At 66.6% G+C, this 115,343-nt stretch carries 94 protein-coding genes (1 of these 94 running past the window's edge); 38 read left to right on the top strand and 56 right to left on the bottom strand.

The features are described 5' to 3' along the window. Positions 1-919 carry the 3' portion of a gamma-glutamyltransferase family protein gene (locus ASG71_RS10295; RefSeq protein ID WP_056738901.1) on the top strand. Its footprint begins 905 nt before the window's first position, so only the last 919 of its 1,824 coding nucleotides appear in the window; the start codon falls outside the window, past its left edge; its stop codon occupies positions 917-919. Positions 920-935: 16 nt separating this feature from the next. Here ASG71_RS10295 and ASG71_RS16680 read toward each other — a convergent pair whose 3' ends face one another. From ASG71_RS16680 to ASG71_RS10280, 3 genes are all read right to left on the bottom strand, one after another. Continuing rightward, positions 936-1,517, bottom strand: a complete 582-nt coding sequence (locus tag ASG71_RS16680) for a hypothetical protein (RefSeq protein ID WP_157366379.1) — start codon at positions 1,515-1,517, stop codon at positions 936-938. 139 nt (positions 1,518-1,656) lie between these two features. After that, positions 1,657-2,421 carry an HNH endonuclease signature motif containing protein gene (locus ASG71_RS10285; protein WP_056738897.1) on the bottom strand — a complete coding sequence of 255 codons (765 nt, stop codon included), beginning with the start codon at positions 2,419-2,421 and terminating at the stop codon, positions 1,657-1,659. Positions 2,422-2,673: 252 nt separating this feature from the next. After that, complete coding sequence (locus tag ASG71_RS10280) at positions 2,674-3,579, bottom strand: helix-turn-helix transcriptional regulator (RefSeq protein ID WP_056738895.1); 906 nt, start codon at positions 3,577-3,579, stop codon at positions 2,674-2,676. A 148-nt stretch (positions 3,580-3,727) separates the two neighbouring features. Between ASG71_RS10280 and ASG71_RS10275 the strand changes: the two genes are divergently transcribed. From ASG71_RS10275 to ASG71_RS10260, 4 genes are read left to right on the top strand one after another with little or no spacing between them, the layout of a single operon-like run. Continuing rightward, positions 3,728-4,567, top strand: coding sequence for an SDR family oxidoreductase (locus ASG71_RS10275; protein WP_056738893.1), 840 nt, complete (start codon positions 3,728-3,730; stop codon positions 4,565-4,567). A 3-nt stretch (positions 4,568-4,570) separates the two neighbouring features. After that, positions 4,571-5,095, top strand: a complete 525-nt coding sequence (locus ASG71_RS10270; protein ID WP_157366377.1) for a cyclophilin-like fold protein — start codon at positions 4,571-4,573, stop codon at positions 5,093-5,095. 46 nt (positions 5,096-5,141) lie between these two features. Then, a complete protein-coding gene (locus ASG71_RS10265; RefSeq protein ID WP_056738889.1) occupies positions 5,142-5,903 on the top strand; it encodes an SDR family NAD(P)-dependent oxidoreductase in 762 nt (253 codons plus the stop codon). A gap of 25 nt (positions 5,904-5,928) precedes the next feature. Further along, positions 5,929-6,909: an aldo/keto reductase gene (locus ASG71_RS10260; RefSeq protein WP_056738887.1), complete on the top strand. Its 981-nt coding sequence runs from the start codon at positions 5,929-5,931 to the stop codon at positions 6,907-6,909. A gap of 76 nt (positions 6,910-6,985) precedes the next feature. On the opposite strand, the gene ASG71_RS16405 is transcribed toward ASG71_RS10260, so the two are convergent. From ASG71_RS16405 to ASG71_RS10220, 8 genes are all read right to left on the bottom strand, one after another. Then, complete coding sequence (locus ASG71_RS16405; protein ID WP_162254052.1) at positions 6,986-8,278, bottom strand: IS30 family transposase; 1,293 nt, start codon at positions 8,276-8,278, stop codon at positions 6,986-6,988. Positions 8,279-8,348: 70 nt separating this feature from the next. Continuing rightward, positions 8,349-9,017 (bottom strand): DUF222 domain-containing protein, encoded by a 669-nt coding sequence (locus ASG71_RS10250; RefSeq protein ID WP_321164507.1) that lies wholly within the window; start codon positions 9,015-9,017, stop codon positions 8,349-8,351. 526 nt (positions 9,018-9,543) lie between these two features. Beyond that, entirely contained in the window at positions 9,544-10,155 is a 612-nt protein-coding gene (locus tag ASG71_RS10245) for a dihydrofolate reductase family protein (protein ID WP_056738883.1), read from the bottom strand. Positions 10,156-10,171: 16 nt separating this feature from the next. Beyond that, complete coding sequence (locus ASG71_RS10240; protein ID WP_056738881.1) at positions 10,172-10,909, bottom strand: YqjF family protein; 738 nt, start codon at positions 10,907-10,909, stop codon at positions 10,172-10,174. 8 nt (positions 10,910-10,917) lie between these two features. Further along, positions 10,918-11,307 (bottom strand): DUF1622 domain-containing protein, encoded by a 390-nt coding sequence (locus ASG71_RS10235; protein ID WP_056738880.1) that lies wholly within the window; start codon positions 11,305-11,307, stop codon positions 10,918-10,920. Positions 11,308-11,361: 54 nt separating this feature from the next. Beyond that, a complete protein-coding gene (locus tag ASG71_RS10230; RefSeq protein ID WP_056738874.1) occupies positions 11,362-12,300 on the bottom strand; it encodes an NAD-dependent epimerase/dehydratase family protein in 939 nt (312 codons plus the stop codon). A gap of 45 nt (positions 12,301-12,345) precedes the next feature. Then, positions 12,346-13,239 carry a nuclease-related domain-containing protein gene (locus tag ASG71_RS10225; RefSeq protein WP_082575035.1) on the bottom strand — a complete coding sequence of 298 codons (894 nt, stop codon included), beginning with the start codon at positions 13,237-13,239 and terminating at the stop codon, positions 12,346-12,348. Between the two features lie 143 nt (positions 13,240-13,382). Beyond that, complete coding sequence (locus ASG71_RS10220) at positions 13,383-14,285, bottom strand: MSMEG_6728 family protein (protein WP_056738872.1); 903 nt, start codon at positions 14,283-14,285, stop codon at positions 13,383-13,385. A 145-nt stretch (positions 14,286-14,430) separates the two neighbouring features. On the opposite strand from ASG71_RS10220, the gene ASG71_RS10215 reads away from it, so the two are divergent. Then, a complete protein-coding gene (locus tag ASG71_RS10215; RefSeq protein WP_056738871.1) occupies positions 14,431-15,003 on the top strand; it encodes a hypothetical protein in 573 nt (190 codons plus the stop codon). A 94-nt stretch (positions 15,004-15,097) separates the two neighbouring features. Here ASG71_RS10215 and ASG71_RS10210 read toward each other — a convergent pair whose 3' ends face one another. Together ASG71_RS10210 and ASG71_RS10205 are read right to left on the bottom strand one after the other, a co-directional pair. Further along, positions 15,098-15,736, bottom strand: a complete 639-nt coding sequence (locus tag ASG71_RS10210) for a transglycosylase family protein (RefSeq protein ID WP_056738870.1) — start codon at positions 15,734-15,736, stop codon at positions 15,098-15,100. A gap of 252 nt (positions 15,737-15,988) precedes the next feature. After that, complete coding sequence (locus tag ASG71_RS10205; protein ID WP_056738868.1) at positions 15,989-18,565, bottom strand: excinuclease ABC subunit UvrA; 2,577 nt, start codon at positions 18,563-18,565, stop codon at positions 15,989-15,991. Positions 18,566-18,613: 48 nt separating this feature from the next. Here ASG71_RS10205 and ASG71_RS10200 point away from each other — a divergent pair, with 48 nt between their 5' ends. Further along, on the top strand, positions 18,614-19,771 hold the full coding sequence (locus tag ASG71_RS10200) for an adenosine deaminase (protein ID WP_235564029.1): 1,158 nt from the start codon (positions 18,614-18,616) through the stop codon (positions 19,769-19,771). A gap of 86 nt (positions 19,772-19,857) precedes the next feature. Here ASG71_RS10200 and ASG71_RS10195 read toward each other — a convergent pair whose 3' ends face one another. Together ASG71_RS10195 and ASG71_RS10190 are read right to left on the bottom strand one after the other, a co-directional pair. Then, the gene (locus ASG71_RS10195) at positions 19,858-20,832 is read right to left on the bottom strand and encodes an aldo/keto reductase (protein ID WP_056738866.1); all 975 of its coding nucleotides are present in this window, start codon (positions 20,830-20,832) and stop codon (positions 19,858-19,860) included. A gap of 101 nt (positions 20,833-20,933) precedes the next feature. After that, positions 20,934-21,377 (bottom strand): DUF2177 family protein, encoded by a 444-nt coding sequence (locus ASG71_RS10190; protein ID WP_056738864.1) that lies wholly within the window; start codon positions 21,375-21,377, stop codon positions 20,934-20,936. Between the two features lie 141 nt (positions 21,378-21,518). Here ASG71_RS10190 and ASG71_RS10185 point away from each other — a divergent pair, with 141 nt between their 5' ends. Together ASG71_RS10185 and ASG71_RS10180 are read left to right on the top strand one after the other, a co-directional pair. Then, complete coding sequence (locus ASG71_RS10185; RefSeq protein ID WP_056738862.1) at positions 21,519-22,385, top strand: DUF1295 domain-containing protein; 867 nt, start codon at positions 21,519-21,521, stop codon at positions 22,383-22,385. Positions 22,386-22,521: 136 nt separating this feature from the next. After that, entirely contained in the window at positions 22,522-23,379 is an 858-nt protein-coding gene (locus tag ASG71_RS10180; protein ID WP_056738860.1) for a hypothetical protein, read from the top strand. 331 nt (positions 23,380-23,710) lie between these two features. On the opposite strand, the gene ASG71_RS10175 is transcribed toward ASG71_RS10180, so the two are convergent. After that, positions 23,711-24,946 carry a mechanosensitive ion channel family protein gene (locus tag ASG71_RS10175; RefSeq protein WP_235564027.1) on the bottom strand — a complete coding sequence of 412 codons (1,236 nt, stop codon included), beginning with the start codon at positions 24,944-24,946 and terminating at the stop codon, positions 23,711-23,713. A 161-nt stretch (positions 24,947-25,107) separates the two neighbouring features. Between ASG71_RS10175 and ASG71_RS16675 the strand changes: the two genes are divergently transcribed. Then, positions 25,108-25,905, top strand: a complete 798-nt coding sequence (locus tag ASG71_RS16675) for a hypothetical protein (protein ID WP_157366375.1) — start codon at positions 25,108-25,110, stop codon at positions 25,903-25,905. Positions 25,906-26,116: 211 nt separating this feature from the next. Beyond that, positions 26,117-26,728 (top strand): hypothetical protein, encoded by a 612-nt coding sequence (locus ASG71_RS10165; protein ID WP_235564025.1) that lies wholly within the window; start codon positions 26,117-26,119, stop codon positions 26,726-26,728. A 243-nt stretch (positions 26,729-26,971) separates the two neighbouring features. Here ASG71_RS10165 and ASG71_RS17140 read toward each other — a convergent pair whose 3' ends face one another. Continuing rightward, positions 26,972-27,238 carry a YegP family protein gene (locus tag ASG71_RS17140; protein ID WP_056738852.1) on the bottom strand — a complete coding sequence of 89 codons (267 nt, stop codon included), beginning with the start codon at positions 27,236-27,238 and terminating at the stop codon, positions 26,972-26,974. 156 nt (positions 27,239-27,394) lie between these two features. Here ASG71_RS17140 and ASG71_RS10155 point away from each other — a divergent pair, with 156 nt between their 5' ends. Beyond that, a complete protein-coding gene (locus ASG71_RS10155) occupies positions 27,395-27,712 on the top strand; it encodes an acylphosphatase (RefSeq protein ID WP_056738850.1) in 318 nt (105 codons plus the stop codon). A 12-nt stretch (positions 27,713-27,724) separates the two neighbouring features. On the opposite strand, the gene ASG71_RS10150 is transcribed toward ASG71_RS10155, so the two are convergent. Further along, positions 27,725-29,551, bottom strand: coding sequence for a RecQ family ATP-dependent DNA helicase (locus tag ASG71_RS10150; protein ID WP_082575033.1), 1,827 nt, complete (start codon positions 29,549-29,551; stop codon positions 27,725-27,727). Positions 29,552-29,683: 132 nt separating this feature from the next. Between ASG71_RS10150 and ASG71_RS10145 the strand changes: the two genes are divergently transcribed. Together ASG71_RS10145 and ASG71_RS10140 are read left to right on the top strand one after the other, a co-directional pair. Then, positions 29,684-30,019 carry a cupin domain-containing protein gene (locus ASG71_RS10145; protein ID WP_056738848.1) on the top strand — a complete coding sequence of 112 codons (336 nt, stop codon included), beginning with the start codon at positions 29,684-29,686 and terminating at the stop codon, positions 30,017-30,019. Between the two features lie 62 nt (positions 30,020-30,081). Then, positions 30,082-31,446 carry an MFS transporter gene (locus ASG71_RS10140; RefSeq protein WP_235564023.1) on the top strand — a complete coding sequence of 455 codons (1,365 nt, stop codon included), beginning with the start codon at positions 30,082-30,084 and terminating at the stop codon, positions 31,444-31,446. A 75-nt stretch (positions 31,447-31,521) separates the two neighbouring features. Here ASG71_RS10140 and ASG71_RS10135 read toward each other — a convergent pair whose 3' ends face one another. The 6 genes from ASG71_RS10135 to ASG71_RS10110 all read right to left on the bottom strand — a co-directional run bounded on the left by ASG71_RS10135 (position 31,522) and on the right by ASG71_RS10110 (position 37,939). Continuing rightward, positions 31,522-32,337, bottom strand: a complete 816-nt coding sequence (locus ASG71_RS10135) for an aldolase/citrate lyase family protein (RefSeq protein ID WP_200947979.1) — start codon at positions 32,335-32,337, stop codon at positions 31,522-31,524. Then, positions 32,322-33,107, bottom strand: coding sequence for a 2-oxo-hept-4-ene-1,7-dioate hydratase (hpaH, locus tag ASG71_RS10130; protein WP_056738841.1), 786 nt, complete (start codon positions 33,105-33,107; stop codon positions 32,322-32,324). The genes ASG71_RS10135 and hpaH overlap by 16 nt, the downstream gene beginning before the upstream one ends. Before the next feature lie 3 nt (positions 33,108-33,110). Beyond that, positions 33,111-34,196 carry a 3,4-dihydroxyphenylacetate 2,3-dioxygenase gene (hpaD, locus tag ASG71_RS10125; RefSeq protein WP_056738839.1) on the bottom strand — a complete coding sequence of 362 codons (1,086 nt, stop codon included), beginning with the start codon at positions 34,194-34,196 and terminating at the stop codon, positions 33,111-33,113. Between the two features lie 67 nt (positions 34,197-34,263). After that, on the bottom strand, positions 34,264-35,778 hold the full coding sequence (gene hpaE, locus ASG71_RS10120; RefSeq protein ID WP_056738837.1) for a 5-carboxymethyl-2-hydroxymuconate semialdehyde dehydrogenase: 1,515 nt from the start codon (positions 35,776-35,778) through the stop codon (positions 34,264-34,266). A 42-nt stretch (positions 35,779-35,820) separates the two neighbouring features. After that, positions 35,821-36,471, bottom strand: coding sequence for a GntR family transcriptional regulator (locus ASG71_RS10115; protein WP_157366418.1), 651 nt, complete (start codon positions 36,469-36,471; stop codon positions 35,821-35,823). Positions 36,472-36,478: 7 nt separating this feature from the next. Further along, on the bottom strand, positions 36,479-37,939 hold the full coding sequence (locus ASG71_RS10110; protein ID WP_056738833.1) for a fumarylacetoacetate hydrolase family protein: 1,461 nt from the start codon (positions 37,937-37,939) through the stop codon (positions 36,479-36,481). Between the two features lie 223 nt (positions 37,940-38,162). Between ASG71_RS10110 and ASG71_RS10105 the strand changes: the two genes are divergently transcribed. Beyond that, complete coding sequence (locus ASG71_RS10105; protein ID WP_056738831.1) at positions 38,163-40,055, top strand: FAD-binding monooxygenase; 1,893 nt, start codon at positions 38,163-38,165, stop codon at positions 40,053-40,055. 10 nt (positions 40,056-40,065) lie between these two features. On the opposite strand, the gene ASG71_RS10100 is transcribed toward ASG71_RS10105, so the two are convergent. The 6 genes from ASG71_RS10100 to ASG71_RS10075 all read right to left on the bottom strand — a co-directional run bounded on the left by ASG71_RS10100 (position 40,066) and on the right by ASG71_RS10075 (position 46,275). Next, entirely contained in the window at positions 40,066-40,818 is a 753-nt protein-coding gene (locus ASG71_RS10100) for a YoaK family protein (RefSeq protein ID WP_056738829.1), read from the bottom strand. Then, the gene (locus ASG71_RS10095; RefSeq protein ID WP_056738827.1) at positions 40,811-42,043 is read right to left on the bottom strand and encodes an amidase; all 1,233 of its coding nucleotides are present in this window, start codon (positions 42,041-42,043) and stop codon (positions 40,811-40,813) included. The genes ASG71_RS10100 and ASG71_RS10095 overlap by 8 nt, the downstream gene beginning before the upstream one ends. Beyond that, on the bottom strand, positions 42,040-43,203 hold the full coding sequence (locus ASG71_RS10090) for an acetamidase/formamidase family protein (protein ID WP_082575029.1): 1,164 nt from the start codon (positions 43,201-43,203) through the stop codon (positions 42,040-42,042). The genes ASG71_RS10095 and ASG71_RS10090 overlap by 4 nt, the downstream gene beginning before the upstream one ends. Before the next feature lie 27 nt (positions 43,204-43,230). Continuing rightward, positions 43,231-43,959 (bottom strand): FadR/GntR family transcriptional regulator, encoded by a 729-nt coding sequence (locus tag ASG71_RS10085; RefSeq protein WP_235564021.1) that lies wholly within the window; start codon positions 43,957-43,959, stop codon positions 43,231-43,233. A 78-nt stretch (positions 43,960-44,037) separates the two neighbouring features. Continuing rightward, positions 44,038-45,426 carry an MFS transporter gene (locus tag ASG71_RS10080; protein ID WP_200947978.1) on the bottom strand — a complete coding sequence of 463 codons (1,389 nt, stop codon included), beginning with the start codon at positions 45,424-45,426 and terminating at the stop codon, positions 44,038-44,040. Between the two features lie 270 nt (positions 45,427-45,696). After that, positions 45,697-46,275, bottom strand: coding sequence for a histidine phosphatase family protein (locus tag ASG71_RS10075; protein ID WP_056738826.1), 579 nt, complete (start codon positions 46,273-46,275; stop codon positions 45,697-45,699). Between the two features lie 318 nt (positions 46,276-46,593). Here ASG71_RS10075 and ASG71_RS10070 point away from each other — a divergent pair, with 318 nt between their 5' ends. After that, a complete protein-coding gene (locus ASG71_RS10070; protein WP_056738823.1) occupies positions 46,594-47,013 on the top strand; it encodes an ester cyclase in 420 nt (139 codons plus the stop codon). 98 nt (positions 47,014-47,111) lie between these two features. Here ASG71_RS10070 and ASG71_RS10065 read toward each other — a convergent pair whose 3' ends face one another. Both ASG71_RS10065 and ASG71_RS10060 read right to left on the bottom strand, forming a co-directional pair. Further along, complete coding sequence (locus tag ASG71_RS10065; protein WP_056738822.1) at positions 47,112-48,182, bottom strand: glycerophosphodiester phosphodiesterase family protein; 1,071 nt, start codon at positions 48,180-48,182, stop codon at positions 47,112-47,114. A 137-nt stretch (positions 48,183-48,319) separates the two neighbouring features. After that, positions 48,320-49,075 (bottom strand): DinB family protein, encoded by a 756-nt coding sequence (locus ASG71_RS10060; RefSeq protein ID WP_056738820.1) that lies wholly within the window; start codon positions 49,073-49,075, stop codon positions 48,320-48,322. Between the two features lie 247 nt (positions 49,076-49,322). Between ASG71_RS10060 and ASG71_RS10055 the strand changes: the two genes are divergently transcribed. Further along, entirely contained in the window at positions 49,323-49,703 is a 381-nt protein-coding gene (locus ASG71_RS10055) for a VOC family protein (protein ID WP_056738818.1), read from the top strand. A 96-nt stretch (positions 49,704-49,799) separates the two neighbouring features. Here the strand turns inward: ASG71_RS10055 and ASG71_RS10050 are convergent, their stop codons facing one another. The 4 genes from ASG71_RS10050 to ASG71_RS10035 form a co-directional block, all read right to left on the bottom strand. Continuing rightward, entirely contained in the window at positions 49,800-51,407 is a 1,608-nt protein-coding gene (locus ASG71_RS10050) for an alpha-amylase family glycosyl hydrolase (protein ID WP_235564018.1), read from the bottom strand. A gap of 2 nt (positions 51,408-51,409) precedes the next feature. After that, a complete protein-coding gene (locus ASG71_RS10045) occupies positions 51,410-52,354 on the bottom strand; it encodes a lipid kinase (RefSeq protein ID WP_056738813.1) in 945 nt (314 codons plus the stop codon). A 35-nt stretch (positions 52,355-52,389) separates the two neighbouring features. After that, positions 52,390-54,063 carry a thiamine pyrophosphate-binding protein gene (locus ASG71_RS10040; protein ID WP_056738812.1) on the bottom strand — a complete coding sequence of 558 codons (1,674 nt, stop codon included), beginning with the start codon at positions 54,061-54,063 and terminating at the stop codon, positions 52,390-52,392. 121 nt (positions 54,064-54,184) lie between these two features. Continuing rightward, entirely contained in the window at positions 54,185-54,688 is a 504-nt protein-coding gene (locus tag ASG71_RS10035; RefSeq protein WP_056738810.1) for an Lrp/AsnC family transcriptional regulator, read from the bottom strand. A gap of 93 nt (positions 54,689-54,781) precedes the next feature. Here ASG71_RS10035 and hisC point away from each other — a divergent pair, with 93 nt between their 5' ends. Both hisC and ASG71_RS10025 read left to right on the top strand, forming a co-directional pair. Then, positions 54,782-55,879, top strand: a complete 1,098-nt coding sequence (hisC, locus tag ASG71_RS10030; protein ID WP_056738808.1) for a histidinol-phosphate transaminase — start codon at positions 54,782-54,784, stop codon at positions 55,877-55,879. Between the two features lie 55 nt (positions 55,880-55,934). Further along, positions 55,935-57,347, top strand: coding sequence for an amino acid permease (locus tag ASG71_RS10025; protein ID WP_056738806.1), 1,413 nt, complete (start codon positions 55,935-55,937; stop codon positions 57,345-57,347). A 158-nt stretch (positions 57,348-57,505) separates the two neighbouring features. Here ASG71_RS10025 and ASG71_RS10020 read toward each other — a convergent pair whose 3' ends face one another. The 4 genes from ASG71_RS10020 to ASG71_RS16395 form a co-directional block, all read right to left on the bottom strand. Continuing rightward, a complete protein-coding gene (locus ASG71_RS10020; protein WP_056738804.1) occupies positions 57,506-58,201 on the bottom strand; it encodes a DUF6994 family protein in 696 nt (231 codons plus the stop codon). A gap of 668 nt (positions 58,202-58,869) precedes the next feature. Next, positions 58,870-59,505, bottom strand: a complete 636-nt coding sequence (locus ASG71_RS10015) for a DUF6308 family protein (RefSeq protein ID WP_056738802.1) — start codon at positions 59,503-59,505, stop codon at positions 58,870-58,872. Between the two features lie 147 nt (positions 59,506-59,652). After that, positions 59,653-61,326, bottom strand: coding sequence for a nuclease-related domain-containing DEAD/DEAH box helicase (locus ASG71_RS10010; protein ID WP_056738800.1), 1,674 nt, complete (start codon positions 61,324-61,326; stop codon positions 59,653-59,655). A gap of 1,635 nt (positions 61,327-62,961) precedes the next feature. Then, positions 62,962-63,540 (bottom strand): hypothetical protein, encoded by a 579-nt coding sequence (locus tag ASG71_RS16395; RefSeq protein ID WP_235564016.1) that lies wholly within the window; start codon positions 63,538-63,540, stop codon positions 62,962-62,964. Positions 63,541-63,707: 167 nt separating this feature from the next. Here ASG71_RS16395 and ASG71_RS10005 point away from each other — a divergent pair, with 167 nt between their 5' ends. The 9 genes from ASG71_RS10005 to ASG71_RS09965 all read left to right on the top strand — a co-directional run bounded on the left by ASG71_RS10005 (position 63,708) and on the right by ASG71_RS09965 (position 82,452). Further along, complete coding sequence (locus ASG71_RS10005) at positions 63,708-66,863, top strand: DUF3427 domain-containing protein (RefSeq protein WP_056738799.1); 3,156 nt, start codon at positions 63,708-63,710, stop codon at positions 66,861-66,863. Positions 66,864-66,968: 105 nt separating this feature from the next. Beyond that, a complete protein-coding gene (locus tag ASG71_RS16935; protein WP_157366373.1) occupies positions 66,969-67,445 on the top strand; it encodes a hypothetical protein in 477 nt (158 codons plus the stop codon). Positions 67,446-67,651: 206 nt separating this feature from the next. Beyond that, positions 67,652-69,982, top strand: a complete 2,331-nt coding sequence (locus ASG71_RS09995; protein WP_082575027.1) for a HelD family protein — start codon at positions 67,652-67,654, stop codon at positions 69,980-69,982. A 180-nt stretch (positions 69,983-70,162) separates the two neighbouring features. Further along, complete coding sequence (locus ASG71_RS09990) at positions 70,163-71,923, top strand: GmrSD restriction endonuclease domain-containing protein (RefSeq protein ID WP_235564014.1); 1,761 nt, start codon at positions 70,163-70,165, stop codon at positions 71,921-71,923. A gap of 19 nt (positions 71,924-71,942) precedes the next feature. After that, a complete protein-coding gene (locus tag ASG71_RS09985; protein WP_082575117.1) occupies positions 71,943-73,163 on the top strand; it encodes an exonuclease domain-containing protein in 1,221 nt (406 codons plus the stop codon). A gap of 355 nt (positions 73,164-73,518) precedes the next feature. Beyond that, positions 73,519-76,083: a hypothetical protein gene (locus tag ASG71_RS09980; RefSeq protein WP_200947977.1), complete on the top strand. Its 2,565-nt coding sequence runs from the start codon at positions 73,519-73,521 to the stop codon at positions 76,081-76,083. Between the two features lie 2 nt (positions 76,084-76,085). Beyond that, a complete protein-coding gene (locus ASG71_RS09975; protein WP_056738786.1) occupies positions 76,086-77,588 on the top strand; it encodes an AAA family ATPase in 1,503 nt (500 codons plus the stop codon). Between the two features lie 113 nt (positions 77,589-77,701). Next, a complete protein-coding gene (locus tag ASG71_RS09970; RefSeq protein WP_056738784.1) occupies positions 77,702-79,822 on the top strand; it encodes a site-specific DNA-methyltransferase in 2,121 nt (706 codons plus the stop codon). Further along, positions 79,819-82,452: a DEAD/DEAH box helicase gene (locus ASG71_RS09965; protein WP_056738782.1), complete on the top strand. Its 2,634-nt coding sequence runs from the start codon at positions 79,819-79,821 to the stop codon at positions 82,450-82,452. The genes ASG71_RS09970 and ASG71_RS09965 overlap by 4 nt, the downstream gene beginning before the upstream one ends. A 30-nt stretch (positions 82,453-82,482) precedes the next feature. Here the strand turns inward: ASG71_RS09965 and ASG71_RS09960 are convergent, their stop codons facing one another. From ASG71_RS09960 to ASG71_RS09935, 6 genes are all read right to left on the bottom strand, one after another. Continuing rightward, positions 82,483-85,311 (bottom strand): ATP-dependent helicase, encoded by a 2,829-nt coding sequence (locus tag ASG71_RS09960; protein ID WP_200947976.1) that lies wholly within the window; start codon positions 85,309-85,311, stop codon positions 82,483-82,485. 562 nt (positions 85,312-85,873) lie between these two features. Then, entirely contained in the window at positions 85,874-86,236 is a 363-nt protein-coding gene (locus tag ASG71_RS16665) for a hypothetical protein (protein ID WP_235564012.1), read from the bottom strand. A gap of 588 nt (positions 86,237-86,824) precedes the next feature. Continuing rightward, positions 86,825-87,052 (bottom strand): hypothetical protein, encoded by a 228-nt coding sequence (locus ASG71_RS09950; RefSeq protein WP_157366370.1) that lies wholly within the window; start codon positions 87,050-87,052, stop codon positions 86,825-86,827. Between the two features lie 129 nt (positions 87,053-87,181). Then, positions 87,182-88,495: a hypothetical protein gene (locus tag ASG71_RS09945; protein WP_056738774.1), complete on the bottom strand. Its 1,314-nt coding sequence runs from the start codon at positions 88,493-88,495 to the stop codon at positions 87,182-87,184. Positions 88,496-88,896: 401 nt separating this feature from the next. Then, the gene (locus ASG71_RS09940; protein WP_414826672.1) at positions 88,897-90,153 is read right to left on the bottom strand and encodes an SLC13 family permease; all 1,257 of its coding nucleotides are present in this window, start codon (positions 90,151-90,153) and stop codon (positions 88,897-88,899) included. Positions 90,154-90,384: 231 nt separating this feature from the next. Further along, positions 90,385-91,503, bottom strand: a complete 1,119-nt coding sequence (locus ASG71_RS09935) for a PrpF domain-containing protein (protein WP_056738770.1) — start codon at positions 91,501-91,503, stop codon at positions 90,385-90,387. A 250-nt stretch (positions 91,504-91,753) separates the two neighbouring features. On the opposite strand from ASG71_RS09935, the gene ASG71_RS09930 reads away from it, so the two are divergent. Both ASG71_RS09930 and ASG71_RS09925 read left to right on the top strand, forming a co-directional pair. Next, positions 91,754-92,692: a LysR family transcriptional regulator gene (locus ASG71_RS09930; RefSeq protein WP_056738768.1), complete on the top strand. Its 939-nt coding sequence runs from the start codon at positions 91,754-91,756 to the stop codon at positions 92,690-92,692. 290 nt (positions 92,693-92,982) lie between these two features. Beyond that, positions 92,983-93,666 (top strand): EcsC family protein, encoded by a 684-nt coding sequence (locus ASG71_RS09925; protein ID WP_235564010.1) that lies wholly within the window; start codon positions 92,983-92,985, stop codon positions 93,664-93,666. A 120-nt stretch (positions 93,667-93,786) separates the two neighbouring features. Here the strand turns inward: ASG71_RS09925 and ASG71_RS09920 are convergent, their stop codons facing one another. Continuing rightward, positions 93,787-94,356, bottom strand: a complete 570-nt coding sequence (locus ASG71_RS09920; protein WP_056738764.1) for an HNH endonuclease — start codon at positions 94,354-94,356, stop codon at positions 93,787-93,789. 135 nt (positions 94,357-94,491) lie between these two features. Beyond that, complete coding sequence (locus ASG71_RS09915) at positions 94,492-95,637, bottom strand: hypothetical protein (RefSeq protein ID WP_056738762.1); 1,146 nt, start codon at positions 95,635-95,637, stop codon at positions 94,492-94,494. 440 nt (positions 95,638-96,077) lie between these two features. Here ASG71_RS09915 and ASG71_RS09910 point away from each other — a divergent pair, with 440 nt between their 5' ends. Then, complete coding sequence (locus ASG71_RS09910; protein WP_056738761.1) at positions 96,078-96,926, top strand: esterase/lipase family protein; 849 nt, start codon at positions 96,078-96,080, stop codon at positions 96,924-96,926. Positions 96,927-97,079: 153 nt separating this feature from the next. On the opposite strand, the gene ASG71_RS09905 is transcribed toward ASG71_RS09910, so the two are convergent. The 4 genes from ASG71_RS09905 to ASG71_RS09890 form a co-directional block, all read right to left on the bottom strand. Beyond that, the gene (locus tag ASG71_RS09905) at positions 97,080-98,888 is read right to left on the bottom strand and encodes a glycoside hydrolase family 15 protein (protein WP_056738759.1); all 1,809 of its coding nucleotides are present in this window, start codon (positions 98,886-98,888) and stop codon (positions 97,080-97,082) included. A gap of 23 nt (positions 98,889-98,911) precedes the next feature. Continuing rightward, the gene (locus ASG71_RS09900; protein ID WP_235564008.1) at positions 98,912-99,427 is read right to left on the bottom strand and encodes a hypothetical protein; all 516 of its coding nucleotides are present in this window, start codon (positions 99,425-99,427) and stop codon (positions 98,912-98,914) included. A 137-nt stretch (positions 99,428-99,564) separates the two neighbouring features. Next, positions 99,565-100,257 (bottom strand): hypothetical protein, encoded by a 693-nt coding sequence (locus ASG71_RS09895; RefSeq protein ID WP_157366368.1) that lies wholly within the window; start codon positions 100,255-100,257, stop codon positions 99,565-99,567. A gap of 167 nt (positions 100,258-100,424) precedes the next feature. Next, positions 100,425-101,726 (bottom strand): GAF domain-containing protein, encoded by a 1,302-nt coding sequence (locus ASG71_RS09890; protein WP_056738758.1) that lies wholly within the window; start codon positions 101,724-101,726, stop codon positions 100,425-100,427. A gap of 162 nt (positions 101,727-101,888) precedes the next feature. On the opposite strand from ASG71_RS09890, the gene ASG71_RS09885 reads away from it, so the two are divergent. Together ASG71_RS09885 and ASG71_RS09880 are read left to right on the top strand one after the other, a co-directional pair. Further along, positions 101,889-103,679, top strand: coding sequence for an NAD(P)/FAD-dependent oxidoreductase (locus ASG71_RS09885; RefSeq protein WP_056738756.1), 1,791 nt, complete (start codon positions 101,889-101,891; stop codon positions 103,677-103,679). Positions 103,680-103,749: 70 nt separating this feature from the next. Further along, complete coding sequence (locus tag ASG71_RS09880) at positions 103,750-104,805, top strand: 2,3-butanediol dehydrogenase (RefSeq protein ID WP_056738754.1); 1,056 nt, start codon at positions 103,750-103,752, stop codon at positions 104,803-104,805. Positions 104,806-104,950: 145 nt separating this feature from the next. Here the strand turns inward: ASG71_RS09880 and ASG71_RS09875 are convergent, their stop codons facing one another. Together ASG71_RS09875 and ASG71_RS09870 are read right to left on the bottom strand one after the other, a co-directional pair. Next, positions 104,951-105,403: a DUF4383 domain-containing protein gene (locus ASG71_RS09875; RefSeq protein ID WP_056738752.1), complete on the bottom strand. Its 453-nt coding sequence runs from the start codon at positions 105,401-105,403 to the stop codon at positions 104,951-104,953. A gap of 193 nt (positions 105,404-105,596) precedes the next feature. After that, entirely contained in the window at positions 105,597-107,186 is a 1,590-nt protein-coding gene (locus ASG71_RS09870) for an alkaline phosphatase D family protein (protein ID WP_056738751.1), read from the bottom strand. A gap of 171 nt (positions 107,187-107,357) precedes the next feature. On the opposite strand from ASG71_RS09870, the gene ASG71_RS09865 reads away from it, so the two are divergent. The 3 genes from ASG71_RS09865 to ASG71_RS09855 all read left to right on the top strand — a co-directional run bounded on the left by ASG71_RS09865 (position 107,358) and on the right by ASG71_RS09855 (position 109,750). Continuing rightward, positions 107,358-108,059: a haloacid dehalogenase type II gene (locus ASG71_RS09865; protein ID WP_056738749.1), complete on the top strand. Its 702-nt coding sequence runs from the start codon at positions 107,358-107,360 to the stop codon at positions 108,057-108,059. A gap of 85 nt (positions 108,060-108,144) precedes the next feature. Continuing rightward, positions 108,145-109,359, top strand: a complete 1,215-nt coding sequence (locus tag ASG71_RS09860) for an acyltransferase family protein (protein WP_056738747.1) — start codon at positions 108,145-108,147, stop codon at positions 109,357-109,359. A gap of 187 nt (positions 109,360-109,546) precedes the next feature. Then, a complete protein-coding gene (locus ASG71_RS09855; protein WP_056738746.1) occupies positions 109,547-109,750 on the top strand; it encodes a cold-shock protein in 204 nt (67 codons plus the stop codon). 141 nt (positions 109,751-109,891) lie between these two features. Here ASG71_RS09855 and ASG71_RS09850 read toward each other — a convergent pair whose 3' ends face one another. Then, positions 109,892-111,721 carry a BTAD domain-containing putative transcriptional regulator gene (locus ASG71_RS09850; protein WP_056738744.1) on the bottom strand — a complete coding sequence of 610 codons (1,830 nt, stop codon included), beginning with the start codon at positions 111,719-111,721 and terminating at the stop codon, positions 109,892-109,894. Positions 111,722-111,821: 100 nt separating this feature from the next. Here ASG71_RS09850 and ASG71_RS09845 point away from each other — a divergent pair, with 100 nt between their 5' ends. Both ASG71_RS09845 and ASG71_RS09840 read left to right on the top strand, forming a co-directional pair. After that, a complete protein-coding gene (locus ASG71_RS09845) occupies positions 111,822-112,016 on the top strand; it encodes a hypothetical protein (RefSeq protein WP_056738741.1) in 195 nt (64 codons plus the stop codon). An 86-nt stretch (positions 112,017-112,102) separates the two neighbouring features. After that, positions 112,103-113,722, top strand: a complete 1,620-nt coding sequence (locus tag ASG71_RS09840; protein ID WP_056738739.1) for an alkaline phosphatase D family protein — start codon at positions 112,103-112,105, stop codon at positions 113,720-113,722. Between the two features lie 129 nt (positions 113,723-113,851). Here ASG71_RS09840 and ASG71_RS09835 read toward each other — a convergent pair whose 3' ends face one another. Then, positions 113,852-114,745 (bottom strand): SDR family oxidoreductase, encoded by an 894-nt coding sequence (locus ASG71_RS09835; RefSeq protein WP_056738737.1) that lies wholly within the window; start codon positions 114,743-114,745, stop codon positions 113,852-113,854. Between the last annotated feature and the right edge of the window lie 598 nt (positions 114,746-115,343).

Below are 115,343 nucleotides of genomic sequence, written 5' to 3'. Positions count from 1 at the left end.
GTTCGAGGACCGGTTCCTTGATCCGTCCACCGAGCTTGGCGTGCACACCATCCTGGAGGCGCAGAAGCTCGCCCTCGCCGACCGCGAGGCCTACTACGGGGACACCGAGGTGCCGCTCCCGTACCTGCTCTCCGAGGAGTACTGCGCCGAACGCCGCGCCCTGATCACGGACCGGGCCTCCCACGATTTCCGGCCCGGGACGGTCCCGGGACGCGAGCCCTACGTTCCGGTGCTGCGGACCGAGTACACGCCGCCGGCGCTGGCCCGCAGCGGCTCCGCCCCGGCGGGGCTGGGCGTCGGCGAGCCCACGGTCGCGCCGAGCGGGGAGACCCGGGGCGACACCTGCCACATCGACGTCGTCGACCGCTGGGGCAACATGGTCTCGGCCACGCCGTCCGGTGGCTGGCTGCAGTCCTCACCAACCATCCCCGACCTTGGCTTCTGCCTGGGTACTCGGCTGCAGATGACATGGCTGGAACCGGGCACGCCGTCGACCCTGACCCCCGGCAAGCGCCCGCGCACCACCCTGACACCCACCCTGGTGCTGCGGGACGGCCAGGCCGTCACCGCGCTGGGTTCCCCGGGCGGGGACCAGCAGGACCAGTGGCAGCTGCCGTACCTGCTCCGGACGATCGTCGGGGGCTTCACGCCGCAGCAGGCCATCGACGCGCCGACGTTCCATACGACGTCGATGCCCGGCTCCTTCTGGCCGCGCACCTGGGAACCCGGCGGCGCCGTCGTCGAGGAGCGGCTCGGCGAGGAAGTCATTGCGGGCCTGGAACACCGCGGCCATGTCGTCACCCGGGTGGGCGGCTGGACCCTGGGTCGGCTGTCGGCCGTGACCAGGGACCCGGCCACCGGAGTGCTGCAGGCGGCGGCCAACCCCCGCGGCGCCCAAGGCTACGCCGCCGGGAGGTAGGGGCGGACGCCGCTCGTCAAACGCGCGGTGCCCCGCTGCGGCGGCGCGCGGTTAGGTAGATTCCGGTAGTGACGGCGGCTGGCGCGGCAAGGAAAACGCCAAGCCCGGACACGCCGCTCGCGGTGCCACCTGTGGCTAAATAGGCGGTGATTCCTATCCACCAGAGCAGGACGGCCGCGAATCCGCCGATGACCAGCACGAAGACGCGGCTGGTAGCGGCGCCGACCACGGATTGGCGCTTGTAGTCGCCACCTCCCACGTTGCGCGCCAACTCAGGTGCGGCCTTGGCGCGATGGCGACTTCTTCCTGCCGAGCCATGGCCCCGACGGCGAAGGCCAGCGCGCGGGGCGGGGAACTTAGCCGCGGGTGCTTGCTTGTTGCGGGCCGCGATGAGCCAGGTTCCGGCGGTTGCCAGCGCCGGGATGGCGAAGAAGGCGAGGAATCCGCCGCGCCCGCTGGCTGGGCCACCTACGACCACATAACCGGTGAGCCCGATCCACCAGCAGAGGATCGCTGCGAACCCGGAAGCAATTCCCAGCATGGTCCGTCCGCCGGATCGGTCGACGGGACGAGAACCGGAGGTTTCGATGTGGGCCATGGATGTCCCCTTTGACGTTTCCCATTGGGCTAGGTGCCTGCCATTCCAGCACTACTTGGAAGGTTTGACGAGCCCTTGGGGCCAAGCTCTGATGCCACCACGCGGTGACCATTCAGGTGTCGAAGGTTTTAACCGCCCATCACGATCGGAAGTAGTGGTTTTGGCGTGGTTTTTGGCCGGGGTCGAGGTGGGGTGGCGGGATGTACCAGGGGACGCCGGCCTGGACGTGGATGGTCCATTGTTCTTTGTGGATCACGTGATGGTGGTGGGAGCAGAGGAGCGTGCCGTTGTCGGTGCTGGTGGYGCCGCCGCGGGACCAGTAGGTGATGTGGTGGGCTTCGCACCAGGTGGCGGGGATGGTGCAGCCGGGGAAGGTGCAGCCTTGGTCGCGGGCGGTGATGGCTTTGCGGATGTGGGGCGGGAAGATCCGGCTGGTGCGGCCGATGTCGAGGATGCGGCCTTCGGTGCCGAGCAGGATCGGGATGATGTCGGCGTCGCAGGCGATTTTGCGGATGGTCGCGGCGGTGACGGGTCCGGTGAAGGCCAGAGTCCCGGTGCCGGTGAACCCGAGCGGCCCGGTCCCGGGCTGGTCGAACCCGCCTTGGTTGCCGTTGGCGTGGAGGCGTTCCAGGATGTCGCGGTAGTCGATGGTGGCGAGGATTTGGGGGCGGTGTCCGCCGGTGGCTGGCAGCCCGCCGGCGGCGAGGGCGACTTTGCAGCCGCCGACGAGTCCGTCGAGGAGTTTCTGGGCCCGGGTGCGCCGGTCCAGCGGGTCCGCGGGCGGCCACTCCTGGTCTGCTTCGCCGGCGTCGTCCACCGCACCCCCGCTGGCGCCGCCGTCACCGCGGGTCGCGCTGGCCGCTGCGAGGGTTCCGGGGGTGCGTGGGTTGGTGGCGGTGTTCATGACGGTGATGAGGTGGGCGGTTTCTCACCATCGTCGCAACAGGTTCGATTCGAAGGTAACAGAATCTCAATTTAGCCATCGAAGGCCGCCGACCCGGTCCGAACGGATTGGTGGGATTCGCCAGCGCACATGTTGCCTTCACATCAGATGTTGAGACAGAGGGGCGTGCCGTACAGGAGTTACGGAAGGGCCCTTTAGGTGTGGTTCACCGTGCTCGTTGCCGTGATATTTGCAGTGTTCAATACCGCAGCATCAATTTCCACCTATGTGGTTGGTGGCCGCCTGATCGGTGGTTTCCACGCCGATACTGTGTGTGTTCGTCCAGTTCGCCAACAGCTGCAGCCCGTCGTGGCTTGGAGATCCAGGTTCCGCGGAGAAAACCAGCATTTGGAGGCTGTGATCTGAGGCGAGGTCCAGGCCGAGGTAGGTCAGGTCGAGGTTGCCGACGACGGGGTGGTGGATGCTCTTGAGGCCGGTGCGGTGCTCGCGGACATCGTGCGCTCCCCAGAGCCTTCGGAAGAGGTCGCTGCGGGTGGAAAGTTCCCCCACGAGGTCGCTGAGTTGGCGGTCGTAAGGGGACCGGCCTGCTTCGGCCCGGAGGAGCGCCACGATCTGTCGGGTGTTGGATTCCCAGTCCTGGTAGAACGACTGTGCCTTCGCATCGAGGAACACAAAACGCGCGGCGTTCACCGGTTGCCGGGAGTCCTCGAACATCTCCGAGAACAGGGCCCTCCCGAGACGGTTGGTGGCGACTGCGTCGAGTCGGCCGTTCTGCACGAACACCGGGACGGTCGACATGGCATCGATGGTCTGCTGCAGGCTGGAATTGATCTGCGTTTTGCGTGTCGGGCGCCTGCGCCCCGGGTGGGCTCCGGCGTTGGCTGAGCGGATGAGCTCGTAGAGATGCGAGCGTTCGGCCTCGTCCAGCTGGAGGGCCCGGCTGACCCCTTCGATTACGGCCTCCGACACTCCTTTGGCGTTGCCCCGTTCCAGGCGTTTGTAGTACTCGGAACTCATGCCGGCCAGGAGTGCGACTTCTTCCCGCCGCAGGCCGGGAACGCGGCGTCGTCCGCCGTAGTCGGGCAGGCCGGCTTGTTCCAGGTCGAGTTTGGCCCGGCGCGAGATGAGGAACTTGCTGAGGTCGTCCTGGTTGTCCATGGAATCGAAGGTACTCCACCCCGCGCCCGTTAGCGGGTCCCTGCCAGGGAACCTCTAGGTAGGGTCTCGCTAGCCCCGACGCTGGCCTGTTGACTTGAAACATCAGCCACCCCGAACGGGCCGGCCAGGACTTGAGAAAGGCATCATCATGACCAAAGTTTGGTTCATCACCGGAGCTGCCCGCGGCATGGGCGTCGACCTGGCCAAGGCCGCCCTCGACGCCGGACACCGAGTCGTCGCCACAGCCCGCGACGCCGCCAAGGTCACCGCGGCTCTCGGCGAACACGAGAACCTTCTCGCCCTGTCGCTGGACATCACCGATGCCGCAGCCTCGACCGCAGCCGTCGAAGCCGCCCTCGGAGGTTTTGGACGCATCGATGTACTCGTCAACAACGCCGGTAACTTTTACGCCGGTTACTTCGAGGAGATCAGCGACGAGCAGTTCCGTGCACAGATGGAGACCAATTTCTTCGGCCCGCTGAACGTCACCCGCGCAATCCTGCCGGTCATGCGTAAGCAGCGCAGCGGACACGTCATCACCATCACCTCCGCCGCGGGCATCATCGGCCAGGAGTTCTGCGCCGCCTACGCCGCCTCGAAGTTCGCCCTCGAAGGCTGGATGGAGTCCCTCGAGTACGACGTCGCGCCCTACGGGATCCACACCACCATCGTCGAACCCGGCTTCTTCCGCACCGAACTCCTTGTCGAGGGTGCGTCCTCTATTTGGCCCGAACTGTCGATCGAGGACTATGCCGAGCGCACCACCCAGACCATCGCCGCTTGGAAGAGCATCAACGGCCTCCAGGGCGGAGACCCCGCCAAGCTCGGCGCAGCCCTTGTCACGATCGCCGCCTTGGAAACCCCGCCACTGCGTTTCGTCGCCGGAGCAGACGTCGTCGCCGGTGTCGAGCACAAGGCCCAGCTGCTCCTCGACCAGGTCGATGCCCACCGCGACCTGTCCTCCTCAATGGCCCTCGAAAACGCTTAGGAAATGATGAAGAAATCTCTGTCCCTTGTCGCCCTCGTCTCTACGGCCGCGATCGCCCTCGCAGCATGTTCCGCACCCGCGGCCGAGAACACCACCACCACATCCCCGGGCGCGGCAACTGCCCCGTCCACCACAACCACTACCGAGCCGTCGGCCCCGGCCGAGGCTTCCACGGACGGGACTCCGATCACCATCACCGCCGGCGATGTGGTCATGACCGCGACCCTCAATGACACCCAGGTCGCCCAGGACTTCGCGGCCACGCTCCCTGTGACGCTGCCCTGGTTCCGCAACGCCGGCATCGAGTACATCAGCGAGCTCTCTGCCCCCATGACGGAGACGGGCCCGTTCTACACGGACGTACAACCCGGAGACATCGTCTACTACAACCCCCTCGACAGCATCACCATCATCTACGAGGAGACCAGCTCCGTCCCCACCCTCACGAAAATGGGAGAGATCACCTCGGACCTGAGCGTTTTCGACAACCTCCCCGACAACGTAGACATGCGCATCGAGCGCGGCTAACCCGCCCCACCCGGTTCAAACACCAAGGAGCAAGGACATCCCACTCGTGAATTCACAACTGGCCGGAACCATCGCCATCGTCACAGGCGCCAGCAGCGGCATCGGAGCGGCGACCGCCCGCAGCCTCGCCCGGCACGGCGCATCCGTCGCCGTCGTCGCCCGCCGAAAAGACCGGCTCGACACGCTGGTGTCCGACATTGAAGCCGCAGGCGGCACCGCCCTGGCTATCGAAGCAGACATCACCGACCGCGCCCAAGCCGAGCAGGCGGTAGCGACCGTCGCTGACCACTTCGGACGGCTCGACATCCTGATCAACAACGCCGGCCTCATGCTCCTTGGCCCGATTGTTGGCGCCGATGTTGAGGAATGGGAGCGGATGATCGCCGTCAACCAGAACGGCCTGCTCTACATGACTAACGCGGCACTGCCGCACCTGCTCAAGGCGGCCAAGGACGAGCTCCGGGAAGTGGCCGACATCGTGAACATCTCCTCGATCGCCGGGCGGCAGGCGTGGGCGAACTACGGCGTCTACAACATGACCAAGTTCGGCGTGAACGGCTTCACCGAGGCCCTGCGCCAGGAAGTCACCAAGAAGCACGTCCGCGTCGGCGTCCTCGAGCCCGGCGCGGTCGACACCGAACTCGTCTCGCACAACAACGACACCATCAAGGACGAACTCGCCGCCTCGGACGCCATCCCCGAGCCGCTGCAGCCTGGGGATATCGCCGACAGCATCGCCTTTATGGTGACCCGTCCGCGCCGATCCTCCATCGCCGAGCTGTGGGCCATGCCCACGTCCCAGGCCTGAAAACCACCCCGAAAGGAATCACAGCATGAAGAACGCACGCCTCGGAGGCCTGGAAGTCTCCCGCATCGGACTCGGTGCCATGACCATGGCCGGCACCTACACCAGCGAGGGGATCCTGGATAACGCTGAATCGATCCGCACCATCCACCGCGCCCTCGACCTCGGCGTCACCCACATCGACACCGCCGAGATCTACGGCCCGTTCCTCAGCGAGGAACTCGTCGGCCAGGCCATCAAGGGCCGCCGTGACCAGGTCAAGATCGCCACGAAATTTGGGCTCGTCTCGCACAAGGGCGGCGGCCCCGGCGTGATCGACAGCAGCGCGGCTAACGTGAGGTCCGCCGTTGAGGGCTCCCTCAAGCGCCTCAGCACCGACCACATCGACCTCTACTACCAGCACCGGGTCGATCCGAACACCCCCATCGAGGAAACCGCCGGTGCGGTCGCTGACCTGATCGCCGAGGGCAAGGTACTGCACTTCGGACTGTCCGAAGCGTCCCCGGCCACGATCCGCCGCGCACATGCCGTGCAGCCCGTGACCGCGCTGCAGACCGAGTACTCGCTGTGGACGCGCGACGTCGAAGAGGAGATCCTGCCGCTGCTGCGCGAACTCGGCGTCGGCTTCGTCCCGTACTCACCGCTCGGCCACGGCCTGCTGACCGGCCAGATCCGCTCCGTCGACGACTTCGCCGACGACGACTGGCGCAAAACCAACCCCCGCTTCACGGGCGAGAATTTCCGCCGCAACCTCGCGATCGTCGACGAAGTCCAGAGCATCGGCGCAGAAATTGGCGCGACTCCAGCCCAGACCGCGCTGGCCTGGTTGCTGACCCGCGGCGGGGACATCGCCCCGATCCCCGGCACCCGCCGCGTCTCCCGGGTCGAGGAGAACACCGCGGCCGTCGGCATTACCCTCACCGACGACCAGCTCGAACGTCTGAACTCGCTCCGGCCCGCGGCAGGGGCACGGCACGACGAGGCCAACATGGCCTCGATCGACCTCTGACCAGAAGGAACAACACATGGAGTAACCGACAGTTTCCTTTCACTCGAGCTGGACTCCAGCTGTCCACAGCCGGGCGTCAATTCGGGTTATCCACGGCTGGAATTGGGAGCCGGTGGGGTAGCTCCCTGGTCGCCGTAGCGGTGGATAACCCTATTGAACTGTCCCCGGCTGTGGGCAGCCGAGCCGTTTTTTCGGTGCCTTCGGAAACCGCCTTGGTGTGAAGTGCAGCAGCGTTTTGGAGGGAAGCAAAGCGCGCGGCTGCGCTATCCCACTCGAGGACGGCTCGCGGCCGTCCGTTGATCTCATCGGCGGCGAAGCGGACTTCAGCTTGTTCGACCGCGCTGAGGTCTGCACCCTTACGAAAGTACTGGCGGAGCAGGCCATTGGCATTCTCATTCGAAGCACGTTGCCAGGGGCTGGCCGGATCACAGAAGTACACGAGCGTCCCCAGCGCGGCAGTCACCTCGGCGTGCTTGGCCATCTCGGATCCCCGGTCCCACGTCAAGGTCCTCCGCAACGTGACCGGCATGACTCCGAGCGCCTCAATGAGCTGGTCGCGCATGCTGTCGGACCTGGTTCCGGGGCGGAGCGCAAAGGCGACGAGGAGCCGGGAAGAGCGTTCAACCAGCGTCACTATTGCTGATCTGTTCCCCTTCCCCATGATGAGATCCCCTTCCCAATGGCCGGCCTCTTCCCTGGTAGCGATGTGGGCTGGGCGGTCACCGATCTTCAGGGCATCGGCCATGTACTGGCGTGGCTTCACCTTGGTCCTGGACCGAGGCCGCCGGCTGAACTTACCCGAGCGCAGCAGCCGGGCAGGCCCCGATGGAATGGGGCGGATGCTCAGATGGTAGAGCGCACGGTAGATCGTTTCATGCACCAGATGTCTGTGCTTCTCGCCTGGAAACCGTTCCCGCAGGGCTTGGCACACCTGCTGAGGACTCCATCGCTTCGAGAGACACTCCACAACGTATTGCCGCAACTCGTCATCACCAGCAAGTTTGGGCAGCCTTGGCCTCGGCCTTCGCTTCTGCGCCATTTTCTGGGCACGGAACGGATGATAGCGACGTGCGTCGGGACGATTCCGAGCCACCTCCCTGCTGATCGTGGCCGGTGACCGTCCAAGGTCACGAGCAATGGATCGGAGACTCGCCCGAACCAGCAAACGGTCGGCAATGTAGATGCGTTCGTCTTCTGACAAATACCGGCTGGATACAGCTGCCGCAGGAACAGCCTTGCGGGGCCGCGGATCCAAGCCTTGCTGCACCAAGCCCTCGACCCCGTTGCGTCCATTCAACCAACGGAGGCCCGTGTTCGGGTTGATGGCAAGAATCCTGCATGCCGCGCGGTTCGAGTGGCCTTCTTTCATGAGCTGAACGTACAAGGGCTTCTTCTCAACCAAGCCCGGAGGGCCCATTTTCCTCGATCGGCGCGTCGAACTACGCATGAAACAACACCACTTTCAGTCGGTGTTGCGACGTTTGTGAGAAACCGCCGTGTTCGTATTGGTCGGTGGTGGCGAAGATTTCCAGGTGGTGCAGGCCGTGGCGTGGTGTGCGGATGAAGGCGCCCTGGAGGTGGCGGAGGGTTTCTTCGGAGGGTTCGGTCCCGTCCTGGTCGATCGCGTCGGCCCAGCGGCGGGTGACCCGGGCCAGGAAGTCCGGGTCGTGGTCGACGGCGGTGGCGGTGAGGGCGTGTTCCATCCGGTTCCGGGTGTCCTCGTCGGTCAGGGGCCGGACCCGGTCCAGGGCCAGGGTGATCAGGGTCGCGGAGCGGGACGGGACAGCGCCGGCGGCGAGGGCTTCGGCGAGTCCTTCGTGGACCGGGGGCAGGGGTTGGCCGGTCATGCCGGTGCGGGGCAGGGTGTTCCCGGCGAGGGTGAGGCGGCGGCGGGCTTCGCCGGCGCTGATCTGCAGCCGGTCGCGGAGGAAGTCCCCGGTTTTGCGGTACCCGTCGGTGGCCGGGAGCGCGTCCGGGGCCTCGAGCCGGGCCCGGTTCACCGCACCCGCGGCGACCAGTTGCAGGTACTCGGCGGCGCGGGAGATCTCCTCGACCCGGCCGGCGTAGTCCGCGGCCTGCCCGAAGTCCAGCAGCGCCGTGTCCGCCACCGCCGTCGCNTACTCGGCGGCGCGGGAGATCTCCTCGACCCGGCCGGCGTAGTCCGCGGCCTGCCCGAAGTCCAGCAGCGCCGTGTCCGCCACCGCCGTCGCGCACGCACCCCGCAACAACCCCAGTACGGCGTCCAACTCCTGGCCCGGCACAGCAGCCGCCGGAACAACAGCAACGGGCACGTCACCGCCGGCTATATCCGGACCGAGTGCCTCCCCACCGTCTGTTCCCCCGCAGCCCGCCCCCCGTCCTGAAGAACCGGCGCCGCGCCCCTCACCAGCCGGCCCGCCGGCCGGATGCGTGATGAGAGCTGCACCGATTCCCATGTCCTAATCCAACCAAGGACCTGTGACATTATTGGCTGCCCCGGAGCCGGCAGGACCGAGTTTGTGGTGAAGGAACGCTGCGCTGATTCCCATGCATCTATTCCATCAGCGACCACTGACACTAAGCGCTGCGGAATGCTGTGGTTCCCGCATCGACGCAGGCCCAACCTCGGCGTGTGGCCCGGGCCGGTCCGGGTGGTCACGTCGCAGCGGCACCGGCCGGCCGGTAGATATTGACCAGCACACCGGAGGAAAGTGCCCGGCTCGCGACGAGGGTGAGCCTGGTCAGCGGGAACCCGGGAGGGAACAGTTTCTTCCCGGTGCCCAGGACCAGCGGGTAAACGACCAGCCGGTATTCATCGACCAGGTCATGGACGGCCAGGGTCCTGATCAGTTCCGTGCTGCCCCAGACGCGGATCTCCCCGTCTGTAGCCGCGCGGAGCTTCCGCACCTCGGCCGGGATGTCGGGGCCCAGCAACTGGGAGTTCTTCCAGCCGAGCCCGGTCAGCGTGCGTGAGGCGACGTACTTGGGGATGCGGTTGTACCGCCGGGTCAGCTCACCCTGGAAGCCGCCCGCCGCTTCGTCCCAGACGCCCCAGGAGCCCGCGAAGATGTCGTAGGTCTTGCGGCCCAGCAGCAGGGCCTCGGTCCGGCTCTCCCACTCCGGGACGATCTCGCCGTCCTCCGCGGAGCTGTAGCCGGACTGCCAGCCGCCGTAGGGGAATCCGCCCTCACGGTCCTCGTCCGGACCGCCGCCGGCCTGGACCACGCCGTCGAGGGTCATGAACGCCTGCACCACGATTGAGCCCATTGTCGTTACTCCTTTTCTACGGTCGGGTTCCGTCCAGCACCCGCGGCCGGCCGAACTGGGTGCGGACGCCGGGGGAGAACAGCACCGATTCCGGCGGTCCGGTCACGGTGATGCCGGCGGCCGCGACCAGCTGGTCGTCCAGCCCGGCCAGCCGGGCGTTGTATAGCGGCCAGGGGGTGTGGGTGTTGGGAGTGTAGAGGGTGCGGCCGCGGAAGCGGCTGTGCAGTCCGAAGCGCGCCGTGAGGTGCACGGAGAGCGGGTCGGCGGTCTCGGCGTCGAGCTCCGGGACCGCAGCAAAGTCGCTGCGCGCCCCACGGCGGAAGCGCCGGACCGAATACCCGGTGGCCGGGTCCGCGGCGCCCGCGGGCAGGAACCTGTCCCGCGACCACACGTAGGGGATGCCGGCGGCGCGCGCGGCCAGGACGACCGCCAGACGGGAGGCATCCAGGCTGAGGAACACCACGCCCCGGGTCCCGTCCGGCTCGCGGGAGTAGAGCCGGACGTTGATCTCGTTGAAGCTCCCGAAGTAGGGGATTCCCGGTCCGCGCCCCAGGCCGGCGCCCTGCATGCGGAAGCCGATCAGGCCCACCCAAGCCGACCCGTCAAAGGTATCCGGTTCCACGCCCCGCGGCATGAACGGCGCCGCGACCGCCCGCGGGATGCGCCAATGCAGGAAGACGGCGTCGGTCCACCGCTGCTCCATGATCACCGGGCGGGGCAGCTCGGGCGGCAGGGGCCACGGATCGGCGCTCATCGTCGGGTTCATTCGGCGGCCGACGGCGCCTGCGCACCCGAGGGCTGCTTTTGCCACGGCCAGCGTCCGGTGATCTCAAGCTCCAGCGAGAAGCTCAGGAAGGTCCGGATCAACACGATGATGGCCAGCACGCCCACGCTTTCGAACGTCGGGGTGACGGCCACGGTCCGGATGATGTCCGCCGCCACCAGCAGTTCCAGTCCCAGCAGGATCGAACGGCCCAGCAGTTGCCGGTAGGACCGATACACCGAAAGCGGCTCGACGCCGGCCGGCAGCCGCCGCGGCTGGAAGCCCCGCAGCGCCAGCGGCAGCGACACGAGCGCGCCTACGACCATGACCGCGACGCCGGCAAAATCCATGAACCGGCCGACCGTCTCGATGATGTGCTGGAAGTCCATGCTGCCCCTCGGAGGATAGTCGGAAGAACGAACGCTGCGCCCGGCCGGGGCCCGTCAGGGGTGGCGCTCGCCGACGCCGGCCAGAACGGCCCGGTAGCCCTCGCGGTAGCTCGGATACGCGAAGGTGAAACCGGTGCCGCGCAGCCGCGCGTTGCTGACGCGCTTGTTCCCGCCGCGTCCCGGCTCCCCGCCCTTGGAGCCGGCGCCGCCCTTGGAGCCGCCCGGCGTCGTGCCCTCCGGCGTGGAGTCGCCCGACGTCGAGCCGGCCGCCTCCGGCGCCGGTTCCGGCAGGTCCAGCTCGGCGGCAAGGAACCGCAGCACCTCGCCGAGCTCGGCCGGTTCGTCGTCGACGCCCACGTACAGCGGTGCCGGCTCGGCGGCCATGGTGCAAAGGTGCACGATCGCGGCCGCGGCGTCGTCGCGGTGGATACGGTTGGTGAACCGGGACTCCGCCGGCACCGTGGCCTTTCCGCTGCGCACCTGGTCAATCAGCCTGGTCCGGCCCGGTCCGTAGATTCCGCCGAGCCGCAGCACCACGGGCGTGATCCCGGTGCCCTCGAGCCGACGGGAAAGCAGGTCCTCCGCCTCGCGGATGATCCGGCCGGAGAACCCGCCGGGGTCCGGCGCCGTCGTTTCGTCCACCCAGCCGCCGTCGGCCCCGCCGTACACGGCCGTGGAGGAAACGAAGAGCACCCGCCGGACCGGGGCGCCGGAGGCCGTCACGGCGTCGAGCACCCGGGCCAGGCCGTCCACGTAGGCCGCCCGGTACGCCTCCTCGGTGGGTGCATCCGCGGCAACGGCGACGACGACGGCGGTGGTGTCCGCGGGGACTGGCGGCAGGTCCCCGGCGGTCAGGTCAGCCCGGGCGCCGTCGATCACGGCAGGCAGCTTCTCCGGCGAACGCCGCCAGCCCATCACACGGTGTCCGGCCGCGGCAAAACGCAGGCCCGCCTCAGTCCCCAGGTCGCCGCAACCGGCCAGCAGTACAGTCATACCGCCAGTTTGCCAGCAAATCCGGTGGGCCGGGTCGGGGATCGGCTAGCGCGGCGGGGGCGCCTGACTGATCGACGGCGTCGGCTGCGGAGCCGTGGGCGCCGCAGGGCGGTACTGGGAGGCGTAGTTGATAACCATCATCGCCACGACAATGACGAGGAGGAACTGCAAGAGGGCCGCCAGGCAACTGGGGCGTTTCGACCGGCCACGGGAGCTGCGCTTCGGCCCGGTGTTCCTAGTCGGTGCTGGGCGTGACCGCCATTGGCGGAGCGTCGCCGCAGGGGCGTCGGGCGGGCCAAACTGTCCGGCAGAGCGCTGCTGGGGAACGAACTGTGCCGTGGTGAGCAACTGGGGACTGGTGGTGCCGCCCAGCGCTTGCTGCAAATAACCGTGGATGATGGGCACCAGCGCGGTGTCCAGCACGGCCGGAAGTGCGGCCACCGCCGGCACCAGCGTGTTCAGTCCCTGCAGCCTTATGCCGCTGTTCGTTGTGCCGCGCAGCTCCGGCTGGCCCACCAAGCAGATCCAGCCCTGCACGAGGCGGCGGTGGTTCGGATCGAGGAGTGCCGCAACTGCTGCGCTCTGCTGAAGTACCCCCGCGATCTCCGGCTCCCGGGTGTACCCGTTTTGCCGGAGGATTCCCGCCCGAAGGCGGACTTCGCCGCTCCAGTTTTTCGCATCCACCACCACGATGCCCCCTGGGCCGACGAGGATGTGGTCCACGTTGGCCTTCGGGCGGCCCGGCCAGTGAACGTCGTGGAGGGCGAGCCAGCCTAAACCCTCGAGCTCCGTGATTTTCTTCGCCACCAAGGCTTCGCCGGCCGCGCCCACCGCCCAGGCGTGAGCCGTCCGCTCCGCCTGGTCCAACTCCCGTCGCAGCCGTGTGACGCGTTCTGCTGCTAGTCGAGACTGTTCGGCAGCGCCATCTCCTGCGGCCATGACTTCCCCCAAAGTAGCTCTGGCAGTGCACCGCGGCCCGATTGGTGCGGCGATGGCTGACACCATATGTCAGAGCCGGGCAGTTTCCCAGTCATTTTGGGCGCAAAAGCAATGCAGCTGCGCGAACCGCTAGGTCTGCCGGCTCAGGGCGCGGCGATCGGGAAGAAGACCCGGGGATCCTGCAGCAGGGCCGGGTAGTCGAAGTCGTTGCGGGAGAGGATCTCCTTGACCTGGAAGTTCCGGGCGAACTGGCCCTCCACCGTGATCGGCCGGCCCTGGACCTCACCGACGGCGAACGAGCGGCCGCCGTCGAACGGGATGGCCACTACGGACTTGCCGGGCAGCGTGGTGAACGCTTCCTCCTGCGCCTGACGCTTGCGGGTGGGCTTCTTCACGGGCGGCGCGGCCGGGCGCTTGCGCGCGTTCTTCGCCGGGCGGCGCGACCGGTCGTCCACGTAGACGAACTGGTATTCGTCAGTGGCGGGGGCGGTCTTGGCGCGCCCAGCCGGGGGCAGGCTGATGGTCTTCAGCTGTTCCGGATCAGTGTCCTCGAGCGGGAGGCGGAGCACCCACATCCGGTCGCCCGCGGGATCTTCCGGAAGCAGCTCGTGCTTGGGCTCCGGCCACACGTACTCCAGGTCCGGGTCCGTGCCGGGGAAGACGTCGGTGTAAAAGCCCGGTTCCTTGGCCAGCAGCCGGGACCGGTGGCTGAGGTGGAATTCCGGGTTCCCCAGCCAGTACGGCATGGGGATTTTGGCAGCATAGTCCGGGTGCGCCGCCTGCGGGGCGAACTCCATGATCTTGTCCCGGGTGGTGTCCTCGCCGCCGCGGGCGACCCATTCGTCCGCCATGGCTAGGCCGTACATGGTCAGCGCCGGGACGTGTCCCATCCACATCCGCACCGCCGGGTGGGACTGCCAGCCGTAGTGGGGGATCACCAGCGCGCGCAGCATCTGCAGCGCCTCGACGCGCTGCTTACCCAGCCGCAGCTGGTCCAGCGCGGCCGCGCTTTGCCGGAAATCGGGGAAGGGAAGGAAAGTCTGCATCTCTCCAGTTTGGGGCCACCGGCGCGCAACACCAATTGCTGGCCGCCGCAGGTGAGGGTGTTCACATTACGGATACCCACAGACACCTCCCAGCCCGGAGATTTATCATGTACCGGAACCACCCCGTCGCACGGAAGACCCCGCCATGACCCCTTCAACCACGGCGCCCTCTGCGCCCAAATACGGACAGATGCTCGGCCCGGAAGCCAATGGCATCCTGGTGCTTGAAGAATTCACCCTGGACCCCGCCGCCGCCCGCAAGGAACAGCACGGATTCCGCGCCGCGCTGGCCTCGGTCGCGCTGACGATGCGCCGGATCCTGGCGTTCCGCCTCCTGATTGCCGTCGTCGCGATCGCCAACCTCCCGCTGTTCCTGCTCTCCAGCGGGTGGGAGATCTATGCGGTCTCGCTGGCGGTGGTGGTAGCTGTCCACGCCGCGGTGTCCTGGCTGAACCGGCACGAACCGCGGCTGCGGCAGCGCCGGATGCTCGAACTCCACCTGCACCGTGAACGCAGCGACAACTACCGCAAAGTCCGCGACGCCGTGAAGTACGTCATCGACACCCCCGCTCGGATGAACGAACAGCTCTACCTGGACCTGTTGGCGGCCAAGCGCGTCGCCCTGCACCTCGCGCACGGCACCGTCGCTCTGCTGGATACCAGCGACGACGCCGCGTGGAAAGTGCGGATCATCCGCGAACTGCCCCGCACGGCCTAGCCGCCTGAGACCACAAAAACGACGACGCCGGAGCGCCCCCCAGGGCGCCCGGCGTCGTCGTTTTAGGCCTTCGCGGTGCGTCACCGCCGACGGTTTAGGCCGGAAGCTGCAGCACCTGACCGGCCAGCACGACGTCCGGATCGGAAATCGTGTCCGCGTTCGCGTCGGCGAGGGCCTGCCAGCCGCCGTCGATCTTCAGGGCCTTGGCGATCTTGCTGAGGCTGTCGCCGCTCTTGACGGTGTAGGTCTCGCCGCTGAGCGCCACCGGGGCGGCGTGCCGCGGCGCCGTCAGGACCGGCGCGGCGGTCTGGACTGCGCCCTGGACCGGGACGGACTGGACCGGTGCCTGCGCGGCCGGGGCTGCGGTCGACGCGCCGCCGCTGAGGCCAAGCTGCGCGGCGCAGGCAGGCCATGCGCCCCAGCCTTGGCTGGCCTGGACCTTCTGGGCCACCGCGATCTGCTGCTCGCGGCTGGCGTCCGCGGCCGAACCGGTGCCGCCGTGCGCGGCCCAGGTGCTCTGGGTGAACTGCAGGCCGCCGGAGAAACCGTTGCCGGTGTTGGTGCTCCAGTTGCCGCCGCTCTCGCACTGGGCGAGGGCGTCCCAGGTGGACGTGCTGGTCGCGGCCGGGGTGGCCGCAGTTGCGGCGCCGGCGGAAAGGGCGACGCCTGCAACCGAAACGGCGGCCAAGGCTGCTCCACGGCGCGCGACAGTGCTGAGTGATGAAGTCTTCATGGGTTAGCTGCTCCTGAGGGCCACCTGCGCTCGGTCCGTCCCCGGACGTTGTCGCGCCACTACCCACCCCTGACAATAGAGGTCATCTTGCGGTGTCTGCCGGTTGGGTAGTTCACGGTGGAGGCAGCACCTGGCATCCATGCCGGGGAACCCCGGACACGCTCCCCACGCTAGACGAGGCCGTGTCCGTTATCAAGCCGTTACCAAAATTGACTTGGTTCTGTGAAGCAGGGCCTCACCTGCGACGATGCGCTAGATGCCGCCCAGCACGGCAGCCAGGTACGGCGCGGTGCGGCTCTTTTTGGACCCCGCGACGGCGGCGGGTTCCCCGGCGGCGATGATCTTTCCGCCGGCGTCGCCTCCGGCCGGTCCCAGGTCAATCACCCAGTCCGCGGCGGCGACCACGGCCATCTCGTGTTCGACCAGCACCACCGTGTTGCCCGCGTCCACCAGGCGGTGGAGCTGCGCCATCAGGAGTTCGACGTCGGCCGGGTGCAGCCCGGTGGTGGGCTCGTCCAGCAGGTACAGCGAGTGGCCGCGCTGGGCGCGCTGCAGCTCGGTGGCGAGCTTGATGCGCTGGGCCTCACCGCCGGAGAGCTCGGTGGCGGGCTGGCCCAGGCGAAGGTAACCCAGGCCCACCTCGCGCAGCGCCTGCAGCGCCCGGGCGGCGGCGGGGACACCGGCCAGGAACTCGGCAGCTGCGTTGACGGTCAACCCCAGGACGTCGGCGATGTTCTTGCCGTGGTAGCTGACCTCCAGGGTCTCCGGGTTGTAGCGGGAGCCATGGCATTCCGGGCAGGGGCCGTAGCTGCCGGGCAGGAAGAGTAGTTCGACGGCGACGAAGCCCTCACCCTGGCAGGTTTCACAGCGTCCGCCGGCGACGTTGAAGGAGAAGCGGCCGGCGCCGAAGCCGCGGGCCCTCGCCTCGTCGGTGGCGGCGAACTCCTTGCGCACCGCGTCGAACAACCCGGTGTAGGTGGCCAGGTTGGACCGCGGGGTCCGGCCGATCGGCTTCTGGTCCACCTTCACCAGCCGGTCGATCCGCTCCAGCCCGGTGACGTGGCCGATGCTCAGCGGCGCGGCAATCTCCCCGGCCTCGTCCCCGGCGTCGGCGTCCGTGTCTTCCGGTGCAGCGCTGCCCCCGTGCAGCCACGTCCCGGCGACCTCGGCCAGCACCTGGCTGACCAGCGTCGACTTGCCGGAGCCGGAGACACCGGTGACGGCGGTCAGGACACCCAACGGGAAGCGGGCGTCAAGGTTTTGCAGGTTGTGGCGGCTGATGTCCCGTAGTTCCAGCCATCCCGCAGGCTCCCGGGTGCCGCCCTCCGGCCTGCCGCCGCGGGCGGGACCGCCGTCGGGCTCCTCACCGTTGCTGTCCGGGAACAGGAAGGGCCGGGTGACGGAGGCCTCGACCTCGGCAAGCCCGGCGACCGGGCCGCTGTAGAGCACCTCGCCGCCGCCCTCGCCGGCGCGCGGACCCACGTCCACCAGCCAGTCGGCACGGCGCACCACGTCCATGTTGTGCTCCACCACGAACACCGAGTTCCCCGAGGACTTCAGCTGGTCCAGCACCGCTAGCAGGGGTTCGGCGTCGGCCGGGTGCAGGCCGGCGGAGGGTTCGTCCAACACGTAGATCACGCCGAACAGACCCGAACGCAGCTGGGTGGCGATCCGCAGCCGCTGCATCTCGCCGGGGGAGAGCGTGGGCGTGGCGCGGCCCAGCGCGAGGTAGCCCAAGCCGAGGTCCAGCAGCACGGTGACGCGCTGCAGCAGGTCCCGGGTGATGGCGACGGCCACCTCGTTGGACTCCCCGGAGGACTGCTTGCGCGAGGCGGTCCCGGCGGACGTCAGCTCCGTGGTGGGCCGGATGATCTGCGCGAGTTCGGTCATCGGAACGGCGTTGAGTTCGGCGATGGTCTTGCCGGCGAAGGTCACGGCCAGGGCCTCCGGGCGCAGGCCGCTGCCGCCGCACCTCGGGCAGGGTCCGGTCTCCATGTACCGCAGGACGCGGTCACGCATGGTGCTGCTCTTGGAATCGGCGAGGGTGTGCAGCACGTAACTGCGGGCGCTCCAGAACCGGCCCTTGTACGGTTTCGCGACGCGGTCCCGCTGCGGGGTCACCTCGACCACGGGCTGTTCTTCGGTGAAGAGGATCCAGTCGCGGTGCTTCTTGGGCAGTTTCCGCCAGGGGGTGTCGACGTCGTAGCCGAGGTGGGTGAGGATGTCGCGTAGGTTCTTGCCCTGCCAGGCGCCGGGCCAGGCGGCGATCGCGCCGTCGCGGATGCTCAGCGACGGGTCCGGGACCAGCGAGGATTCGGTGACGGTGTGGGCGATGCCCAGGCCGTGGCATTCCGGGCAGGCGCCGGCGGCGGTGTTGGGGGAGAACGCGTCCGAATCCAGCGGCGCCGCGCCGTCGGGGTAGCTGCCGGCGCGGGAGAAGAGCATGCGCAGCGAGTTGGACAGTGTGGTGACGGTGCCCACCGTGGAGCGGGAACTGGCGATGCCGCGGCGCTGCTGGAGCGCGACGGCGGGCGGCAGCCCGGTGATCAGCTCCACCTTCGGGTTGTGGCCCTGCTGGATGAGGCGGCGGGCGTACGGTGCCACGGATTCGAAGTAGCGGCGCTGGGCCTCGGCGTAGATGGTGCCGAACGCGAGTGAGGACTTCCCGGATCCGGAGACGCCGGTGAAGGCGACGATCGCATCCCGGGGCACGTCGACGTCGACGTTCCGCAGGTTGTTTTCCCGGGCGCCGCGGACCCGGACGTAGCCGTCCGCGGTGTGGTCCGGCGTCGGGGCGGCGGGATCGAAAGCCTGCTGGGTATTCTGCATCTGTTCGACTCTATCCGCCTTGGCTTGCGCCGGGCATATCCTTACCGAATGGAAACTTACGACGGCGGCGCCGGGGCGCCGCAGGCGGAGGGCGTTCCCGGGGACGCCGCCGAGGCCCGCACCGATGAAGTCCGCGCTGATGAAGTCCGCCCTGGCCAGGCCAGCACCGAGGAGGCCGGCGCCGAGGGCAGCACCGAGGGGGTCCGCCCGACGGATGCCCGCACGACGCTGCCGGTGGCGGAGCTGCACCTGCACATCGAGGGCACGCTGGAGCCGGAGCTGATCTTTGCGCTCGCCGAACGAAACGGCATCACGCTGCCCTACGCGGACCTCGACGAGCTCCGGGCCCGCTATGAGTTCACGGACCTGCAGTCGTTCCTGGACCTGTATTACGCGAACATGGCCGTGCTGCAGACCGAGCAGGACTTCGCGGACATGACCCGGGCCTACCTCGCACGCGCCGCCACGGCCGGGGTGCGCCATGCCGAGATCATGATGGATCCGCAGGCCCACCTGTCCCGCGGGGTCTCCCTGGCCACCTGCGTGAACGGGGTGGCCTCGGTGCTGGCCACCTCCCAGCAGGAGTTCGGCATCTCAACCCTGCTGATCGCGGCGTTCCTGCGCGACCTCTCCGAGGACTCCGCCCTGGAGGTCCTCGAGCAACTCCTCGCCATGGACGCCCCGATTGCCGGGATCGGCCTGGACTCCGCCGAGGTGGGCAACCCGCCGTCGAAGTTCCAGCGGCTCTTCGCCCGGGCCAAGGAGGCCGGGCTGCGGCGAATCGCGCACGCCGGTGAGGAGGGCCCGACGGCGTACATCATCGAGGCGCTGGACGTCCTCGGCGTGGAACGGATTGACCACGGCATCCGCTGCATGGAGGACACCGACCTGGTGGAGCGGCTGGTGCACGAGCTGATGCCCCTGACCGTCTGCCCGCTGTCCAATGTCCGGCTCCGCGCCGTCGACACCCTGGCCGAGCACCCGCTGCCGGCCATGCTCGCCGCCGGGCTCAACGTCAGCGTTAACTCCGACGACCCCGCGTACTTCGGCGGCTACGTCGATGACAACTTTGCCCGGCTCCGGTCCGAGATCGGCCTGTCCGACTTCGACTGCGTGCGCCTCGCGGCGAACTCCATCCGGTCCTCCTTCGCGGACGAGGACCGGAAAACGGAGCTGCTGGCCGAACTGGCCGCCTCCGGCCGCTGACCCCGCCGTTGCTCTATCACTTATGGCTGCCAAACCTGCCGGATAGGAGCCATAAGTGATAGAGCAACCCGGGGGTTAGAGCGGGGTTAGGCGTCGATGCTGCCCATGTTGGGGTAGCGGGCACCCGCAGCGGCGCCGGCCGGGGCCAGCTCATCGAGCCGGGCCAAGTCGCTCGGGGTGAGGTCGACGTCGACGGCGCCCAGGTTCTCGCGCAGCCGCTCGCGCTTCTTGGTCCCCGGGATCGGCACGATGTGCTCGCCCTGGGCCAGCAGCCAGGCCAGGGCCAGCTGCGCCGGGGTGCAGCCCTTCTCCGTCGCCAGCTCGGTCACCCGGTCCACGAGGGCCAGGTTGCGGGTGAAGTTCTCGCCCTGGAAGCGCGGTGAGTGCCGGCGGAAGTCATCCTCGGCGAAGTCCTCCTCGCTGCGCAGCTGTCCGGTCAGGAAGCCGCGGCCCAGCGGGCTGTAGGGGACGAAGCCGATGCCGAGTTCGGCGAGCACCGGGAAGATCTTGGTCTCGGGCTCGCGTTCCCAGAGCGAATACTCGGTCTGCAGCGCGGTGATCGGGTGCACGGCGTGGGCGCGGCGGACCGTGTCGGCGCTGGCTTCGGAGAGTCCCAGGTGCTTGACCTTGCCGGCCTGGACCAGCTCCGCCATCGCGCCGACGGTGTCCTCGATCGGCACGGTCTTGTCCACCCGGTGCTGGTAGTACAGGTCGATGTGGTCGACGCCGAGGCGCTGCAGGCTGGCGTCGCACGCGGCCCGGACGTACTCGGGCCGGCCGTTGATGCCGACCCAGGATCCGTCTTCGCGGCGTTCGTTGCCGAACTTGGTGGCGAGCACGACGTCGTCGCGCCGGCCGGCGATGGCGCCGCCGACCAGTTTTTCGTTGGTGAACGGGCCGTACATGTCGGCGGTGTCCAGCAGGGTTCCGCCGGCGTCGAGGAAGGCGTGGATGGTGGCGACGGACTCCTGCTCGTCGCCGTGGCCGTAAAACTCGCTCATGCCCATGCAGCCCAGCCCGAGGGCCGAGACGGTAAGCGAGCCGAGGGTACGTGATTCCATGGGGATCTCCTGACCAGAGGGGGGAGTGCCGCGGATGGGCCCTTCCGGGCGGCGGCGGTCAGGCAACTCTAGCCAGCCTGATTGCCCCGGGCAACGGTCGTTCAGTTCCTGGCGGGCTGGGTCCCGGAGCGGGTACGGTTCAGGCGCAGGATCACCGCGGTAAGGGCGGTGACGACGGCGCACACCGCGGCGCCCCAGGCGATGTCCGTGACGGCGACGACGGCGGGGAAGTCCTTGAGCACGGCGAAGGCCGTCAGCGCCCAGGTTGCGTAGGTGAAGAAGCCGAACAGCGCCCCTCCCGCGGCCCGGCTGCGCAGCGTGGCGCGGGCGTCGCCGGGCCGGATGCCGTAGTGGACGATCCCCGCGACGTAGACCAGATAGAACAGGACGGCACCGACGGCGTTGAAGCTGGCCGGGAGCAGGTGCCCGATCTGGCTGCGGTACTGGGGGTTGGCCACGGTAAAAATCCAGACGGCGTCGATCCCGGCGAAAATCACGGCGGCCACCGCATAGGCCAGCAGCCACTTCCTGAGCGGACGGGTCATGGGGGCTCCTTCGGGGCTGGATGCACGTTCAGTGATTGGGGGCATGACCGGTGGAACTGGAACTTTCCCCAATACTAGTTCGTAGGCTTAGTAGTCAGCGCCGGCTACCAGATCCGGGGCCGCCAACGGAAGGAACCGTCCATGAAGGAATCCGAACGCAAGGCGCTCGCCGCCATCCCGGTGGTGGTCCTGCTCGGTGCCGGACTCGCCTGGGCCGGCAGCCAGGACGGGGCGGCAGTGGGCGGGGTGCCGGTGTTCGCACTGGCCGTGGTGGCCGCGTTCCTGATCCAGTGGCTGGTGTTCATCCCGGCGTACCTTGCCCAGACCGAGCGGTTCTATGACCTGACCGGGTCGCTGAGCTATATCGCGGTCACGCTGCTGCTGGTCCTGCTCACCCCGGGAATCGACGCGCGGGGGCTGCTGCTGGCCGCGCTGGTGCTGGTTTGGGCGACGCGGCTGGGTTCCTTCCTGTTCCGCCGGATCAGCGAGGCCGGCAAGGACGACCGCTTCGACGAGATCAAGCCCTCCTTCGTCCGGTTCCTCAGCGTCTGGACCATACAGGGGATCTGGATCGCCTTCACCGCCGCCGCGGCGTGGGTGGCCATGACGTCGGCGAACCGGGTCGGGCTGGATTGGTTTGCCGTGGCCGGCCTGCTCGTCTGGGTGGCCGGGTTCAGCTTCGAGGTTGTGGCCGACTCCCAGAAATCGCGGTTCAGCGCGGACCCGGCCAACAAGGGCCAGTTCATCTCGACGGGCCTCTGGGCGAAGTCCCGGCACCCGAACTACTTTGGCGAAATCCTGCTCTGGATCGGCGTGGCCATCATCGCGCTGCCCGTGTTGCAGGGGTGGCAGTGGGTGGCCCTGATTTCGCCGGTCTTCGTGGCCCTGCTGATAACGAAGGTCAGCGGTGTACCGCACCTGGAGCAGAAGGCGGACAAGAAGTGGGGCGGGCAGGCCGATTATGAGGCCTACAAGAAGAACACACCGGTCCTGATCCCGAAGTTCTGAGTCGGTTCGGGTGGCGGCGGACCGTCCGCCGGAGCGTCATATCGGGTCACGACACACGGGGATCTCCCCGTCCAGTCGCGGAACCCGGCGAACCTTGGCAAAATGCAGGTGGATCAATAGCTTCTAAAGGAGACCCATGGGCGCGAACGCTGCGGAAAACACCAACCTTCGACTGAAGGCCGTGCTGGATGTCCTGGCCGAGGGGGTGTGGTCGGGCGAAAAACTGAACGCCGGGGTCGTGCTCGGCGAGGCGATCGCCCGGGTGCCGCTCAACGATCGCGAGCGCGAGCTCCTCAGCGGCGGAATCCCGCGCGGCCACAAGGCGCTCACCAGCGCCACCGCCAAGCTGGTCAAGGCTGGCTGGCTGGTCAAGGGCCGCTCCGGCTGGACCATCACCGAGGACGGCCAGCGGGCCACGGTGGCGTTCGCCGACCCCGCCGCCTTCACCGCAGCGCTCGACGCCGGGACTCAGCCGCCCGCTGACACCCCGCTGCCGGCCGCCCCCGCCGGGAAGCCCGCGGCCAAAACCGCGCCGAAGGCTGTGCAGGTGGCTGAGAAGGTGGCGGACGCCGCCGCCAAGCTGGTCGAGGAAGCCGTCGCCCCGGTAGCGAAGGCGGTCCGGAAGCGGAAAGCCGAGTCCGCCGCCTCCGAAGCAGCCGCCGGGGAAGCCCAGGCGTCCGCGCCGGAAGCCGTTCAGCAGCCGGCCGAGGTCGCCGTCGCCGGTGACTTCAACGTGCTGCTCGGCGCCCCTGCCAACTGGGCGCCGCAGTACGACGAATCCCAGATGCAGCTGGACGAGGTGGACCAGCTCTGGAAGCTCTCCGCTGACCTGCCCGCCGGTTCCTACAGCTTCAAGATCGCGATCAACCGCTCCTGGGACGAGAACTACGGCGCCTTCGGCCACTTCGACGGCGCGAACCACGAGATCCACCACCGCGGCGGCCTGCTGGTCATCCAGTACGACCACCGCACCAAGGACATCGTCTTCGGCTAACCCTCGAAAGGAAGGACAGCGGCTCGGCGTCACCCACGCGTGACGCCGGCTAGAACCGCGTGGGGTCCGGTCGGGATGGCGGCGGAACCGGGCCGGGATCCGGGATCGGTAGCGGCCCGGGCGCGGGTCCCGGCGTCGGACTTGGCCCCGGGGCGGGGACGGGCGACGGCGGTGTGGGTCCGGGCTCGGGCGGAAACGGGTCGCCAGGCTGCGGCTCGGGCGACGTCGGCCCAGGCTCCGGCGGAAACGGGTCAGGCTCGGGCGCTGGGGGAATGGTCATGGCACCGATTATCGACCCGCCCCGGCGGAGAGGGAAGAGAAGCGAGCCCGCCTAGTTTTGCGCCGCGATCGACTTGTCCCGGTCCTCGAACACGTCCTCACCGGGTCCGGTGAAGGCGCGGGAGCGCTGCACGGCCTCGATCGAGCCGGTGAACAGCTGCGAATCGTGCGGGTCGGACGGCAGCCGGGCGGCGGTTTCGTCGGCGGCGGCGACCTTCCCGGGGCGCCGGGCCGCCGGCTGTGTGGAGGCTGGGGCGGACGGCATCGATTCGAGCCGGACGTGCGGCAACGCCGTCGGGTATTCCTGCTGCAGGAACAGCACCAGCTCTTCGCGGATCAAGCAGCGCAGGTCGAACAGCGAGGCGCTGTCCCCGGCGCTGACCAGGATGCGCACCCGGACGAAGCCCGCCGTCGCGTCCGTAATCTGCAGGATCCCCACCCGCTGGTCCCAGAGCTCGGTGGAGGCCAGTACCTTCTTCAATTCGGCGCGCATGGCCTCGACCGGAGCCCGCCAGTCCAGGTCGAACTCCACGGTCCCCATCACCTCGGACTGGCGCCTGGTCCAGTTCTCGAACGGGGTGGTGGTGAAGTAGGTCGAGGGCAGGATCAGCCGCCGGTCGTCCCAGATGTGGACCACCACGTAGGTCAGGGTGATCTCCTCGATCCGGCCCCACTCCTTCTGCACCACGACGACGTCGTCCACCCGGATCGCGTCGGTGAAGGCGAGCTGGATGCCGGCGAAGACATTGACCAGGGAGGTCTGCGCGGCGAGGCCGGCCACGATCGAGATGACGCCGGCGGAGGCGAGCAGGCCCGCGCCCAGGGCCTGAATGGCCGGGAACGTCAGCATGATGGCGCCGAGGGCGACGATCGCGACCAGCGCGACGCCGATCCTCCGGGCCAGGATGACCTGGGTCCTGAGCCGCCGGGCGCGCCGGTTGTCCGCCACGTCCACCCGGTAACGGGTCAGGACCATGGTTTCGATGATCAGCAGCACCGCGATGGCCAGCCACGCGACCGATCCGATCAGCCCGATCAGCAGGGCGTGGTCGACGTTGCGGCGCCACTCGGCGTTGTCGGTGGTGAGCACCAGCGCGATCCGCACCGCGATCAGGCAGAGCGCGAACCGCAGCGGCAGGCGCGCCACCCGGGACGTTTCCCGCAGCGCTTCCTGCTTGCGGTTGAGCTGCAGGACCACGCGCCGGACCAGCCAGGAGGCGGTCAGCCCGGCGGCCACGGCCAGGGCCACGGCGATGAAGGGCATGGCGGGGTTAAGGAAATCTTGCATCCTTTAAGGACTAGCAAGGTTCGGCGGGCATTTGAAATCGACGGACCGTTAGGTGAGGCGGCTCACGCAGTGGTGGCGGGTCCGGGTGTCCCTCGCCGTGCCGTTGCGCTGGGATGCCGGCGGGACCTTCGGCCCTTGCTTCCGCGGCGCAGGAGCCCAGAATGGAGCCACCACTTGCGGCTCAGGGGGAGGGTGACATGCGTCGAGGCACATCTGCTGGCGGATTCGGACTGATTGGAGCCGGCCTGGCGATCGTGCTCTCCGGGTGCGGGTCTCCCGCCGCGGCACCGGCCACCAGCAGCCCGCCGGAGACGACTTCAGCTTCCGCGACGGCTTCGACTTCCGCCACTGCGTCCCCCAGCCCTGCTTCGCCCGGCACCGCTTCGCCCAGCACGACGGCGTCCACCCCGGCGCCGGAAGCGACGACGGCCGCCCCGGCGGGCTGGAAGTCTTACACCACCCCCGGCGGGACCCTGACCTTCGACTACCCGCCAACCTGGTCCGTCAAGGAATCGGACGACGGCGCGGCGTTGGTCAGCGACTACGGCAAGACGATGGCCCGGCTGCGCACAGGCGTGGGACCCGGACCGGCGTGCACGGCCAAATCGCAGTTCATGGTCTACGACTCCGCCCCGATTCCGGCGCTGGCCCGGGGCGGTGTGACGCCGCGGTTCAGCTACGAGGCACGGGTCAACGCCACCCCCGCCGACCCGGGCAAGCCCAATACCTTCGCATACGGCATCACCTCGGCGCCGGCGCCCACCGGGACTGAAGCCTGCCCGATCTCCCACGTCTTTGCCTGGCCGCCGCGCTCGGCATCGTTCGGCGGCGTCTATGACCCGTTCGACACCACCCCGGGCAAGCCCATGCACGTGGACACGCCGGAGGTGTACATGGACACCGCCGAATACAAGGTCATCAAGCAGGCGATGATGTCCCTGCGGCCGACGGGGAAGTAACCCGACGATGGCGCGCTGTGGGGGAGCGGCGGCTGTTCTGGGTGTCGTCTTACTGCTGGGCGGCTGCGGGATTGCGCCCGCTCCCGGCGACGGGGGTACCGCCGCTTCGACACCGGCTCCTTCCTCGCCGGGTACGACGTCGGCTTCGGTGCCGCCGGGTTCGACGCCGGCTACCGCCTCGCCAGGGCCGACGTCGGCGTCCCAGGGCTCGGTGCCGGCACCGTCCGGGTCCGGCAACCCGGCGGGCCTCGAGGATCCTCCGCCGGACTGGAAAACCTTCACCACCTCGGACGGACTGTCCTTCGACTACCCGCCGGACTGGACCGCCAGGGACCCCGGCGGTGCGCTGGGCGGAGCATTCGTGGATGTCACTAATGCGTCCGGGAAGCGGATGGCGGAGCTGCGCACCAATATCGTCACCGGGGCCGAGTGCATCGAGCAGTACCCCTACCGGATCTTCGACTCGCAGCCGCTCCAGTCCCTGCTTGAGCCGGGGGCTGCGGACCACGCCGCGCCGCGCTTCGTGTTTGAGTCCCGCGGCGACGACACCGGCCCAGGCCCCACGCCGACCACCACGGCCGCCTACGGAATCACGATGATGCCGGAAGCGACCGGCGCGCTGGCCTGCCCGATGTTCCACCTTTTCCTCTGGCCGCCGAGCGGAGCGCTCTTCGGCGGAACCTACGACCCGGCCAAGAACCTAACCCCCGGGCCGCCAACCCTGCCGTACCTCGAAAAAGCCCAGCGGTACGCCGCGACCCAGGAATACCAGCAGATCCGCACCATGATCACCTCGCTCCGGCCAGCCAAACCCGCCAGCTAGCCCCACCCACCCCGGACGCTCCCTCACATTCGGGGGTGTTTTTGGGGACGCTCCCTCACATCTGGCGGTGATTTTGGGGACGCTCCCTCACATCCGGCAGTCCTTCCCGCGTCGCTCCCTCAGGCGGCGGTGCTGTCTCCTGCGCGCTAGTAGACCGCGGACGTGAGGGAGCGTCGGGCAAATAGCTACCGGACGTGAGGGAGCATCAGGTTGATAGGCGCCGGATCTGAGGGAGCGTTGGGTTTAGACGGCCGGGAAGTGGCGGCGCCGGGAGGTGTGCGGGTGGGGAGTTTTGCTGCTCTTGGTCCACGTCGTGCCGCCCCAGGGCGTGGAGTGCGTTTCGCGGATCAGTCCGGTGCCGGCGCACTCGCGGACCGCCATGATGCCGTCCGCCGCGGAGCGCTTGTCCTCGAAGGCCTTGGAGACCGCGAGTACAGTGCCGTCCGCGCCGAGCAGCCGGAACCGGACGTTCGATTCAGCGTCGGTAAAGATCTCGAATTGTCCTGCCATGTTCTTTTCCTTTCAGGGGGTCCGGAGGGCGGCGCGGGGTGTCCGCTGCATGCCGTGTCCGGAGGTCTACTTCCACCCTCACAAGGGCCCGCAGGTGGCTGAAAGGGGCAAAAGTCCCGGATGCCGCGGGCCGTCGGGCGGGGCTAGGGTAGAGGCATGGCTGAATTCGCTGGGCGTTCCGGAGCGCCGGATTCCGGGGCCGCGGTGCGGCTGACGGCCCGGGTGGAGGGCATGGTGCAGGCGGTCGGCTTCCGCTACTGGACGGTACGCAAGGCGGAGGAACTGGGTCTGCGGGGCACGGTTCGGAATAACGACGACGGCACGGTCGGCGTCGTCGCCGAAGGGCCGCAGGCGGTGGTGCTGGAGTTCCGGCGCTGGCTGCGCTCGGCAGACGCGCCGGGCCGGGTGGACCAGGTCGAGGAACGCATGTCTCCGGCTACCGGCGCCTTCAGTAACTTCCGGGTAGTGTACTGAGCGGTCCCGCTCTCAGTGCCCGGCGTCCTTTCGGGCCAGCGTCAGCAGCCCCCGCTCCTGCACGGCCCTGCGGGACAGCGTCTTGTACCCGGCGCTCTCGAACAGCACGGTGAGCACGTCGCCGTCGTGCTGCATGACCAGGCCCGGCCCCCACTCGGCGTGGACGACGGCGGCGTTCACCGGGAAGCCCGACACGTCCTGACCGCCAGGCTCGTCGGCGGCAGCTGCGGTGCCCCCGGCCGTCCTGGCCGTGGCAGCTGCGCCCGAAGCGCAGTTGTCGCAGTTGCCGCAGGCCCCCGGGTGGTCCTCGCCGAAGTAGCCGAGCAGGAACTGGCGGCGGCAGCGGTGGGTCTCCGCGTACCCGCGCATCATCTCCACGCGCGACCGCTCCACCCGGCCCCGGGTCGCTGCGAGCTCCACCGCCTGGGCCAGCACCTGCTCCGGGTCTGCCGCAGCGTCGAGCCCTGCCCCGTCCCGGTCGGCGGTGACGGCCCCGGTGTCCTGCAGTTCGTTCAGCAGCCCGGTGAGGCGCCGGGCCGGGAATCCCGTCCGGTCGGCCAGCTCCTCCCGGGGCAGCGGACCGCCGGCGGCGCGCAGGGCAGTGAGGACGGCGCGGAGTGAGGCCTCGTCCGGGGTATGCGTGGTGAAGAATCGGCGCAGCCCCAGGTCCTCCGAGCGGTAGTGCAGCACGGCCAGGGCAGGCGCCCCGTCCCGCCCGGCGCGGCCGAACTGCTGGTAGTAGCTGTCCAGCGACTCGGGGATGTCGGCGTGCAGGACGAACCGGACGTCGGGCTTGTCGATTCCCATGCCGAACGCGGTGGTGGCGACGACGACGTCCAGCTCGCCGTCGAGGAACCGTTCGTGGACGTCGGCGCGGTCCGCTGCGGCCATGCCGGCGTGGTACGCGGCGGCCCGGAGGCCGTTGCGGGCGAGCTTCTGCGCGTACTTTTCGGTGTCTTTGCGCTTGGCGGCGTAGATCAGGCCGCAGGACCTGTCGGCTTCCGCCCCGTCCTGCGAGCAGGGGTGCAGCTGCCCGATCAGCTCAGTGGCCTGACGGATCACGGCCCGGCGCTTCTCCTTGTCCTCGTGGTGCCGGACGACGTCGAGGGTGATGTTGGGCCGATCGAAGCCGCGGACCAGGACCAGCGGGTCGACCAGGCCAAGGCGCGCCTGGATTTCCTCGCGGACAGGGGGAGCGGCGGTAGCGGTGAGCGCCGCCGTCGTCGGGTTTCCAAGCCGGGCGCGGACCTCGCCGAGCCGCAGGTAGTCGGGCCGGAAGTCGTGCCCCCAGGAGGTGACGCAGTGCGCCTCGTCCACCACGAGCAGCGCGGGCGCCAGGGCGGCGAGCCGTTCCACCGTGCTGTCCTTGGCCAGTTGTTCGGGGGCCAGGAACAGGAACGCCGCGGTGCCGCTTTCCGCCGCCTGCCAGGCCAGTTCCTGTTCGGCCGGGCTGTGCGAGGAGTTGATTGCGACGGCGCCGCCCGGCCCGGCGGCCTCGAGCAGCCCGTCGAGCTGGTCTTCCTGCAGCGAGATCAGGGGTGACACCACCAGGGCAGGACCTCGACGGTCTCCGTCCTGCTTCCGGCGGTGCAGCAGCAGGGCGGGCACCTGGTAGATAGCCGACTTGCCGTAGCCCGTGGGCATCACGGCCAGCACGTCCCGGCCGGCGGCGAGGGCCCGCATCCCCTCCAGCTGGCCGTCGCGCAGGTGCGGAAGGCGGAATGCGTCCGCGGCGAGCCGGCGGAGGCCGACGTCGGCCGCGGAACCGGTGTCGCTGGACGAGGCGCGGGCGCGGGTCGGCGCGTTGGGTGCAGGAGTGCCTGCGGTGGCGTTGGTCATGGGTGCTACTCCGCGGGGACGTTCGACGGGCCGTCTGCTTCAGCCACGTCTTCAGCCTAGCCCTTACCCCGCCGGGCCCCGGGAGACGGAAAGCCCTCGGCAGCGGCGGGGATCGTGAGTACGGTAGGGCCCATGCAGAAAATATCGATCGAGGCCCTGGCCCGTCAGCAGGTCGCGGCGGCACTGGAAGCCGGCAGCGGGCGGGCCGCCGACACCGTCTTCGGCGGACACGAGAAGGTGCTCCGGCAGACCGTGATGGCCTTCAAAGCCGGAACCCAGCTGAGCGAACACCAAAACCCCGGGGAGGCCACGGTGTTCGTGCTCCGCGGCTGCGTCCGGCTGCAGTCCGCGGGCGAATCCTGGCAGGGGAAGGCCGGGGACCTGCTGATCGTCCCGGATGGACTGCACAGCCTGCACGCCGAGGAGGACTCGGCCATCCTCATGACGGTGGCCAAGCTGAAGACCTGAGGTGATCCCCGGATGACGTCCCCATGACGCGGACCCCCGCCCGGATAGGACAGACTGTTGCCGTGAGCAACTCTCCCCGAACCGGCGCCGCCATCGCCGGATTGAGCCTGGGCACCGCGCTGAACCCGCTGAACTCCTCGATGATCGCCGTCGCCCTCGTGGTGCTGCAGGCCGACTTCAGGCTCGACGTCGCCACGGTCACCTGGGTGGTCACCTCGTTCTACCTCACCTCCGCCGCCGGCCAGCCGCTGATGGGCCGGCTCGCCGACCGCTTCGGCCCGCGCCGGCTGTTCCTGCTCGGGATGGCACTCGTGGCTGTGACCTGCGCCCTGGCCCCCTTCGCGCCGAACTTCGCGCTGCTCTGCGTGGCCCGGGCCTTCATGGCCCTTGGCACCGCGAGCGCCTACCCGAGCGCCGTCGTGATGGTCGCGGAACTGGCGAGGCAGGCGGACGTGAACTCCACCCGCCCGCTGGGCCGGATCCAGATGGCCAACACCTCGGCGGCCGCCGTCGGGCCCGTGGTCGGCGGGCTGCTGGTGAGCCTGGTGGGCTGGGAGGCGCTGTTCCTGATCAACGTGCCGCTGGCCCTGGCGTCCATCCTGCTGGTCCGCCGGTTCGCGCCGCAGGACGGCGAACGCGAACAGGGGAGGGTCTCCGAGCTGCTGCGGGACTCGGACCTGCCGGGCATCGGCGCGTTCATCGGGGCCCTGGTGCTGGTGATGATGGCGCTGCTGAACGTTGTGCCCGGCTACCGGTGGTGGCTGCTGGGCGGCGGGCTGCTGCTGGCCGTGCTGTTCGCGGTGCGGGAACTGCGCTTCAACCCGCCGTTCCTGGACCTCCGGCTGCTGGGCCGGAACCGGCCGCTGCTGCTGATCTACCTGGGCTTCGCGCTGTTCAGCGGCGTCTACTACTTCGCGTTCTTCGGCCTGCCGCAGCTGCTGCAGACCGCCGGCGGCTACGACCCCGGAATCGTGGGCCTGCTGATGCTGCCGCTCGCCGCCATCTCCGTGGTCGGGACGCCCGCCGCGGTCCGCGCCATCGACCGGTTCGGCGTGCGGCGGGTGCTGATCGCCGGCGTCGTGCTGCTGATCGCGGCGTCCGGCACGATGTGGCTGCTGACTGCCTCGCTCGCCGTCCCGCTGGTGCTGGCCATGACCGCGCTGCTGGGCGTGCCCTACTGCGTGGTCAGCATCGCCACGAGCCAGGGCATGTACCTGTCCACGCGGCTGGAGGAGCGCGGGGTGGCCGCCGGGATCTACCAGACCTGCCGCTACCTCGGTGCGATCACGGCGACCGTGCTGATCGGCGTCTTCTACGGCACCGGCGTCAGCCAGGCCAACTGGGGCCTGATGGTGTTCGTCATGCTGGGGCTGGGCGCCGTGGTGTTCGTCGTCTCGCTGCTGTGGCGGGAACGCCGGGCGGCGTAGCCAGCAGCCGACGCCGGACGACGACGGCGGGACACCGGCCGTCGTAGCCGGCGCCCCGCCGTCGTCAGCGGACTGTCAGTAGCTGGCCCGGCTGCCGCCCTCGGCAGAGGGAACGAACTGCGCGGCGAGGGCTTCGGAGCCCCGGGCCAGGAGCGCGACGTCGGCGCCCACCAGGATGAACGCCGCGCCGTGGTCCAGGTAGTGCCGGGCCGTGTCCGGGTTGAAGGCGTTCACCCCGGCCGGTTTCCCGGCAGCCTTCGCCGCACCGAGGCAGTGCTCGACGGCGGCACGCACCTCGGGGTGCTCCTGCTGTCCCAGCAGCCCCATCGAGGCGGCCAGGTCGGAGGGTCCGACGAAGATGGCGTCCACGCCGTCGACCGCGAGGATGTCCGCCACCGCGTCCACGGCGGCGGTGGATTCGATCTGGACGGTGACGCTGATCGTCTCCGCGGCCCGGGCCAGGTAGTCCGGCACCCGGTTCCAGCGCGCGGCGCGGGCCAGGGCGGAGCCGACCCCGCGGACCCCGTGCGGCGGGTAGCGGGTGGCGGACACCGCGGCCTCGGCCTCCGCGACGGAGTTGACCATGGGGATCAGCAGGTTCTGCACGCCCAGGTCCAGGTACTGCTTGATCAGCACGGTGTCGTTCACCGGCGGCCGGACCACGGCGTGGACCGGGTAGCCGTGGATGGCCTGGAACTGGGCCAGGATGGACTCGAGCCCGTTGGGGCTGTGCTCGGCGTCGACCAGCAGCCAGTCCAGCCCGGCCCCGGCGCAGAGCTCGGCAATCAGCGGGCTGCCGGAGCACACCCACATTCCTGCGAGCGGCCGGCCCGCCTCACCCTCCTGCGCAGCCAGCGCGGACCGGAACGTATCGGTTACTCGAAACGGCATGTCACAGCCCCCAGGGGTCCGTAGTCGGCGTGGACGGTGTCGCCCTTGTAGACCCAGAGCGGCCGGGTGAAGGACCCGGCGAGGATGATGTCCCCGGCCTTGAGCGCGTCGCCGTGGGCGGCGATCTTGTTCGCCAGCCAGTGCACGCCGTTCGCCGGGTGGTCGAGGACGCCCGCGGCAACCCCGGTCTCCTCCACGGTCTGGTTCTTGTAGAGGATGGCGGAGATCCAGCGGAGGTCGACGGCGTCGGGCTTCACCGGGTTGCCGCCCACCACCATGGCGCCCATCGCGGCGTTGTCGGAGATGGTGTCCACGATGGTCCGGCCCTCCATCTCGATCCGGGAATCCAGGATCTCGAGGGCCGGAACCACGTAGTCGGTGGCGCGGAGGACATCGAAGATGGTCACGCCGGGGCCCTTGAGCCCGTCCTTGAGGACGAACGCGAGCTCCACCTCGACCCGGGGGTGGGTGTACTGGTCCCACGCCACCGAGCAGCCGGTCTCCAGCACCATGTCATCGAAGATGGCGCCGTAGTCCGGCTCGGTGATGCCGGTGGCGTCCTGCATGGCCTTGGACGTGAGGCCGATCTTGCGCCCCACGAGGGTCCGGCCGGCTTCCTCGTTGCGGCGCCGCCACAGCTGCTGCACGGCGTAGGAGTCCTCCACCGTCATCTCCGGGTACCGCGCGGTCAGGCGGGGGACCGGAGTGCGGCTGCGGCCGGCTTCCACCAGTTCGTCGGCAATGGCCTCGATCGTCGTCGGCTCCAGCATCGCTTAGACCTGGACGCCCAGCTTGAACCCGGTGCGGTCGCCCTCGGGGGAGCCTTCCTTGCGGGTGTAGGAGAAGCCGTCGGCGCCCACGGTGACCGCCATTTCGCTCTTTTCCTCGCGGACGACGACGGGCTGCGGGTTGCCGTCCAGGTCCAGGACCAGGGAGGCCTCGGTGTACCAGGACGGGACCACGGGGTTGCCCCACCAGTCGCGGCGCTGGTTGTCGTGCACGTCCCAGGTGATGGTGGGGTTGTCCGGGTCGCCGGTGTAGTAGTCCTGGGTGTAGATCTCGATCCGGTGCCCGTCCGGGTCCAGGATGTAGAGGTAGAACGCGTTGGAGACGCCGTGCCGGCCGGGGCCGCGTTCGATCCGGTCGCTGATCCGCAGGGCGCCCATCTTGTCGCAGATCTGGATGATGTTGTGCTTCTCGTGCGTGGCGAACGCGACGTGGTGCATGCGCGGGCCGTTGCCGCCGGTCAGGGCGGTGTCGTGCACGGTCTGCTTGCGGTGCATCCACGCGGCGTACGTGACGCCGTCGGAGTCCTTGATGTCCTCGGAGACCCGGAAGCCCAGGTCCTCCAGGTAGGCGCGGCCGCGCGGGACGTCCGGGGTGACCTGGTTGAAGTGGTCCAGCCGGACCAGCTCGCCGGCGCTGTAGAGGTCGTAGCGCTGGGTGAGGCGCTCGACGTGCTCGACGTCGTAGAAGAACTCGTACGGGAAGCCCAGCGGGTCCTCGACCCGGACGGAGTCGCCGACGCCCTTGGTGAAGCCTTCCTTGCGGCGTTCGACCCGGCAGCCGAGCTCCTTGTAGTACGCCTCGGCGGCGTCGACCTCGGCGGGGGACTTCACCCGGTAGGCGAAGGCGGCGACGGCGGCCACCGGTCCCTTGCGCAGTACCAGGTTGTGGTGGATGAACTCCTCCAGGGAGCGCAGGTAGATCGCGTTCTCGTCTTCCTCGGTGACGTGCAGGCCCAGGACGTCGACGTAGAACTCGCGGGAGCGGGCGAGGTCGGTGACGACGATTTCCATGTAGGCGCAGCGGACGATGTCCGGGGCCGGGACGGTGGGGGTGGGGACGAAGTTGGTCATGGGATTCTCTCTTCTTTGAAAGGGGGCTTGGGAAGGCCCGACGGCGGCCGGCCGTCGGTGCCGAAAATCAGGCGCCGAACTTGGGCGTGTGGACGGTGCCGAGGGTGATGTGGACGGCCTGCTGGTCGGTGTAGAAGTCGATCGAGCGGTAGCCGCCCTCGTGGCCCAGCCCGGAGGCCTTGACCCCGCCGAACGGGGTGCGCAGGTCGCGGACGTTGTGGCTGTTCAGCCACACCATGCCGGCCTCGACGTTCTGTGAGAAGTTGTGCGCGCGGGTCAGGTTCTGGGTCCAGATGTAGGCGGCGAGGCCGTACTTGGTGTTGTTCGCCAGGGTGAGCGCCTCCTCGTCGGTCTCGAACGGGGTGATGGCGACGACGGGGCCGAAGATCTCCTCCTGGAAGATCCGGGCATCGGGGGCGACGTCGGCGAACACCGTCGGGGCGATGTAGTTGCCCTCGGGCAGGTGCTCCGGGCGGCCGCCGCCGGCCAGCAGCCGGCCCTCGGACTTGCCGATTTCGACGTAGGAGGCCACCTTGTCGTAGTGCTCCGGGTGGACCAGGGCGCCCACCTCGGTCTTCGGGTCGTGCGGGTCGCCAACCACGATCTTCTTGGCCCGGGCGGCGTACTTCTCGCAGAACTCGTCGTAGATGGCGCGTTCGACGAGGATCCGGGACCCGGCGGTGCAGCGCTCGCCGTTGAGCGAGAAGACGCCGAACAGGGCGGAGTCGATCGCAGCGTCCAGGTCCGCGTCGGCGAAGACGACGCAGGGGGACTTGCCGCCGAGTTCCATCGAGAGGCCCTTGAGGTTGGCCGCGGCGTTCCGGAAGATCGTCTGGCCGGTGGTGGTCTCGCCGGTGAAGGAGATCAGCGGGACGTCCGGGTGCTTGACCAGCGCGTCGCCGGCTTCCTCGCCCAGGCCGTTGACCAGGTTGAACACGCCGTCCGGCAGGCCGGCGTCCTTGAAGATCGTGGCCCACAGGGAGGCCGAGAGCGGGGTGAACTCGGCAGGCTTGAGCACCACGGTGTTGCCGGTGGCCAGGGCCGGGGCGAGCTTCCAGGACTCCAGCATGAACGGGGTGTTCCACGGGGTGATCAGGCCGGCGACGCCGATCGGCTTGCGGTTGACGTAGTTGATCTGCGCGCCGGGGACCTTCATGGCGTCGTCGAACTGGGCGACGATCAGGTCCGCGAAGAAACGGAAGTTCTCGGCCGCGCGCAGGGCCTGGCCCTTGGCCTGGGTGATCGGCAGGCCGGTGTCGAAGGTTTCGAGTTCGGCGAGCCGGGCCTCCTGGGCCTCGACGGCGTCGGCGATCCTGTTCAGCACGCGGGCGCGTTCGCGCGGCTTCATCTTCGGCCACGGGCCGTTGGTGAACGCTTCGCGGGCGGCGGCGACGGCGAGGTCGATGTCCTCTTTCTGGCCGGCGGCGGCGGTGGCGTAGGTCTGGTTGGAGACCGGGTCCAGCACGTCGAAGGTCTTCCCGCCGACGGAGTCGACGAACTGCCCGTTGATGTAGTGCTGGATGTGGCGGGGCAGGTCCTGCGGCACGTAGTGCGTGGCGGTCTGTTCTGCAGTGAACGTCATTGTTGCTTCCTTACTGCTCGGGCGGTGAAAGGTGGGGAATCTTTAGGCGGTTTCGGTCTGGGCGAGATAGGCGTCCAGGGTGGCGGAGCGGTGCAGCCGGGCGGCCTTTTCGATCTGGTCCGAGTCGGCGCCGGATTCGATCAGCCGCAGCAGGTTTTCGTGCTCCTCCACCGAGCCCCGGGCGCGGCCGGGGACGAAGCCGAAGGTGGAGGACCGGAGCGAGGCGAGCCGGTTCCAGCCGCGGTGGACGAGGTCCAGGATGTGCGGGTTGGGGCAGTGCTCGAACAGGACGCTATGGAAGTCCTGGTTGAGCCGGGTGAACCGGATGGGGTCGAAGTGGTCCAGGCAGTCGCGCATCTCCTCGTTCACCGCGCGGGCCCGGGCGATCGCGGCCGGGTCGATCAGCGGGGCGGACAGGGCCGTCGCGGCGCCCTCCACGATGCTGAGTGTCTGCATTGTGTAGAGGTACTCGGTGGGGTCGATCCCGGCGACGGTGGCGCCGATGTTGCGTTCGAACGTCACCAGGCCCTCGGCTTCGAGCCGCCGGATGGCTTCCCGGACCGGGACCACGCTGACGCCCAGGTCCTTGGCGATCGCGCCCAGGACCAGCCGGTAGCCGGGGGTGTAGGCGCCCTCGATGATCCGGGCCTTGACGGCCTGGTAGGCCTGCTCGGACTTGCTGCCGGCCACCATCGCGGTCTCAGTCACCGTCGGTGCCCGCTTCCCAGTCGGCGTAGCGCTGCTGCCACTGCGCGTTCATCGGGTAGAGCCCGTCGACGCTGTTGCCCTGCTTGACCATCTCGAAGATGAAGGTCTCTTCCTTCTCCTGCCGGATGCAGTCGTCCACCAGTTCCTCGGCGATGGCCGGCGGGATCACCAGGATGCCGTCCGAGTCGGCGACGATGATGTCCCCGGGCTGCACGGTGGCGCCGCCGCAGGCGATGGTGATGTCCGTATCCCAGGGCACGTGCCGGCGGCCCAACACGGCGGGGTGCGGGTTGGCGAAGTAGGTGGGCATGTCCAGGCCGGCGACGGCGGCGTAGTCGCGGACGCCGCCGTCGGTGATGATGGCGGCGGCGCCGCGGACCTGGGCGCGCAGGGCGAGGATGTCCCCGACCGTGCCGGTGCCCTTTTCGCCGCGGGCTTCCATGACCAGGATTTCGCCCTCGTTGACCGAGTCGATGGCACGCTTCTGGGCGTTGAAGCCGCCGCCGTGGGTCTTGAAGAGGTCCTCGCGGTTGGGCACGTAGCGGAGGGTGCGGGCCAGCCCGACGACGCGGCGGTCCGGCCGGGTGGCCTGGAGCCCGTCGATGCTGACGTTGTTCAGGCCGCGTTTGCGCAGCTGGGAGGACAGGGTGGCGGTGGCGACGGACTCGAGCTTGGCCTTCAGCGCCGGGTCCAGGCCGGCGGCGGGGAGTCCGGCGGCCTCGCGGGAGCCGTACGCCTCCTCGCGCTGCAGGTCATCGGCCTTGGGGCCGGCGCCGAAGTCCGCGAACGGCGTCGTGCCTTCCTCGACCGTGGTGGCCAGCCGCCCGGTGCCGAGGGCACCGTCGAGCGTGGTGACCTCCACCTCCAGGACATCGCCCGGCTGGGCCACCGAGGCGCCGGCCGGGGTGCCGGTGAGGATGATGTCGCCCTCCTGCAGGGTCAGGAGCTGGGAGAGGTCCGCGACCAGCCGGGCGAACGGGAAGAGCAGGTCCTCGGTGGTGTCGTCCTGGACCAGCTCGCCGTTGTGCCAGGTGCGGATCCGCAGTCGGGCGGGATCGACGGCGTCTGCCGGGATCAGGGCCGGGCCCACCGGGGTGAACCCGTCGCCGCCCTTGGACCGGAGGTTCGAGCCCTTGTCCGCGTAGCGCAGGTCGTAGACGCCGAGGTCGTTGCTGGCCGTCACGGCCGCGACGTGGCTCCAGGCGTCCTCGACGCTGACGCGCCGGGCGTTCTTGCCGATGACCAGGGCGATCTCGCCCTCGAAGCCGAGGAGTTCGCAGCCGGCCGGGCGCTCGACCGGGCTGCCGGTCAGGGCCAGGGAGGAGGAAGGCTTGAGGAAGTAGGACGGCTGGGCCGGGGTGCGGCCCCGCTGGGCGGCACGGCTGGGGTAGTTGATGTGCACCGCAATGACCTTGCGTGCCGACGCCAGGGTGTCGTCGCTGACCTGCTCCAAAACAGCCTCCTGATCAAGTACGAAATCGTATACGACGACTATGGGCCCTCGGGCGGGCCGGCGTCAACCCCCGGGATTTCGCGGCTTTACGGCGGCCCTTGTAACCCACGTCATAACTGGCGTACAGTTTTGAATCAAAGCCCGTGGTTCTATTATCGAACACTTCGTTCGATTATCGAACACATGACGGCGGACAAGCCCCCCTCAGCAGTAAGGAAAGCCCGTGCACTTCCACCAGTACGGATATGTCTCCGGTGACCCGCGGGTCCAGCCAGCCGCCGGCGTCGGCCTTGACCGCCCCGCCGACCTCCCCGCCGAGGTTGACGTGCTCATTGTGGGCACCGGCCCCGCGGGCATGCTGGCCGCCGCCCAGCTCTCCCAGTTCCCCGGCGTGACCACCCGGATCGTCGAACGCCGGCCCGGCCGGCTCGCGATCGGCCAGGCGGACGGCATCCAGGCCCGCAGCGTGGAGACCTTCCAGGCCTTCGGCTTCGCCGAGCGGATCATCGCCGAGGCATACCGCATCACCGAGATGGCCTTCTGGAAGCCGGACCCCGCCGACCCGACCCGGATCATCCGCACCGCCCGCGCGCTCGACGACCCGGCCGGGATCAGCGAGTTCCCGCACCTGATCGTCAACCAGGCCCGCGTCCTGGACTACTTCGCCGAGTTCATGGCCAACGCCCCCACCCGGATGAAGCCCGACTACGGCTACGAATTCATCCGGCTGGAGGTCGGCGAGGGGGAGTACCCCGTCACCGTGACGCTCGCGCACACCGCCGGGCCCGACGCCGGCACGGAGCGCACCGTCCGGGCCAAGTACGTCGTCGGCGCTGACGGGGCCCGGAGCCGCGTCCGCGATTCGATCGGCTGCACCATGGCCGGGGACAAGGCCAACCACGCCTGGGGCGTCATGGACGTGCTGGCCAACACCGACTTCCCGGATATCCGGACCAAGTGCGCGATCACCTCGGGCGGCGGCGGCAGCATTCTGCTGATTCCGCGTGAGGGCGGGCACCTCTTCCGGATGTACGTGGACCTGGGCGTGGTCCCGGAGGGCGACGCCGGCGCGGTGCGCAGCACCAGCATCGAACAGATCATCGCCAAGGCCAACGCCATCATCCACCCCTACACGCTGGATGTGCGCAACGTCGCCTGGCACAGCGTCTACGAGGTGGGCCACCGCCTGACCGACCGGTTCGACGACGTCGTCCCGGAGGACGTCGGCACCCGCACGCCGCGGGTGTTCATCACCGGCGACGCCTGCCACACGCACAGCGCCAAGGCAGGCCAGGGCATGAACGTCTCCATGCAGGACGGCTTCAACATCGGCTGGAAGCTGGGCCACGTGCTGGAGGGCCGCAGCCCGGAGGCGTTGCTGGCCACGTACTCGGCCGAGCGCCAGGTGGTAGCCAAGAACCTGATCGACTTCGACAAGGAATGGTCGACCCTGATGGCGAAGAAGCCGGAGGAGTTCAACAGCCCCTCGGAGCTTGAGGACTTCTACGTCAGCACCGCCGAGTTCCCGGCCGGCTTCATGACCCAGTACGCGCCGTCCATCCTGGTTGGCGAGGACACGCACCAGGAGCTGGCCACTGGCTTCCCGATCGGCAAGCGCTTCAAGTCCGCCCCCGTGGTGCGGGTTTGCGACACCAACCCGCTGCACCTGGGCCACCAGGCGACGGCGGACGGCCGCTGGCGGATCTACGTCTTCGCCGATCCCGCTGTGGCGGGCGCGCCGTCGCCGACCACGGACTTGGCGGCCTGGCTGGCCGAGGCGCCGGATTCGCCGCTCGCCGCCACCCCCGAGGGCCTGGACCGGGACGCCTGGTTCGATGTGAAGGTCATCTACCAGCAGGAGCACACGGAGGTGGACATCACCGCCGTGCCGGAGGTGTTCAAGCCGCAGGTGGGCCCGTTCAAGCTGAACTACCTGGAGAAGGTCTACGGCACCGACCCGAACGCCGACATCTTCGAACAGCGCGGCCTGAACCGCGGCGGCGTCGTCGTGGTGGTCCGGCCGGACCAGTACGTCGCCACCGTCCTGCCGCTGACAGCGACGGCGGAGCTCGCCGCGTTCTTCGCCCCGCTGCTGCAGAAGCGGGCAGCGGTCTAGGCAGGCGCGGCTAGCGCTGCACGGACACCGACGCCGGGTCTTCCACCGCAGTGGAGGGCCCGGCGTCGGCGTCTGCCGACCCGGTCCGAACCCGCGCGATCCCGCCCGCGACGGCAACGGCCAGGGTGAGGGCCGCGGTCAGCAGCACCCCGAGCCCGGGGTGGACGTGCAGCAGGGCCGCACCAGCGGTGGCGCCGGCCAGGATCAGTACAACCGCGCCCAGCCGACGGCCGGTGTGCTTACCCGACCCGCCGCCCAGGCGGGAATCCGCGGCCAGGCCGGTCAGCGTGGAGGTGACCACCACGGTGGTGACGTCCTTGACCGCCAGGTGCCGGGCGGTGGCGGCCTGGATGCCCATCGCGACCGCCAGCGCGCCGGTGATCGCCAGGGTGACGGGATCCCCGGCGTGCGGGGCGTGGACGAACAGAACGGCGGCGACCACGGTCATGGTTCCGCCGACGGCAGTCAGCAGCGCCGTCGTCCGGCGGCTCCAGCCCGCGGCTTCGGGCCGGAGGACGCGGCCGGCCAGCACGGCGCCGAGCATGAAGCACGCCAGCGCGATCAACGGTCCGACCACCGGCAGGTTGTCCGCGCCGATCAGGGCCATGCCGAGGATCACGACGTTGCCGGTCATGTTGCCGGTGAACACCCGGTCCAGGCCGAGGTAACCGACGGCGTCGATCACGCCGGTCGAAAAGGTCAGCACCAGCATCAGGCCCAGGTGCAGCCGGTCCGGCTCGGCGGACTTCAATCGTTTAAGCATCGGTCAACTTTCCTTGCGGGAGCCGGGTACCGGCGGAGCTGAGCCGGCACGCAAGCCGGAGGAGATCGGCATCACGGTGTACCGGACCCACAATACTCACGCCGCACGGCAGTCCCCCGGCAGTGCGTAACGGGACGTTCACCGCTGGCAGTCCGGCGATGCCTGCAATGCAGGTCAGCTGCATGGTGGACCGGCGGACGGCCTCTAGCCTTGCGCCGCCTGCCTCTGCCAGCGACGGTGCCACGGACGACGTCGACGGCAGGACCAGTACGCCGCGGCCCACCACGGAGCGGAGATGCTGCCGGGCCGTCCGGAGGAGGTCCCGGGCCGCCTCGGCCTGGGCAGGGGTGACCAGCGACGCCGCCCTGAACCGCGCGGCCACATCACTGCCCAGGCTCTGCCAGTGCCCGTCGATCCACCGGCCGTGCTGCTCCCACGCCTCGAAACCCTGGACGGTCTGGAACGCGCCGAGCCAGCCGGCCAGCTCATCGACCGGGAACTCGGCGGCGGCCAGGGCGGGGACGCCTGCAATGCCGGTCCAGCGCTGCAGGAAATCTCGTGCGGCTCGATCGACACTGGGTTCCGCCAGGGCCAGCAGTTCCGGCGCGAACTGAGCTCCGGTCAGTGGCCCGAAAGAAGCGTCGCCCGGCGGCAGCAGCACTTCGCCGACGGCAGCCAGCGTCGCGGCGTCGCGGGTCATCCAGCCGACGGTGTCGAAGGACCGCGCCAGCGGCAGCAACCCTCGGCTGCAGACGGCGCCGTGGGTGGTACGGATGCCGTAGAGGCCCTGATAAGCGGCGGGGACCCGGATGGAGCCTCCGGTGTCCGTGCCGAGTCCGATGTCGGCCTGGCCCGCGGCGACGGCGGTGGCCGACCCCGAGGAGGAGCCGCCGCTGATCCGACCCGGCGCGTTCGGGTTCGGCGGGGTGCCGTAGTGGGCGTTGGTGCCCGCCAAGCTGTAGGCGAACTCATCGGTCCGGGCGATCCCGGCGACCGCGGCGCCGGCGGCCAGCAGCGCCGCGGGGGCTGTCGCCATCGTCGATTCCGCGACACCTGCCGCCAGCCAGTCCGGGTTCCCAGCTCCGACCGCAAAGCCCTCCAGCGCGAAAAGATCCTTTACCGCGACGCTCAACCCGTCGAGGGGTCCGGCGCCGGTGGCCGGTAGCAGCGGCTCTCCCAGTGCGCGCCAGACCGCCGGGTCCGCCGGCAAGGTCGGGGCGGTCACCGGAGGAAGTCCTCAACCCGGATGCGGGCGTGGACGCCTTTGACCAGGTCGACCACCTGGGAGATGTTGAAGTCCGTGGCTGCGCTGAGGTAGGCGTAGGCCAGGCTGGGGTCCATGCCGTAGCGGGCCTGAAGCAGGCCGACGGCGGCGCGGACGCAGTTCTGCACGGCAACGTCGAGGTCCTCGTCCATTCCGGTCGGGACCAGGAACTCGGGGGTCTGCGCCAGCGGGCCGCTGAGTTCGCCGAAGCTCCGCACAGCCTCGTCCTGCGGCACGATGTCGAAGCGCAGCCGTACCCGCAGCGAGGCCTCCATGGCGGTGAGCGAGACCTCGCCGTCGCCTTGGGCGAAGTGTGGATCGCCGACGTAGGCCAGGGCGTCGGGCACCTGGACCGGCAGGTAGAGGGAGCTGCCGGCGGTGAGCAGATTGATGTCGATGTTGCCGCCGTGCGCGCCCGGCGGAACGGAGTGCGGCCGCTGTGGGCCGTCGACGGCCACGCCCATGATGCCCAGGAACGGGTTGAGCGGGAAATGCACGGACGGTTCCGCGCCGGGACGCAGCGGCAGCCAGCCGGACGGCGTGCCGTCCGCGGTGTCGCGGACGGTGGCAAAGGCGCTGTAGCTGCCGGCGCGCAGCGGGAATTCCCCGTCCAGCGCGCCGCGGCCGTGCCGGCTGGAGATCACTCCGTAGGGCACCCGCGGCGTCGTCTGCAGCACGGTGATCTTCAGCAGGTCGCCCGGCCGGGCGCCTTTGACAGCGATCGGTCCCGTCACCACGTGCGGGCCGAGGCCCGCGGATAGGCGCTGGACGTCGGAGGCCGCGAGCTCGATGGCGTCTTCGAGGATCTGGTGTTCCGGGACGCCGTGGGAGCCAAAGTAGGCGAGCGGGTCCCGGCCCTGGTCCTCCAGGATGCCTTCGTGGCTGATCGTGTCGATGACGACGTCGGTGCCGGGGTCGATGCTGAGCGCCGGCCGGTCGCCGGCGCAGGGCAGCGCGCCCCAAAGGACGTTCTCCCGGGCCGAGGGCAGGTAGGTGGTGCCGTCGGCGATGCCGTCCCAGGACTGGAGGATGCCGGACGCTCCGGGCGCCGTGGTGCCAGGCACAGTGCCGGAGGCGGACGGGCGGGTTTTCGGGGTGGGCTGGAAAAGTGAGGTGGTCACGAGTGGTCTCCGGTGGGTAGGGGGTGGTCAGTGCTGGTGGCCGCTGATCAGCGCGGCGACGTCGGCCAGGTGGTCCCGCATGGCGATGCCGGCGCCGGTCGCGTCCCGTGCCAGGACGGCGTCGAGGATCCGGCGGTGCCCCTCGATCGAGCAGCGCCGCCCCTCGGTGGTGGAGTGGGAGCGTAGCCGGACCTCGGTGGTCCAGGAGCTGGTCAGGGTCAGGACGCTGGCCATCAGTTGGTTGCGGCCGGCCTGGGCCAGCAGGGTGTGGAACTGGATGTCCAGCCGCAGCGCCTCCGCCGGGTCAAGGTGTTCGCTGGAAGCGGCCAGGACGTCCTGGAGCTGGATCAGGTCCGCGGCGCTGGAACGTGCCGCCGCGAGCTCGGCCACCAGCGGTTCGAGCGAGCCGCGCAGTTCCGCCACGTCCTGTTGCGCCTGCCCGACGCCGGCGAGGCGGGCGTACAGCTCGCTCACCGGCGGCGGGGGCTGCGCCACCAGGGTGCCCCTGCCTCGGGTGCGTTCCACCAGGTGCTTGGACTCCAGGTCCTGCAGGGCTGTCCGCACGGTGGCCCGGGAAACGGACAACTGCGCGGCCAGTTCCCGTTCCGGCGGAAGCTTGTCCCCGGGTCTGAGCCCGCGGGAGGCGATCTCGCGTTCGAGGTAGGCGGCGACTTCCGCGCTCATCGAGGCGGCACGGCGCAGGCCGGGGCGGGCTGGGGTGCGCTGGTCCGTGGTCGGAGTGCTGCGCTGGTTCACGGCGGATGCCTTTCGTTGGTTGCTGCTGCTGTGGGAGTGGCGTACGACGGCGGGCGGACGCCGCCGTCGTACGCCGCCTCAGTTGGCCGGCTGCAGGGCGGGTGCTGCGGCGGGTGCCGGAGTGACACCGGCGGGCTTGGTGAAGCAGAACGCAACCGCGCCGATCAGCAGCAGCACCGCGGAGAGGTAGAACCCGGCTTCCAGCGCCCCGGTGGCGTCAGCGAGGGCGCCGGTGATGTACGGGGCGAAGATCGAGGAGAGCATGCCGGCGAAGTTGAAGTAGCCGTACGCCGTCGAGTACATGGAACGCGGGGTGTTTTCGGCCAGGAAGGCGATCAGGATGGGGTCCAGGGCCAGCTTGCCGACCAGGCCGTAGACCACCAGACCCGCGATCATGAGCGAGTAGTTGCCGGTCATCGGGACCAGGATCTGGCAGAGGCCGCCCAGGACGGAGAGCACGACGATCAGTGGTCGGGTGTTCCTGAGCCGGCGGGCCCACATGCTCAGCAGGATGGCGCCGGGGATGGAAGCCCACGGCACGAGTGAGGCGATGATGCCGGTCTGGGCCGGGGCCACGCCGCGGGCCTGCTGCAGGTAGGTGGGGAGCCAGGTCAGCATCGAGAAGAAACCGTAGAGGGAGCAGAAGATCAGCACGTAGGTGAGGATGTGGTTGCGGGTGAACAAGGCGTTGTTGGACGCGGGCGCAACGGGTGCGTCGGTGCCGGCTTCTGCCGCCGCGGCTGCCTGCGCCTTGTGTTCGGTGTCGATCGGGGCCAGGTAGTAGTTGATCAGGAAGGCGACCACCAGGGTGGCGGCACCGAAGATGAGGAAGGACACGTGCCACGGCAGGCCCAGGGTGAAGGTGAAGTAGCCGGAACCGATGAAGCCGAGTGAGATGCCGACGGCCATGCCGCTGTTGATCAGGGCGGCAGAGACACCGCGCCACTTGTCCGAGATGTAGCTGGAGGAGATGCCGTACACGGGGCTGTAGAAGGTGCCTTCGCCGATGCCGGTGAACGCCCGCATCAGCAGGAAGACCATGAAGCCGGGGGCGAAGCCGCTGAGGATGGTGCCGATGCCGAACAGCACGTAGCCGGCCACCACCACCTTGACCCGGCCGATCCGGTCCGCGAGGTAGCCGGTGGGGATCTGCATCAGGGCGTAGGTGATGAAGAAGACCGTGGACATCAGGCCCAGCTGGCCTTTGTTCAGTCCCCACTGGTCCTGGATGACGCTCATGACGGGGGAGAGGATGTTGCGGTCCGCGTACATGAATACCCAGCCGAGGGAGAACAGCAGGGTGACGGCAACCGGGCCGGGGCGCTTGCCGCTGACGGGCAGGGTGCGACGGCGGGTGCCGGCTCGGGGTGCGTCCGGGGCGGTCTGCGGGGTGTCCCGGGCGGCGCTCGCCGTGCCGGGCGGCACGGCACCGGCGGTGGCCGGCTTTTCGACGGTGGAAACGTTCAAGGGATGCTCCTGGGGCTCTTGGCTGATTGGTTCATTGGTCGAACCAATGACCAAGCTAGAGCGCGCCGGGGGTCGAAAACCCTTGATTTTCCGGGGGTTAGGAGTCTTTTACGGGGCCGAAACGGGGTTTAACCTGTCGGTTACATGACTGGTTCTTAGCCGACTCATAGGACCAGTTATGCGTCGGGCTTGTTACCCCGCATCCGGATGTTACGCCGGGCGAATTGCCGGGGGAGTCCCCCGCGGACGACAGAGCTGAGACGGCGGCGCTCAGACGACGGCGCTGAGCCGCTCGCCGTTGAAGTATTCGAGGTTCCAGCCGTCCGCCGGGTGGTGGTGTGCAAGGTTCAGCACGGCGTTCTCCACGCTGTCGAGCCTGCGGCCGGCGGCGCGGCTCAGGCTGACCCGCAGCAGCGAACCGTGGGCCACCACCAGGACGTGGCCGCCGCGGTACTCCTCGGCCAGGGCCTCCAACGCGGCCAACCCGCGCTCGGCGGCGTCCTCTTCGCTTTCGGCGCCGCGGAAACCGTTGGGGATGCGCAGCTCGTCCAGTTCCGGGCCGTCCGTCATGCCCTCCGCCGGCCCGTAGGAACGTTCGGCGAGCTCCGGGATGCGGCGGGCGACGCTGAGGCCGAGGCCGGCGGCGATCAGGTCCGCGGTTTCCGCGGCGCGGCTCAGCGGGGAGGAGACGACCGCGTCCCACCGATACCCGGACAGGGCGGCGACGGCGTCCCGCGCCTGGGCGCGGCCGACGTCGTTCAGCGGAATGTCCGTAGACCCCTGGAGCCGGCGCTCCGCATTCCAGTCGGTCTGGCCATGGCGGATGAGGGCGAAGGTCGTAAGGGTCATGGCTCCATTCTGCCCTCGACCGGCCCGGACCCGGGAACCGGGCGAGGCCCTGCGGCCGCTTCGCCGCCGCTCACACCGGGGCCGTCGACACCGCAAAAGCCGCAGTACCCCGGGCGTATTGACACCCTCGAAGCGCCGGATTACTTTCAGCCTTAGGAGGCGTTTCGCCCCTTCCTCACCACTTAGGCACAGCGGTTCCCGGTGCCGTGCGCCGCCCCAAAACCTCGGATTCGACGTCGGCTCCGAGGCGTGCAGCAGGCCGCCGGCCGCCAAGCCTGGGGGATCCACATTCGGTCTCTCGACCTGAAGGAGCAGAAGATGTCGGAAGGCATTGGGTTGCTTGAGCGGTTCTACAAGGACGTCATGGAGAACGGAAACCTGGCGCTCGTTGACGAGTTGGCGACGGAGAATTACGTCGAGCACGAGGAAGGCATGCCGGGGCAGCCCGACGGCAGGGAGGGGCTCAGGTTTTTCGTGAATGCCATGCGGTCGGCGTTTCCGGACATCAAAGTCAAAGCCATCGATTCCTCGATGAGCACCGGCAACATGGAAGCCTGCCACGTGGTCCTTACCGGGACCCACCGCGGCGACATGGCTGGCATCCCGGCGACGGGCAAGAGCGTGGAGTTCGACGCCACCGACATCCTCCGCGTCGAGGACGGCAAGGCGGCCGAACATTGGGGCACCACGGACAACCTCACGCTGATGCGGCAGATCGGCGCGGTGCCCGTCGCCTGAGCAGGCTGAGTAGCGGCGCTACCCGCTGCACGGCGCAAACGTACGACGGCGGCCCGACCGGCCGCCGTCGTCGTCTTGCCCTCGGGTGAACCCGCGCTTTACGCTGTCGGCGCGTAGGCCTTCGGAAGCTTCAGCCCCCGTTCTTCCATCACGCCGCGCAGGCGGGTGGGGTAGTCCGTGATGATGCCGTCCACGCCGAGGTCCATCAGCCGGTTCATGTCGGCGGTGGTGTTGACCGTCCAGGGGATGACCGGCAGGCCCAGCTGGTGGGCGTCGGCGATCATGCCGGGCGTGACGGAGCGGAACGTGGGGGAGATCGCGTCGTAGCCCTGGGCGGCGGCTGCCTTGGCGAGCGACCCGCCGTAGGTGTCGATGTCGATGCCGCCGAGGTTCGGGCTGGCGCCGGGCTGGCCGACCTGGAGCCAGGCGTCGCCGCTGGAGAGGGCAACCAGCGGGAGCTCCGGGGCAAGCTGCTTGGTCAGGTTCAGCGAGGACCAGTCGAACGACTGCACGGTGCTGCGGTCGGCCATGCCGGAGTTCTGGATCTCGGCAACCACTGCCTTGGTCAGGGCCACCATGCCTTCGCCGCCGGCTTTACCGTCCTCCACCTTCGTCTCGATGTTGAAGCGGACCTTCTTGGCGTCGGCGTCGTGCACCAGTTGGAACAGGTCCTGGAGTTCGGCGATCCGGTTGCCCTCGATGACGTCCTGCTCCGGAAACCCCTTGAGCTGGGTAAACCCGCAGTTCAGCGTCTTGATCTGGGCGAGCGACAGGTCGGCGACCCGGTCCCCGACGTAGGGGAAGGCGGGGTCGCCCGGCGCGGCCGGCGCGGTGTCCTGGCATTTGTCGGTCTGGATGGTGTCGTCGTGCCAGACGATGATCTTTCCGTCAGAGGTTAGGTGGGTGTCCAGTTCCAGGGTGCTGACGCCCAGCTTCAGCGAGTTGGAGAAGGCGGCCAGCGACTCCTCGGTCCACTCGCCGCGGCCCCCGCGGTGTGCCTGGAGGTCGAAGGATCCGTTGCGCTCGTTGGTTTTGACCGCGGAGGCGGCGCTGCCGTGAGCGGTCGACGACGGCGCGGAGCCGGCGTCGCTGGTGGAGGCGGCGACGGCGGGGCCGGCCAGGGAGGCGATGAGCGCGGCGGCGGCCGCTGCAGTCATAACTGAAGGCATGGTGATGGTTCCTCACGTTGACGGATACCGGCCCTCCGCCGGCAACCCGACCACCCTAGGTAGGCCAGATGGATTGCCGTGTGCGGGGAGCTGGACCCCGGGTGAACAGTTGCCTCCGTGCGGAGCCTACCACCGCCCTAAGTGTGGTGGAGGCCCTCAATGGCGTCCAGATCGCGGACGGCGTAGCGCAGGTGCTCCCACTCCTCGTTGAGGATGGTGTGCAGGCAGGAGCGGACCGTCACCGGCACCTCCGGGGCCCACGGGTTGCGGCGCCGGGCGGACAGCTCCTCCTCGGTGACCGTGGCGAGGTACTCCCGGACCATCGCCTGCCGGCCGGCCCGGACCTGCAGCACCTCCGCGTACGGCGGGGCGGCGGCGAAGACCGACAGGTCGTACCCGTCGGTCTCGTACTCCGCGTGGGGCTGCCCGGCCGGGTGGTACGGCCGGTCGAGTTCCAAGATGGCCTTCCGGAACCACGTGTCGGTGGCCATCACCAAGTGGCGCAGGGTCTGGGCAAAGGACCACTCGCCGTCAACCGAGACATCCACCGTTCCGGCCGGCATCGCCGCGGCCCGCTCAACCGTTGCCTGCCACGTGCCCTCGAGCACGGCCCACGCTTCCCGCAGCCCGTCCGGGTCCTGGGCGCGGCGCTGCTCCCGGCCGGGGAAGCGACGGTTGAGTTCGGCCTCAACGAAGGGAACGACGTCGACGCCGTTGACGAGAAGCGTGCTCCCGTCCCCAACCAGCCACGGCGCATCGATGTCCGCCCCGGCCGCGTCCACCCCGCGCAGCACCGCGCCGGAGAGGACCGAGCGGACGAACCGGGCGCCCCGCAGGTCCACATCGGTGAAGGTCGCGCCCTGCAGATTATCGGTGTGATCGAAGGCTGCCATGGCCGCCACTCTGCCACGGCAACTGCTGCCGCGCACCCCTGTTTCCCCGCGTCGGGCCGGTCCATAATGGCCTCATAAGCTTCGGGGACCCCCTGCGCCGGGACGGGTGGCGCGGCGTGGACGTGTCCCAGGTGGCTGCCTCCGCCCGGCGCGCGCGGCGGCCACGGCCGGACCCGGGTTCCGGGGACCGGCACCGGGGGGGAGCAACGCCAACATTGCGAACATCAACGCACAGATTGGAAGCATCATGCTCAACAACGCAAGCATCATGGCCGTCCTGCCCGCGAAGGACATCGACAGGGCCAAGGCGTTCTACCGGGACAAGCTGGGAATCGAACCCTCCGAGTCGATGGAGGAGGGCACGGTGATGTACACCTGCGGCCAGGGGACCCGGTTCCTGCTCTACCAGACGGACAACGCGGGCACGGCCAAGAACACCCAGATGGGATGGGAGACAGCGGACCTCGAGGGGGAGATGGCGGAGCTGCGCGGCCGCGGCGTCGTCTTCGAGGACTACGACTTCCCCGGCCTGAAGACCGATAACGGCGTGGCCACCGCCGACTGGGGGAAGGCCGCCTGGTTCCTGGACAGCGAGGGCAACATCATCAACATCGCCCAGCGTTCGTAGCCCAGCCACCGCGATACCCTATCACTTGTTGTCGCTATGGGGGCTGAGAACGACAACAAGTGATAGGGCAACGAGCCCGTTCGGAGACGGGGAGACTCAGCCCCGCAGGATCCAGGCGGCGTTGTTCGGCTGCAGCCATCCGTCCTCGGTCAGCGGGGCGGCGCTGAGCAGCAACCTCCCGGCCGGGAGCTGCACGGGTTCATCGCCCATCGCGACGGCGACCAGGAACTGCTCGTTGCGTTCGCAGACCAGCAGGTTGCCGGGCTCGACGCGCCAGGTGCCACCGTCGGCGGCGGTGAAGACCTCGTCGCGCCACAGCGTCCGGCGCAGTTCCAGCGCGGCCTTGGTGAGGTTCAGCGCAGACGCCGGGTCCTGCTCTTGGAGTTCGACGGCGTGGGCTCCCCACCCCGCGGGCTGGGGGAGCCAGGGCTCCGAGGCAACAGCCGGACCGGCCAGCGAGAAGCCGTGGTTGCGGCCGGCGTCCTCTGTCCAGGGCAACGGCACGCGGGCGCCGTCGCGGCAGACTCCGCCGCGCGCCCACATCGGGTCCACCCGCGCCTCCACTGGCACATCGACCTCGGGCAGCCCGAGCTCCTGGCCCTGGTACAGGTACGCCGGGCCGGGCAGGCCCAGCAGGGCCACCAGCGCCGCGCGGGCACGCGCCGCGCCAACCGAGCCGCCGCCGAACCGGGTGGCGGCGCGGACAATGTCATGGTTCTCCAACGCCCTCGTCGGCGTCGCACCATGCAGCAGGCGGGCGGCTTCGAGCTCGTTGCCGACGGCGGCCCACGCCTCCGGATCCCAGCCGAGTTTCACGAACGCGAACGCGAAGGCCTGCTGCATCTCGTCCGACCGGGTGTAGCGGGCGGCGCGGGCCGGTTCCAGGTTGACCTCGCCCACCAGCAGCCGGTGCGGCTCATACTTCTCCGCCAGGGTGCGCCAGCGGCGGTACACGTCGTGGACTTCCTCCTGGTCGGAGACCTGCGGGTTGGACCGCAGCCCGTCCACCACGCCGCCCTCCGAGGGCGAATCCGGAAGCCCTTCGGCCTTAAACAGCGCGTGCGCGACGTCGATGCGCAGCCCGTCCACGCCCTTGTCGAACCAGAACCGCAGCACGCCGTCGAAGTAGTCTCCGACGGCGGGGTTGCGCCAGTTCCAGTCCGGCTGCCCGGCGGAGAAGAGGTGCAGGTACCAGTCGAGATCCGTCTCGGACGAGGGGTTGGCGCGGCTCCAGGCCCGGCCGCCGAACACGCTCTGCCAGTTGTTCGGGGGAGTGTCTCCCCCGGGTCCCGGGACGAAGTGGAAGAGCTCCCGTTCCGGCGAGCCCGGTCCGGCGGCCAGGGCCGCCTGGAACAGCGGGTGCTCCGAGGAGCAATGGTTGGGGACGACGTCGAGCAACACCTTCAGGCCCAGCGCGTGCGCCTGCTCCAGCAACGACTCGAACTGCTCAAGAGTCCCGAACAGCGGGTCCACGCCGCAGTAGTCGGACACGTCGTAGCCCTGGTCCACCTGCGGGGAGGGCTGGAACGGGGTCATCCAGATCCCATCGACGCCCAGCTCGGCGATATACGGCAGCCGTGCGGTGAGCCCGGCGAGGTCGCCCACGCCGTCGCCGTCGCCGTCCGCGAAGGAGCGCGGGTACACCTGGTATATGACCGCGGACTCCCACCAGTCGGCCGGCGCCAGGGCGGTTTCCTCCGACACGCTCATGTGCTGGCACCCGGACCGTCGAACATTGCGGTGGTGCTGCCCTGGGGCACCACCACGTGGACGGCATTGCGCTGGACGGTGAAGTCGGTGGGCGTTGTGGTGGCGATCTCGCCGTCGAGGTTCACCGGCAAGGGCTGGTCGGTGACCACCCGGACCCGCCGGGTGGTCAGGTGGTACACCCGGTCGTGTTTGATGAAGCTTCCGTCCTTGAGCAGCCGTGCGATGCTCACGTGCTCCCGCAGGGGCCCCGCCAGGATGGCGTAGACGTCAAGGGTGTGGTCATCGATCCCGGCGGTGGGGGAGACCGTGTTGCCGCCGCCGTAATGCCTGCCGTTGCCGACCGCCAGCTGAAGCAGATCGTCCAGGTCCAGCGGCTCGTGGTCGTTGTCCGGGAACTCGAGGCGGGCCCGGAACGGCTTGTGCCGGACGTAGGCCTGAAGCGTTGCGATGCTGTAGGCCAGCGGCCCGATGAACCGCTTCAGGCGGGGGCTCAGCGCCTCGGTAACCGCCACCGAGATACCCACGGATGCGACGTTGAGGAACGGTTCACCGTTAGCCCGGCCAAGGTCGATGTCCACCACCTTGCCGTCGGCAACGGTGGCGCACGCCTCGGCAAGATTGTTCGGTATCTCCAGGGTGCGGGCGAAGTCGTTGGCGGTGCCCAGCGGAAGCACGCCGAGCATGACGTCGGTGCCTGCAACCCGGCCGGCGGCGTAGGAAAGTGTCCCGTCGCCGCCGCCGACAACCACGAGGTCATGCCCGTCCGCAAGCACCCGGTCAAGCGTCCCGGACAGGTCTGCTCCGGACTGCACGAGGTGCACGGCTGAGATTGGCACGCCGGCCTTGCGCATCGCCTCCACGGCTAGTTCGTGTGAGGCTGCCCGGCGGGATCCGGCGTTGATCACAATGGCGGCAGAGTGTGCGTCCCGGGCAGTCTTCATTTACACCATGCTAGGACGCGGACCTGTGTACTCCCTTAGTTGGCCACCGCCGCCTTGGCGGCCCGCGAGGCCGCCATCCACTCGCTCAGCCACGGTGCCCGGACGCTGGCGGTGATCCGGCAGTCGGCCACGAAGGTTCCCCTGGCGCCGGCGTCGATCCAGTCGCTGAGCGCGGACAGGTCCTCCAGCGAACGGATGATCGCCGATTCGGCACCGAGGGCCCGGGCGACGCCGCTGAAGTCCACCTCGGGGATCAGCATGGGTTTTTCGGTCAGGCCCTGGGACCCGTACTGGTGGATTTCGGCTCCGTAGGCGGCGTCGTTGTAGATCACGACGACGGCGCTGCGGGCGGCGCCGATCACGGATTCGAGGTCGGACAGGCCCATCAGGAAACCGCCGTCACCGGAGGCCAGCACCAGGGTGCGGCCCTCCTCCACCGCGCGGGCTGCGCCGACGGCGCTGGCCAGGCCCAGCCCGATGGTCTGGTAGGCCGTGCCCACCATGACCAGGTCCTGCGGCCGCGGGATGCGCCAGTACATGGGTGCCCAGCCGACGAAGTGCCCGCCGTCCTGGACCACAGTGCGGCGCTCGGGCAGCACCGCGTCCAGCGCCTTAGCGAGGGAACGCGGGTCCAGCCGGCCGTCCGGGGTCTCCGCTGCGCCGGGGTGGTGGGCCGGTCCCTCGGCCAGGCGCTTGCGGGCTTCCGCGCGCCAGGCTTCGGAGGGGCTGGCGGCCGATGCGGCCGGGTCCTCCAGCAGCGTCAGGAGGCGTTCCGCCCCGGACTTCACGTCCCCGCTGACGAACGTGTCCACCCGGGGGTGCGTCGGCTGCAGGGCGGCGTCGATCTGGATGACCGTGCTGTCGGGGCCGAGCAGGTGCCCGAACCGCATGGTGAAGGGGCTCAGGCTCGCGCCCGCCACGAGGACGACGTCGGCCTCGCCCATGAGCCCGGCCGCGGTGTCGGTGCCGAAGCCGCCCGCGACGCCGAGGTAGCCGTCGCCCTCGAGGAGGTTCAGCGCCAGCGCGGTACCGGCGGTCAGCGCGCCGAGCCGGTCGGCGAGCTGCCGGAGCTCGGGTCCTGCGCCGGCCAGATGGGCGCCGCGGCCGGCGAGGATCAACGGCCGCTTCGCCCCGGCGAGGAGGCGGGCCACCTGCTCCAGACCGCCGTCGACGTCGTCACGCACGGCCGGTGCCAATGGCGCCGGAAGCTCTTCATCGGCCGCTTCGAGCGCGGCGAGGTCGTAGGGGATGGCAAGCACGACGGCGGTGCGCTTGGTGAGTGCGTACTCCACCGCCTGCTGCGTGATCGAACCCGCGGCCTCGCGGGTGACGGTGAAGGTGGCCGCGCCCAGGCCCGCGGCGATGGCCGCCTGGTCCACGTCCTGGGGGCGGGCGCCGGTGGTGGGGGCGTCCCCGGTGACCAGCACTACGGGGATCTGCGCCTGCACGGACTCGGCCAGGGCGGTGAGCGCGTTGGTGTAGCCGGGGCCGTAGGTGGTGGTGCCCGCCGCGAGGCGACCCGACGTCCGGTAGTAGGCGTCGGCCGCGGCGATGGCGGCGCCCTCGTGCCGGACGGCGGTGAAGCGGAGGCCCAGCTGCTCGGCGGCGTCCAGGAAGTGGACGTTGCCGTTGCCCATGACCCCGAAGAGGTCGGTGAGGTAGCTGCCGAGAACTTGCGCCACGCGGCCCGAGACGGTGAGAGTAGTCATGCGGAAAGCTTGTGGGCTGGGTCACGAATGGGCAAGAGCATCGAATCTCGATGGGATTTTTGGCAGTAGAGCACCGGTTATAGTGAAAATTTGCCCACTCGAAGCCCTTGGGTCAGGAGCCCTAGTCGGCGGGGCGGGAGTCCTGCTCAGAGAGCCGGGCGAGCAGGCCGTCGTAGCGCGGAGGCATGAGTTCCAGCACGGAAATCGCGGTGCTGGTCCGCTGGATGCCGTCGATGCCCAGGATCTCGTTGGTGATGCGGTAGAGGTCGGCCGTGCCGCGGGCCACCACCTTGGCCATGAGGTCCGCATCCCCGGTGGTGGCGTGCACCTCGATGACCTCCGGGATCGCGGCGAGCCCGTCCTCCACCGCCCCGGTCCGGGTCTGGCTGATGGACAGCGACAGGAAGGCCATGAGCTCATAGCCCAGCGCGGCGGGGTCCAGTCGGCGGCTGAAGGACCGGAGGGCGCCGCTGCGCTCGAGCCGCGCCAGCCGGGCATGGACAGTGTTCCGCGCGACGCCGAGGGTCCGCGAGAGTGCCAGGGCGCTGGCCTCGGGATCCTTGTCCATGGCCAGGATGATCCGGCCGTCGAGGGAATCCAGGGCACGAGGGTTCGGCATGGTCATATTTTCACCGCAGTCAGTTGAAGTTGAGCAGAAGTCCCATTGGCATGAGGGTATCTTGCATTGTGCGGCGGGTCACAATCATGATCGGTCCTCATGACCTCTGATCAGCTCCTGACCGCACCGGCCACAGCACTTCCCGCCCTTCGGGGCGCGGTGGCCGGACTTCCGTCCTACGTCCCGGGACGCCGGAGCGCCGGCCTGGACATTGCTGCCCTCGCCAGCAACGAAAGCCACTACGCACCCCTCCCCGCGGCCGCCGCTGCCGTGACCGAAGCGGCCGGAACCATGAACCGCTACCCGGACAGCGCCGCCGTCGAACTCCGTGAACGGCTGGCACGGCACCTGGGCGTCACCGCCGGGGAAATCGCGGTGGGACCCGGCAGCGTCGGCGTCCTCCAGCAGATTATTACCGGGCTGTGCGACGCCGGCGATGAAGTGATCTTCGCCTGGCGCTCCTTCGAGGCGTACCCCATCCTGGTGGAGCTGGCCGGCGCCCGGCCGGTCCGCATCCCGCTGGACGACGCCGAGGGCCACGATCTGGAGGCAATGGCCGCGGCCGTCACCGACCGCACCAAGGTGATCCTCCTCTGCACCCCCAACAACCCCACCGGTGTGCCGATCAGCCACGAGCGCATCGAGGCGTTTCTGCGGTCCGTCCGTTCCGACATCCTCGTGGTGGTCGACGAGGCCTACGTGGAGTACGCCGAAGCGGGCAGCGGCCCCGATTCCCTGGCGCTCTACCGCCAGTACCCGAACGTCTGCATCCTGCGCACCTTCTCGAAGGCCTACGGGCTCGCCGGGCTGCGCGTGGGCTACGCCGTGGCCGCGCCGGCCATCGCCGAGGGACTGCGCCGCACCGCCCTTCCCTTTTCCGTGAGCGCGCTGGCCCAGAAAGCTGCGATCGCGTCGCTGGCTGCCGGGGACGAGATGGAATCCCGGGTGGCGGCCGTCAAGCAGGAACGCGCTCGGATGGCCGCGGAGCTGGCAGCGCAGGGCTGGAAACTGCAGCCCAGCCAGGGCAACTTCCTGTGGATCCGTGCCGATGACACCCTCCGGGAGGCGCTGGTGGAGGCGTTCGACCGCGCCGACATCCTGGTGCGCGGGTACCAGGGCGACGGCGTGCGCATCACCGTGGCCGACCCCGCCGCCAACGACCGCGTGCTCCGGCTCCTGGCAGCCCACGCGGGCTGACACCTGACTTACCCCAATCCCTAACTCCGTTCCGCCTACAACCAGAGGAATACCCATGGAACAACAGACAAAGACGTCTGCCCGCGCGCTCGGCGCGGCCCTAAAACCCCGGCAGCTGACCATGATGGGCCTGGGCAGCGCGATCGGCGCGGGCCTGTTCATCGGCTCCGGCGCCGGCATCCAGGCCGCCGGCCCGGCGGTGCTGATCTCCTACCTCGTCGCCGGCACCCTGATCATCCTGGTGATGTGGGCGCTCGGCGAGATGGCTGCCGCCAACCCGGACAGCGGCGCCTTCTCCGTCTACACCGCCAAGGCCTACGGCCCGGTGGCCGGTGCCACCGTCGGTTGGCTGTGGTGGATCCAGCTGGTGGTGGTCATCGCGGCAGAGGCGCTCGGTGCGGCCGGCCTGCTGGCGACGATCTTCCCGGCCCTGCCGGTGTGGCTGATGGCGTTTATTTTCATTGTCGTGCTCACGGCCGTGAACCTGACCAGCGTGAAGAACTTCGGCGAGTTCGAGTTCTGGTTCGCCCTGCTCAAAGTGGCGGCGATCATCGGATTCCTGCTGGTGGGCTTCGCACTGCTCTTCGGCTGGCTGCCGGGCGTGCAGTCGCCGGGCCTGTCCAACTTCAGGGGTGAGGGCTTCGCACCCAGCGGCTTCGCCGGGATTGCGACGGCGCTGTTCGTGGTCGCCTTTGCGTTCGGCGGCACCGAGATTGTGTCCGTCGCTGCCGCCGAGACGGCCGAGCCTGCCCGCAGCGTGAAGAAGGCCGTCCGGACCGTGCTGTGGCGCATCCTAGTCTTCTACATCGGCGCCATCTTCATTATCGCGGCCGTGGTCCCCGTGGGATCGGACGGGCTGAAGAGCCCGTTCGCCGCCGTGCTGGACGCCGCCGGCATGCCCGGTGCCGCCACCGCGATCACCCTGGTGGCCGTTGCCGCTCTGCTCTCGGCGTTGAACGCCAACCTCTACGGCGCGTCCCGGATGGCGTACTCCCTCGCAGAGCGAGGCGAAGCCCCGCGCGTGCTTGCCTCGGTGTCCAAGGCCCGCGTCCCGGTGGTTGCCGTCCTGGCCAGCGTCGCCTTCGGCATCGTCACCGTGGTGCTGGAGCTGGCATTCCCGGAGATGGTCCTTCCCGTCCTGCTCAACATCGTGGGCTCGACCTGCCTGCTGGTGTGGACCTCCGCTCTCCTGGCCCAGCTCGCGCTGCGCCTCCGCGCAGACCGTGCGGGCACCGAGCTTCCCCTGCGGATGCCCGGCTTCCCGGCGCTCACGGTGTTTGGTCTGGTGATCCTCGCGGCGATCTTCACGGTGGGCTTCATTGGCGAGGATTCCCGTCCCCAGCTCCTGAGTACCTTTGCCCTCGTGGCGCTGCTGGCGGTGGCGAACTGGATGAATCACCGGAACCGGAAGGTTGCGCCGGTTGTCGGATCCTCGGAGCGTGCCAAGGAGCCGGTGTTCGTCGACTGAATCAGGTGCTGCTGACCCGGCTAGCGGGTTCGGTGCACGCGGAGGGCGCGTCCGGTCTGACCGGGCGCGCCCTTTCCGTTCTGGTTCCATGGTGGCGCTGGTTGGTGCGGAGGAGTGTTGCAGGGGCATAGTGGCAAGGTTGAAAGTTGTCCTTGCCGCTACTTGATCGCCTTCAGGATGCGCAGGCGGCGGGCCTCGAATAATTTCAAACTGTCCAAACGGTAGCGAGCGTAGGTCGGCAGATCGGAAGGCAGCGCGGGCGATTCGAAGTCTTCGAAGGGAAGCAGGAACCGCACGGCGCCGTCCGCGTTTACAAAGTCTTCGAGATGAAAATGCTCGATGTATCCGGCAAAAGAGCCGAACAGCTCAAAGAAGTCCGCATGTCGATCCATGGTCGACGTCAAAGGACTCGTGCCACCCTCGTAAAACCGCCGAATCGCCTCCAGGGTCAAATCCCAGCGATCTTGGATCCGTGGATGAGTGCCGCGATTCTGGTTGAGGCTGCCCTGTGAGACCGGGAAGATCATGAAACCGCAGATGGTGTAGGAGCGTTGGAGGAACGCGTCATTCACTTCGTCCGGAAGCTGCGAATAGAGGTGGTGCAGTTTCTTTCTATGCCGCGTCGCAATTGTGTCGCTGCCAAGGACAATTCTTGTGCCATCCGCTTCGTACACGAGATAGGGAAAGAGAGCTCGCCCCGCGTGAAGCTCAAACGGTCGGCCGTCAGGAAGCGGCTTGCTCCATAGGAGCTGGTGGTACCGCCTGAGCGTGCGGCTGTGACTATCGGGGTCCTTGCCCTCCGGTGTGTCGTCGAAGAAGTTATAGTCGACGTCAAAGTCTTCAAACTCGTCCATGAGCAGAAACTAGCAGAAGCCGCCGACATCGTGCGGTTGCGGCTCGACAGCGCAGGGCCATTCGCCGTAGGGCATGGGAGGACGTGGTCGCTCCGTGGCTCCGCCGGGCCTGAAAGTCCGGAAACACCGCAGACCGACGAGGCTCAGCGGTGGGTGCAATCGTCCCCTCCGGGCTGACCGGACGGGCCCTCTTCCGTCTGTTGTGCCGAGTCGGCCATGGTAAGCGTGAATGGGCAACGCCATAGAGGCGCGCCGGGGTGATCAGTGTCGGTCCTACGACGCCTTGGATCTAGGTGCTGAGGCTCACCAGAGACTTGATTGCATCGTAGGCAAAACAGGATATTACCCCCATAATAACCACCTTTCCGTCCGCGCTTACTTTGTTAGATAGAAGTTTTGTTAGGACTCTGATTTTTGCAACAAAGAAGGGAATGAAAAACACTGCAACCACTAGCAGACCAACAACCATGACGAAAAACCATAGAGGCAGCCCCGGAATCGAACCGGCTACGAAACTCGCAGCTAGCGAACACCAACACCTAGATCCAAGGTGAATGTTCGATAGCACTATAGTAGGTCCACCCGCTTCCTTATCCCAATTCGAGGTCGACTCCACAACAAAGAATGGCAGGCCTGGTGAGGTGTTGAATCGAGAGGTCTCTCCCTACTCAACGGGACCAGCTGAGAATGTCCAAGATACGTAGATCGCCGAGGGCCGACAGCAGGCTGGCTTCGTTGCCTTGCATGGTCAGGTCCTCGCGAAGTTGCTTGAGACTATCCTTGTTAGACATCACGTCGCTGCGGATGGCTGCCCAATACATCCTTCTGAATCCGCGCTTCTTGTATTGTTGTGCCGCATTGGCTGCCGGGACTCGGTAGAGATCCATCAGACGCGAATCCAAGATGGGGTAGAGGTCTGGGCGTTTGAAGTGCAAGACCTTTGATGCCTTAGCCCAACCCACTCCTCGCAGATCAGTCATCAGTGAGTAGAGATCTTGCATCGCGTCATAAAGTCCGTCATCACTGGCTGGATCGGCGTCTTCGATGCAGGCGCTTGGAGAGATTGCTGCCCAATACTTGCTCCAAGTCAAGGATTTCCTCTCCAACTCCGTCTGCTCGGCGCGAGAGAATCGTGAGTGAATGATTCGGGTCATCCAGATCTCGTCCGCGGTGAGAATATTCGGATCTCCTTTGTCTCCGAAGTCGTACTTCTTCAGCGTGTCTGCGTACCGTTTGCCGTAGTCGATAAGCGTCGCCATCGGCTCGGACAAAGTGCGGCCCGCTATGGAAATCCTTGCCGTCATTGTTACTCCTTTGAAGTCTGGCCTGGTGTGTTTGGCCGCTATGTTCATAGTTTTATGTTGTTACTGGACTTCGGCGCAGTGAACGGGCGGTCGGCCGGCGCTATGTGCGCAACGCGGCCGTCAGCACGGGTTGCCGAAATAGCGGGGTCAAGCCTGAGAGGGCTCCCAAAGCTCTGCCCTTGAGAGCGCGGACTTTAACTCTCGGCCACCTGCTTCCTCCAGCAGGGTGCTATCACCCACGACCACCAGCAAACTCCTAGCCCGGGAGAGGCCAACGTAGAGCTGTTCCGCGGCGCGCTCCATGTCCTTAAATCCGTTTACGCATAGCACCACGGCTGACCGCTCGAGGCCCTTGAAACCCAGCACGTGGCCATAGAAGACGTCTTTGTTCGCGTGGAAGTCGAGCCAGTAGTCAGCAATGGTGCCGGCGTCGACATGCTCCAAGTGAGCCGGGTGCCGAGATTTGGTGGTGAGGAGAGCTATCTGGTTGTTGGACCAGCCTTCGTCCATGAGCGCCTCGACGCAGTCGTCGGCGGCGTTGAGGGCGTCGTCTGTGAAGCACTCGACTCTCCGGACCGGCAGCCCGGTGCCACCCCGTGGAGTGAAGTGGTCACCAGCGAAGGACTTGAAGGTCTCAGCGATTTTCCTGGTGTTCCTGAGGTTCTCATCGATGTGGATGGGCACTAGATCCGCCGTGGGATGCTCACCGTCCGAGGCCGCGCCCCACCTCCTGTAAACGTCCTGCCGGTCGTCCATAAACGCGTAAACCTCACCGCCGTCGGGATTTGTGGTGCAGGCGAGCAGGGACTCCCACCACAGCGGGGCAAAGTCCTGCGCTTCATCGACAACTACGGCGTCAAGCCGGTCGTGCGGGTCCATCTGGGCCGCCAGGTTCTTCAGGAGTCGGGGCATTTCCTCCTCGAAGTAATTCGGCTCCGAACCGTCCGGGACCCCTAGCCCGCGCACGTACTCGTGGAATTCCCCCGTGAAGACGGGCTTCGCTTGCCGCCAGCCCGCCACCTGCTGCTGCAGGTACTGGCTGAGGCCCTTGTTGTAGCTGAAAAGGCCGACCCGTTTGCCTTGCTTGCAGAGGAGCCGAGCCTTTTCCACGGCCAGCCACGTTTTCCCACTACCTGCGCCGCCGGTGAACTTGACCCGCGGCAGAGACCGAGTGGCCTGGAGCAACACAGTCTGCCGTTCAGTGAGGTGATCTTGCGCGTCTTCGGCTTCCTTAGGATCCTGGGGCTTGGCGCGGTCGTCTCCCAAAGTTCCGCTGAGTACGCGGACGATTCGCTCCATGAACGCTGGCGCCAGCGGAGATGACCCGCCACCTTCCCGCTCGATGGCCGCGCGGACTAGTTCGACCGCGAAAGTGGTATTGGCCCTGTCTAGGACGAGTGTTCGGGGGCATCCTGCCATCTCCCAGTCCGGAGGGACGTCCGTGTACGGGAAACTGACCATGTAAGCGAAGCGGCTAGTCAGGCGACTCCCGAGCTGAGCCTCGATCCAGTTCTTGAAGGCGTGCGTGGATCCCTGGGACTGCACCACGGGGCTCTTGAGAGGCCGCTTCCCGGAACGATCCGATTGATACCACTGCCCGTCAGCGACGCTGATCTGACCGCCCTTGACTTCGATTGCCGCTATCCCGACCCTCGGCCACAACACCAGCAGATCAATTTCGAATTCCCGTGCTCCGTCGCGCACCTGTACCGAATGGGCAAGGACTGCGTCATCCGGAAGGCTATTCTTCAGCGCCTCCCAAACGACTTTCTCCGCAACCTGGCCGTCACCGAAGTCCGGTTCCTCCGGAATGCATCTCACTGCTGCCCCCTGCGATTTTTACCTAGATAAACGGAATTACTTTTTGCTAAGCCTAAGGTGCGGTCTAAACATTCCACAGCAACGCCAGGAACGCAGCGTCAGGGTTCATGCCCGGCAGCACTTGTCGGAGTAGAGCCAGCGCCTCCAAGTGTGTAATTCCATCCCCGGGGTTTCGTGCAGCGCGGTTTCAAAGATGCGGGCCCGCGCCCATGTCCTCCTCCGGAACCCGCACAACGATGGAGTCTGGCTAGGCTGCGTGAGTTCGCTTGAGCAGGTTGCGGAGCTGAGGATTAACACGCTGTCTGGCATTGAACGTACACGCGGACAACTGACAGCGGTCGCGGGGCCGCAACATATGCTTTTGGCCCTTATATGCCGGGAAGGCAGTGATTCTTGTGTCTTTTTCCTACTTGCCTGAGTTTTCGTCATTGCGCCTTAGCTGCCGGGCTCGGGTGATCAAGCGAACGCCTGAGACGAAACAGCCGGCCGCTACTAGGAAGAGGAAAACGGCCGCGCCGATTCCGTTGGAATTGTGATTGATAGGGTTCCATATGCTGACCAGGAGCCACACGAGCATGGGTATGGCGATTACAAGGAGGCACCCGCCGCAGCCGGCGCTCGAATCCGCCTGCGACGCTGGCTGTCTGCCTTGCTGGTCATAGGCCTGACTAATTCCGGGCGCTGTTGAGCTGATATGCACCGGAAATCTCACAACGTCCATCCGGCCCAGGTCCATGTACGACAAATGACCCTCGTCTAGGAACACCACTTGGTCGGGCTGTAGGGAGACATTCTCGGTCGATTCCCACACCTCCGGAACTGACGCCTCAAAAAGTCGCTGAAGGTGAAGGTGAGTGCCGCCTGTGCCGGGCAGTGCCCTCCGCAACGTGAAGGGTTGAGATGTGGCGCTGGTCCGCGGCCTACTAGAGGGCCGCAATTGGGGGTTGCGATCGCTTCGATGAGCTGCGGCTAGTTTCCGACGACCTTTAGTGGGTGAATAGATGAGCGGTGCTATGCGGCGACCGCGCGTCGCTCCCGTACCTTGCGCGTGGGAACCAAGCGTGCACGGATGCTTTGGCCAGGGGGGGCCGATTTCGTCAAAATAGACACGGCTCCCGAACTCGTTTGCATAGAAGTAGACAGGAGCGCCACAAACGGGAAAGCGACCGTTAGGCTTCGCCCAGCGAATTGACCAAGGAAGGGGCGCTTTAGGAGCGACCACGCGCGGAGACTTCGAGGCGCGATATGGATACTGCTGTCGGCGAGATCGCGTCACGGTATGGCTGGAAACCCAAACTCGCTGTCCGTTGGGGCCTCGACGATAGTGACCGCGGCGGCGATACGTTGTCATTGGGCGATCCTAAATGCGGGTGATGTCCGGAACAAACGCAATTTTGCATTCTCTGGTCTGTTCTTATCGGCGTCCGAATGACGCCAAGGCGGGCGAAGGGTCGCAGTCCGAAGAAGCGCCATGCCGAGTGGCGTCACCGCCCGCCACAGCGACTTGCAGCCGGCTGTCACCGTAATGTAGTCGAGCTCGAACAGAGCATCGCACGCCAAGGAGCCAACGAGTTGATCGGCGACCGCCATGTTGTCTTGATGCGGGGCCTGGACCACGAGCCTCCGGGCCTACGTTTACTGAAGGGCCCGCAAAATCCGTTCTCGATTCCTTTCGAAAGCCGCAGCGCCATTGCCGTCGGGTGCTGGAACGCGAATTATGGGTGGATGTCCCATCGCCGGGGTGGCGAGATCGCGAAGAGCGTCGTAATACGCGCGCTGCCGCTGCCGGCCGCCAGGCCCAAAGGCTGCCGCAGTCTTCGCCTGCCGGTACTTGTCGGCTTTCGGAGCGAACTGGCGGCAGAGTTCTTGATACTCCCTAACTCCGAAATCCAAGGGATAACCGGCTGGGTAGTACTTGAATGACTGCAGTCGGAAGCTAGTGAAGTGCTGTAGTTCGTCGATCTCAATGATCGTTCCAGTCTCAACGTGGATGAAGTCGCCTGGCAAAGCCGTCGTTCGTTTCGCCGCCTGCTCAGGGGCCTGACCTCCGAGGGACAAGAAGATGTCATGCAGCGGGCCGGTGACGTTAGAAGCTCGATCGGGTAAACCGAAGTGCCCTCTTTGATTGAGCCACGGAGTCTTGCACCGAGCCAATTCCAAACCCTCACAGCGAGCGGCTTCCAGAAACGCATTCTCACAATCCCCAACAGGCATGGAGCCAGCATAGGGGGCTGTTCTACAGTCAGCGCGTAATTCGATGCAATCGACTGCCGGCTGACCCGGGTTTTTTGTGGGCACACGTTTGGAACCGGCAAAATGACCACGATGCATTAGCGGGCTAAAAGTTTGGTGTCCAGACATGTACCCAATAGCCTGGCGCAGTGACTAATTCCATTGGGGGAGTGGCAGCGGGGCAGCTGCCCGAGGGCTTGTACGAACTTCTGAACACGGATGCGCTCGGCAGCTTGTTGAATAACGCGTCGGATCTGCGACCCGTCTTTGCCGCCATAGATGACGAAGACAGCCCGGATATCCTCTCCCAGCACGTTGCCGAAGCCGTCCGGCGAGTCCTCGCCACAGCCAAACCCACCGAACGCGTCGCCCTCGCAAATAGGCTCCTCCGGGAATTGAACATCGGGGACCGCATCGCACCCGGCCCCACCCAACTCCAGTCCCTCCACCGCCCGGACACCCTTAAACGCCGCAACCTGCGCCGCCCCACCACCAAACTCGGCGATTCGGCTCTGCTGACCAACAGCAAGGACGATCCGAACCTCGCCGCGGAACTCCGAACCGAGATCGAATCCGCAAACACCGTGGATCTCCTCTGCGCCTTCGTCCGTTGGACAGGCCTCCGCCTGCTCCATCCGGCGCTCGAGGAGCTCAGGGAGCGAGGCGCCAAACTCCGCGTCATCACCACGACTTACATGGGTGCCACAGAACGCCGTGCCATCGACGAGCTCGTCACACGTTACGGCGCCGAAGTGAAGATAAATTACGAAACCCAGGCCACCCGTCTCCATGCCAAGGCCTGGCTGTTCCGCCGCAACTCAGGCTTCGACACCGCCTACGTCGGCAGCTCCAACCTGAGCCAGGCAGCCCTCCTCGACGGCCTCGAATGGAACGTCCGGCTCAGCTCCGTCGGCACGCCCGCACTCCTGAACAGGTTCGAGGTCACCTTCGACAGCTACTGGGAACAACGCGCCTTCCAGAGCTACGATCCCGAACGCGACGGCGAAAAGCTGGACGCCGCGCTGGAACGAAACGGCGGCCGGCGCACAGCGGTCCCCGGGGCAGCCACCGGCCTTGAGCTTCAGCCTTTCCTCCACCAGGAGGAAATGCTTGAAGACCTCGAAGCCGAGCGGCTCAAGGGCTTCAACCACAACCTCCTGGTCGCCGCCACCGGCACCGGCAAAACCGTCATCGCCGCGCTGGACTACAAGCGTCTCTGCGAAGCGGCCGGCAAGAACCTGAAGTTGCTCTTTGTCGCCCACCGCCAGGAAATCCTCAAGCAGGCCATGCGCACCTACCGCGACGTCATGCAGGACGGCGCCTTCGGCGAACTTTACGTCGGGGAGCACAAACCCAGGCAGTGGAAGCACATCTTCGCCTCCGTCCAGTCGCTGTCATCCCTCGGCATTGAACAGCTGGCACCCGACTTCTTCGACGTCGTCGTCATCGATGAATTCCACCATGCTATGGCGCCCACCTACCGCCGGCTGCTGGACCACCTGCAACCGCAGCAGCTCCTCGGGCTGACCGCGACGCCGGAACGCGGCGACGGCGTCGACGTCGCCCAGCAGTTCTTCGACGGCCGCACCGCCAGCGAACTGCGCCTTTGGGACGCCCTGGACGCGGATCTGCTGGTGCCGTTCCACTACTTCGGTGTCTCGGACGACGTCGACCTCAGCCAGCTGGAATGGAAGCGCGGCAACTACGACACCGCGCAGCTGAACAACCTCTACACCGGCAACGACGCCCGCTCCGCCAAGGTGATCCGCGAACTCCGCGACAAGGTCACCAGCACCGAGCAGATGCGGGCCATCGGCTTTTGCGTCTCGGTCCAGCACGCCCACTACATGGCGGAGGTCTTCAACCGCGCCGGGATCGCGTCCGTTGCGGTCGACGGCAGCACCGACGACGCCGACCGGGCGGCGGCGCTGAAGCGTCTCGCCGCACGCGAGATCAACTGCATCTTCGCCGTCGACCTCTTCAACGAAGGCCTGGACCTGCCGCAGGTGGACACCATCCTGATGCTCCGGCCCACGCAGAGCGCCACGATCTTCCTTCAGCAACTGGGACGGGGCCTGCGTCGAGCCGAGGGCAAGGCGGTGCTGACCGTCATGGACTTCATCGGCCAGCAGCGCCGTGAATTCCGCTTCGATCTGCGCTACCGGGCCCTCACCGGCTACGGGCGCAAGGAACTGGAAAAGGCGGTCGAGGACGAGTTCCCGTACCTGCCGTCGGGCTCTCAGATTGTGCTGGACAGGGTGGCGCAGAAGGTGGTGCTGAACAACATCAAGGCGCAGCTGCGGTTCAACCGGGTGCAGCTCGTCCGGGACATCGCCTCGTACGCGGAGACCGAGCTGCATGCGTATCTCGAGCGGTCCGGGAACGACGTGAAGTCGATTTACCGGTCCACGAAGGACTCGTGGACCGGGTACTTGCGCACGGCCGGTTTGATCGAGGGGTTCTCTCCGCTGGAGGCAGTCATCACGGGGAGGATTCAAGAGCTCTCGGACGCCGACGAAAAAAAGCTCCTCAGCCGGATGGCGCGTCTGATCCATGTAGACGATCCGGAACGCGCCGATGCCTACTCGATGCTCGTCGGCGCAGACGCTCCCCGCTACGCGGACCTCGGCATGCGCGAGCAGACCTTCGCCCGCATGCTGTTCTACACGCTTTGGGACGACGGCGGCGGCTTCCAGTCTTACGACGCCGGCCTCGACCACCTGCGCGGCTACAAGTTTGTCTGCAGCGAGATCCGCCAGATCGTGAGACTCGGTGTGGCAGCCTCCAAGCATGCCGCCAAGGGCCTTGGAGCAGGGTTGCAGCACATCCCACTGCTCTCGCACGCCACCTATCGGCGTGAGGAAGTCCTTTCGGCCCTGCAGTACGGTTCCCTGGAACTAGGCAAGAGTGTGCAGCATCGCGAGGGTGTGGCCTGGTGCCCCGCGACATCCACCGATGCCTTCTTTGTCACTCTCAACAAGGACGACAAGAAGCACTCGGCCACGACCATGTATAAGGACTACGCCATCAGCCCGGAGCTGTTCCACTGGGAATCGCAGAACGCGACCTCGCCGGGTAGCCCGACGGGAAGAAGGTACTTGAATCGGGCTGCGCGCGATTCGAAGATCCTCATCTTCACCAGGGATGCGGCCGAAGACGAGACAGGTCTGACTGTTCCGTATGCGTGTCTCGGCCAGGTGGACTATGTGCAGCACGCGGGGGAGAAGCCGATTGCGATCACTTGGAAGCTGCACCGGCCGATGCCGGCGGATGTTTACGCCACAGCGGCTGCGGTAGCTCAATAACCGGCCCATGCGGAACGAGTAGGCACTATAGATTATGGCAGTTTGGGCAGGGAACCCGCGGAGGTGCGGCAGATCTCTGAGACATCAAACCAATAGGCTTCCTCCATGCATTCATACGAACCCAGGCAATATCCCACAATAAGTAGCGAACGCTTGGAAAGGCTGTTCCGTCTAGATCCTCGTGTTCGACCGTCTGAAGTAGCCGCATTCCTGGCGCTGGATCCCCTGCTGCAGTTTGAAGAATTGAGAGAGCTTCGACGAGATACGGCACACCTGGGTGGAGGGAGCTTTGGTGCTTTGGTTGCCGTCTTTGCGGGTGCCGCCCTGGTCGCCTACCCACTGATCGTTTCGGGGGTATTTCAGTTGGCCGATCTGCCTATTCATCCTTTGATTGTCGGGGGTGGAGTCGCTGCCTTGGGTCTGGTTCTGGCACTGAGCTTTGCGCTCACCCAAAACAATCTCGGACGTTCCGCTACGAGACTAGCTTTCTATGAAGAGGCTTTGGCGCTACAGCGTTCTGCGCGGGACAGGAGTGCTTGGCCGGGGCGAATGAGCAGACCGTCCGTACGCCGCGTCATCTGACAACTAAGGGGTGGCTGCGCGTGCTCGCACCAGAACGTGCCGAGCTCCAAATTCGATGGTCCTCTCTTGCCCGTGGCTGGCAATGTGCCCGCACTATAAGCCTGGCTTGTCGCGGCGAACCTGCAAAGAAATGTCTGTGCCACAGATTACATTTGTCTTCGTACATCAGTCCGGGCCGTGGGGGTCCTCAGCGAAGGGGCTCGTTCATGAGCGCGGAAGCGACAGTCAGGGATCTCTCTAAGATCGCCGAGAAAGATCAAGAGCAGGCTTATTTCGACGCCGCCAAGGAACATCGTGAAGCCGCCGCAGCATCTTGGGCTCCGTCGAATTTCTCTGGGGGGACAGCCGCAGAGCGCCGCGCCATGCAATTAGAAGCCAACCGACGGACAATCGTCGCGCCGGATGAGCCGGCTGCCTTTGGCCGCATCGACGCCGACGGTGAAGATCCCCTTTACATCGGCAAAGTGCGAATCCTCAATGAACAGAAAGACCTGCTGGTGACCAACTGGCAGTCGAAAGCGGCCGAGCCCTACAGCCAGGCCACTGCGCAGGAACCTCTGGGCCTGTCTCGGAAAAGGACCTACGACTGTCTCGGAAACGAAATCCGCGACTTCGAGGACTTGGTCTTTGGTGATATCGCTGCAGCCGTCGTCGAGCTTGAAAGCGCCAAGTACGGCGGCGACGCCCTATTGCAGGCCATGCAGCGGCGTCGAAGTGGAGCCATGGTCGACATCGTGCGGACCATACAGGCCGCCCAGGACAAGCTGGTACGAGCCGCCAAAGACCAACTCCTCGTTGTTCAGGGCGGACCGGGAACGGGCAAGACAGCGGTTGCCCTGCACCGGGTATCCTGGCTTCTCTTCAACTTTCAAGACGAGTTGCCGCCAGAGGATGTTCTCGTGGTGGGACCGAACCCGACTTTCACACGCTACATCCGGCGGGTCCTCCCGGATCTCGGTGACGAAAACGTCCAACAGCAAGCACTCCAGCAGCTGCTCGCTGCTGACATTCGGGTCGGCGGCCGCGAATCCGACAACGTCGCATCGGTAAAGGGCTCATCCAGAATGAGCGACGTACTCGCCACTGGACTCCAGCAGCGGGTACGAATCCCGAATGCGGACATCAAGATTCGGCGCAGGGGATCTGGTTCAACGGTGACTGCAAACGCCGGTGAACTGGCAGAGATCATCAGGTCCATAAGCAGCGCAACTTTTGCTGATGGCCGTCTTGCCCTCCGCCAACAAATCCTGCGGCTCGTAGGGCCCCAGCTTGGCGCTGCCCGCGGCACGGTTCTGGAATCGGCTCTTGACCCAGTGTCGCTCGACGCCGAAGTCGAAAAGATTTGGCCTCAGATAACGCCGCCCCAGTTCATCCGCGAACTACTCGGATCATCGGAAAGGCTGCAGCGCGCTGGGGAAGGATTCCTCAGCGCAGTAGAAATTTCTCTGCTACACCGGCCTTCCGCCCCCCGAATTGCTGACGAACCATGGACCATGGCCGACCTGGCCTTGATCGATGAAGCCACTGAAATCATGCGCGGCGAACCAACGCTCTATGGGCACATAGTGGTCGACGAAGCACAGGACCTGTCAGAGATGCAGCTTATGGCGATCCGTCGACGGTCAAAGACCGGCTCCATGACTGTCGTTGGCGACATTGCCCAGTCCACCGGACCTTACTCCCGTAATTCCTGGGATGACGTTCAAGTCTTGCTCGGGTCGTCGTTGCCGTCCGCCGTAGTGGAGCTCGAGCATGGTTATCGTGTGCCTAAAGAGGTTTTCGACGTCGCGCTGCCGGTTCTAAAGTCGGCAGCGCCCGCTGTCACACCCCCCACGATTCTCCGTGAGGCCGGGCAGCAGCCGCGCTTCATAAGAACTACTCAAACGGATTTTGCTGATGCTATTGTCGCTGCGGTCTTCGAACACAGCGGACGCGGGCGATTTGTAGGTGTGGTCGCCTGTGAGGAACGGTGGCCGGAACTACGAACAGCATTCGAGGCGAAAGATCTCCAGTGGAGCCAGTCGAGTGACGGCGGACTATCCTCCGCCATAAATCTGGTTACCCCGGAGGATTCCAAAGGTCTTGAGTTTGACGCTGTCATTGTTGCGGACCCCCAGGCGATTTTGGATATGCCGCACGGCGGCCGGATGCTCTACATCGCGCTAACCCGCACGACAACGTACTTGGATGTTGTATATCCGGCTGGGCGGCTGCCGGTACTCCTCGGTGGACCGGACGAAGCGCCGGTGCCAGGAATGCCCGAGAGAGACGCCGCTGAATTAGGAGAGCATCCCTCAGTTCGGTCAGAAGAGAATGTGGAACAAAGCAACCCATCTAGCGGTCCAGACCAGGCCGATCCAGACGTACTGCGTGCGCCCTTTGGCAGGATCGAATTGGATAAGCTCGGACCCTTCGAGCTTGGGCTTGCTGAATCAAATGCCACGCACCTGGCTGAGAAGATCCGGCAAAGCGTCCAGCCGGCCATCTTGCCGGCAGTGTTGGAGAAGATCGCGATTATCCTGAGCGGCAACGACTGAAGCAAGCACCGGTTGGGTGCGCAGGTTGGAATCTCGACCGCATAGGAACGATCGCGAGCTTGGCGGGCGTTGGCCACTGGTATGGCCGGCATGCCGGAGCCTTGCTCCACGGGCATCGGCGCCAAAAAATGATAGAAAGAAACGAAGATAATGGCGAAATATACAGTTCAGCAGCAGCAAGTGGACACGCTGCTTGGGTGGGTCCGCAGCAAACAGATCGCCATCCCCGAGATGCAGCGGCCTTTCGTGTGGAACTCGACCAAGGTCCGTGACCTCATGGACTCCTTGTACAACGGGTTTCCTATCGGGTACCTCATCACCTGGCAGAGTCTCGAGGTTGGACTAAAGGATGGCAGCACTTCAAACTTCAAACAGATCCTTATTGATGGTCAGCAACGTATTACGGCAATGACTGCGGCGCTAGTCGGAGAGCCGGTGGTGGACAAGAGCTATGCGCGGAAGCGGATTAAGATCGCGTTCAACCCCGTCTCTGAAGAGTTTGCAACACTTACACCGGTCCTAGAAAAGAGCCCCGAGTGGCTCTCCGACGTTTCGGAATTCATTAGTGCGCCGTCGGTTCTGGGAATCATGCGAGACTATTTGGCCGCAAATCCAAGCGTGGACGAGCTCGCCGTTGAACAGGCGTTCGGCAAGCTGGGGGCAATTAAGACGGCACAAGTGGGAATCATCACGCTCGGTGAAGATCTCGACATCAACACGGTGACCGAAATCTTCATTCGAATCAACTCTAAAGGTGTGCCTCTGAGTAGCGCTGACTTCGCCATGAGTAAGATCGCGAGCCACGGCGAGTTCGGATCTAACCTGCGCAAGCTGATCGACTACTTTTGCCACCTTGCGGTGGCCCCTCACGTCTATGACGACATCGCGGAGAACGATTCGGCCTTTGCGGCCTCGGGATACATGCAGAAGATTGCGTGGCTTCGTCGGGATACCTCCGACCTCTACGATCCGACGTACACCGATGTTATCCGGGTGGCGGGAATCAAGGCCTTCAAACGGGGAAAGGTGGCCGCTCTGGTTAGCGTCCTTTCCGGGCGCGACTTCGAGACCAGGAGCTTCGACGAAGAGCTCGCTGTCGAGTCGTTCAAAAAATTGGAGAGTGTTCTCCTCGAAATCGTCAACGAGTACAACTTTCAGCAGTTCACGATGACGATCAAGTCAGCTGGGTTCGTTTCGCCGAGCATGATCAGTTCCAAGAACGCACTGAACTTCGCATATGCCATGTATCTCCACCTACGCGGTGAAGGGCGGATGACCGAAGGCGACATCAAACGGGTGGTCCGGAAGTGGTTTGTAATGTCCCTCATCACGACTCGATACACCGGCTCATTTGAATCAGCCTTCGACGCTGACATCCGGAGAATATCGGAACTGGGAGCAAGCGAGTTTTTGGACAACATTGAGAAGTCATCAATGAGCGACAACTTCTGGGACGTAGCCGTCCCTATGGCCATGGAAAGTCCTAGCGTAAGGAGCCCGTTCTTTCAGACGTACTTGGCCGCCCAGGTGCACTCCGGCGCCAGAGGTTTTCTCTCCAAGAACATTACCGTGGCCAACATGTTGGAGGAGTCCGGCGACATCCACCACCTGGTCCCGAAGAACTACTTGCAGAAGAACGGTGTAGCTGATCGAAATGACTACAACCAAATTGCTAATTTTGCGCTGACCGAGACGCCAATCAATATAGGAATCAAAGACTCGGCGCCCGCCGACTACATGGAGCGACTCAATATGCAGATCGCCGACGGTGAGCGTCGGCTTGGCGAGATCACAGAGTTGTATGAACTCAAGGAAAACCTAGCTGCGAACGCGGTGCCGGATTCGATCTATACAACCACCGCAGAGTCGTACGGTGACTTCCTTACCGAGCGTCGTCTCTTAATGTCGCACTTCATCCGGGACTACTACCGCAGCCTTTAACACTGATATGGGGAACAATTTGAGCGCTGGTTATGCTGTTGTTGACGTTGAAACGACCGGGCTTTATCCTGGGAGTCACCGCATTGCCGAGATCGCCGTCGTGCACGTCGAACCGGATGGGACTGTCAGCAACCGCTGGGAGACGCTCGTCAATCCTGAGCGGGACCTTGGGCCGCAACACATCCATGGCATCCGGGCCGCTGACGTGCTGAACGCCCCGGTTTTTGACGACATCGCCCACGATGTGATGGGCCTCCTCGCGGGGCGTGTCCTAGTCGCCCATAACGTCCAGTTCGATTACCGCTTCGTTTCCCATGAGCTGGGGCGGGCAGGACTTGCCATTCCATTCGAGGTCCACGACTGCCTCTGCACGATGAAGCTGGCACGGCGGTACCTGCCGGGCGCAGGACGGTCGTTGAAGGACTGCTGCGACAGCTTCGGAGTGAGCCTCGACAATGCACACAGCGCCGGCGACGACGCTGAGGCCGCCGCCCATGTGCTGAGCAACTACCTGCACATGGATTCCGAAAACCCCGAATGGTTCAGTGCCCTCGACCGGGCCTATTTCGCGTCCTGGCCGGCTGTGACGCCAAAGCGCCAGCCACCTGCCCTGCGTCCAACGACGGAGGAGCCGCAGCCACATTTTCTGGAGCGCCTGGTCAACCGGCTGCCCGAAGTGGCCGGCACCGACGAGCACACTGCCTACCTGGCCATGCTCGACCGGGCGCTCATGGACCGGCAGATCTCCGCATCCGAGGCGAACAGCCTCGTTGCACTGGCCGATGAGCTCGGAATCAGTCGTAGTTCCGCGGAACAACTTCACGTCGACTACATGGTCGCGATGCTTGCCGCAGCCTGGCAAGACGGCGTCATCACGCCGGAGGAGGAAGCTGATCTTCGACTGGTTGCAGGCCTGCTCGGTATCAGCCAGGATTCGATCACCCAAGGACTGGCCGCCCCGATCGCCGTACAAGACACAGACAGCGGTGCCGTTGGACAGTCGCTGGTGCTGGCCGCCGGTGACAAGGTCGTCCTTACCGGTGAAATGTCGCGGGATCGAAGCGAAATCGAGGCGGACCTCAGAGCCGCAGGCTTTGTACCGCATCCGGCGATCACCAAAGCAGTGAAACTCTTGGTGGCGGCCGATCCCGACAGCCTGTCGGGCAAAGCCAAGAAAGCCCGCGCTTACGGGATTACTGTGGTGGGGGAAAGCTACCTCTCGAAGTTGCTGAGCGCATAGTCAGAGCGCACTACCGCCGCCCTTGCGCTTTGCAACAATGTCCGACGCATCTGTCCCGCAGTGGAGCATGGACGTCACGTGGAGCAGTCCTGTAGAGACCTTCTCCAAAGCGTGTCTTCATGCCGGAGAGATTCCTCGAGCTATAGGATTGGCAGCGAGCATTTGGGGAGGTTCATTGGCAACGAAGTCAGTCGGGGGCGGCTCGGGGGCGGTTGCCTCTTCGTCGCACGCAGCCTGCGCACGTTTCCGAGGCACCGACCCGCTTATCACCGGATTGACGCGACGAAACCTTGCGAAGGCTGTGGGCTTCGCAGACACAGCCGGTGGAATTCCGCAAGCTCGGTGGATGCGTGCGATGACGTTTGAGCGCTTGATTCGTCAAGAATCGTTCGCCGGCAAGATCGCTACGACGGCCGTCGGCTATCTCGGTCTCGACCGTCCGGCAGAGGTTGTCACGGTCAACGCGCACGTCAATGTGAGTACGACGGCGAAACTGCTTGCTGACGCCCACGAGCGCGCGGTCCTGTCCGGGGCGGCCACACTTGTTTACGACCTGTCTGTTCCGTTCGTTGGCTTCGAGGGTTCTCGGGCGACCGACGTGAAGCCGGACTTCGCCGTTGTAGCGCGGAAGGCGAAGGGCGACGGTTCGGGGACCTGGCTCATAGTCGGCGACGCCAAAGACTACGAGCGACTGCGTTCGCGGATTGAGGACTCCCGAATGCTCAAGGGATTCCTTCAAGTCGCGGTCGGGGCCGAGTCGTGCAGGGGCTGGTCCCAGCTGCCAGCGGAAATGGACGTACACACCCATGGCGTCCTGGCAGTGCCGAGAAACTCCTTCTTGCAGCCGGAAGCAGTGGTGGAGAACCTTCACGATTACCGGGAGGAGGTGCTGCTCCGCATTGCGGAGCGCCGCGCGGAGGCCCTTGCGACCGATCGTGACGAGTCAACTCCGCTGCCCGAGTTCGTGTCTCACCTAAAGGCCACGTTCGATCCGGCAACTTGCACCACGTGTACGCTCTTCTCCTTCTGCCGCGACGAACTCCGCAGGTCCGAAGATCCGGCTGATCTCTTGATCGAACTGGGAATCAGCCGCGACCTGCGTACACAGGCGATGGGCTTGGTCGACGGCTCGAGCGAAGTTGGACGAGTCCCGGCGACTGTAGCCGCGAATATCGATGCGACACTTCACGGCGTAGCCCAGCCGACGGGTCAGCTGCGTGTCGACCAGGTGGGCCTCCCCGGGACGGTGAACGTCGTCATGGCTAAGTCCGACGCCGCCGCGCTCGGTGTGCACGGCTTGGCCATCCAGCGGGTAACACCTGACGGCCGGGGCGAGTGGCAGAGCTACGTTTACAGTGACCCCCAATCTCCGGAAACGCGACGCCAGGTGATGAGGACCCTTGGAAGGGCCCTAAACCTTGCAATGCGCGAGCAGCGGATAGCTAACCCCGCGTCGCCGGGCGCGATTTACATCGTCGTCCCTGACCGGGCTACCGCCGATGTTCTCGTTTCCGTAGCCGACAACCTCGCTGGTGTTGAGTTGAGCCGACTGCGTTGGCAGCGAGACAAGGACATGGGCCGACCGGCGCTGACCTTTGATGGCGAGCCGGCCGAGATGCCCGCAGCAATCAGCGAGACCGACAGAACTGCCATCTCATTTCTGCTCGAGGAGGACCGCGCACGTGCCTTCTCACTCCGATGTCCCATCATCGACGTGCGCGCCGTACTCGCCAGGCATTTCGTCGCCGGTGGCCCGTCTGCGAACTCCGGCCGCCTCGACTATCTCGTCGGATGGGCAGAAGCAGTCAGCCGAGGCGCGCTGGATCAGCGTGCCTATGCCGACGAGATTGAGGAGAGCATTCACACCCCCGGCGCACGCCTTGCGAACGCGCATTCGGACGCGATTCACGTGTCGCTAACCGGCACACGTGTTCGGTCGGCCGGAAGTGGCCCAGCCGATTCGCCCTCGTATCACGACCTTGTTTGGGATGAACTCGCCTACAAGTGCGATGTTCTAGACCGAACTCTGGACGTATTGGAGGCCCTCCCGGTCTCAAAGCTCCGCGAGACATACCGGACAGTCGAAAGCGCGGCCCAGGAAGTCTGGCGTCGGCGTCTTTCGCTGCACGCGTCCGACCTCGTTCGGTTCGGGCGCACCTACCGCTTTTGGAGAAACTCGCAAGTCCGGATGATCGAAAGTGACCAACGCTGCACAGCCCAATTGCTGGCCCTGTCGAACCCGCAGTCCGCGCACGACCTTGCGACTTCGGCCGGAACGCGAGAAGTCGCATTCGCGACGGTGGTATCGACAGATCCGATTGTTCTCGATGTTGATTCGCGCCGGATTGTGGAGGGTTCGAGAGTCGTCATGGTCGTTCACAACGACGAGGCCTGCGTCGAAGCCGCAATCACCTCCGTTGATGTGGCGCCCAAGAGCGCGTTTAAGATCGACGGCATGAGTATTGGTCCGCTACACCGAGCAGGCGTTGCGGACGAAGCAGCTCCCAAGACGCATCTCGTTTGGTCACCGCAGGTGGTTCCTCCCCTGAGCGCCGGGGAGCGGCTGATAGTTGCTGACTTTGAGTGGTTCTCAAATAATCAAGGAAACCGCCACCTCCACGTTGCTAAGCCGGGACTCGATGCGCAATCTGCGCCGAGGCCGGACTGTGAGAGCGGTTCACATGATGAGGCGCCGCAGATCCATCAGTGGTGCTGCCGTTCTCACGAAAGTCGGGAGGGGGAGTGGTCTGACGTCATCGCCGACCGCCGCGCCCGTGGCCAACTAAACCCACAGGTCTGGCCCCCGGTTCGCGATGGCGATGCGTTTGAAGTCATCCCTTCTGGAGCCCCTGTCGGCAACCCGTACTCTGAGCCAAGCGAAATGGTTCCGGCCGACCTCACGATCGATGACCTGGAGTGACGATGGCCGGCTACTTCACACCACCAGAAATCATCGCAACAGGCGCAGCTCATCACATTGCAGCGGCAGCGTGCAACGCTGCAGTCTCCGACGATGCTAGTCGCGAACTTGCCGATGTCCTCTCAGGGGCGTCCCCCGTCGAACGAATTCTGCTTAAGGCCGCAGCCGGCGCCGGCAAGTCGCACGTCCTGAAGCGTCTCGTAGCCGAGGCTCATGCCCACGCTGCCTGCAGGCGGGCCGTCGTCGTTGCGTTCACCAACAAGCAGGTGCGCCCACTGGCAACCTCGCTGGGGAAGGGCCTCGGCCGCGACCGCGTGTGCCTCTTGGTTTCAGCCCAGCAATGGGGGGAGGTACCTCAGGAGGTAAGCGACGCAGCCACAGTTGTAGCCAGAACGTCTGACATTCCTGACACGGCTTCTGTCGTCGTAGCGACCTGCAGCCGGCTCGGGGCACCAAATGAGATAAGTAGGCTTCGTGACCGCTTGGGTGCTGGAAACAACGGCCAAGCGCCGTTCGACGTCATGTTCGTTGACGAGGCGTGGCAGATACCGCATCACCTTTTCGACAAGGTCACGAAGGCTGCTCCGAAGTGGGTGGCTGTTGGCGATGTCGGTCAGCTCCCGCCGCTCGAGATCGGCGACAACCCGTGGCGGGGGGATCCTGGATACAATCCTTACCGTGCTTGGCCGACCGACTACGATGACGATGCCCACACGTGGGGCAGAGAACTGCCTGCGGTCTGGCGCCCATCTGTCGGGCATCTTGGGCTCTGGCGGGCCTTCTATCCTGAGTGGGACAGGCTCGACTGTGTCGCGGCGCCCGGTGACCGAGTCCTTAACCTGGGGACGATGGACGGTCCAATTACTGAGATCTGGGGACAAGTCGGTACGGGCGTACCTACGCTCCTCGAAGTCGATGGTTTGCCCGAGCCAGAGGCCGCAGATATCGACGGTCCGTTGTTGGAATTTGTCGAAGCGTTGCTCGGCGAATTCTTCTCTGCCGGGCCAAGCCTTGAGACTCAGGAATACGACTCTGACGGAACGCCGATCGGCAGCTTCGCCGTTGCTAAGCCCGGCGGAGACCACGAAAATCCTCTGGTGGCCATCCTCGCCACGCGAAACCAGGCCGTCGACGATGCGGCAGAAGTAGTTGTTCGATTGCGAGAGAAGTACGACCTCACAGAACGAGACATCGTGAGCTCGACGGTAGACTCATACCAGGGACAGACCAACGGAATCACAGTCGCCGTCCACCCGCTTAACGGAGCAGCCGAGCTTGACACGTTCAACTCTGCGTTCGGGCGGCTAGCCGTGACATGCACCCGCGCCACCCATGGGCTCCTCATGGTTGCGCGCCCGGGCCTCGACGAACTGCTTGCTCAAGCACCCGCACGGCCGGGCACACCGTTTGGAGAGCCCGGCAACCGGCAGCTGCCCCGGCAGACCCACCAGCGGATACTTGCGACTTTTGCTCGCGGCCGAATCGATGTATCTGGCGACGGTTAGCGTTCGCTGGAGGGCAGGGGCGAGGGGCCGCCAGCCTCACTCGGCCTGTCCCCATTTCGACCTCGCCATTATGGCGTGCCTACTTCTACACACAACGACGACGAAGGAATCCGATGTCCCGGCTCAATGACCTGCTCAGGCGATTGAATAACAGCGATCCTGCATTAGCCGCTGACCTCAAGCGCGAAGTAGATGCGCTTGCTGACCGCCGAGCCTTTGGCCTCAATTTTGAGCGGCACGCCCCGGAAGCCGTCGAGCTTCCGGGGCGCAAGGTACTCAAAAATTCCAAGGTACGAATCTTGCCACAGCGCGGCACGAGACGAACGCCGGAGCATGACCGTCTCTGGCGGGTCCTCTCTATCAACCGAGCAAGCGAGACGGCAGCAGCGAATCTTGAGTCGCTCGACGGAGTGGAGGCCCAGATCGCCTCTCTAAGTGACTTAGTCGTCGTCGCCGAGTTTCGCGATCCAATCTTCCCCGGTCTCATCTCGACCGGCAAGGTGGAACGCGGTGGCGACAAGCCGTTCCACACGGTGATCAACGCAGAGAACTTCCACGCCCTCCAAACGCTGCTCTTCACACACCGCGGCAAGGTTGACTGCATCTATATCGACCCGCCCTATAACACGGGGGCGAAGGACTGGAAGTATAACAACGACTACGTAGAGGGCGACGACCTTTATCGTCATTCAAAATGGCTTGCATTCATGGAGCGACGATTGCTCTTAGCCAAGGAATTGCTAAACCCCGATGACTCTGCACTCATCGTCACCATTGACGAGAAGGAGTACTTGCGACTGGGGATGCTCTTGGAGCAAACCTTTCCTGACGCACGTATCCAGATGATAACCAGCGTCATCAACCCAAGTGGATCCTCCCGGACAGGCGAGTTCTCGCGTTCCGACGAGTACATCTACGTTGTCTTCATCGGAAGCGCCTCGTTGGTTCCGTCAGGCGAGGACATGCTGAGGCCGAGCGTCGAAGGACGCCAAGTTAGATGGGAAGGGCTGGCCCGCCGTGGTGCCAACGGACGGCGGACGGCTCGACCAAATCTGTTCTATCCGATTTTCTTCAACTGCGCCGACGGCACATTCCACTCGGTCGGCCAACCGCTTGCGCCGAACGCAGATCGTCAAGATGTGCAAAGCCCAGTCGGTGCCTTTGTGGTCTTTCCCATCGGGTCAGACGGGACCGAAGTCACCTGGGGCATATCTGCCGACAAATTCCGGGCCTACGTGAGCGCCGGGTACGTAAAGTTTGGCCCGTGGCAGCCAGGATCACGCAGGAGAGCAGTGTACTTCCTGCAATCCGGCACAATAGGCGCAGTCGAACGAGGAGACATTGAAATCTTGGGTGCGGACGGGGATGGCACGCTGATCCTTGGCACTCTTAACAAGCCAGTGCGCCCAATGACAACTTGGACAAAGCAGTCACACAGCGCCGGCGACTACGGCAGCACGCTGCTTCGGTATATGCTCCCGGACCGGCGTTTTCCCTTTCCGAAGTCGCTTTACGCGGTCGAAGATGCTCTACGATTCTTTGTCAAGGACAAGCCCAATGCCGTCGTTTTAGACTTCTTCGCTGGGTCGGGAACCACCACCCATGCGGTAATGCGGCTCAATAGGCAGGATGGCGGTCGGCGCCAGTGCATATCCGTCACGAACAACGAAGTGTCGGCGGACGAGCAGAAATCGCTGAGGACTAAGGGCCTCCGGCCTGGCGACCCCGAGTGGGAGCAGTGGGGCATCTGCAACCACATAACAAAGCCTCGTATACGAGCGGCTGTCACCGGTCGTACTCCGGAGGACCAGCCGATCAAGAGCGATTACAAGTTTACGGACGTCTTTCCGATGAGCGACGGATTCGAGGAGAACGCCGAGTTCTTCACTCTCACGTACGAGTCTCCGCTCCGCGTTTCCTCCAACCGCGAGTTCGCTAAGATCGCACCTCTGCTTTGGATGCGCGCAGGATCTCGAGGCCGATGCATCGACGACGTGACGGCTGGATGGGATGTAGCCGAGACCTATGGCGTCATTGCCGATCTAAACCAGACGGAGGGGTTCCTTAAGGAAGTCACCTCGAACGATGGCGTAAGCCTCGTGTACATCGTGACCGACGAGGACCGGCTCTTCGAGTCGGTTGTGCGGGAGCTACCTGAGCACGTAGAACCCGTCCGGCTGTACGAGGCGTACTTGCGCAACTTTGAGATTGAGACGGGAAGGAACTCACTGTGAAGTTCACACTGAAGGACTATCAGGACGACGCTGTCGCGGATGTGCTTGCCAATCTCGAACGTGCCAAGACAGAGTACGAGCGGGACGGTCGAGAGTCGTCGTTTTCTCTGACCGCACCGACTGGCGCAGGCAAGACCGTGATGGCAGCGGCCGCGATCGAGGCCCTCTTCTACGGAAGCGAGCGCTTTGACTTCGAGCCGGACCCTGGCGCCGTCGTTATCTGGTTCTCCGACGACCCGAACCTCAATGATCAAACCCGAATGCGCCTCATGGACGCGTCAGAGAAGTTCTCTTCATCGGATCTCGTGACCATCCAGCCGCCGTTCGCGAAGCCGCGTCTGGATCCGGGCAAGGTGTACTTCTTGAACACCGGCAAGCTTACGAAGAACTCTCTCCTCACGCGCGGCCATGAAGAAAACCTCGAGGAGCAGCTCGCAGGTCTGGCCGATGTTGCCACCCCCGACATGCAGGGGTGGACGATCTGGGAGACAATAGCGAACACCATCGCAGACGACAATCTCACGCTCTATCTTGTGCTCGATGAAGCGCATCGTGGCTTCAACACTCGAGTTACTGGGGACAAGCCCACGATTGTTCGAAAACTAGTGAACGGGCACGCGGGCTACCCTGGGGCTCCGATTGTCTGGGGTATTTCGGCGACGATCGAGCGATTCCAAGACGCGATGAAGGCAGCTGATGCGAGCAAAGATCGCCGTGCCTACCCTTCCGTCGCGGTCGATCCGTCTCGCGTTCAGGAATCTGGCCTGGTCAAGGATGTCGTTGCCCTGAACATCCCGCACGAAGCCGGCAACTTCGACACGACCCTCGTTCGATTGGCTGCAAGGAAGCTCGTCCAGTCCACCGAGCGGTGGGCCAGATACGGTCAGTCTCAAGGCGCCGTCGAGGTCGTAAAGCCACTTCTGGTGTTGCAGACGCCGAATAAGCCGGAGGGCGATGACATTGGACGTGCTCTTGACGCCATTGCCCAGGAGTATCCCCAGCTCAACGAGTTTAACGTTCGGCACGTGTTCGGTGATCACACAACTCAGAGATTCGGCGCTTGGGAGGTGGACTGGATCGAACCCCAACACGTTGAAGAGAACGAAAAGGTTCGAGTGCTCATCGCGAAAGATGCGATCTCGACAGGTTGGGACTGCCCGCGCGCTGAAGTCATGGTGTCATTCCGCCCAGCCAAGGACAACACCCACATTACTCAGCTGCTCGGCCGCATGGTTCGCAGCCCCCTTGCGCGCCGGGTGCCTGGCGACGAGCGGCTCAACTCAGTTGACTGCATCCTGCCGTTCTTCGACCGAACCACCGCTGGGCAGGTCGTCAAGTACCTCACCGGTCAGCTGGAGGAAATGCCTGGAACGGCAGGCAAGAAAATTCTGCTCGACGGCCGGGAACTGCTAGCCAATCCCAACATTTCTGACGCTGTCTGGAATGCGTGGGACGAGCTCCCAACCGAAACACTTCCAAAGCGCGGTGCACGACCGGTGAAGCGCCTCGTGGCCCTGGCTCAGGCACTCGCCATGGACGGATTGCGGCCGGACGCTCTCCGCGACGCCGAGGGCGAGATGCACGCCATTCTCGATGGCTACGCTGCACGGTACTCGCGGCTGCTCGATGAAGCCGTCGAGCAAGTCTGGCGCGTCGACGTCCAAGAGATTTCGGGAAAGGTGGGTTCGTCCAAGCTCAGCTATCGTGAGTTCGCGGAGCGCGCCGACGACCGCGCGATTCGAACCGCGTTCGAAGACGCGAAGAAAGCCTTCGGCGCCGACATTGCCCAGTCGTACGTGAATCATCTGGCTGGCCCAGACGACGATGCGGCGGATGATGACGGGCTTCGGGACGCATTCGTTAAGGCATCGGCCCTAGCTATGATCAAAGAAGTCCGTGAAAAGGTTGACCAAGAGGCCACCGAGATTGTGGATCGGTGGTTTGCCGAGAGCCGCGTGGACCTGAAGGGCCTGCCGGACGAGCGACAGCAGGAGTACGAGGACATCCGTTCGATGACCATCGACCCTCAGCAGGGAATGCTCGGGCGGCCACGATCCCGCATGGAGGATTATCAGGTAGTCGACGACAACGAGCAGCTTAGCGTCGCGCCACTGGCTAGCCTCCATCTGATGTCGGACGAAGAAGGACAGTTCCCGCTGAGCTCGCTCAATAAGTGGGAGCGCGGCGTCGTCAATACGGAACTTTCCCGTCAGAATGCCGTCGGGTGGTATCGCAACCCGTCGCGGGCCGCCGTCGACTCCTTGGGCATCGCGTATCGTGACGGAAAGGGCAACTGGCGGTCGATGCACCCGGATTTCATTTTCTTCCACGAAGTAAATGGTGAAACCAAAGCATCCATCATTGATCCCCATGGACATCACCTTGAGGACGCAGTCACGAAGCTGAGGGCGCTGGCTGAATTCGCCGAAAAGTACGGGGAAAGCTTCTACCGTATAGAAGCGATAAGTCAGGTGGACAACTCCATGCGAGTACTCGATATGCAGGAGTCCGCGGTTCGAGATGCGGTGCGCCACCGAAACGACTCGGCAGTTGATTTCTACTACTCCGACCTTGCTGTGGATTATGACCGTTCAAAGGTGCACGCGCCCAGTCAGGCAGTGAATCACTGATGGTGGGGGAGCCCGGTAGCCGGCCCAGGGCTATCGGGCTCCCGCTGCGTTACAGAGCCGCCGGACATCGCACATTTGGCACTTCGTACGCTCGGGCTTCGGTTCGTACTCGCGTCGCCTGAGGCTCTCTACCGTGGCGATGACCGAGGCCTCGGCGTTGGCAATGGCGCGTTTATCGACATCGACGTCATAACGTTGGGTCGTGCCGAGGTCGTGAATGAATGCCGCGGAGACGTCGAGTCCTTCGCGGCGTCCGGCATCGGCATAAATCTGGAGTTGCAGCGGGCTGGTCTGCTCGCCGGTAGAAGTCTTGTAGTCGACGATTGCGAGACTGCCGACTTGGCCGTCGTGCTCGTCGTAGATCACATCGGCCCGGCCGGAAACGACCACGCCGTCCAGGTAGAGCTCGAATGGGCGTTCCGTGGCCCACGTGCGCAAGAGATCCGACGGATGGTCGGTAACGTATCGCTGAACTAGCTTGCGGGCCTTTTCGCGCATCTCTTTGTGGCCAGCCTTGTTGGCATATGGCAAGAAGAATTCAGAGTCGAGCAGTTGATTAATCTGCAACTCGGTTGGAAGTGTCCCGGTGGCCTTCGTTTTCTCCGCGAGCACTCGCATGGTGTGGTGAACCGCGTTGCCGTATCCCAGTTCCGCCTGGATCGTCGGCATGAAGCCAAGTTGATTCTTCAGCATGTAGCTTCGCGGGCAGGAGTCGAATGCGGCCAGTTCGCTATAGGTGATCGACAGTTCGGAATTGGCTGTGCCGCCCTTGCCGGAGACCGAAGTTGGCACACCTTGGTTCGTGAAGACTTGGCGGGCGTACTCGAAGTACCCGGAAGCATTGCGTGTCCTGCCGCTCTTCTGTCGCGCATGACTTGAGAGGAGGACGGCATCGCGGGCTCGAGTTATGGCGACGTAGAAGAGACGGCGTTCGTCTGCGTCGGTGCCTTGGTAGCGTGCGACGTCGAATTTGCCGACTAGTGACGGCGGCCATTCCTGGCTCTGGCCGCTCTTGCTGGAGGGGAAGCGCGTCTTAACCAGCGAGGGCAGGAAGACGACCGGCCACTCGAGCCCCTTGGCTCCGTGGACAGTTCCGAGTGCGACTCCGTCCTCGAAGAGATCCTCTTCGCCCGCGAAGTCGTTGTAACTCCCGACCGCGTAGTTCGAGAGCAGGATCGCGAAGTTCTTGTAGAACCACTCCCCGCCGCTCCTGGCCCCGACCTGCTCTCCGGGGTTGTTCGGGTCCTTCCGGGCCCGCCAGCTGACGCCCTCGTAATCCGCCAGGACGTTAGTGAAACGTGCAATTGTGCCTAGCCGGTTCCGCGTCAGACTTTCGGTGAGGTCCCACCGATTCACGCCGAGCATCTCCACGAGAACGTAGAAGTCCCCGACTAGGCTCTCGTTAAACTGGCTGGCCAGCGCCTTCACCTTCCAGCTCAGCAGGCGCTCTTTCAACGCGGTGAAGCTCGCTGGCGTCAAGCCGAAGATGCGTGTGTAGTCATCTAATAGGCGGTCCAGAGTGACCGCCTGCCGGGGGGTGCCGTACTTCTCGGGTGACCAATCGATTTCTCCGATCCAAGCGTACGTAGCCGCGAAAACCTCTGCTTCGGGCTGAGCGAAGAGGCCGGTGCGTCCGCCTGGTTGGACCGGGATCCGGCGGGCTGCGAGTGACTCAAGAATCGCCGGGTAAGCGGCCCTCCCTCGTACCAAAATGGCGATGTCCTTGTACTCGACGCCCAATTCGCGGAATTCGAGGATCTGCCTCGCGATCTCCTCCGCTTCATCGTTCTCGGTGCCGGGATTGCTGGTGAAGGCGACAGACGGTCCGACACCTTCACGAAAAGGGTGCATCTCCTTGTCGATTCGCCCTGGAACCGTCTTGGCAAATGCGTTGGCGAGTTCGACGATGCCGGGACGGGACCGGCGATTCGTCAGCAAGCGAAACTGCTCGACGGCGGGGTACCGCTCGTCGAAAGTCACAATGTTTTTGACCGCTGAGCCCCGCCACTGGTAGATGGCTTGATCATCGTCACCGACAACGACAATGTCGGCAGTGCCGTATGGCTTCGCCAAAAGCGATATCAGGCACTCTTGCGCCGGGTTTACGTCCTGGTACTCGTCAACAATCAGATGCCGAAGCGGCTCAGTGACCTTCGCGTGGATTTCGGGATCCTGCAGAGCCTCGACAGCACGGACGATTTGGGTGCCAAAGGACATGAACTGGTACCGGTCGAGCATCGCGTAGTACTCCGTGACAGCGGCCTTGAAGTCATCTTCTGGCAGGGCACTGACGTCGATCATCTCGTTCTCGAGGACGTCTACGCCTCGCTGAAACTTTTCAATGCTTTGAAAGGTGCGGCCCGTGGCCGACAAATTCTTGATGCCGAGCTTGAAGCTTTCGCGGTATAGAAGGTTGGTCAGCTGGTTTGTGTCCAATGGTGTGTACGTCTCGTAGCGTGGGACATAGGTCTGGAGCGTTCGAAAGCAGTAGGCGTGGATCGTGCCGACGAACAGGCGACCCAGCTTGTCGGTCGCCTCGGATCCTTGGATAGCCGTCACGCGTTCGCGAATACGCTCCTTGAGCTCCGCGGCGGCCTTCTCAGTGAACGTAAACGCCACGATTGACTCTGGAGCTTCACCGTCCGCCAGGAGTGATGCGACTCGCTGCGATACCACCTCTGTCTTACCGGAGCCGGCAGCAGCGATGATTTGGATATGGCTGCCTCGATGTGCGACAGCCGCGGCCGCGTCTCCTTCGAGCTCCGGAATTTCCGCGGTTGACGGCTTGGGGCGGCTCGGAGCGGTGACTGGTACGTCGGCTTCCAGTGGAGTGGACTTAGCAGGCTGTGTCGGGATCACGGACTCGGGCGCTCTCGCCGGCACGACAGCCGCCGACCCTGGAGGTGTGATCGGAGGGGACCCGACGTTGGCCGAAGACGGCGTCGTGGGTCTGATACTGAACGGGGAAGGCGTAGCTGCCTTTTTCTCCTTGGACGAAGAGACCCACTTGAATTTCACGTATTTTCCCCTGTTTGACCGTAAATCCACGCGACCGGATCATCGTTGACGTCGTTCGTCGTTGGCAATCGCAGTCTGTGAACAATCTTTGACAGATCTTATCTGCTGCATGGCCGTTCGGCCTGACGTCGGCCTCACCTGTGGGCCAGCGTGCTGCAATTCGGAGCTTTTCCGCATCCGGCGGGCTCCGCAACACTGTTGCACGAGACGGCGCACTTGTCGCCGGGCCTGCGGCCGGGAAGGATTGGAACCGAGTCGACTCGAGTCCTGCTGTGGATTAGCCGAGCAACAGACTGAACCCTTGGAAAGGGATGCCCCGCAAGGGCTTCGAAAGGATGATTCGTTGGCAGGAAGACTGAATACGGCCCCACATTGGTTGACTCGGCTAAATCCTCGAATCGATTTAGAGCTTATCGATCCAAGTATCTTCTTCTCGAAGATCCCAGTCAGATGCCCCGACGGCTCGGGGTTTGGCCGCAGCATTTCCCTTTATGCGCTTGAGAACCCGATGGGCTTCGACTGCTGTGAGTTCGCGAAGCGAGGCCAAGGGCCGCACTACACAGCTTTGCGCGACTTCCTGACGACGTTCTTGGCTCTCGATCCCAGCGACGGTGAACGCCTCGCGGATGGCGAGCACTTGGTCGTCTCGAATGGGTTGCTCGGAGGGTCCCGCGCTTTGGCCGGGAACTTCTTCTGCGTCGAGATTAAATAGTGCGTCATTCACAATGACGAGAATACAGTGACAGGCCGCCACCAGGTGGCTCACGGACGATTGGAGCTGACGCTCGCTTCCGATGGTAGGCGACGATGTCGTCTCGCCGCTCTATGGTCGCATATGGGCTGTGTCCCGAAGGGAGTTCGTTCAGGACCACTAACTGCGGCTTACTCGAATTCCGTCTGATCCCAGGGTTCCTGCGACTCCACGTACTCATCATCGAGCGAATCACCCATCGACGCGTCCTCGCCGTTCAGATACCAGTCCTCTATGGAATCGGACATGCGTGCCTTCTCTCAAAGTTGAGTTCCGCGCTATTGTTCAAACCGCGGAAGCGGCATGGACGAGTCTTGGGAAGATTTAGGTCTGGGCAACATAACATCTGAATTTGACGACCGCAAGGCACCACTTATGCGAAGGATCAGCCAAATGCTGCGAACGGAGCGGCGCCTACGGCGTCCCCACGCGCGCTAGGTGACCCCTGGAGATGGGTTCTCCCGAGCCCTCTCCAAGGTAGCCGACGGGAAGGAAGAGATGCGGTGGGGAGCACGTCGTCGAACCCCGTCTGGCCGTCTTAGGGTTACCGCGCCGATACGCGATGCCGAGCGAAGAGCCTGCCGAACCACAGCATGCTCGGGCTCACTTCTTCCGCGTCTTTTTTATGAGTTCCGCTGCCTGACGGTAGAACTCCATAGCTTTCGGGCTTGTTACAGCGTCGTAGACCTTCTTGCCTTCATCGGCAGCCTTTTTCACTTTTGCTTGCACTTCTGGGTCCGTGGCGAGATCGCGCAGCTTGCCAGCGGCGGCCTTTGCCTTGGCTCCGCTGTTCTTCAATAGCGCGGCAGCTTTCTCAGCATTTCCAGACATAGTTTTCTCCGTAGCGTCAGTATTTCGTCAAGCGAGGTTAGCACCGAGCGATGATGCTGCCCTGCCTGGCCGGGAGCAGGAGGAATCCCGCACGGCACGTTGGGGCGAGCCAGCCACCAGAAAAGCTGGTCAGGCAGCCGCCGCAGGGAAAACTACGAGCGACCCGTCCCTGCTTCGTTCGATCTCAATCGCGACGTCAGCCTGGTGGAATCCCGTAGTCACGCCGTCGCCGATTGAGCGAAGGCGATATGCGGCCACGAGCAGGTTGTCGACCTCGCCGGGGGTGAACGCGGGAATCCGGAAACCTCCATCACGCTTCAGCTCAAGAGCCGACAGCCGAAGTAGAACTGAAGCGATGGCGGATTCCAGCTCGTCGATGCCACGTTCGTCGTCACGCAACGACCCGATGAAGCTCTTGAACGGATTGTCCGTGTCCTGCTGAGCATGTTCCACTGCCTGAAGGACCAGTACCCTTCGTTTGAGGGCGATGGCGAGTCGAGCAACCTCCAGATGCGCGCGGAATACGCCGCCCTCCTCATTGAAGCCGGGGAATGATTTCGCCAGCGCACCTACTTCGACCGGCCCTTCGGGCAGCGCATCCAGCGCTGCTTGCCACTTCTTGAGTCGCCTCCGGGTTGCTGCGATCGCCGTGCTGATCGCGTGCGATGCGGAGTCAAGTCCCAGCGATAGCCCGACTCGGCCTTGGTCGAGGAGGACGGATGTCGCCTTGTCGATCGCTTCAGGACAAGCATCCAGTTCGTTGCGCTCGCTGTCGAGGTTGTCGTCGTGCAACTGCTCCAGGAGGTCTGTAATCCGCTCGATCGCTTGCTGTCGTTGGTGATCGGCGTAGGCGCTCGCGCTGACCGCGACGGCCATCAGAACAAGGGGCGCCGCAACTGTCAGCGCCCCGGCGCTGACGACTGCCACACCTGCGGTTGCAGCCGAGCCGGTAGCAGCACCTGCAGCAGCGGCGCCTCCAGCAACAGGCACAAACGAAGCTTGCGCTACCGTGGTCCCGGCCGAGTTGACTAACGCGCCTCGAATGCCGCCGGCAGCTGCCTTGGAAACCATGGGGTTAACAAGCCCCTTGCCGACCTGCGCGGCAACCTTTGCAGGAACCACCATTCGGTAGAGCACGTCACCAGTTTCTGCGACGTTTACCGTCGGAGTTGTGGCCCTTGCAGTGTTGGTGACGAGCTCCGCTAGCTGCCTAGCGAGCGGACTGGCTGCGTGAAGCGCAATCCCGCCGTTCCGATCGCGCTTGGTGGAGATTGGATGTGCTTCCAGAGTGACGACAGGGGAATCTGCAAGCGCGGCCAGGACGGTTCTCAGTTCAGCCAGTCGCTCCGGTGTCATGCCCGCATCTCCGAGCACGTTCGACACGCTCACGGACTCGGTTGCGAGTGCCCATACAGGCACGAGTGCCTTGGTCTCTGTGGTCACTTCTTGTCCCCTCCCCAAACGGAAATCCGCTATAAGCGGTAGTAGCGACCCCAATAGTATCCTCGTGGCGCAGCCTCGCAGCCCCCTACTGGGTTCAGTGGGGCTTTCGGTGAGGCGAGGGATATAAGTCAGGACTCATGAGACACAGGCGTCCGCCCCAGCCGCGCGTCGAATCCCTCCTTCACCAGGGCGAAGTGTGCGTGGACGTCATCGCTGAGGACGAGGCCGCCGTCGTCCGCTCCTTTGAACGGCGGTGCAGGTGGACGCCCCGGCGGCCGAAGTTCCACGAGTGAATACTGTCGCCGCCGCACGCCCCGCCACCCACTCCGCAAAGATCGCAGCAAACCAAAAGGCAGGCCGGCTACGAAAGCCGGCCCGCCTTTGGCGCTTAAGCAGACCCCCTACATAACCCCGGTCGGCACCAGCAGCGCCCAGGCCAGCGCGGGAGCCACCAGGACCACGCCGCCGGCGTACATCATGAGCTGGCGGTAGACGCGCTGGCGGTCGTTGTCGCGGGCGTTGGCCACCACCAGAGCGCCGTCGGTGGAGAAGGGGGAGACGTCCACGACGGTGGCCGCGATGGCCAGGGCCGCGACGGTGCCGGAGGCGCTGAGCGAGCTGGTGGCCAGCAGCGGCCCGGCCATCGGGATAAACGCGGTGAGCAGTGCCGTCGAGGACGCGAAGGCCGAACCGACGCCGATGACGTAGCAGAGCACCAGGGCGATCAGCAGCGGCGCGCCCAGGGCCAGGGCCATCTCGGCGAGGGTGTCGATGACGCCCACATGCTGGAGCAGCGACACGTAGGTGATCATGCCGGCCACCAGCAGCACGGTGGACCAGGACACCCCGCCGATGAACGTCTTGTGTTCCTTAATGTTGACGAACGCCAGCAGCAGGCCGGCGGACAGGGCCACGAAGCCGATCGGCATGTGGAAGCCCAGCGTGCACACGAGGATCGCGGCGATCAGGACCAGGGTGAAGAGCTGCTGTCCGCTCGGGCGGCCGGTGCGGGGCGTCTCCAGCCCGGCGTATTCGTTGGCGTGCTTGTCACGCAGCTTGCCCAGCAGGCCGAACAGCACGATGGTCAGCGCGGAGAGGATGAAGTTCAGCGCGAAGCTGGCCAGGAAGAGCGAGCCCTGCGAGATGGGGAAGCCGTTCTTCAGGGCGATGTCGTGCACTAGGACGCCGGCGACGGAAAGCGGCGAGAAACCGCCGGCGTGGGCGCCGTTGATCACGAAGGCGCCCATCAGGACCGGGTGGATGCGCGACTCGTACGCCAGGCCCAGGGCCGCCGGGGCCAGCAGCGCCACCGCGGCGGGGGAGAAGGTGCCCAGCGCGGTCAGCGCCGCGGCCAGGAGGAAGAACACCCAGGGCAGCAGCATGGTCTTGCCCCGGACCAGGCGCACGCAGGTCTGGACGATGATGTCGATCGACCCGTTCCGCTGCGCCATGCTGAAGAAGTAGGTCACGCCGATGATCGTCAGGACGATGCTGGCCGGGAACTCCTCCAGGATTTCCTTGTCGCTCATGCCGAGCATGAAGTAGCCGACGCCGAAGGACGCCACCAGCCCCATGACGCCGATGTTCAGCGGCCATTTGGTGGCGACGACGAACATCACCACGAGGATAACGAGCGGGATGATCTGGGTGGCGGTCATGGTCGGCTCCGAGTCAGGGGCGGCCGCGGGGTTGAACAGGCCACCTCCGAACAGGAGGGCGACCAGACCCAGGACGGCGATCGCGGCTACCGTCACCAGCAGGATACGGCGGCGGCGGTCGGGACGCCGGGAGGGTTCGACGCGGGTGTCGCCGGGGGCGGCCTGTTCCGGTGCCTTTTCTACGGTTTCTTCTGCAGTCTTTTCTGCGATGTTAGTCATGATGCTTTCTCCTCATCGAGTAGCGCTGGCAAGGGAGGCGTCGACGGCGGTGCCGAGGGCCTCGGGCAGGTGGATGGTGGTGGTGGCGATGGTGCGGGCGGTGCGGTCGACGCCGACGAGCAGGTGCCCGTCCCGTTCCTCGCTCCAGGTTTCAATGACCCCAGCCGGGGTGCGCAACCGCAGCGTGGGTCCGACGGTGCCGCCGGTGATGTCGCCCAGCAGCGTGCCCGGGGTGCGGGCAGCGAGGGTCAGGGCGATGCTGCCGGTGATGGCCAGGGCCGGGTGCGGCTTGCCCATCGAGAGCATGACGACGGCGACGTCGGCCTCCGCGTCGGTGCGCGCCGGGGCGGCGACGACGGCGACCTTGGGGACGGCGCGGGCAGCCTCGCCGGGCGTTGCCGCGAGCCCCATCCGCACGGCGGCCTGGCGGCGGATGTGTTCCAGGGTGTCCAGCTGCAGTTCCAGTCCGGCGGTCCAGCCGGCGTGGCGCTCCGGGTCCAGGCCCAGCTCCTCCGCACGCAGCATCACGACCGGCGCTCCGGCGTCGACCATGGACACGGACCAGCGGGTCCCGCCGGCGAGGATGGTGTCCGTGGCCGAGCCGGTGGGAAGCAGCCGGCCGGTGGTCTTGCCGGCCGGGTCGAGGAATCCGAGGCCCACCCGGTAGCCGGGGAAGGGGACGCCGGGCATCTGGGCCTGCGGGACGATCGGCAGGGCGCCGGCCGGTGTCGCCACCCGCTGGATGATGATCTGGCCGGTGTTGGTGTTGCGGGTGACGATCCGGGTGACGTCGCCGTCGGGGACCACCCAGCCCTTTTCGATCGCGTACAGCCCGACGACGGCGGAGCAGTTGCCGCAGTTGCTGCCCCAGTCCACGGCGGCTTCCTCGATGCCCACCTGGGCGAAGGTGAATTCGACGTCGACGCCGGCGTCGGCGGGGCGGTGCAGGATCATCGCCTTGCTGGTGGTGGAGGTGGCGCCGCCGACGCCGTCGATCTGCCGGTGGTCGGGGCTGCCGAACAGCCGGGGCAGCAGCACGTCCGGGCTGGTCCCGGTGTCGTCCAGCTGGCCTGTTTCGAAGACCCAGCATTTGCTGGTGCCTCCGCGCATCCACTCCGCTTCGATCTTCATGGTCTGTTCCTAGCTTCGATTCTGCTTCTGTTCCGCCCCGAGGTGTCAGGGGCTTGATTTGAGATTGATCCAGATCACAAATGAAGACAAGGTTGGATATCTGCACGGGACTGTAGTGACGCTTCATTCAGTGCTGTTACTGGGCCAAGCGCCCTGCTTGGAGAGCGCCTCCGTCGGAAACGGGGCGCTAAGTGCCGCGCATCACGCGGGGAATGTATAGAATTAACCGATTCAACAGAAGGGCATAGCGTTGCTTAACGATGCTGACCAGGAATTGTTCGATATCCGGCGCCTGGCGCTCTTGGTGGAGGTGGTGGAACAGGGATCCATCACCGCCGCGGCCGAGCTGATGATGTATACGCCCTCCGCGGTCTCGCAGCAGTTGCGGAAACTCGAGCAGGAAGTCGGGCAGCCACTGCTAAACCGTCGGTCCCGCGGCGTGGTGCCCACCGAAGCTGGGCAGGTCCTCGCCGGCCATGCGCGCAAGATTATCGGGCAGATGCGGGCCGCGCAGTCGGACCTGGACCAGATCGCCGGCCTCAAGCGCGGCTCCCTGACCGTCGGCACCTTCCCGACGCTCGCCGGGTCCTTCCTGCCGCTGGTCATTCGGGCGTTCAAGAAGCGGTACCCGGCGATCGGCCTGTCCCTGCGCAGCGCGCGCTTCGATGATCTGGTCAGCGACCTGCAGTCCGGGGTGACGGGGCTGTGCCTGCTCTGGGACTACCCGTGGAACCGGTTTCAAGACGATTCCATCCGGATCACGGAGGTGTTCCAGGAGAGCACGGTGCTGCTGGTCTCGCGCAGCCATCCGCTGGCCGATCGCGAGGAGATCCGGATGGAGGAGGTCCGCAAGGAATCCTGGATCGTCCGCGCGGAGGCCCACCCCGTCGTCGAGGTCCTGCAGCGCTCCGCCCATGAGGCCGGGTTCGAGCCGACCATCGGCTTCCTGGCCAACGACTACCAGGAAGCGCAGGCGATGGTCAGCGTCGGCATGGGTGTGGCCATGGTGCCCAAGACCGCGGTGGCCCTGCAGCACCCGGATGTCCGGGTGATCAGCCTCGGCTCCGCCGCGCCCCTGCGGCGCGTGCTCCTGGCCCAACGCCAGGACAAGGTCTACGCCCCAGCCGAAGTCGCCTTCCACTCCACGCTGCTCGAAATCGCCCGGGAACGCGCCGGCGACTACCTGTAACGACGAGTGCTCGCGCACAGAGGAGAAACGCCAAACGGCGCTGCCTCCCACGGAGGGAGGGGGACACAATCTTTGATCTCGCGTAATCAATTTCATGGCGCGCCACAATCGTCCTCCGCGGTCTGCCTGCGTGGCTGTATGTTCGTGCGGGGGACGTTCACCGACGCGTGCGGTATGTGCGGGATTCCCCGCATCATGTCAGCACCGTCGAAAGGTCTCCAATGTCCCATTCTGGTCACATCGAACCGCTCCAGTCAGAGTCCCCAAACGAGCAGTCTGATGAGACGCCGATGTCTGCCGCCGAGAAGGCGTCGGGGCAGCTCCTGAAGTTGGTGGGCAAAGTGATCGACACGGGCGTGGGTCCACTGACCGGGTCGGTGGCGTGGGCGGAAGATCGGCTGTCCCGCGTTCAAGGATCCAGCTACGAGCCCAACGCCGACCCAGTACGGAAAGTCAGGCCGTACGAAGTTGACGACATCGAAAAGGCGATCAAGAGGCTGATCGTCGAGTCCGTCGAAGCGGCCGGGGTCAACGGCTTCGTGACTGGGTTGGGTGGGTTCATCGCCATGCCCGTGACCGTCCCCGCGAATATGGCGGGCGCCCTCGTGATCAATGCACGCCTAGCGGGGGCAATCGCATACCTGCGCGGGTACGACCCCAAAGATCCGCACGTACGAACGGTGGCTACGCTCGTCGCGGTGGGCTCGAATGCACAGCAGATCGTGAAAACTTTCGGCATCAAGGTCGGTGAGAAGATGTTGATTCAGGCGATCAAGCAGCTCCCGATTGCCCTAATCCGCGAGATCAATAAGAAGGCTGGCTTCATGCTGCTAGCCAAGTACGGCTCAAAACGGGCGCTCGTCACTTTGGCGAAGGGTGTGCCGCTGGTCGGTGGAGTGATAGGTGGCGCTGTGGACGCGACCATGACCGGCGCCATCGGCCGTACCGCGAGATCGATGTTTCCCATCGATTGACGGGTTCGTGCGGCCTGGAAGCGTGACTAAAGTCGGCAAGTTGGGGCCCCTGACGAGCTTTACGCGGGTCGCCGAGAGCAATAATGCCGACCCCCGCGGTGGTTCGGGCGCCACTGCACGTCAGGGGAGCGGCTGGCGTTCGCCGACGCTTAGTGCAGCCCCCGGCGCCAGGTAGCCCAATCGTCGTCGTTCCAGCCGTTCCTGCTGGCGCGGCGACGGAACCCTGGCACCCTTGGCCCGGTTGCATCTGGCGCAGGAGGCAACAAAGTTTTGCAGGCTGGTGGACCCGCCTTTAGACCACGGGTAGAAGTGGTCGCCGTGCTCAGCGGGCCGTGAGCAGCGGCGGCCGAGACCTGCCTCCATCTCGCACTGGCCGCCGGCGCGTGCCATTCCTTCCCGGCGCTGCTGGCGAGTGAAGCGCCGCGCCGGATCCCGGCGTCGGACGTCCCGAGCGGTGATAACGCCCGCGATAACTGTGAGGACGATGGCGAGCAGGCCAGGCAGTATCACCGCAGCCACGACACCGTCCACCATCCCACGGAATACCTCTGACACGGTGGACGTTTTGGTGCCGGCGCTTGTCTTCGGTATGAAGGCCAGAGCAAGCGACACGGCCAGCCACATCATCGTGGCTGCGAATGCCAGCCGTAGTCCCACGCGGGTCCAGTAAATGCGCTTCAAGTCCTTCATTGAGTTGCCCCCATCATCCTCAGCTCCGGAAAGCTGCTGCCCCTGGAAGGGGCAGGGAAATCCTACCGCCGGTTCAACGCCCAAGGCTGCCCGACAGGCTCAGCTGTCAGGGCGCAGGCTGCCGACCGCCGATGCTCAGCGCAACCGCAGGTTCGAGGGCTTTCCGGGAACGTCCCTCGGCTCCAGGCCGGCGGCTTCGGCCTGCAGCACGCACCACTTGCGCAGCGGCATGCCGAGAACCTTCGGAAGGGACCCATGGTGCTCCTTCACCAGCGGCGTTCCCACGTTGCCGAACAGGGACACGCTGATGCCCGATTCGCCGTGCAGCAGAGGGTCGCCCAGGACCGACCTCCATGCCTGCTCCAGCGCCTTGGTTGCCGCGGCTGCACTGCCGTTGACTCCCTGGAAGCTTCGCGTCAGATGCGCTTGCATGCGCTGGTACTCGGTGAGCGCCGGGGTCTTGGAGGCCGCTGCGGGCGCAGCGTTCGCCTTAGGAGGCGCGTCCTTCACCGCTGCCCGGGGTGCCGTGCCGACGGCCGGCGGCTGTGCCGGCTTGGTGACCGCGCCGGCGGCGATGATGATCAGGTCGGCGAGTTCCGCGTGCAGCTCCGCGATCTGCCGGTGGATGGCGCTGATGCGGAGGACGACGTCGGAGTCTCCGCCCTTGGGTGCAACGCTCAGTCTGGTCTCTGCCTCGGGAGGGAGAGTGGTGCGGAACAGTGCACACAGCGCCCCGGCCAGCGCAAGCCGGGCGCCGTCGTCGGGCAGCAACAGCGGAGCCGGGCTGGACGAGTTCGCAATCACCGCAGCCAGTTCCGGCAGGTCGCCGTACACCTTGCCCCAGCGGATCCGCTCAATGGTGGTGCTCCGGTCCACCTGCGGGGAGTAGACGCTCTGCACGATGCGCAACTGCAGCGCGTCGAACGCTGGGAAGTGCTGGGGGAGGATGCCGCCGCGCAGGGCTGCACGGACGGCGTCGAGCTGCCGCGACACCTGCTCGATCGGATTCGGCACGGCCATGCCGCCCTCCAGCAGCCACGGCGTGCCGGTGTCGGTCGCGAGTGCGACGCGCTGGGGGAATCCCTTCCACTCGCTGACCATGATGGTGCCCTGCCGGACGTCATAGAAGATCCAGTCGACTTCGGCCACGGGCTTGCCGGGTGCGTCCACCCGGCAGTTGCTGAACGCCCAGACGTCGTCATCGAGCAGCTCCTCCAGCCGGGCAACATCGCGGGGAGACGGTCGGTGGGCGGCCGAATTGGCGGAAGGAAAGTGCAGCAACGGAAGCCTTCTGGGGCGCTGTGCCAGCTGAGGGATCCCCAGGCCCCGAGCCGGTCGCGCGTCGTGCGCTACGCCACATCATCACCGGTCGGAAGGCACGGCGGCAAGTAAACCGCGTGGGCGGCCTCTGGCAGCTTCGCCGCGTCGACATGGCGGAAGTCCTCGAACCGCACCTCATGAACGTTTGTGCAACAGCTCACACGTCCGCGCAGGGCGTGTTCTGGACGCGCCTCAAGCTACTGACCAGTAACTTCGTACTGCGGGAGACTCTGTTCCGCGGCGCGGGCAGGACGCGGCCGCGTGCCGATAATCCTGCACATCCGTGCAAATCCATGGTCCTGCCGGCCTGCTGGCTGCCTAGCATTGAAGACCGAGGCCAAGCCCCGGTTGCGAAAGAACACCATCTGGCACCACCCACCGACACGAACAAAGAGGTTTCCATGTCGCTGCTCACCAGAGCCCTGTCCATCGTCGCCGCCGCGGCCCTCGCCGCTTCACTCTCCGCCGTTCCGGCCCAGGCGGACACTCTCGATGTCGCCCCGCCCGGCGCCAACGACTGGACCTGCAAGCCGTCCGCCGAGCACCCCTATCCCGTCATCCTGGTGCCCGGCACCTTCGAGAGCATGGCCAAGAACTGGTCCACCCTCTCGCCCTACCTGAAGAGCCAGGGGTACTGCGTGTTCGCCCTCAACTACGGTGAAACCAACGGCGTCTACGCCACCGCGCCGGTGGCCGACTCCGCGAAGGAACTGGCCCCGTTCGTTGACGCAGTCCGCGCCGCCACCGGCGCCAAGAAGGTGGACCTAGTGGGCCACAGCCAGGGCGGCATGATGCCCCGCTACTACATGGGCTTCCTCGGCGGAGCCAAGTACGTCCACCACCTGGTGGGCATCGCACCCTCAAACCACGGCACGAAAGGCCTGATCGTCCCGCCGCCGGATTTCCTCCCGCCGCCGGACTACACCGCCTTGAACTGCGCGTCCTGCGCCGACCAGCAGGCAGGGTCAACCTTTATGCAGCAGCTGAACTCCATCGGTGACACCGTTGCCGGACCGTCGTACACCATCCTCTCCACGGTCTACGACGAGGTGGTGATTCCCTACAACAGCCAGTTCCTTAGCGGCACGGCGAAACAGGTCACGAACATCACCATCCAGGACAAGTGCCCGGCCGACGTCTTCGAACACGACCAGACGCCGAACGACCCCGTGGTGCACCAGTTCGTGGCCCGCGCCCTGGCACAGGCCTCCGGCCCCGTCGATCCGGCGTACCAGCCGAGCTGCCTCTAGCCGGCTTCAGCGTTGCCGGGCCCCGGCCGGGATGCTGCGACGGCGGGGCTCACCCCGGCGTGAGCGTCTGCACCGCCTGCGCGACGCGGGAACCTAACGTGCTGCGGCCGGCCCTGGGTGTCGTCATGGCCCCCAGCTGAGGACGTCCCGGTTTCACAATTCCGGCACCTGGCGCGCGGCATCCCGGAGGGCCAGCGCGGCCTGGACCAGCGCGGCGTGGGTCAGCGCCTGGGGGTAGTTCCCGAGCAGGGCCCCGGTGCCCGGATCGGCTTCCTCACTGAACAGACCGAGCGGGCCGCCGAGACCCAGCAGCGCGTCGAACAGCCCCGCCGCCTCCGCGGTCCTTCCGGTCAGGGCCAGGGCCTGGACCAGCCAGAAGGAGCAGGGCAGGAAGGCGCCCTCGTCCCCGGGCAGTCCGTCCCGGCCGGGCGGGTAGCGGTAGAGGAGAGGGTAGCCGGCGGAGAGTTCCGCGGCGACGGCATCGACCGTGCCGCGCAACCGCGCCGAACCCGGCGCCTCGAAGCCGGTCACCGGCAGGATCAGCAGCGCCGAGTCCAGATCGGGCGAGCCGTAGGAGCGGGTGTAAGTGTTCCGGGCTGGGTCGAATCCCCGGGCGCGGATGTCCGCGGTGAGGGCGGCCCGCGCCGTGTCCCAGCGGCGCCGCCGTCGGGCGCTGATCCGGTGGGAGTCCGCGATCCGTAGCGCCCGGTCCAGGGCCAGCCAGCCCATGATTTTCGAGTGCGCATGGTGGGCCGGGTCGTCGCGGATCTCCCAGATGCCGGCATCCGGTTCCGGCCAGCGCCGCGCCACGAGGTCGGTGAAGCCGCGCATCGCCCGCCACGTCTCCGAATTGAGCCGGTGCCCCTGCCCGACGAGGTTCCACGCGGCGTCCAGGACCCAGCCGTAGCCGTCGAGCTGGTGCTGGTGCGCGGCGCCGTTGCCCGTCCGCACCGGCGCGCTGCAGGCGTACCCGGGCCAGCGCTGCAGCGTGCGCTCGCGGGGAACGTGCCCGCCGGTCAGCGTCAGCAGGGCCGGCAGCCGGGGCCGTTGCAGCCGGCTGGCGTGCAGGAGCCAGTTCAGGAAGTTCAGGGCCTCGCCGTCCTTGCCCAGGGCGAGGAACGCCGCGATCCCGATGCTGGCGTCGCGCGGCCAGGCGTACCGGTAGTCCCAGTTCCGGACGCCGCCGGGGTCCTCCGGCAGGGAGGTCGTGGGCGCCGCCACGGGCGCGCCCGACGGGGAATAGGTCAGCAGCTTCAGCGTCAGCAGGCTGCGCAGCACCGCGTCACGGAACGGGACGCCGTTGCTGACCCCGGACGTCCACTCCTGCCAGCGCCGTTCATCGGCGTCGACCAGCTCCCACGCGGCCTCGGGATCCACCCAGACCAGCGGTTCCGCGTACGCCAGGGCGAGCACCAGCACCACCGGACGCCCGGGCACCACGGTGACCTCCGCCGTCGTGCCCGGCTCCACCCGCAGCCCGCCGCTGCAGCCCAGCGACATGGCCAGGGCACCCCACTCGCAGACCAGGTGCGGCCCCGGACGGACCCGCGGGCGGCCGTGGCGCTCGCCGAGGCGCGGATCAAAGACGACGGCGGCCCGCACCGGCGCGTCCGCCGCCTCCAGCCGCCGCACCAGGAGGGTGGTGGGCAGCAGTTGCCCGGCGACTTCCCCGATCATCGCCTCGGTGAGGGTCAGCGTTCCGCCGTCGGTGGTCCAGGCCGTCTCGAGCGTGGCGGTGTGCGGGCGGTAGCGGCGGCCGAGCCGGTGCGCCGGCCGGGCGGGACCGGCGCGGAAGGTGCCGGCCTTCGGGCCGCCGAGCAGGGCGCCGAAGACGGGGTCGCCGTCGAAGGTCGGCGCGCAGAGCCAATCGATGCCGCCGTCGGCGGACACCAGGGCGGCGGTGCGGGTGTCGCCCAGCAGCCCGTAGCCGGCAAGGGCGGGGGAGGGGGCCGCCGGATTCATGCTGCACGTTCTTTCACGCCGGGTCAGCGGACCGTGAGGAGCAGGCCGAGCAGCGATCCGTAGACCAGGTGGGCTGCGACGGCCACCGCGGGCGTCTGGATTCCGTAGTTAAGGCCCAGCAAGCCCGGCGGCTCCAGGGCTGCCCGGCTGGTTGGCCCGGCCCGGGTGCTCGCCATCCGCGGATGGATGCCGGGCAGCAGCGGCAGGATGATGGTCAGCGCAACGGTCACGTGGAGGAGGCCCAGCAGCGCGCCGATCCACCAGGTGGCCCTGCCCAGCAGCGCGAAGACCGCCGCGTAGCCGAGGGCGAAGACCTGCCCGGCGGCGAGGTGGATGAAGAATCCGGCGATCCGGGCCCTGTCCGGGTCCGGCGTGACGAGGCTGCCGAGGACCAGGGGCAGGTCGAGCCGGGTCCAGCCGGCCATCTGGCAGGCGATCAGCACCGCGGTCAGGGCCGTGGTGGCCAGCAGCCCGAAGAGCGCCCAGCCGGGCCAGTCCATCTCAACCGCCGCCGTGGGCGCTGGGCGTGCGGGCAGCATGGGTTGGTTCCATCGCGCACCTTCTAAAAGTGACTATTCAAATTTTAGGGGGGTGCGGGAGGGGCGGGCAAGGGCCGGGCGCGACTGCGGCCACGGCCGGCAAGGTGACTGGCAACAGGGGGCGGGTTCCGGCGAAATTACCCCTGCGCCGGCTGACGGGCGACCTCGTAGGAGGGCTTCCGCAACCTGCGCGTCCAGCCGTAAGTGCCGGCGCCGGGCAGGGAATGCTCCAAGGGATCAAACCGGGTGGGCAGGTCCGCCGCTGCCGGGTCCAGGGTCAGCGTGAGGGTGCCGAACCGGATCCAACGTCCCGCGGGCCGGGCATGGAAGAGCCCCAGTGTCCAAGGTGCGGTGCCCAGCGCCCGGCGGAAAGCGTCCGGGGCGGCGGGAAGCCAGTTGCCGGTTTTTTCCGGGCAGGCCGCCAGCAGGACCGGGCCAGCGGATCCCTTGTAGGGCATGAGTGAGGTCAGCCTGCTGCTGCTGGCATGCCGGTGGGCCGTGAGCACCAGCCGGCCGGGCCGCGACAGCCCGGTAGATGCCAGCAGCACGTCGGCCGGGCCCGTTTCCGTGGTGATTCGCAACGCCAGTCCGAGGATGTCCGGCCAGCCCGGCGGCGTTCCGACCGACCGCGAGAGCCTGGCGCTCACCGCGGCGTTCCCGCTGGTATCGACCCACAGGATTCCGCTCTCCGCGGCGGCGGGCTGCCGCTCGATAGTCCCCTTAAGCGCAACGCCCGCGGAGTGGATGGGCCGATCCGGCCGCAGCACCTTGAGGGCCTTGAAACCGGCGGCGAACGCTTGGCCCGCCGCTCCGCTGAAACGTTGGTTCATACCATCTCCTCCGTCGGTCCGCGCGGGTCAGTTGCCGGACCCAGTAAAGCATGCGGCAGGGGACGAGCGGGGCGCGCGGCCGCTGAGCAGGATGGCGATGCCGTCGCGGAGCAGCCAGGAGCTTTCTTCTCTGTGGCGGCTTCGTTTACCTGGTCTGCCGGACCCGGTCACGCGCCGGCGGAGGCACGGAACGCCAGGTATCGCGGGTCCCCGCGGCCCAGCAGGGCTCCCAGGACCTCCGCCGCCGCGGCGTCGGCGGAACCCATGTCCGTGGACAGCCAGCGCATCAGGAGCCCGGGGTCGGCGCTGGCCCGTACGGCCGATCCTACGGCCAGGTCCAACTGGTCCCGGAGCAGCTGGACCGCCAGGACGCCGGACCGGCTGAGCAGGGGCGCCCGGTAGGAGTCCAGTGCGTCCGCCACCCGGCCTTCGCGCAGCTGCCCCAGCACCCGCCCTGAGTCGGACCGGCCGGCCACGTCCGCCGCCAGCCGGTACGGGTTGGACAGCACCGCCTCGCCGAGCAGCGACCGGAGCCGGAACATCTCGGTGCGGATGGCCTGCGGAGTCCCGGCGTCGCCGTGCAGTTCATAGGCCAGTTCCTCCGCCGCCCAGCCCTGGGCGCGGGAGTCCAGCAACGCCAGGATCTCCGCACGGCGCGGCGTCAGTGGCACGCGGCTGCCGTCGGCCAGCACCGCTGCGGGCTTGTCGCCCAGCAGTTCCAGGGACGCGACCGCCGCCCTGGGCTGCGATTCAACCGCGTCACGCAGGCCCGCGCGGGGGTGCTGCCCGCCCGGGTTCGACAGCGCCCTTGGTGGCGTACCGCCGTCGGGCGCCCCCAGGAGCGCCTCCGCCACCCGCACGGCGCACCGCACCATCCGCAGGGTGTCCGCGCTGATAGTGTCCAGCGGCCCCGAGACATCCAGCACCCCCAGCACTTGCCCGGTGGCCGGATCCCTGATGGGCGCAGCCGAACACGCCCACTCGTGGTGGGTGCGGACCAGGTGCTCGGCGGAAAACAGCTGCACCGGGCCGCCGGTGACCAGGGCCTCGCTGATGGCGTTGGTGCCGATGCCCGCCTCGGACCAGTCCGCCCCTTCCAGGAACTCCAGCCGGTCGGCCTGCCGCAGGACTGCCGGGCTGCCCACCCGCCACAGGATCTCGCCGCTGGCGTCGGTCAACACCAACAGATGCCGGCCGCTCCGCGAATCGTCGGCCAGCAGCTCGTGCAGGGCCGGCATGACGCCCTGCAGCCGGTGCCCCCGCCGGAGCTCCAGCACCTCGGACACCTCGTGCAGGTGCCGCGGGCTGTGCTGGTCCGGGCTGATGCCCAGGGCCATGGCCCGGTGCCATGAATCGGCCAGGCTGGCGGGGATCTCGGGGCGCGGGATGCCGGAGATGACAAGTTCGTGCGCGCGGCGCAGCGTCCGTGCATACCGCGCCGGGTCCGAGAACCTCAGGCCGTAGTCCACTCAGCTCCTCCCCGCAGCCGGCGGCAGTGCCGGACCGGTGGGCGTGTAACGCCGCTGTTACCCCCGGCGCGCTCCAATAGTGATGCAGCTCACGCCCGCCCCAGCATATCGCAGGGTACCGGCGGGACGGGGCTCACCTGGCAACATCACAAAGGAGTGGAGATGACCGGAACACCAACCGCTGCCGCGCAGGCCTGGCTGGCGCGATTTGATGACGCGCTGCAGCGGCGCGACCTGGACGCGGCCGTGGAGCTCTTCGAGGATGACAGCTACTGGCGCGACTTCGTGGCGTTCACCTGGAACCTGAAGACCCTCGAAGGCAAGGTCGACATCAGACGCATGCTGGAGGCGACGCTGGAACGCGTGCAGCCCGCGGGCTGGGCGCTCGCGGAGGACGCTACCGGGGACGCCGACGCCGTGGAAGCCTGGATCACGTTCGAGACCGGCGACGCCCGCGGCTACGGCCACCTCCGGCTGCGGAACGGCAAGTGCTGGACGCTGCTGACCACCATGCAGGAGCTGAAGGGCTTCGAGGAGAAGAAGGGCCCGCGCCGCGAACAGGGCGTGGCCCACCAGATCGTCCGCGGCCGCCGGTCGTGGCTGGAACTGAAGGAAGAGCAGGAGGCCCGGCTCGGCTACGAGGAGCAGCCGTACTGCGTGATCATCGGCGGCGGCCAGGGCGGCATCGGCCTCGCCGCCCGGCTGCGGCGCCTTGGCGTGCCCACCATCATCATCGAGAAGAACCAGAACCCCGGCGACTCCTGGCGGAACCGCTACAAGTCCCTGCACCTGCACGATCCCGTCTGGTACGACCACCTGCCGTACCTGAAGTTCCCGGACGACTGGCCGGTCTTCGCCGCCAAGGACAAGATCGGCGACTGGCTGGAGCACTACACGCGGATCATGGAATTGAACTACTGGTCCGGCACCGAATGCGTGGGAGCGGCGTACGACGACGGCGCGCAGGAATGGACGGTCGACGTCGTCCGCAACGGCGAACCGGTGACGCTGCGGCCCAAGCAGCTGGTGTTTGCCCTGGGCGTCTCCGGCTACCCGAACATCCCCACGTTCGACGGCGCTGAGAGCTTCCTGGGGGAGCAGCGCCACTCCTCGCAGCACCCCGGCGGCGGGGACTGGACGGGCAAGAAGGCCGTGGTGATCGGCTCGAACAACTCGGCGCACGACATCTGCGCGGACCTGTGGGAGCACGGCGCCGACGTCACCATGGTCCAGCGGTCCTCCACCCACATCGCCCGCAGCGAGTCGTTGATGGACCTGGCCCTGGGCGACCTGTACTCGGAGCGGGCGCTCGCTAACGGCATCACCACCGAGAAGGCGGACCTGCTGTTCGCCTCGCTTCCCATGCGGGTGCTTCCCGGGGCGCAGGTGCCGGTGTACCAGCAGATGGCCGAGCGGGACGCGGAGTTCTACTCCCAGCTTGAGGCCGCCGGCTTCGACCTGGACTTCGGCGTGGACGGGTCCGGTCTGTTCGTGAAATACCTGCGGCGCGGCTCCGGCTACTACATCGACGTCGGCGCATCCCAGCTGCTTATCGACGGGCGGGTGAAGCTGAAGTCCGGCCAGGTCGCCAAGATCACCGGCAACGCCGTCGTGATGGACGACGGGACCGAGCTGGAAGCGGACCTCATTGTCTACGCCACCGGCTACGGCTCGATGAACGGCTGGCTGGCGGACCTGGTCTCTCCCGAAATCGCGGACAAAGTAGGAAAATGCTGGGGATACGGCTCGGACACGCCAAAAGACCCTGGCCCGTGGGAGGGGGAGCTGCGCAACATGTGGAAGCCCACCAACGTGCCCAACCTCTGGATCCACGGCGGCAACCTGCACCAGAGCCGGCACTACTCTGCCTACCTGGCCCTGCAGTTGAAGGCCCGGATGGAAGGACTGGAAACGCCCGTCTACGAACTGCAGCCCAGCCACCACACCCGCTGACCGGGCCCAATCGGCAGCCGCCGGCTTTCCCGGCGAACCCACTATCCGTTCCACGAATGGAAGGACCATCATGAAGGCAGCACGTTTCCATGGCCGCAAGGACATCCGGATCGAGGACATCCCGGAGCCGGAGCTCCGGGCCGGCGCGGTGAAGATCGACGTCGCCTGGTGCGGGATCTGCGGCACGGACCTGCACGAATACCTGGAAGGCCCGATCTTCTGCCCCGCACCGGGGCACCCGCACCCGCTCTCGCACGAGGAGGCACCGGTGACCCTGGGACACGAGTTCTCCGGGACGGTTTCGGAGGTCGGCGAGGGTGTGGAGGGGCTCGCGGTGGGCGACAACGTCGTCGTCGAACCCTATTTTGTGGACGGCGACTGCGACATGTGCCAGGCGGGCAGCTACCACCTGTGCCGGCAGATGGGCTTCATCGGGCTCTCCGGCGGCGGTGGCGGGCTCAGCGAAAAGATCGTCGTGGACCAGCGGTGGGTGCACCCCATCGGCGACATTCCCCTGGACCAGGCTGCCCTGATCGAGCCGCTCTCCGTGGCGCACCATGCGGTGGCACGCAGCGGCGCCAAGGCCGGCGACGTGGCCCTCGTGGGCGGCTCGGGCCCGATCGGGCTGCTGACCGCGGCCGTCCTCAAGGGAATGGGCGTGACCACGATCATCAGCGAACTGACCCAGGCGCGGAAGGAAAAGGCACTCTCCAGCGGGGTGGCGGACCATGTGCTGGACCCCAGCCAGGAGAACGTCCCGGCCCGGGTGCTGGATCTCACCGGCGGCACCGGCGCCGACGTCGCCTTCGAATGCGCCGGCGTGAACGCGGTGCTGGACACCATGCTCGACGCCGTCCGGCCCGCCGGAGTGGTGGTCAACGTGTCCATCTGGGGTGCGCCGGCCACCGTGGACATGCAGAAGCTGGTGCTCAAAGAGATCGACCTGCGCGGCACCATCGCCTACGTCCGGGACCACCCCGCGGTGATCAAAATGGTGCAGGAGGGCAAGGTGGACCTCAAGCCGTTCATCACCGGCAGGATCGCGCTGGACGACCTGGTGGAGCAGGGCTTCGACACCCTCATCAATCACAAGGACACGGCGGTGAAGGTTCTGGTGCACCCGTAGTTCGGCTCCCGGGACGTGGCGCCGCCGCCATCGACATGACGTCACCGCTCGGGGATTTCCGCTTTCCCGCAGACAAAACAACCGCCCCACCGGGTTCCGGTGGGGCGGTTGTTGGGGAGGTGCGGTTCTCCGTGCCGGCTTTAGCTTAGACGCGTGCCTTGGCGCGGCCCTTGGTGAGGATGACAGCCAGGGCGATCATGCCGGCGCCGAGCACCAGGTGCAGGATGTTGTCCAGGCTGTTCAGCGGCACGAAGTCGCCGGCTGAATCTTCGGGGACCACCAGGCCGTAGACGAACAGGACCAGGTAGATGATGCCGCCGTAGAGCAGGAACGACTTGGCGCCGGTGGCGGAGCGGGCCAGCAGCAGGCCGGCCGCCCCGAAGAGGAGGTGCACGATGTTGTGCAGTGCCGAGACCTGGAACAGGCCCAGCAGCATCGCCTCGGAGTGGTGGCCGGCGAACTGCAGCGACTCGTAGTTGGTGGTGATGCCGGGGACGAAGCCCAAGACGCCGACCAGCAGGAAGACGGCGCCGACGGCGAGGCTGGCCTTCTGGACGGGGGTGCGGACTGCGGTACGGGTGTGGTTCGTGGTGGTCATGGCGAACTCCTTCGATGCGGACGTGCGGTGATGGAGCGGCCAATGGTCCGGCCGGTCCCGTGCTCATGTCAGCAATTCGGAGGACGCCCGGTGGTGGATTGCTCCATCCGGTGGATTTTGTCCCGGACAGCAGCGGGCAGGGGCCGGATGCGGCTGCGGCCCTTGCCCGACAACTGCGGCGGTTCCCGCGGGACTATCCCCGGGCGGCCAGCCCCGGCACCCCGTCCCGGATCACGAACGAGGCCTTCGTGCCCACGGGGGCGCCCGGCGTCGTGACGTGGTCCAGCGTGCGGAAGTCCGCGGTCATCGCGTCCCTGGTGATCCGGGTGGTCACGTAGCCGCGGTTGTCGTTGTAGAACTTCAGGTGCGGGTTCCAGGCCATGGTGGGGTCCGTGGTGGAGCCGGTGCCGTTGCCGGTGGAGCTGATGGACGTGCACACCAGTTCGGAGCCGACGACGGGGGCGTCCGGGTTCTTGTAGTCGACCTTGACGTCGTTGGCCCAGTTGCGGTGCACGTCGCCGGTGAGGACGACGGCGTTGCGCACGTTCGCGTCCACCCAGCCCTGGGTGATGCGGCGCCGGGACGCGGCGTAGCCGTCCCACCCGTCCATGGAGACGTCGTCGATCTCCGGGGCCTGGTTGCGGTCCCGCTCGGCGAAGAAGACCTGCTGGCCCAGGATGTCCCAGCGCTGGGTGGAGTTCCGGAAGCCCTCCAGCAGCCACTTCTCCTGCTCGGCGCCGGTGATGGTGCGGTCCTCGGCCAGCCGCTCGGCGACGTTCTTCCGCCAGCCGTCGCCGGCCAGCTGGTCGTCGCGGTACTGCCGGGTATCCATCATGTGGAAGTTGGCCAGCTGGCCCCACTGCAGCCGCCGGTAGATCTTCATGTCGGCGCCCGCCGGCACGGACGAGGCGCGCAGCGGCATGTTCTCGTAGTACGCCTGGAACGCCGCCGCCCGGCGCTGCCGGAAGTGCTCGGTGGTGTCGTTCAGCTGGCCCGGGTCCCAGTTTTCCGGCACGTCGTCGGCCCAGTTGTTGTCCACCTCGTGGTCATCCCAGACCACCAGCCAGGGTGCCACCGCGTGCGCGGCCTGCAGGTCGGCGTCGGCCTTGTACTGTGCGTGCCGCTGCCGGTAGCCGGCCAGGTTCACCGTCTCCGGGCCTTCGTGGTCGCGGGGGTTGCCGCCGCCGATCACGTAGCTGTCCTTCTTGTACTCGTACAGGTAATCGCCGAGGTGCAGCACCAGGTCCGGGCGGTCCTGCGCCAGCCGGGCGTAGGCGGTGAAGTAGCCGTGCTCGTACTGCGCGCAGCTGGCGAACGCCATGGCCAGGGCCGCCGGCGTCTCATGCCGCGCCGGGCTGGTCAGGGTCCGGCCGACGGCGCTGAGGTGCCGGCCGGTGCGGAACCGGTAAAAGTACTCCCGCCCCGGCCTCAGTCCGCGCAGCTCCACGTGTACCGAGTGCGCGGTCTCGATCCGGGCGTGTTCGACGCCGCGGGCCACGACCTTGCGCATCCCCTCGTCCTCCGCCACTTCCCAGGCCACGGCGACGTTCCGGGCGGGCATGCCGCCCAGGCCGTCCTCGGCCACCGGGTCCACGGCCAGCCGGGTCCAGAGCACGAAGCCGTCCGGCCACGGTTCGCCGGAGGCGATGCCGAGCCGGAACGGGTCGGTGCGGAGACCGGCGTCGTCCGCGGTGGAAACGGCGACGGCAGCACCCGGCCAGGCGGCGACGAGTCCGGCGCCGAGGCCTGCGGAAAGAACGGATCTGCGGGAAATGTTGTCCATGGCCTGACAGTATTTTCGGCGCATTGACAGTTTCTGAGGGCTGCGTGAATGAGGCGTTAACTGCGTGACAAGGGTTGGAGGCCCGAGTAAGGTCTGTGGTCCGAAGGCCCGGGAATCCGAGGTTCCAAGAGGACCCTGTAACCGGTGCTGCGAGGCGGCCAAGGAGAACTGATGAACAGCGCGCCCTCCATCGTCATTTTCGACGTCAATGAAACGCTCTCGGACATGGCGCCGATGGCGGAGCGCTTCGTCGAAGCTGGCGCCCCCGCGGAGATGGCGAAACTCTGGTTCGCCACGCTGCTGCGCGACGGGTTCGCCCTGACGGCGGCCGGCGGCAACGGCTCCTTTGCCGAGATCGGCGCCGAGGCCCTGCGCGGCCTGCTCGCCGACGCAGGGACCGGTATGGACCGCGACCGGGCGGTGGAGCACGTCATGGCCGGGCTGGCCGGGCTGGGCCTGCATCCCGATGTTGCGGACGGGGTCCACGACTTGCAGGCCGCGGGCTACCGGCTGGTCACCCTGTCCAATGGCGCCACCCGCGTGGCGGAGGAACTGCTCACGACGGCGGGCATCCGGGACCGGTTTGAACGGCTTCTGTCCGTGGAAGACGCCCCCGGCTGGAAGCCCGCCGCGGCCGCTTACCTTCACGCGGCGTCGGCTTGCGCCGGCGAGCCCGGGCAGATGCTGCTGGTGGCGGTTCACCCCTGGGACATCCACGGCGCGGCCGCGGCCGGCCTCCGCACGGCGTGGATCAACCGGAGCGGGGTCCCTTACCCGGGCTACTTCTCGGCTCCCGACTACACCGTCGCTTCCCTGCGCGAACTGCCGGGAACCCTCGCCGGGCCGAGAACACCGGGCGCAGGGCTGCGGTGACCGGGGAGTTCCCATAGCGGAGCGGGTCCCCTCGCAGCGTCTTTCCACCCCCTCCCGAATGTAACGAACTGGTAACATGGAGGTGATGTCGAAACAGCCTGGAACCTCCCGAGTCACGCAACTGGACGGCCTCCGCGGGCTCGCCGCCTTGGTGGTCGTCGCCTGCCACGTGCTCTCCGTCGTACCCGGCATCGGCCACGTTGTCTTCGACGAACGCTCCCGCCCGCTCAACAGCGCGGAGTCCTGGGCGGTGTTCTCGCCGCTGCATCTGCTCTGGAACGGCACGCCCGCGGTCCACGTGTTCTTCGTGCTCTCCGGATTTGTCCTCATCCTGCCCTTCACCAAGCCGGGCCGCGGCAAGGGCTGGGCCTCGTACTACGTGAAGCGGCTGCTGCGGCTCTACCTTCCGGCGTGGGCGTCGCTGGTGCTGGCGGCGGCCCTGATCGCGCTGATACCCCGCACGGCGTCGCCGCTGCAAAGCTCGTGGGCGGACATGTACGTCGTCGATCCGGAGCTGGGCCGCGTGGCCCGGGACGGCCTGCTGCTACTCGGCGCGAGTACCGTGAACACGCCGTTGTGGACCCTGCGCTGGGAGGTCCTGTTCTCGCTGCTGCTTCCGCTGTACGTGCTGGTGGCCCTGCGGTGGCGGCGCATCTGGCACCTGAAGCTGGCGCTCGTCGTCGGCCTTTCCGTGGTGGGCGCCGTGCAGGAGGTGCAGTGGCTGATCTACCTGCCCATCTTCGCCATCGGCGCCATCCTGGGTGTCGAACGGGACCGGATCCGCGAGCTGACCGGCGCCTGGCCGCGGCTCGTCTGGCTTCCGCTGACGGCCGCCGGCCTTCTCCTGGCCAACGCCGAATGGCTTAGCCCCGCGAAACCCGTGAAGGGGGTCGAGGCGCTGATCACCGTCGGCGCAACGCTGCTCGTCCTGGTGTTCCTGCTCTGCGGTCCGGCTAAAAAGCTCGGCGACACCGCTGCCGCGCAGTGGCTGGGCCGCATCTCCTTCAGCCTCTACCTGGTGCACCTGCCCATCATCCTGGCCGCCGTCACGCTGCTGCGGTCGGTCTCGCTGCCGCTGGCGCTAGCCGTCGCCGTGGTCCTCTGTTTCGCCGCGGCCGAGCTGTTCTTCCGCTACGTGGAGCAGCCCGCGCAGCGCCTGTCCGTCGCCGCCGGGCGCGCCGTGGACCGGCGCATTGCCCGCCGGGGCGGGGGAGCGACCGCCGCGCCGCGCGCCGCGGCGCCGTCGGCCGCCCCGCCCTCGAATGTCACCGTCGCTCGGGCGCACCAACCCGTCCCCTAGGCGTGTGGTCAACGGCCGCGGAAATCTCCTGTAGTGTTGAACCTGTTGTTGTGTTTATGCAGTTGGTAGTTCAGGCAGTACGCGCGGTCGAAAGTCCGCGTTCTTCTGAAGTAGCGGTTTTGAACACCCCACACCGGAGGACCCGAAAGTCGGGACTTTTCCTCCATCTTCACGAAGGACAAAAATAATGGCTACTGGTACCGTCAAATGGTTTAACGCTGAAAAGGGCTTCGGCTTCATTTCCCCCGATGACTCCTCGCAGGACGTTTTCGCGCACTACTCCGCGATCAACTCCTCCGGCTTCCGCTCCCTCGAAGAGAACCAGAAGGTTTCCTTCGAAACCGAGCAGGGCCCCAAGGGTCCCCAGGCTACCAACATCCAGGCTCTCTAATTTTCTAGAGATCTACGGACCGTTAGGTTTCGAGCAGGGCCCGTCTTCGGACGGGCCCTGCTTTTGTTTAACCCGGGTGTGCCTCGACGCCCACCGCACCGCACACCGCCCGACGCCGGCCGCCCCACCGACGCCGGCGCCTCACCCGCCCTGCCGCCGCGCCACCCACCCGGCCAGGACGGGGTTGTCGATTTCCTTGGCAAGCCACCGCGCAGATTCCGCGGCGTCCGGATCGCCCAGCACGGCCCGGTGCGACTGCGCCCGCACCGCAAACTCGCGCATCCCGGACCGGCCGGCCAGCGCGCCCAGCCGGTCCGCGAACTCCGGCGCCCGGGGCGAGCCGGCGGCCAGCGCAACTTCTGTTGCGACATCCAGCAGCCGCGCCGAATACCAGAGGTACCACGGGCTGGGCTCAAGACCCCGGCCCACCCAGTGTTCGGCGGCCGCCAGGTCGCCGTGGGCCAGGAACAGCCGCGCCTCGGCGCCGGCCGCGAGGGCCATGTAGCAGTGGTCGCCCGCCAACTCCGCCATCACCCAGGCCCGGTCGATCAATGCCGCCGCTTCCTCGAGCTTTCCGGCAGCGAGGTAGGTTTCGCCGCGCAGCCCCGCCACGAACGGTTCGAACGCCGTCCAGTGTTCCGCGGCCACGCCGTCCAGCGCCCGGTCCAGGCACGTCCCGGCCAGGTCGAGCTCGCCGCGGATCAGGTGCACGCGGCCCAGCAGCGCCTCGCCGAACGCCTGCTGCCGGCGGTTCCCCGCCTCGCCGGCAAGCCTCACTGATTCGCCCAGCGCAGCCGCCGCATCGGCGTACCGTGCGGTGTCCGAGGCGAGCATCCCCTGGATCGCCAGGATCCGCGACTGCTCGTCCGGAAACCCCGCGGCCGCCCCCATCGCCTTCGCCAGCCAGCCGGCGGCCCGGTCCGGCACCCCGCGCTGCACGGCGAGGTAGCCCAGCTCACGGTACGCCGCAGCGGCGGTGCGGGAGCCGCCGTCGGGCGCTTCCGCCGTCAGCGCGCGGTGCAGGAAGTCCGCCACCTCGGCGCCGCGGCCGCCCGCCTGGTGGATGACCGCCCCGGCAAGGGTGACCAGCGCCTCGGCCAGCAGGTGCCGCTCACCCGCCCGCTGGGCGAGCTCGACGGCGAGGCGCAGCTGCGCGAGCCCGCGGTCCACCGCTCCGGCCGAGAGTGAGGCGGCGCCGGCGTCGAGGTAGGACCGGACCGTGGCCGCATTCGCCGGGGTGGCGGAATCCGCGGCGGTGACCGGATCCGTGAGCGCCCGGCCAACCTCCTCGGGCGGCGGCATGCCCAGCTCCGCGCGGTACAGCTCGCCGAACCTGGTGACCTGCTCGCGGGCGCGGCGCCGGTCACCGAGAGCCACCAGTGCCTTGACCAGCACGGCGGCGCAGTCGGCATTGAACGGATCCCGCTGCAGCGCCCGGGAAGCGAGGGCCGCGGCGTCCGCCGGGACGCCGGCCGCCAGCGCAGCCAGCGCGGCGTCGGAGAGCAGGGCCCGCACCGCGTTCTCCAGCCGGTACCGCTGGTCCGCGAGCCAGGACTCAAACACCGGGCTGTCCGTGAAGTCCAGACCCTCCAGCAGCTTGCCCTCGAACCGGCGCGGGTCCAGGTCCCGGGCGGCGGCGGGGCCGAGCTCCAGCACGTCGCACCGCCAGCCCGGCTGCAGGTCCAACCGCAGGGGATCGCCGGCGATCGCCGCCCCGCCGAGCACCCGGCGCAGTTCGGACAGGTTCCACCGGAGGGCGCCCAAAGGATCCGCCGCGTCGGGAAACAGCAGCGCGGCGGTGCGGGCGCGGCCGGCGCCGGCCGGGTTCAGGGCGAGATAGGCGAGCACCGCCCACGCCTTGCGGCCGCGGGGCTGCGGGGGAGCGCCGTCCCCTTGGCGGGGGTCCGTAGGTGCTGGGTCAGGGGGTTCGATCCGGGGCGGGCCGAGGAGCCGAATCCAGGTGTCGGCCATACCGAATTTTACCGCCGGAACGCCCTCACACGCCTGCTCACACGGTGCCTGGCGACACTGGTTCCATCCACCCACCACCCACCATCGAGGTGCATCACCAATGGAAGTTCTCACCATCCTGCTCGCCGGGTCCGCGCTGGTCGCGATCCCCGGCACGTTCGCCGCCATCCTCCGGGACGGGCACGGCCGCACCCCGGAGGTGCGGTCCGATGAGCCGTGGACCGCCGGCCACCTGCCGAGCGAGCCGTACGCGTCAGCGAACCGGAGTTTCCCGCCCACCCTCTGGTTCCGGTAGACCCCGGCGCCGGGCCCACCCACTGGCCCGGCGCAGTTCATGCCGCCGCCACCGCCGGTTCACCCGCACCGTCAAGGCTGGGACGCATGACTGATTTCACCCGCCGCAATGTCATCAAAGGTGCCCTGGCCGCTGCCGGCGCCGCCGCCGTCGTCCCCGCAACGGGCGGGGCTGCCAGCGCCGCCTGGCCCGCCGGCATCGCCCTCGTCCGCAACCGCCTGACGCTGCCGTCCGGCATCGCCAACGGCGACGTCACCACCGGCTCCGGGGTGTTGTGGTCCCGCGCGTCAGGCCCCGGCCGGCTGGTCGCGGACCTGCTGGCGGTCGACGACGACGGGTCCCCGCTCCGCGGCGGACGCGCCTTCCGGCGGGTGCTGCGGGGGAGCCCCGCGACCGAGGCGACCGACTTCACCGCCAGGATCAACGCCGAGCACCTGCCCGCGGGGACCCGCTTCGCGGTCACCATGCACTTCGAAGACGCCGACGGGAACGCCGGCGAGACCGCGCAGGGATCCTTCAGCACCGCCCCTGGAACCGGGCTGCTCCGCAGCGGCCGCGCCGCCCGCGGCCAAAGCTTCGTCTGGAGCGGCGACACCGCCGGCCAGGGCTGGGGCATCAACGAAGAGATCGGCGGGATGCGCGGCTACGCGGCCATGCACGCGACGCGGCCGGACTTCTTCATCCACTCCGGCGACACCATCTACGCCGACGGCCCGATCGGCGCGGAGGTGACCGAACCGAACGGGCAAGTGTGGCGCAACCTCGTCACCGAGGAAGTCTCCAAGGTGGCCGAGACGCTCAACGAATACCGCGGCCGGCACCGCTACAACATGATGGACAGGAACGTCCGCGCGCTCTACGCGGAGGTCCCGGTGATTGCCCAGTGGGACGACCACGAGACGCACAACAACTGGTACCCGGGCCAGATCCTCACCGACAACCGCTACACCGAACGCCGCGTGGACGTGCTCGCCGCCCGCGGCCGGCAGGCGTGGCAGGAGTACCAGCCGATCTCGGGGGTCCGTTCCGGCGGCACCGGGTTCGAACCGGCCCGCATCTACCGCAAGATCAGCCGCGGCCCGCAGCTGGAGATCTTCTGCCTGGACATGCGCACCTACAAGGACGCCAACACGGACGGGAAGGAAACGCAGCTGACCCACATCCTGGGCCAGGAGCAGGCCGACTGGCTGATCCGCGAGGTCAGCAGGTCCAAGGCCACGTGGAAGGTCATCGCCGCCGACCTCCCACTCGGACTGGTGGTGCCGGACGGCCCCGTCAACCAGGAGTCAATCTCCAACCGCGACGCCGGCGCGCCCCTGGGCAAGGAACTCGAGCTCGCCGGGGTGCTCTCGGCGTTCAAGCGCAACCGGGTTAAGAACGTGGTCTGGCTGACCGCCGACGTGCACTACTGCGCCGCCCACCACTACTCGCCCGAGCGCGCCGCCTTCACGGACTTCGACCCGTTCTGGGAATTCGTCGCCGGACCGATCAACGCCGGCAGCTTCGGCCCCAACGCCCTGGACGGCACCTTCGGCCCGGAAGTGGCGTTCTTTAAGGCCGGGACGTACGCCAATGAGTCCCCGCGCAGCGGCGAGAGCCAGTACTTCGGCCACGTGGACCTCGGCGCCGACGACGTCTTCACGGTCAGCCTGCGCAACGCCAACGGCGCCGTGCTGTGGAGCAAGGCGCTGCAGCCGCAGCGGTAGGCCGGGCGACGCCTCGTGGCGCCCGGCGCCGGGGTCCCCCGCCGCCGGCATCCATCCCGCAACGGCGCCAAAACGGCAGTGGGCCCCTCCCGAGAATCCGGGAGGGGCCCACTGGCGCTTGCGGAGCGCTTACGGGGTTGGCATGCCGCCGTTGACGTTCAGCGTCTCGCCGATCACGTAGCTGGATTCGGAGGAAGCGAGGAAGACGTACGCCGGCGCCAGCTCGGCCGGCTGCCCGGCGCGGCCCAGCGGGGTTTCCTTGCCGAACTCCGGCAGATCCTCGGTGGGCTGGCCGCCGCTGGGCTGCAGCGGGGTCCAGATCGGCCCGGGCGCCACGGCGTTGACCCGGATGCCCTTGGGCGCCAGCTGCTGGGCCAGGCCCTTGGTGAAGTTGTTGATCGCGCCCTTGGTGGAGGCGTAGTCGACCAGCGTCTCCGACGGGCTGTAGGCCTGGATCGACGTGGTGTTGATGATGCTCGATCCCGCCGGCAGGTGCGGCAGCGCCTCTTTGGTCAGCCAGAACATGGCGTACACATTGGTCTTGTACGTGTGGTCGAACTGCACATCCTCGATGTCGCCGAGAGCCTTCTGCGCCACCTGCTTGCCGGCGTTGTTGACCAGGATGTCCAGGCCGCCGAGCTCCTTGACCGCGGTCTCCACCAGGTCGCGGCAGACGGCGGAGTCCTTGAGGTCGCCCGGCACCTTGACGGCCTTGCGGCCGGCCTTCTCGATCAGGTTCGCGATCCGTGTTGCGTCCTCTTCCTCCTCCGGGAGGTAGGACATGACGACGTCGGCCCCCTCGCGGGCGAACGCGATCGCCGTCGCGGCGCCGATCCCGGAGTCCGCGCCGGTGATGAGCGCCTTCCGGCCTTCCAGCCGCCCGGTGCCGCGGTAGGTGTCCTCGCCGAGGTCTGCCTTGGGGGTCATCTTGGCGTCCAGGCCCGGTTCCGGCTGGCTCTGCTCCGGCGGCTCGATCTGCTCGTACGCGGTGACGGGGTTCCTGAACGTGTACTGGTCAGTCATGGTTCTCCTCCGGTTGGTGCGTCGCCCGGTTCCTCCGGTGGGAGGCCCTGGGCGTACGCGGCGGGTGGGTCAGCCGCATGCTAAGCATGCTTACTAATCACCCTAGTGCGGGCAGGGGAACGGTGCAACGACGTGGGGCGGGCGGGGAGGAGCGCGCGGAACGTTGGGTGAGCGGGCGGAGCAACGGGGGAGTGGGTGACGGGAATCCAGCGCTCCGCTGTCGTGCTCTGCGGATATCTGTCGCCGGGGATTCAGCAGCGTGGGCCGGGTGTGACTCACTGCATATCGGTCGGTTGCAGGGCTGTCGGTCGTTGGTGGGCGGTCCGGGCGGCGGAAATCCGCGCCATTCCGCGCTTGTTCGGGTGCGGCGACCTGCTTGGGGGTGGATTTGCGTGGGGTCGTGGGGGTGTGTAAAGTTATTCGAGTCGCCGCCGCTGAAGCGGAAAGATAGCGACCGACCCCCTGATAAACGGCCTGGAAAATGGTGCGGATTAGTGCGCGCCGGTTTTTGGGTGGGGACCCTTTCGTTGCTTTGGATTCCGGCGGATCGCCGGTTTGCAAAGCGGTTCGGACTCGGGTAAGTTTGAAAAGTTGCTCC

The sequence above is a fragment of the Arthrobacter sp. Soil763 genome, from assembly GCF_001428365.1.
GTDB lineage: Bacteria > Actinomycetota > Actinomycetes > Actinomycetales > Micrococcaceae > Arthrobacter.
This window is presented reverse-complemented; position numbering and strand designations above follow the sequence as displayed.

Bases quoted from the DNA above. Each gene is read 5' to 3' on its own strand.
- ASG71_RS09875 (WP_056738752.1), bottom strand. From the start codon at position 105,403: ATGACCACCACGAACCACACCCGTACCGCAGTCCGCACCCCCGTCCAG.
- ASG71_RS10195 (WP_056738866.1), bottom strand. From the start codon at position 20,832: ATGGAATCACGTACCCTCGGCTCGCTTACCGTCTCGGCCCTCGGGCTG.
- ASG71_RS10145 (WP_056738848.1), top strand. From the start codon at position 29,684: ATGCAGAAAATATCGATCGAGGCCCTGGCCCGTCAGCAGGTCGCGGCG.
- ASG71_RS10040 (WP_056738812.1), bottom strand. From the start codon at position 54,063: ATGACTACTCTCACCGTCTCGGGCCGCGTGGCGCAAGTTCTCGGCAGC.
- ASG71_RS10240 (WP_056738881.1), bottom strand. From the start codon at position 10,909: ATGAGCGCCGATCCGTGGCCCCTGCCGCCCGAGCTGCCCCGCCCGGTG.
- ASG71_RS16935 (WP_157366373.1), top strand. From the start codon at position 66,969: ATGCATTCATACGAACCCAGGCAATATCCCACAATAAGTAGCGAACGC.
- ASG71_RS10115 (WP_157366418.1), bottom strand. From the start codon at position 36,471: ATGGTGGCCGGCAGCAAGTCCGAGCAGGCCTACCAGGCCGTCAAGGCC.
- ASG71_RS10220 (WP_056738872.1), bottom strand. From the start codon at position 14,285: ATGCAGACTTTCCTTCCCTTCCCCGATTTCCGGCAAAGCGCGGCCGCG.
- ASG71_RS10225 (WP_082575035.1), bottom strand. From the start codon at position 13,239: ATGGCCGCAGGAGATGGCGCTGCCGAACAGTCTCGACTAGCAGCAGAA.
- ASG71_RS09970 (WP_056738784.1), top strand. From the start codon at position 77,702: ATGTCCCGGCTCAATGACCTGCTCAGGCGATTGAATAACAGCGATCCT.
- ASG71_RS10280 (WP_056738895.1), bottom strand. From the start codon at position 3,579: ATGGACAACCAGGACGACCTCAGCAAGTTCCTCATCTCGCGCCGGGCC.
- ASG71_RS09980 (WP_200947977.1), top strand. From the start codon at position 73,519: ATGACGTTTGAGCGCTTGATTCGTCAAGAATCGTTCGCCGGCAAGATC.
- hpaD (WP_056738839.1), bottom strand. From the start codon at position 34,196: ATGACCAACTTCGTCCCCACCCCCACCGTCCCGGCCCCGGACATCGTC.
- ASG71_RS09910 (WP_056738761.1), top strand. From the start codon at position 96,078: ATGTCGCTGCTCACCAGAGCCCTGTCCATCGTCGCCGCCGCGGCCCTC.
- ASG71_RS09940 (WP_414826672.1), bottom strand. From the start codon at position 90,153: ATGACCGCCACCCAGATCATCCCGCTCGTTATCCTCGTGGTGATGTTC.
- ASG71_RS09840 (WP_056738739.1), top strand. From the start codon at position 112,103: ATGACTGATTTCACCCGCCGCAATGTCATCAAAGGTGCCCTGGCCGCT.
- ASG71_RS09995 (WP_082575027.1), top strand. From the start codon at position 67,652: ATGAGCGCGGAAGCGACAGTCAGGGATCTCTCTAAGATCGCCGAGAAA.
- ASG71_RS09880 (WP_056738754.1), top strand. From the start codon at position 103,750: ATGAAGGCAGCACGTTTCCATGGCCGCAAGGACATCCGGATCGAGGAC.
- ASG71_RS10020 (WP_056738804.1), bottom strand. From the start codon at position 58,201: ATGGACGAGTTTGAAGACTTTGACGTCGACTATAACTTCTTCGACGAC.
- ASG71_RS09860 (WP_056738747.1), top strand. From the start codon at position 108,145: ATGTCGAAACAGCCTGGAACCTCCCGAGTCACGCAACTGGACGGCCTC.
- ASG71_RS09845 (WP_056738741.1), top strand. From the start codon at position 111,822: ATGGAAGTTCTCACCATCCTGCTCGCCGGGTCCGCGCTGGTCGCGATC.
- ASG71_RS09975 (WP_056738786.1), top strand. From the start codon at position 76,086: ATGGCCGGCTACTTCACACCACCAGAAATCATCGCAACAGGCGCAGCT.
- ASG71_RS10245 (WP_056738883.1), bottom strand. From the start codon at position 10,155: ATGGGCTCAATCGTGGTGCAGGCGTTCATGACCCTCGACGGCGTGGTC.
- ASG71_RS10015 (WP_056738802.1), bottom strand. From the start codon at position 59,505: ATGACGGCAAGGATTTCCATAGCGGGCCGCACTTTGTCCGAGCCGATG.
- ASG71_RS10260 (WP_056738887.1), top strand. From the start codon at position 5,929: ATGAAGAACGCACGCCTCGGAGGCCTGGAAGTCTCCCGCATCGGACTC.
- ASG71_RS10230 (WP_056738874.1), bottom strand. From the start codon at position 12,300: ATGACTGTACTGCTGGCCGGTTGCGGCGACCTGGGGACTGAGGCGGGC.
- ASG71_RS10060 (WP_056738820.1), bottom strand. From the start codon at position 49,075: ATGGCAGCCTTCGATCACACCGATAATCTGCAGGGCGCGACCTTCACC.
- ASG71_RS10235 (WP_056738880.1), bottom strand. From the start codon at position 11,307: ATGGACTTCCAGCACATCATCGAGACGGTCGGCCGGTTCATGGATTTT.
- ASG71_RS09900 (WP_235564008.1), bottom strand. From the start codon at position 99,427: ATGCTGCCCGCACGCCCAGCGCCCACGGCGGCGGTTGAGATGGACTGG.
- ASG71_RS10055 (WP_056738818.1), top strand. From the start codon at position 49,323: ATGCTCAACAACGCAAGCATCATGGCCGTCCTGCCCGCGAAGGACATC.
- ASG71_RS10180 (WP_056738860.1), top strand. From the start codon at position 22,522: ATGGGCGCGAACGCTGCGGAAAACACCAACCTTCGACTGAAGGCCGTG.
- hisC (WP_056738808.1), top strand. From the start codon at position 54,782: ATGACCTCTGATCAGCTCCTGACCGCACCGGCCACAGCACTTCCCGCC.
- ASG71_RS09895 (WP_157366368.1), bottom strand. From the start codon at position 100,257: ATGAACCAACGTTTCAGCGGAGCGGCGGGCCAAGCGTTCGCCGCCGGT.
- ASG71_RS09855 (WP_056738746.1), top strand. From the start codon at position 109,547: ATGGCTACTGGTACCGTCAAATGGTTTAACGCTGAAAAGGGCTTCGGC.
- ASG71_RS16395 (WP_235564016.1), bottom strand. From the start codon at position 63,540: ATGCCTGTTGGGGATTGTGAGAATGCGTTTCTGGAAGCCGCTCGCTGT.
- ASG71_RS10070 (WP_056738823.1), top strand. From the start codon at position 46,594: ATGTCGGAAGGCATTGGGTTGCTTGAGCGGTTCTACAAGGACGTCATG.
- ASG71_RS10135 (WP_200947979.1), bottom strand. From the start codon at position 32,337: ATGCCGTTTCGAGTAACCGATACGTTCCGGTCCGCGCTGGCTGCGCAG.
- ASG71_RS10100 (WP_056738829.1), bottom strand. From the start codon at position 40,818: ATGCTTAAACGATTGAAGTCCGCCGAGCCGGACCGGCTGCACCTGGGC.
- hpaH (WP_056738841.1), bottom strand. From the start codon at position 33,107: ATGCTGGAGCCGACGACGATCGAGGCCATTGCCGACGAACTGGTGGAA.
- ASG71_RS10035 (WP_056738810.1), bottom strand. From the start codon at position 54,688: ATGACCATGCCGAACCCTCGTGCCCTGGATTCCCTCGACGGCCGGATC.
- ASG71_RS09905 (WP_056738759.1), bottom strand. From the start codon at position 98,888: ATGAATCCGGCGGCCCCCTCCCCCGCCCTTGCCGGCTACGGGCTGCTG.
- ASG71_RS10075 (WP_056738826.1), bottom strand. From the start codon at position 46,275: ATGACCCTTACGACCTTCGCCCTCATCCGCCATGGCCAGACCGACTGG.
- ASG71_RS09835 (WP_056738737.1), bottom strand. From the start codon at position 114,745: ATGACTGACCAGTACACGTTCAGGAACCCCGTCACCGCGTACGAGCAG.
- ASG71_RS09850 (WP_056738744.1), bottom strand. From the start codon at position 111,721: ATGGCCGACACCTGGATTCGGCTCCTCGGCCCGCCCCGGATCGAACCC.
- ASG71_RS10175 (WP_235564027.1), bottom strand. From the start codon at position 24,946: ATGCAAGATTTCCTTAACCCCGCCATGCCCTTCATCGCCGTGGCCCTG.
- ASG71_RS10215 (WP_056738871.1), top strand. From the start codon at position 14,431: ATGACCCCTTCAACCACGGCGCCCTCTGCGCCCAAATACGGACAGATG.
- ASG71_RS10155 (WP_056738850.1), top strand. From the start codon at position 27,395: ATGGCTGAATTCGCTGGGCGTTCCGGAGCGCCGGATTCCGGGGCCGCG.
- ASG71_RS09935 (WP_056738770.1), bottom strand. From the start codon at position 91,503: ATGAAGATCGAAGCGGAGTGGATGCGCGGAGGCACCAGCAAATGCTGG.
- ASG71_RS10275 (WP_056738893.1), top strand. From the start codon at position 3,728: ATGACCAAAGTTTGGTTCATCACCGGAGCTGCCCGCGGCATGGGCGTC.
- ASG71_RS09925 (WP_235564010.1), top strand. From the start codon at position 92,983: ATGTCTGCCGCCGAGAAGGCGTCGGGGCAGCTCCTGAAGTTGGTGGGC.
- hpaE (WP_056738837.1), bottom strand. From the start codon at position 35,778: ATGACGTTCACTGCAGAACAGACCGCCACGCACTACGTGCCGCAGGAC.
- ASG71_RS09870 (WP_056738751.1), bottom strand. From the start codon at position 107,186: ATGGACAACATTTCCCGCAGATCCGTTCTTTCCGCAGGCCTCGGCGCC.
- ASG71_RS10150 (WP_082575033.1), bottom strand. From the start codon at position 29,551: ATGACCAACGCCACCGCAGGCACTCCTGCACCCAACGCGCCGACCCGC.
- ASG71_RS09865 (WP_056738749.1), top strand. From the start codon at position 107,358: ATGAACAGCGCGCCCTCCATCGTCATTTTCGACGTCAATGAAACGCTC.
- ASG71_RS10200 (WP_235564029.1), top strand. From the start codon at position 18,614: ATGGAAACTTACGACGGCGGCGCCGGGGCGCCGCAGGCGGAGGGCGTT.
- ASG71_RS10190 (WP_056738864.1), bottom strand. From the start codon at position 21,377: ATGACCCGTCCGCTCAGGAAGTGGCTGCTGGCCTATGCGGTGGCCGCC.
- ASG71_RS10045 (WP_056738813.1), bottom strand. From the start codon at position 52,354: ATGAAGACTGCCCGGGACGCACACTCTGCCGCCATTGTGATCAACGCC.
- ASG71_RS09950 (WP_157366370.1), bottom strand. From the start codon at position 87,052: ATGTCTGGAAATGCTGAGAAAGCTGCCGCGCTATTGAAGAACAGCGGA.
- ASG71_RS10205 (WP_056738868.1), bottom strand. From the start codon at position 18,565: ATGCAGAATACCCAGCAGGCTTTCGATCCCGCCGCCCCGACGCCGGAC.
- ASG71_RS16405 (WP_162254052.1), bottom strand. From the start codon at position 8,278: ATGAAAGAAGGCCACTCGAACCGCGCGGCATGCAGGATTCTTGCCATC.
- ASG71_RS10025 (WP_056738806.1), top strand. From the start codon at position 55,935: ATGGAACAACAGACAAAGACGTCTGCCCGCGCGCTCGGCGCGGCCCTA.
- ASG71_RS10065 (WP_056738822.1), bottom strand. From the start codon at position 48,182: ATGCCTTCAGTTATGACTGCAGCGGCCGCCGCCGCGCTCATCGCCTCC.
- ASG71_RS09885 (WP_056738756.1), top strand. From the start codon at position 101,889: ATGACCGGAACACCAACCGCTGCCGCGCAGGCCTGGCTGGCGCGATTT.
- ASG71_RS17140 (WP_056738852.1), bottom strand. From the start codon at position 27,238: ATGGCAGGACAATTCGAGATCTTTACCGACGCTGAATCGAACGTCCGG.
- ASG71_RS10185 (WP_056738862.1), top strand. From the start codon at position 21,519: ATGAAGGAATCCGAACGCAAGGCGCTCGCCGCCATCCCGGTGGTGGTC.
- ASG71_RS09920 (WP_056738764.1), bottom strand. From the start codon at position 94,356: ATGAAGGACTTGAAGCGCATTTACTGGACCCGCGTGGGACTACGGCTG.
- ASG71_RS10210 (WP_056738870.1), bottom strand. From the start codon at position 15,736: ATGAAGACTTCATCACTCAGCACTGTCGCGCGCCGTGGAGCAGCCTTG.
- ASG71_RS16675 (WP_157366375.1), top strand. From the start codon at position 25,108: ATGGAGCCACCACTTGCGGCTCAGGGGGAGGGTGACATGCGTCGAGGC.
- ASG71_RS10270 (WP_157366377.1), top strand. From the start codon at position 4,571: ATGATGAAGAAATCTCTGTCCCTTGTCGCCCTCGTCTCTACGGCCGCG.
- ASG71_RS16680 (WP_157366379.1), bottom strand. From the start codon at position 1,517: ATGGCCCACATCGAAACCTCCGGTTCTCGTCCCGTCGACCGATCCGGC.